Source organism: Noviherbaspirillum aridicola, from assembly GCF_019656455.1.
GTDB lineage: Bacteria > Pseudomonadota > Gammaproteobacteria > Burkholderiales > Burkholderiaceae_D > Noviherbaspirillum > Noviherbaspirillum aridicola.
This window is the reverse complement of sequence record NZ_BPMK01000018.1, coordinates 1-112,088: the sequence shown is the minus strand read 5'-3', so window position 1 is coordinate 112,088 and position 112,088 is coordinate 1. Positions and strand designations below refer to the sequence as shown.

The 112,088-nt window shown below is 65.3% G+C and carries 104 protein-coding genes and 2 tRNA genes (1 of these 106 running past the window's edge); 63 read left to right on the top strand and 43 right to left on the bottom strand.

Translation table 11 applies throughout. The features are described from left to right. The 6 genes from NCCP691_RS18460 to NCCP691_RS18435 form a co-directional block, all read left to right on the top strand. Positions 1-1,260, top strand: the 3' portion of a protein-coding gene (locus NCCP691_RS18460) for an NAD(P)/FAD-dependent oxidoreductase (RefSeq protein WP_238482494.1). Its footprint begins 96 nt before the window's first position; the window shows 1,260 of its 1,356 coding nt (coding positions 97-1,356); the start codon falls outside the window, past its left edge; it ends in the stop codon at positions 1,258-1,260. A gap of 149 nt (positions 1,261-1,409) precedes the next feature. Next, positions 1,410-1,976 carry a dCTP deaminase gene (dcd, locus tag NCCP691_RS18455; RefSeq protein WP_220810034.1) on the top strand — a complete coding sequence of 189 codons (567 nt, stop codon included), beginning with the start codon at positions 1,410-1,412 and terminating at the stop codon, positions 1,974-1,976. A gap of 149 nt (positions 1,977-2,125) precedes the next feature. Next, entirely contained in the window at positions 2,126-4,360 is a 2,235-nt protein-coding gene (locus NCCP691_RS18450; protein WP_220810033.1) for a TonB-dependent hemoglobin/transferrin/lactoferrin family receptor, read from the top strand. Positions 4,361-4,366: 6 nt separating this feature from the next. Beyond that, positions 4,367-8,326 carry a cobaltochelatase subunit CobN gene (gene cobN, locus NCCP691_RS18445; RefSeq protein ID WP_220810032.1) on the top strand — a complete coding sequence of 1,320 codons (3,960 nt, stop codon included), beginning with the start codon at positions 4,367-4,369 and terminating at the stop codon, positions 8,324-8,326. A 29-nt stretch (positions 8,327-8,355) separates the two neighbouring features. Beyond that, positions 8,356-8,838, top strand: a complete 483-nt coding sequence (locus NCCP691_RS18440) for a MotA/TolQ/ExbB proton channel family protein (protein ID WP_220810031.1) — start codon at positions 8,356-8,358, stop codon at positions 8,836-8,838. Continuing rightward, positions 8,838-9,179 (top strand): DUF2149 domain-containing protein, encoded by a 342-nt coding sequence (locus NCCP691_RS18435; protein WP_220810030.1) that lies wholly within the window; start codon positions 8,838-8,840, stop codon positions 9,177-9,179. The genes NCCP691_RS18440 and NCCP691_RS18435 overlap by 1 nt, the downstream gene beginning before the upstream one ends. A 57-nt stretch (positions 9,180-9,236) precedes the next feature. Here the strand turns inward: NCCP691_RS18435 and infA are convergent, their stop codons facing one another. The 9 genes from infA to NCCP691_RS18390 form a co-directional block, all read right to left on the bottom strand. After that, positions 9,237-9,500 carry a translation initiation factor IF-1 gene (infA, locus tag NCCP691_RS18430; RefSeq protein ID WP_220810029.1) on the bottom strand — a complete coding sequence of 88 codons (264 nt, stop codon included), beginning with the start codon at positions 9,498-9,500 and terminating at the stop codon, positions 9,237-9,239. Between the two features lie 417 nt (positions 9,501-9,917). After that, positions 9,918-10,244 (bottom strand): hypothetical protein, encoded by a 327-nt coding sequence (locus NCCP691_RS18425; protein ID WP_220810028.1) that lies wholly within the window; start codon positions 10,242-10,244, stop codon positions 9,918-9,920. Positions 10,245-10,383: 139 nt separating this feature from the next. Further along, entirely contained in the window at positions 10,384-12,639 is a 2,256-nt protein-coding gene (locus tag NCCP691_RS18420; protein ID WP_220810027.1) for an arginine/lysine/ornithine decarboxylase, read from the bottom strand. Positions 12,640-12,801: 162 nt separating this feature from the next. Beyond that, positions 12,802-13,305 (bottom strand): dihydrofolate reductase, encoded by a 504-nt coding sequence (locus NCCP691_RS18415; protein ID WP_220810026.1) that lies wholly within the window; start codon positions 13,303-13,305, stop codon positions 12,802-12,804. Positions 13,306-13,309: 4 nt separating this feature from the next. Beyond that, a complete protein-coding gene (locus tag NCCP691_RS18410; protein WP_220810025.1) occupies positions 13,310-14,284 on the bottom strand; it encodes a thymidylate synthase in 975 nt (324 codons plus the stop codon). A gap of 39 nt (positions 14,285-14,323) precedes the next feature. Beyond that, positions 14,324-16,141: an ABC transporter transmembrane domain-containing protein gene (locus tag NCCP691_RS18405; RefSeq protein WP_220810024.1), complete on the bottom strand. Its 1,818-nt coding sequence runs from the start codon at positions 16,139-16,141 to the stop codon at positions 14,324-14,326. Then, entirely contained in the window at positions 16,138-17,205 is a 1,068-nt protein-coding gene (locus tag NCCP691_RS18400; protein ID WP_220810023.1) for a lipocalin-like domain-containing protein, read from the bottom strand. Before NCCP691_RS18400 ends, NCCP691_RS18405 begins: the two co-directional genes overlap by 4 nt. After that, the gene (locus NCCP691_RS18395; protein WP_220810022.1) at positions 17,205-19,745 is read right to left on the bottom strand and encodes an FtsX-like permease family protein; all 2,541 of its coding nucleotides are present in this window, start codon (positions 19,743-19,745) and stop codon (positions 17,205-17,207) included. Before NCCP691_RS18395 ends, NCCP691_RS18400 begins: the two co-directional genes overlap by 1 nt. Next, positions 19,742-20,404: an ABC transporter ATP-binding protein gene (locus NCCP691_RS18390; RefSeq protein ID WP_220810021.1), complete on the bottom strand. Its 663-nt coding sequence runs from the start codon at positions 20,402-20,404 to the stop codon at positions 19,742-19,744. The genes NCCP691_RS18395 and NCCP691_RS18390 overlap by 4 nt, the downstream gene beginning before the upstream one ends. A gap of 176 nt (positions 20,405-20,580) precedes the next feature. On the opposite strand from NCCP691_RS18390, the gene egtD reads away from it, so the two are divergent. Next, positions 20,581-21,561, top strand: a complete 981-nt coding sequence (gene egtD, locus NCCP691_RS18385) for an L-histidine N(alpha)-methyltransferase (RefSeq protein WP_220810043.1) — start codon at positions 20,581-20,583, stop codon at positions 21,559-21,561. Further along, a complete protein-coding gene (egtB, locus tag NCCP691_RS18380; protein ID WP_238482492.1) occupies positions 21,558-22,790 on the top strand; it encodes an ergothioneine biosynthesis protein EgtB in 1,233 nt (410 codons plus the stop codon). Before egtD ends, egtB begins: the two co-directional genes overlap by 4 nt. A 21-nt stretch (positions 22,791-22,811) precedes the next feature. Here the strand turns inward: egtB and NCCP691_RS18375 are convergent, their stop codons facing one another. Continuing rightward, positions 22,812-23,285, bottom strand: coding sequence for a GNAT family N-acetyltransferase (locus tag NCCP691_RS18375; RefSeq protein ID WP_220810019.1), 474 nt, complete (start codon positions 23,283-23,285; stop codon positions 22,812-22,814). Positions 23,286-23,379: 94 nt separating this feature from the next. Between NCCP691_RS18375 and senA the strand changes: the two genes are divergently transcribed. Next, positions 23,380-24,585, top strand: coding sequence for a selenoneine synthase SenA (gene senA, locus NCCP691_RS18370; protein WP_238482491.1), 1,206 nt, complete (start codon positions 23,380-23,382; stop codon positions 24,583-24,585). 94 nt (positions 24,586-24,679) lie between these two features. On the opposite strand, the gene NCCP691_RS18365 is transcribed toward senA, so the two are convergent. Further along, positions 24,680-26,074 carry a DEAD/DEAH box helicase gene (locus tag NCCP691_RS18365; RefSeq protein ID WP_220810018.1) on the bottom strand — a complete coding sequence of 465 codons (1,395 nt, stop codon included), beginning with the start codon at positions 26,072-26,074 and terminating at the stop codon, positions 24,680-24,682. 347 nt (positions 26,075-26,421) lie between these two features. After that, positions 26,422-27,204, bottom strand: coding sequence for an enoyl-ACP reductase FabI (gene fabI, locus NCCP691_RS18360; RefSeq protein WP_220810017.1), 783 nt, complete (start codon positions 27,202-27,204; stop codon positions 26,422-26,424). A gap of 303 nt (positions 27,205-27,507) precedes the next feature. Here fabI and NCCP691_RS18355 point away from each other — a divergent pair, with 303 nt between their 5' ends. The 4 genes from NCCP691_RS18355 to NCCP691_RS18340 are packed head-to-tail and all read left to right on the top strand — an operon-like array spanning position 27,508 to position 32,994. Beyond that, positions 27,508-29,310, top strand: coding sequence for an extracellular solute-binding protein (locus NCCP691_RS18355; protein ID WP_220810016.1), 1,803 nt, complete (start codon positions 27,508-27,510; stop codon positions 29,308-29,310). Further along, complete coding sequence (locus tag NCCP691_RS18350) at positions 29,307-30,368, top strand: microcin C ABC transporter permease YejB (RefSeq protein ID WP_220810015.1); 1,062 nt, start codon at positions 29,307-29,309, stop codon at positions 30,366-30,368. The genes NCCP691_RS18355 and NCCP691_RS18350 overlap by 4 nt, the downstream gene beginning before the upstream one ends. Continuing rightward, positions 30,365-31,402: an ABC transporter permease gene (locus NCCP691_RS18345; RefSeq protein ID WP_220810014.1), complete on the top strand. Its 1,038-nt coding sequence runs from the start codon at positions 30,365-30,367 to the stop codon at positions 31,400-31,402. The genes NCCP691_RS18350 and NCCP691_RS18345 overlap by 4 nt, the downstream gene beginning before the upstream one ends. Then, a complete protein-coding gene (locus NCCP691_RS18340; RefSeq protein ID WP_220810013.1) occupies positions 31,399-32,994 on the top strand; it encodes an ABC transporter ATP-binding protein in 1,596 nt (531 codons plus the stop codon). The genes NCCP691_RS18345 and NCCP691_RS18340 overlap by 4 nt, the downstream gene beginning before the upstream one ends. Before the next feature lie 33 nt (positions 32,995-33,027). Here the strand turns inward: NCCP691_RS18340 and NCCP691_RS18335 are convergent, their stop codons facing one another. Further along, positions 33,028-34,461 (bottom strand): transglycosylase SLT domain-containing protein, encoded by a 1,434-nt coding sequence (locus NCCP691_RS18335; RefSeq protein ID WP_238482490.1) that lies wholly within the window; start codon positions 34,459-34,461, stop codon positions 33,028-33,030. 241 nt (positions 34,462-34,702) lie between these two features. Beyond that, on the bottom strand, positions 34,703-35,476 hold the full coding sequence (gene gloB, locus NCCP691_RS18330; protein WP_220810011.1) for a hydroxyacylglutathione hydrolase: 774 nt from the start codon (positions 35,474-35,476) through the stop codon (positions 34,703-34,705). 3 nt (positions 35,477-35,479) lie between these two features. On the opposite strand from gloB, the gene NCCP691_RS18325 reads away from it, so the two are divergent. The 7 genes from NCCP691_RS18325 (at position 35,480) to NCCP691_RS18295 (ending at position 42,363) form a co-directional block, all read left to right on the top strand. Then, positions 35,480-36,259 (top strand): class I SAM-dependent methyltransferase, encoded by a 780-nt coding sequence (locus tag NCCP691_RS18325; protein ID WP_220810010.1) that lies wholly within the window; start codon positions 35,480-35,482, stop codon positions 36,257-36,259. Positions 36,260-36,261: 2 nt separating this feature from the next. After that, positions 36,262-36,696: a ribonuclease HI gene (gene rnhA / locus NCCP691_RS18320; protein ID WP_220810009.1), complete on the top strand. Its 435-nt coding sequence runs from the start codon at positions 36,262-36,264 to the stop codon at positions 36,694-36,696. Between the two features lie 69 nt (positions 36,697-36,765). Beyond that, complete coding sequence (locus NCCP691_RS18315) at positions 36,766-37,929, top strand: efflux RND transporter periplasmic adaptor subunit (RefSeq protein WP_220810008.1); 1,164 nt, start codon at positions 36,766-36,768, stop codon at positions 37,927-37,929. Between the two features lie 9 nt (positions 37,930-37,938). Further along, a complete protein-coding gene (locus NCCP691_RS18310; RefSeq protein ID WP_220810007.1) occupies positions 37,939-41,031 on the top strand; it encodes an efflux RND transporter permease subunit in 3,093 nt (1,030 codons plus the stop codon). A 10-nt stretch (positions 41,032-41,041) separates the two neighbouring features. Further along, complete coding sequence (dnaQ, locus tag NCCP691_RS18305; protein WP_220810006.1) at positions 41,042-41,758, top strand: DNA polymerase III subunit epsilon; 717 nt, start codon at positions 41,042-41,044, stop codon at positions 41,756-41,758. Between the two features lie 38 nt (positions 41,759-41,796). Then, positions 41,797-41,871, top strand: a tRNA-Val gene (locus tag NCCP691_RS18300). A gap of 114 nt (positions 41,872-41,985) precedes the next feature. Further along, positions 41,986-42,363 carry a hypothetical protein gene (locus NCCP691_RS18295; RefSeq protein WP_220810005.1) on the top strand — a complete coding sequence of 126 codons (378 nt, stop codon included), beginning with the start codon at positions 41,986-41,988 and terminating at the stop codon, positions 42,361-42,363. Positions 42,364-42,366: 3 nt separating this feature from the next. Here the strand turns inward: NCCP691_RS18295 and NCCP691_RS18290 are convergent, their stop codons facing one another. Continuing rightward, entirely contained in the window at positions 42,367-42,510 is a 144-nt protein-coding gene (locus NCCP691_RS18290; protein WP_220810004.1) for a hypothetical protein, read from the bottom strand. 243 nt (positions 42,511-42,753) lie between these two features. Then, entirely contained in the window at positions 42,754-44,988 is a 2,235-nt protein-coding gene (locus NCCP691_RS18285) for a YgiQ family radical SAM protein (protein ID WP_507763532.1), read from the bottom strand. Positions 44,989-45,132: 144 nt separating this feature from the next. Here NCCP691_RS18285 and NCCP691_RS18280 point away from each other — a divergent pair, with 144 nt between their 5' ends. After that, a complete protein-coding gene (locus NCCP691_RS18280) occupies positions 45,133-45,459 on the top strand; it encodes a hypothetical protein (RefSeq protein WP_238482489.1) in 327 nt (108 codons plus the stop codon). 40 nt (positions 45,460-45,499) lie between these two features. Here the strand turns inward: NCCP691_RS18280 and minE are convergent, their stop codons facing one another. The 6 genes from minE to kynB form a co-directional block, all read right to left on the bottom strand. After that, positions 45,500-45,763, bottom strand: coding sequence for a cell division topological specificity factor MinE (gene minE, locus NCCP691_RS18275; protein WP_220810002.1), 264 nt, complete (start codon positions 45,761-45,763; stop codon positions 45,500-45,502). A gap of 1 nt (position 45,764) precedes the next feature. Beyond that, on the bottom strand, positions 45,765-46,580 hold the full coding sequence (gene minD, locus NCCP691_RS18270) for a septum site-determining protein MinD (RefSeq protein ID WP_220810001.1): 816 nt from the start codon (positions 46,578-46,580) through the stop codon (positions 45,765-45,767). Positions 46,581-46,606: 26 nt separating this feature from the next. After that, positions 46,607-47,365, bottom strand: a complete 759-nt coding sequence (minC, locus tag NCCP691_RS18265; RefSeq protein ID WP_220810000.1) for a septum site-determining protein MinC — start codon at positions 47,363-47,365, stop codon at positions 46,607-46,609. Positions 47,366-47,567: 202 nt separating this feature from the next. Beyond that, entirely contained in the window at positions 47,568-48,413 is an 846-nt protein-coding gene (gene kynA / locus NCCP691_RS18260; RefSeq protein WP_220809999.1) for a tryptophan 2,3-dioxygenase, read from the bottom strand. 4 nt (positions 48,414-48,417) lie between these two features. After that, a complete protein-coding gene (gene kynU, locus NCCP691_RS18255) occupies positions 48,418-49,665 on the bottom strand; it encodes a kynureninase (protein WP_220809998.1) in 1,248 nt (415 codons plus the stop codon). Beyond that, positions 49,662-50,312, bottom strand: a complete 651-nt coding sequence (gene kynB, locus NCCP691_RS18250; RefSeq protein WP_220809997.1) for an arylformamidase — start codon at positions 50,310-50,312, stop codon at positions 49,662-49,664. Before kynB ends, kynU begins: the two co-directional genes overlap by 4 nt. 134 nt (positions 50,313-50,446) lie before the next feature. Here kynB and NCCP691_RS18245 point away from each other — a divergent pair, with 134 nt between their 5' ends. Then, a complete protein-coding gene (locus NCCP691_RS18245) occupies positions 50,447-50,923 on the top strand; it encodes an Lrp/AsnC family transcriptional regulator (RefSeq protein ID WP_220809996.1) in 477 nt (158 codons plus the stop codon). 51 nt (positions 50,924-50,974) lie between these two features. Here NCCP691_RS18245 and NCCP691_RS18240 read toward each other — a convergent pair whose 3' ends face one another. From NCCP691_RS18240 to NCCP691_RS18220, 5 genes are all read right to left on the bottom strand, one after another. Then, positions 50,975-51,847: a Crp/Fnr family transcriptional regulator gene (locus tag NCCP691_RS18240; protein ID WP_238482487.1), complete on the bottom strand. Its 873-nt coding sequence runs from the start codon at positions 51,845-51,847 to the stop codon at positions 50,975-50,977. Between the two features lie 322 nt (positions 51,848-52,169). Further along, positions 52,170-52,814, bottom strand: a complete 645-nt coding sequence (locus NCCP691_RS18235; RefSeq protein WP_220809995.1) for a response regulator — start codon at positions 52,812-52,814, stop codon at positions 52,170-52,172. 9 nt (positions 52,815-52,823) lie between these two features. Further along, complete coding sequence (locus tag NCCP691_RS18230; protein ID WP_220809994.1) at positions 52,824-53,930, bottom strand: PAS domain-containing sensor histidine kinase; 1,107 nt, start codon at positions 53,928-53,930, stop codon at positions 52,824-52,826. 375 nt (positions 53,931-54,305) lie between these two features. Further along, positions 54,306-54,381, bottom strand: a tRNA-Asn gene (locus tag NCCP691_RS18225). 95 nt (positions 54,382-54,476) lie between these two features. Beyond that, positions 54,477-55,691 (bottom strand): amino acid aminotransferase, encoded by a 1,215-nt coding sequence (locus NCCP691_RS18220; RefSeq protein WP_220809993.1) that lies wholly within the window; start codon positions 55,689-55,691, stop codon positions 54,477-54,479. A 130-nt stretch (positions 55,692-55,821) separates the two neighbouring features. Between NCCP691_RS18220 and uvrB the strand changes: the two genes are divergently transcribed. From uvrB to iscX, 12 genes are all read left to right on the top strand, one after another. Continuing rightward, positions 55,822-57,915: an excinuclease ABC subunit UvrB gene (gene uvrB / locus NCCP691_RS18215; RefSeq protein ID WP_220809992.1), complete on the top strand. Its 2,094-nt coding sequence runs from the start codon at positions 55,822-55,824 to the stop codon at positions 57,913-57,915. 57 nt (positions 57,916-57,972) lie between these two features. Further along, positions 57,973-58,764 (top strand): uracil-DNA glycosylase family protein, encoded by a 792-nt coding sequence (locus NCCP691_RS18210; protein ID WP_220809991.1) that lies wholly within the window; start codon positions 57,973-57,975, stop codon positions 58,762-58,764. A gap of 139 nt (positions 58,765-58,903) precedes the next feature. Continuing rightward, positions 58,904-59,401, top strand: coding sequence for a low molecular weight protein-tyrosine-phosphatase (locus tag NCCP691_RS18205; RefSeq protein WP_220809990.1), 498 nt, complete (start codon positions 58,904-58,906; stop codon positions 59,399-59,401). 49 nt (positions 59,402-59,450) lie between these two features. Beyond that, a complete protein-coding gene (locus NCCP691_RS18200; RefSeq protein ID WP_220809989.1) occupies positions 59,451-60,206 on the top strand; it encodes a hypothetical protein in 756 nt (251 codons plus the stop codon). A gap of 189 nt (positions 60,207-60,395) precedes the next feature. After that, entirely contained in the window at positions 60,396-60,869 is a 474-nt protein-coding gene (gene iscR / locus NCCP691_RS18195; protein ID WP_220809988.1) for a Fe-S cluster assembly transcriptional regulator IscR, read from the top strand. Positions 60,870-60,886: 17 nt separating this feature from the next. Continuing rightward, entirely contained in the window at positions 60,887-62,140 is a 1,254-nt protein-coding gene (locus NCCP691_RS18190; RefSeq protein WP_220809987.1) for an IscS subfamily cysteine desulfurase, read from the top strand. Between the two features lie 34 nt (positions 62,141-62,174). Next, positions 62,175-62,582, top strand: a complete 408-nt coding sequence (iscU, locus tag NCCP691_RS18185) for a Fe-S cluster assembly scaffold IscU (protein WP_220809986.1) — start codon at positions 62,175-62,177, stop codon at positions 62,580-62,582. Between the two features lie 37 nt (positions 62,583-62,619). Continuing rightward, positions 62,620-62,943, top strand: coding sequence for an iron-sulfur cluster assembly protein IscA (gene iscA / locus NCCP691_RS18180; protein WP_220809985.1), 324 nt, complete (start codon positions 62,620-62,622; stop codon positions 62,941-62,943). 82 nt (positions 62,944-63,025) lie between these two features. Then, a complete protein-coding gene (gene hscB, locus NCCP691_RS18175) occupies positions 63,026-63,541 on the top strand; it encodes a Fe-S protein assembly co-chaperone HscB (protein ID WP_220809984.1) in 516 nt (171 codons plus the stop codon). A 47-nt stretch (positions 63,542-63,588) separates the two neighbouring features. After that, a complete protein-coding gene (gene hscA, locus NCCP691_RS18170) occupies positions 63,589-65,454 on the top strand; it encodes a Fe-S protein assembly chaperone HscA (RefSeq protein WP_220809983.1) in 1,866 nt (621 codons plus the stop codon). A 42-nt stretch (positions 65,455-65,496) separates the two neighbouring features. After that, positions 65,497-65,835, top strand: a complete 339-nt coding sequence (gene fdx / locus NCCP691_RS18165) for an ISC system 2Fe-2S type ferredoxin (RefSeq protein ID WP_220809982.1) — start codon at positions 65,497-65,499, stop codon at positions 65,833-65,835. Positions 65,836-65,846: 11 nt separating this feature from the next. After that, the gene (iscX, locus tag NCCP691_RS18160) at positions 65,847-66,041 is read left to right on the top strand and encodes a Fe-S cluster assembly protein IscX (protein ID WP_220809981.1); all 195 of its coding nucleotides are present in this window, start codon (positions 65,847-65,849) and stop codon (positions 66,039-66,041) included. Positions 66,042-66,064: 23 nt separating this feature from the next. Here iscX and NCCP691_RS18155 read toward each other — a convergent pair whose 3' ends face one another. From NCCP691_RS18155 to NCCP691_RS18130, 6 genes are all read right to left on the bottom strand, one after another. Next, entirely contained in the window at positions 66,065-67,630 is a 1,566-nt protein-coding gene (locus NCCP691_RS18155; protein ID WP_220809980.1) for a PAS domain-containing sensor histidine kinase, read from the bottom strand. Positions 67,631-67,846: 216 nt separating this feature from the next. Further along, entirely contained in the window at positions 67,847-68,545 is a 699-nt protein-coding gene (locus tag NCCP691_RS18150) for an outer membrane lipoprotein (protein ID WP_220809979.1), read from the bottom strand. Positions 68,546-68,707: 162 nt separating this feature from the next. Next, the gene (lysS, locus tag NCCP691_RS18145) at positions 68,708-70,234 is read right to left on the bottom strand and encodes a lysine--tRNA ligase (protein ID WP_220809978.1); all 1,527 of its coding nucleotides are present in this window, start codon (positions 70,232-70,234) and stop codon (positions 68,708-68,710) included. 27 nt (positions 70,235-70,261) lie between these two features. Further along, positions 70,262-71,366 (bottom strand): peptide chain release factor 2 gene (gene prfB, locus NCCP691_RS18140; protein ID WP_220809977.1). Its coding sequence is split into 2 segments (ribosomal slippage): positions 70,262-71,284 and positions 71,286-71,366, totalling 1,104 coding nucleotides; the frame shifts between segments, so codons are not numbered across the junction. 75 nt (positions 71,367-71,441) lie between these two features. Continuing rightward, positions 71,442-73,136: a single-stranded-DNA-specific exonuclease RecJ gene (gene recJ, locus NCCP691_RS18135; RefSeq protein WP_220809976.1), complete on the bottom strand. Its 1,695-nt coding sequence runs from the start codon at positions 73,134-73,136 to the stop codon at positions 71,442-71,444. After that, complete coding sequence (locus tag NCCP691_RS18130) at positions 73,133-74,188, bottom strand: hypothetical protein (RefSeq protein ID WP_220809975.1); 1,056 nt, start codon at positions 74,186-74,188, stop codon at positions 73,133-73,135. The genes recJ and NCCP691_RS18130 overlap by 4 nt, the downstream gene beginning before the upstream one ends. Positions 74,189-74,312: 124 nt before the next feature. Between NCCP691_RS18130 and NCCP691_RS18125 the strand changes: the two genes are divergently transcribed. The 10 genes from NCCP691_RS18125 to ftsB all read left to right on the top strand — a co-directional run bounded on the left by NCCP691_RS18125 (position 74,313) and on the right by ftsB (position 85,752). Continuing rightward, positions 74,313-75,578, top strand: coding sequence for a lipoprotein-releasing ABC transporter permease subunit (locus NCCP691_RS18125; protein WP_220809974.1), 1,266 nt, complete (start codon positions 74,313-74,315; stop codon positions 75,576-75,578). 16 nt (positions 75,579-75,594) lie between these two features. Further along, positions 75,595-76,281, top strand: a complete 687-nt coding sequence (lolD, locus tag NCCP691_RS18120) for a lipoprotein-releasing ABC transporter ATP-binding protein LolD (RefSeq protein WP_220809973.1) — start codon at positions 75,595-75,597, stop codon at positions 76,279-76,281. After that, positions 76,271-77,062 (top strand): TatD family hydrolase, encoded by a 792-nt coding sequence (locus NCCP691_RS18115; protein WP_220809972.1) that lies wholly within the window; start codon positions 76,271-76,273, stop codon positions 77,060-77,062. Before lolD ends, NCCP691_RS18115 begins: the two co-directional genes overlap by 11 nt. Positions 77,063-77,105: 43 nt before the next feature. Then, positions 77,106-79,520 carry a DNA internalization-related competence protein ComEC/Rec2 gene (locus tag NCCP691_RS18110; protein WP_309295126.1) on the top strand — a complete coding sequence of 805 codons (2,415 nt, stop codon included), beginning with the start codon at positions 77,106-77,108 and terminating at the stop codon, positions 79,518-79,520. Between the two features lie 37 nt (positions 79,521-79,557). Then, positions 79,558-80,355: an alpha/beta hydrolase gene (locus NCCP691_RS18105; protein ID WP_220809970.1), complete on the top strand. Its 798-nt coding sequence runs from the start codon at positions 79,558-79,560 to the stop codon at positions 80,353-80,355. Between the two features lie 2 nt (positions 80,356-80,357). Continuing rightward, positions 80,358-81,287: a lipid A deacylase LpxR family protein gene (locus tag NCCP691_RS18100; protein ID WP_220809969.1), complete on the top strand. Its 930-nt coding sequence runs from the start codon at positions 80,358-80,360 to the stop codon at positions 81,285-81,287. A gap of 118 nt (positions 81,288-81,405) precedes the next feature. Beyond that, the gene (gene pyrG / locus NCCP691_RS18095; RefSeq protein WP_220809968.1) at positions 81,406-83,064 is read left to right on the top strand and encodes a CTP synthase; all 1,659 of its coding nucleotides are present in this window, start codon (positions 81,406-81,408) and stop codon (positions 83,062-83,064) included. After that, positions 83,061-83,915: a 3-deoxy-8-phosphooctulonate synthase gene (gene kdsA, locus NCCP691_RS18090; RefSeq protein WP_220809967.1), complete on the top strand. Its 855-nt coding sequence runs from the start codon at positions 83,061-83,063 to the stop codon at positions 83,913-83,915. The genes pyrG and kdsA overlap by 4 nt, the downstream gene beginning before the upstream one ends. 157 nt (positions 83,916-84,072) lie before the next feature. After that, complete coding sequence (gene eno, locus NCCP691_RS18085; protein WP_220809966.1) at positions 84,073-85,356, top strand: phosphopyruvate hydratase; 1,284 nt, start codon at positions 84,073-84,075, stop codon at positions 85,354-85,356. Between the two features lie 78 nt (positions 85,357-85,434). Then, complete coding sequence (ftsB, locus tag NCCP691_RS18080) at positions 85,435-85,752, top strand: cell division protein FtsB (protein ID WP_220809965.1); 318 nt, start codon at positions 85,435-85,437, stop codon at positions 85,750-85,752. A gap of 18 nt (positions 85,753-85,770) precedes the next feature. Here ftsB and hslO read toward each other — a convergent pair whose 3' ends face one another. Next, positions 85,771-86,694, bottom strand: coding sequence for an Hsp33 family molecular chaperone HslO (gene hslO, locus NCCP691_RS18075; RefSeq protein ID WP_220809964.1), 924 nt, complete (start codon positions 86,692-86,694; stop codon positions 85,771-85,773). A gap of 2 nt (positions 86,695-86,696) precedes the next feature. Beyond that, positions 86,697-87,221: a gamma carbonic anhydrase family protein gene (locus NCCP691_RS18070; RefSeq protein ID WP_220809963.1), complete on the bottom strand. Its 525-nt coding sequence runs from the start codon at positions 87,219-87,221 to the stop codon at positions 86,697-86,699. Between the two features lie 56 nt (positions 87,222-87,277). On the opposite strand from NCCP691_RS18070, the gene NCCP691_RS18065 reads away from it, so the two are divergent. The 3 genes from NCCP691_RS18065 (at position 87,278) to NCCP691_RS18055 (ending at position 89,586) form a co-directional block, all read left to right on the top strand. After that, positions 87,278-88,105 carry a ferritin-like domain-containing protein gene (locus NCCP691_RS18065; protein ID WP_220809962.1) on the top strand — a complete coding sequence of 276 codons (828 nt, stop codon included), beginning with the start codon at positions 87,278-87,280 and terminating at the stop codon, positions 88,103-88,105. A gap of 108 nt (positions 88,106-88,213) precedes the next feature. Further along, the gene (locus NCCP691_RS18060; RefSeq protein WP_220809961.1) at positions 88,214-88,459 is read left to right on the top strand and encodes a hypothetical protein; all 246 of its coding nucleotides are present in this window, start codon (positions 88,214-88,216) and stop codon (positions 88,457-88,459) included. A gap of 101 nt (positions 88,460-88,560) precedes the next feature. After that, the gene (locus NCCP691_RS18055; RefSeq protein ID WP_220809960.1) at positions 88,561-89,586 is read left to right on the top strand and encodes a patatin-like phospholipase family protein; all 1,026 of its coding nucleotides are present in this window, start codon (positions 88,561-88,563) and stop codon (positions 89,584-89,586) included. Here NCCP691_RS18055 and NCCP691_RS18050 read toward each other — a convergent pair. Next, positions 89,561-91,276: an acetate--CoA ligase gene (locus NCCP691_RS18050; protein ID WP_220809959.1), complete on the bottom strand. Its 1,716-nt coding sequence runs from the start codon at positions 91,274-91,276 to the stop codon at positions 89,561-89,563. The two genes, NCCP691_RS18055 and NCCP691_RS18050, sit on opposite strands and share 26 nt — an antisense overlap. Before the next feature lie 106 nt (positions 91,277-91,382). On the opposite strand from NCCP691_RS18050, the gene NCCP691_RS18045 reads away from it, so the two are divergent. The 10 genes from NCCP691_RS18045 (at position 91,383) to NCCP691_RS18000 (ending at position 100,257) form a co-directional block, all read left to right on the top strand. Beyond that, positions 91,383-92,255, top strand: a complete 873-nt coding sequence (locus NCCP691_RS18045) for an alpha/beta fold hydrolase (RefSeq protein WP_220809958.1) — start codon at positions 91,383-91,385, stop codon at positions 92,253-92,255. A 67-nt stretch (positions 92,256-92,322) separates the two neighbouring features. Beyond that, a complete protein-coding gene (locus NCCP691_RS18040) occupies positions 92,323-93,177 on the top strand; it encodes a 3',5'-nucleoside bisphosphate phosphatase (RefSeq protein WP_220809957.1) in 855 nt (284 codons plus the stop codon). Between the two features lie 75 nt (positions 93,178-93,252). Beyond that, positions 93,253-94,134: a protease HtpX gene (gene htpX, locus NCCP691_RS18035; protein ID WP_220809956.1), complete on the top strand. Its 882-nt coding sequence runs from the start codon at positions 93,253-93,255 to the stop codon at positions 94,132-94,134. A 50-nt stretch (positions 94,135-94,184) separates the two neighbouring features. After that, the gene (locus NCCP691_RS18030; RefSeq protein ID WP_220809955.1) at positions 94,185-94,808 is read left to right on the top strand and encodes an L-threonylcarbamoyladenylate synthase; all 624 of its coding nucleotides are present in this window, start codon (positions 94,185-94,187) and stop codon (positions 94,806-94,808) included. Positions 94,809-94,865: 57 nt separating this feature from the next. Then, the gene (locus tag NCCP691_RS18025) at positions 94,866-95,525 is read left to right on the top strand and encodes a site-2 protease family protein (RefSeq protein ID WP_220809954.1); all 660 of its coding nucleotides are present in this window, start codon (positions 94,866-94,868) and stop codon (positions 95,523-95,525) included. 5 nt (positions 95,526-95,530) lie between these two features. Continuing rightward, positions 95,531-96,733 (top strand): tryptophan--tRNA ligase, encoded by a 1,203-nt coding sequence (locus NCCP691_RS18020; protein WP_220809953.1) that lies wholly within the window; start codon positions 95,531-95,533, stop codon positions 96,731-96,733. Between the two features lie 4 nt (positions 96,734-96,737). Further along, complete coding sequence (locus NCCP691_RS18015) at positions 96,738-97,295, top strand: class I SAM-dependent methyltransferase (protein WP_220809952.1); 558 nt, start codon at positions 96,738-96,740, stop codon at positions 97,293-97,295. Positions 97,296-97,382: 87 nt separating this feature from the next. Continuing rightward, positions 97,383-98,261: a 4-hydroxy-tetrahydrodipicolinate synthase gene (dapA, locus tag NCCP691_RS18010; protein WP_220809951.1), complete on the top strand. Its 879-nt coding sequence runs from the start codon at positions 97,383-97,385 to the stop codon at positions 98,259-98,261. Positions 98,262-98,310: 49 nt separating this feature from the next. Further along, the gene (gene bamC, locus NCCP691_RS18005; protein WP_220809950.1) at positions 98,311-99,465 is read left to right on the top strand and encodes an NlpB/DapX family lipoprotein; all 1,155 of its coding nucleotides are present in this window, start codon (positions 98,311-98,313) and stop codon (positions 99,463-99,465) included. 12 nt (positions 99,466-99,477) lie between these two features. Further along, a complete protein-coding gene (locus tag NCCP691_RS18000; protein ID WP_220809949.1) occupies positions 99,478-100,257 on the top strand; it encodes an MBL fold metallo-hydrolase in 780 nt (259 codons plus the stop codon). Positions 100,258-100,312: 55 nt separating this feature from the next. Here the strand turns inward: NCCP691_RS18000 and NCCP691_RS17995 are convergent, their stop codons facing one another. Further along, positions 100,313-100,591 (bottom strand): hypothetical protein, encoded by a 279-nt coding sequence (locus tag NCCP691_RS17995; protein WP_238482496.1) that lies wholly within the window; start codon positions 100,589-100,591, stop codon positions 100,313-100,315. A 201-nt stretch (positions 100,592-100,792) separates the two neighbouring features. Beyond that, on the bottom strand, positions 100,793-101,914 hold the full coding sequence (locus NCCP691_RS17990) for a ribosomal protein uL16 3-hydroxylase (RefSeq protein ID WP_220809947.1): 1,122 nt from the start codon (positions 101,912-101,914) through the stop codon (positions 100,793-100,795). Positions 101,915-102,057: 143 nt separating this feature from the next. Between NCCP691_RS17990 and NCCP691_RS17985 the strand changes: the two genes are divergently transcribed. Next, a complete protein-coding gene (locus NCCP691_RS17985) occupies positions 102,058-102,594 on the top strand; it encodes an FKBP-type peptidyl-prolyl cis-trans isomerase (protein WP_220809946.1) in 537 nt (178 codons plus the stop codon). 18 nt (positions 102,595-102,612) lie between these two features. Here the strand turns inward: NCCP691_RS17985 and NCCP691_RS17980 are convergent, their stop codons facing one another. The 4 genes from NCCP691_RS17980 to NCCP691_RS17965 form a co-directional block, all read right to left on the bottom strand. Next, entirely contained in the window at positions 102,613-103,515 is a 903-nt protein-coding gene (locus tag NCCP691_RS17980) for a hypothetical protein (RefSeq protein ID WP_220809945.1), read from the bottom strand. Beyond that, positions 103,512-106,181, bottom strand: a complete 2,670-nt coding sequence (mutS, locus tag NCCP691_RS17975; RefSeq protein WP_220809944.1) for a DNA mismatch repair protein MutS — start codon at positions 106,179-106,181, stop codon at positions 103,512-103,514. Before mutS ends, NCCP691_RS17980 begins: the two co-directional genes overlap by 4 nt. 116 nt (positions 106,182-106,297) lie before the next feature. Then, positions 106,298-107,611 (bottom strand): DEAD/DEAH box helicase, encoded by a 1,314-nt coding sequence (locus NCCP691_RS17970; protein WP_220809943.1) that lies wholly within the window; start codon positions 107,609-107,611, stop codon positions 106,298-106,300. Positions 107,612-107,703: 92 nt separating this feature from the next. Then, positions 107,704-108,498: an inositol monophosphatase family protein gene (locus tag NCCP691_RS17965; protein ID WP_220809942.1), complete on the bottom strand. Its 795-nt coding sequence runs from the start codon at positions 108,496-108,498 to the stop codon at positions 107,704-107,706. Between the two features lie 123 nt (positions 108,499-108,621). Here NCCP691_RS17965 and NCCP691_RS17960 point away from each other — a divergent pair, with 123 nt between their 5' ends. Then, a complete protein-coding gene (locus NCCP691_RS17960; protein ID WP_220809941.1) occupies positions 108,622-109,380 on the top strand; it encodes an RNA methyltransferase in 759 nt (252 codons plus the stop codon). A gap of 192 nt (positions 109,381-109,572) precedes the next feature. Here the strand turns inward: NCCP691_RS17960 and lexA are convergent, their stop codons facing one another. Then, positions 109,573-110,217: a transcriptional repressor LexA gene (lexA, locus tag NCCP691_RS17955; protein ID WP_220809940.1), complete on the bottom strand. Its 645-nt coding sequence runs from the start codon at positions 110,215-110,217 to the stop codon at positions 109,573-109,575. A 224-nt stretch (positions 110,218-110,441) separates the two neighbouring features. On the opposite strand from lexA, the gene rpsF reads away from it, so the two are divergent. From rpsF to rplI, 4 genes are read left to right on the top strand one after another with little or no spacing between them, the layout of a single operon-like run. After that, positions 110,442-110,810 (top strand): 30S ribosomal protein S6, encoded by a 369-nt coding sequence (gene rpsF / locus NCCP691_RS17950; RefSeq protein ID WP_220809939.1) that lies wholly within the window; start codon positions 110,442-110,444, stop codon positions 110,808-110,810. A gap of 17 nt (positions 110,811-110,827) precedes the next feature. Continuing rightward, positions 110,828-111,130, top strand: coding sequence for a primosomal replication protein N (priB, locus tag NCCP691_RS17945; protein ID WP_220809938.1), 303 nt, complete (start codon positions 110,828-110,830; stop codon positions 111,128-111,130). Positions 111,131-111,145: 15 nt separating this feature from the next. Then, positions 111,146-111,430: a 30S ribosomal protein S18 gene (rpsR, locus tag NCCP691_RS17940; RefSeq protein ID WP_007882558.1), complete on the top strand. Its 285-nt coding sequence runs from the start codon at positions 111,146-111,148 to the stop codon at positions 111,428-111,430. A gap of 26 nt (positions 111,431-111,456) precedes the next feature. Continuing rightward, positions 111,457-111,912, top strand: coding sequence for a 50S ribosomal protein L9 (gene rplI / locus NCCP691_RS17935; RefSeq protein WP_220809937.1), 456 nt, complete (start codon positions 111,457-111,459; stop codon positions 111,910-111,912). Positions 111,913-112,088: the final 176 nt, after the last annotated feature.

The window sequence follows — 112,088 nt, the reverse complement described above, 5'->3', positions numbered from 1 at the left end:
GCGCCCGTCGACGACATCCTCCTGATCGGCGACGAACCCGAACCTCCCTATTCGCGCAGCGCGCTGCCCAATCTGCTTTCCGGCGAGATCGGGGAGAGCGGCACCTGGCTGCGGCGCGACAAGGATTACTTCCGCCGCCTGCAGATCCAGCAGGTGACCGGCAAGGCGGTGCATGTCAGCACCCGCACCCGCACCGTGAAGATGGAGGACGGCCGCGCCATCCCCTTCGACAAGCTGCTCATCGCCACCGGCGCGTCGGCGCGGGTGCCCTTCATTCCCGGCATCGACCTGCCCGGCGTGCACAACTGCTGGACGCTCGACGACGCGCGCCGCATCCTGCAGCACGCCGTGCCGGGCGCGCGGGTGGTGCTCGCGGGGGCGGGCTTCATCGGCTGCCTTGTGATGGAAGCGCTGCTGCGGCGCGGCGTGCGCCTGACGCTGGTGGAGAAGCGGGACCGTCTGCTGCCCAACATGATGAGCCGGCCGGCGGGCGACATGATCCAGCGCTGGTGCGAACGCAAGGGCGTGTCGGTGCGCACCAATGCCCGCATCGTCGGCATCGGCAGCAGCGGCATGCAGGACGTGGGCGCGCCGCGCATCGTCAGGCTCTCCAGCGGCGAACAGCTGCAGGCCGACCTCGTCATCCACTGCATCGGCGCCGTCCCCAACATCCACTTCCTGCGCGGCAGCGGCATCAAGTGCGTGCAGGGCGTGGTGGTCGATGCGTCGATGCAGACCAATGTGCCGGGCGTGTATGCGGCCGGCGACTGCGCCGAAACCTTCGACAGCGTGAGCGGCCGCAGCGTGATTTCCGGCGTCCAGCCGAATGCCGCCGACCAGGCCTACTGCGCGGCGCTCAACATGGCCGACAAGCATGCGGTGCAGCGCGGCGTGCGCCAGATCGACGTGTTCGACACCATGGGGCTGATCTCTTCCTCGTTCGGCCAGTGGCAGGGCGTGCGCGGCGGCCAGTGGGTGGAGATGGCGGATGAAGAGAATTTCCGCTACCTGCGGCTGGAGTTCAGCCGCGACATCCTGGTCGGCTGCAATGCCGTCGGCATCACCGAGTATTCAACCGTGCTGCGCAGCCTGATTCAGCACCAGGTGCGCCTGGGCGAATGGAAGGACAGGCTGCTTGAGAACCCGGGTCTGCTCAAGCAGGCATATGCGGAATGCGTGCAGCAGCAATTCGTCGAGCATGCTTCCGCCTTCCGTCCGCCGCCGGGCTCGCGGCCGGAGCCGGTGCACCAGGCCGTCTAGCGCGGCTTTCTGATCCCGGTCAGGAATTTCCAGGGCGCCCCGCGCCGGGCCGCCGGAAAGCGGCGTCGCCCGGCGGATTTCGCGTAAAATCGCGGCTCCATCCGCACGGCCGCCGGCCGCGCGCGGCTCAATTCCTGAACGCGAAACCGATGAGCATCAAATCCGACAAGTGGATCCGCCGCATGGCCGAGGAACACGGCATGATCGAGCCCTACGAGGCCGGCCAGGTACGCCATGTGGACGGCCAGAAGATCGTCAGCTACGGCACCTCGTCCTACGGCTACGATATCCGCTGCGCAGACGAATTCAAGATCTTCACCAACATCAACAGCACCATTGTCGACCCCAAGAATTTCGACGAGAAATCCTTCGTCGACTTCAAGGGCGATGTCTGCATCATTCCGCCGAATTCCTTCGCGCTCGCGCGCACGGTCGAGTATTTCCGCATCCCCCGCACGGTGCTGACCATCTGCCTCGGCAAGTCCACCTACGCGCGCTGCGGGATCATCGTCAACGTCACCCCGTTCGAACCCGAGTGGGAAGGCTACGTGACGCTCGAGTTTTCCAACACCACGCCGCTGCCCGCCAAGATCTACGCGGGCGAGGGCTGCGCCCAGGTGCTGTTCTTCGAGAGCGATGAAGTGTGCGAGACCTCCTACAAGGATCGCGGCGGCAAGTACCAGGGCCAGCGCGGCGTCACCCTGCCGAAGACCTGAGCCTGGCGCGGCGAATGCGCTGTAAGCATTTGTTGCAAATGATATTCATTCTCAAGTAGAATGCGTCCCATCATTTACTGACGGGAACGCCAGCCGTCGGCCGCCGCCGACCATGCAGCCAGCCATACCGGATATCCACGGGAGGCTGTATGCATAACAAGAGCAGGCTGTCGCTTGCCATCGCGCTCGCGCTGGCGGGCATTTCCAACGCGGGCGCCGAGCAGGTGATGGGCGAGGTCACGGTGACCGCGACCCGCACCAGCGCGCCGACCGATGCGGTGCCGGCGACGGTCACCGCGATCGACGCCCAAACCATCCAGCGGCGACTGCCGGCCGACGAGGCGGACCTGTTCCGCGACGAGCCGGACGTTTCCTTCGCCCGCGACCTGCGCCGCTTCGGCGCCACCCGGGTCAACATCCGCGGCATCGACGACAACCGCGTGAGCCAGCTGGTCGACGGCGTGCGCATGCCCGACTTCTACAACAGCGGCGGTCCGACCAACTTCACGATGAGCACCCCGCTCGGCGTCTCCACCGATTTCCTCAGGCGGGTCGAGATCCTGCGCGGTCCGGCATCGAGCCTGTACGGCTCGGATGCGATCGGCGGCGTGGTCGGCTATCTGACGCTCGACCCGTCCGACCTGCTGGAAGAGGGCAAGGCGGCGGGCGGGCGCTACCGCATCGGCTACAACGGCGCCAACCGGGGCCTCACCAATACCCTGCTCGGCGCATGGCAGGGGGATGGGGTGCAGGCGCTGCTCGGCTATTCGCAGACGCGGGCCGAGGAATTCCGCAACCAGGGCAGGGACGGCGCCGTCTCCACGTCCCGCACCCGGCCCAATCCGCAGGACGTGGACGACCGCGGCATCCTTGCCAAGCTGCTGATGCGCCCGGCGCAAGGGCACAAGCTGGGCCTGGTGCTCGAAGGACGCGAGCAGGAAGCGGACGTCAGCGTGCGCCGTCTCGCCGCGTCGCTGCCCAGGGTCACCGCGATGGAGGGCGAGGACAACGGCCGCCGCGTGCGCGCCAGCCTCGAGTGGGAGCACATGCCCGCCGGCGCGTTCTACGACCGCCTGACCGCGCGCATCTATCACCAGGAGGCCGACACCCGCAACGACAACCTGCAGACGCGGACCAATACCAGCGCCACCTGTTCCGCCTCGTCCGGCAGCGGCACCAACTGCCTGATCGACCAGGCCTTCCGCCTGTCGCAGACGGCGACCGGCCTGAGCGCGCAGTTCGAATCCGCGCTCAAGGGCATGGGCGCCGATCATCTGCTGACGTACGGCGTCGACCTGTCGCGCGTGAAGACCGATGAAAAGCGCGACGCCACCGTCTACAACCTGCGCACCGGCGCCGTCGGCAAGACGCTGGCCGGCGATACTTTCCCGCTGCGCGATTTCGCGGTCGGCCATACCGATACGGCAGGCCTCTTCGTCCAGGACGAGATCTCCGGCCTCGCCGGCGGCCGCCTCAGCCTGATTCCGGGGTTGCGCTACGACTGGCGCCGCCTGTCGCCGCGGGTGGACGCGCTGGCGCGGAACGTGCTCGCCGCCATCGGCCGGGAGGCGGTCGAGACCACCGAGTCGGCCTTCTCCCCGAAGCTGGCCGCGCTCTGGCGCGCCAGCGACGCCTATTCGCTTTACGGACAGATCGCCCGCGGCTTCCGCGCGCCGAACTATGACGAAGTCAACGGCGCCTTCCGCAACGCCGTCCAGGGTTACGGTACCAGCCCCAATCCCGATCTCAGGCCGGAGACCAGCGTCGGCGTCGAACTCGGCGTCAGGCTGCACTTGCCGACGGTGCGCGGCCAGTTCGCGGTCTATGACAACCGCTACCGCAATTTCATCGAGAGCGTGGCGCTGGCCTGTCCGTCCGATCCGTCCTGCATTGCAGGCCTGCGCAGCACCTACCAGTACGTCAACCGTGCCAGGGCGCGCATCTACGGCGCCGACGCGCGCGCCGCCTGGGACTTCATGCCGGGCTGGCGCCTCGACGGCGCGGTCGCCTACGCCCACGGCCAGAATGAATCGACGGATGAGCCGCTCAACAGCGTCGAGCCGCTGCGCGCGAGCATCGGCCTGGCCCGCGACGCCGGCACCTGGGGCGCGGAAGCCCGGCTGCGCGCCGCCGCCTCGGTCAAGCGCACCGACGACAGCGATGGCGAGTGGTTCCGCCCCGGCGGCTACGGCGTGACCGACATCGGCGTCTGGTGGCGTCCGGCCAGGGGCGTGCAGGTCAGCCTCGCGCTGAACAACCTGTTCGACAAAAAGTACTGGCTGTGGGGCGACATCCGCCAGGCCGATGCGCGCAGCCCGCTGGGCGTCGACTTCTACAGCCAGCCGGGCCGCACGCTGTCGGCCAGCCTCAGCTATCAGTTCTGAGCGATCATGCGCGCCTTCCATCCGATTCGCCTGCTGCTGTGCCTGCTCTTCTGCGTGGCCGCGGGCCAGGCGCTCGCCGCGAGCGCCGGCAGACTGCTGTTCGTCAGCGCCAGCCCGGTGCCGCCGGGGAAATTCCGCCTGCTCGCCCAGCTCGCGCAGCCGCTCGGCCTGACGGTGGAAGCGCGCTTTGTCGAACAGCTGCCGGCCGACACCGGGCCGCAGCTGTTCGCCGGTTACGACGCGGTATTCTTCGATGTGCCGCGCGACCACCTGCGCGATGCGGTGCGCGCGCGTCTCGCCGCGGCCTTGCCGGCACTCGGGCAGCCGACGCTGTGGCTGCATGAACGCAAGCCGGAGTGGAGCGGCTTTCCCGATGACGCGGCAAGGCGGCTGCACGCCTACTACATAAACGGTAGCAGATTCAATTACGAGGGCTTCCTCGCGACCACGGCGGCGCTGCTGCGGAAAACGGGCGGCGGCGCATCGCTGGAAGGCATCCCGCCGCCGCTCGAGTTCCCCAGGAGCGCGGTCTACCATCCACGCGCGCCGGGCCGGGTGTTCGCGACCCCGGGCGACTTCCTGGCATGGGCCGAGGCCGGCGGCACGAAACGGCCGCCGGTCATCGGCATCGCCATCCACCAGTCCTACATCGCTTCCGAGCAGACCGCTTTCATCGACGACCTGGTGTCGCGCATCGAGCAGGCGGGCGCGCTCGCCATGCCGTTCTACGGTCCGGTGATGGAAGACATGGGCCCCGGCATCAGCATCGGCGGCAAGCCGCTGCCCGACGTGATCATCAATACCCAGATCATGCTCAACCCCGAGGGACGCAAGCGGGAATTCGAGGCGCTCGGCATCCCGGTGATCCAGGCCACGCCCTATCGCAAGGGCGATGCCGCCGACTGGGCTGCCGACCCGCAGGGCGTGCAACTGATGGACGTGCCGTTCTACCTGGCGCAGGGGGAATATGCCGGCATCGCGGATGCAATGATCGCCGCCGCCACCCGCAAGGACGACGACCAGGTCACGGCGATCCCGGAACAGGCGCAGGCGGTGGCCGCCAAGGCGCTCGCCCTGGTGCGGCTGCAACGCACTTCCGACGCCGACAAGCGGCTCACCGTCTTTTTCTGGAACTATCCGCCCGGCGAAAAGAATCTCTCCGCCTCCTATCTGAACCTGCCGCGCAGCCTGGCGTCGACGCTCGCCGCGCTGCGCGGCGCCGGCTACGATACCCAGCCGCAGGACGAGGAAGTGCTGGTCGCCACGCTGCAGCGCCTGCTGACGCCGTTCTACCGCGACGACGCGCTGCCCGGGCTGCTGCGCGACGGCCTGGCCGAACTGTTTCCCGTCGCCGAATACAAGGCCTGGCTGGCGCGCCAGCCGCAGGCGGTGCAGCGCGAGATGGCGCAGCGCTGGGGCGAGCCCGAGAAATCGTCGATGGTGCTGCGGCGGAACGGCGAAGCCTTCTTCGTGGTGCCGCGCGCGAAGTTCGGCAAGGTCGTCATCCTGCCGCAGCCGCCGCGCGGCGAAAAATGGGAAAACCAGGAAAAGGCGATCTACCACAGCACCAGGGCCGGCCCGTCCCATTTCTATCTGGCGGCCTATCTCTGGGCACGCACGCAGTGGCGCACCGACGCCTTCATCCACTACGGCACCCACGGGTCCCAGGAATGGCTGCCGGGGAAGGAGCGCGGACTGTCGGTCTCCGACTATCCGCTGCTGGCGATCGGCGACGTGCCGGTCGTCTATCCCTACATCGTCGACAACATCGGCGAGGCGCTGCAGGCGAAGCGCCGCGGACGCGCCGTCACCGTCACGCATCAGACGCCGCCCTTCGCGCCGGCCGGCCTGCACGACAGGCTGGTGCAGATCCACGACCTGCTGCATGCCTGGCTCGCCCAGGACAGCGGCGCGGTCAGGGACAAGCTGGCGGAAGACCTGCTGCGCAAGGTGCGCGCCGAACGCATCGAGCGCGACATGGGCTGGGACGACAAGCGCCTGGCGGCGGATTTCGCCGGCTTCGTCAATGCGCTGCACGACCATCTGCATGAACTGGCGCAGACCGCGCAGCCGCTCGGCCTGCATGCCTTCGGCAGCGCGCCGCAGGAGCGCCACCGCATCGCCACCGTGCTGCTCATGCTCGGCAGGGACTTCTGGACCCTTGCGGCCGGACCGGGCGAGGAACAGGATGAAGTCTTCGTCGGCGACTACCAGAAGCTGGCCGGGTCCGGCCCCTACCGGCTGCTGCAGCGCTATCTGACCGATCCGGCGACGCAATCCGTCGACCCGCGTACGGCCGGGCTGCTGGCGCGCGGCAAGGCTTACTACGATGCGCTCGGCGCCGCCGGCGAAATGCAGGCCCTGCTTGCGGCGCTCGACGGCCGCCATATCCCCACTTCCTACGGCGGCGATCCGATCCGGAACCCGGACGCCTTGCCCACCGGCCGCAACCTCTACGGTTTCGACCCTTCGCGCATCCCCTCGCAGCAGGCATGGGCGGCGGGCAAGGAAGCGCTCGACGCGCTGCTGGCCGCGCATCGCAAGGCCAGGGGGCAGCTGCCGAAGAAGCTGGCGTTTTCGCTATGGTCGGTGGAAACCATGCGCCACCAGGGCATCCTCGAGGCCCAGGCGCTGTGGGCACTGGGCGTGGAGCCGGTATGGGATGCGGGCGGCCGCGTCACCGACGTGCGCCTGGTCCCGCGCGAACGGCTCGGCCGGCCGCGGGTGGATGTGGTGCTGTCGGCCACCGGCCTCTACCGCGATCACTTCCCGAATGCGATGCGCCAGCTGGCGAAGGCGGCGAAGCTGGCGGCGGAGGCGCAGGAACCCGACAACCCGGTGGCGCTGCATACGCGCCAGATCGAAGCCAGGCTGGCGCGCGCCGGCGTCCCGGAAGCGGCCAGGCGGCAGGCGGCGCAGACGCGCATCTTCTCTTCGGAATCGGGCCGCTACGGCACCGGGCTCGACGATGCCGCCCTCGCCACCGACAGCTGGAAGGGCAAGGCCGACGGCGACCGCAAGCTGGCCGATCTCTACCTCTCGCGGATGCAGTTTGCCTACGGCCCGGACGAGACGAGCTGGGGCAGCGTGCCCGCCGGCGTGAACCTGTACGCCGAGGCGTTGCGCGGCACCGAAGGCGCGGTGCTGTCGCGCAGTTCCAATCTCTACGGAATGCTCACGACCGACGATCCCTTCCAGTATCTCGGCGGGCTGGCGCTGGCAGTGCGCCGGCTCGACGGCAAGGCGCCCGAACTCTACATCTCCAATCTTCGTGAAGCGGGCGGCAACGGCGGCGGCAGGACGGAAGGCGCAGCCGGCTTCCTCGCGAGGGAGCTTGCAACCCGCAACTTCCACCCCGGCTATATCCGGGGCCTGATGGCCGAAGGTTACTCGGGAACGCTGCAGGTGCTGGATTCGGTCAACAACTTCTGGGGGTGGCAGGCCGTCGCCCGCGAAGTGGTGCGCGACGACCAGTGGCAGGAATTCGTCGATGTCTATGTGCGCGACAAGCACAGGCTCGGCCTGAAGGACTGGTTCGAGCGCGAGAACCCGCACGCCCTGGCGCAGACCATCGAGCGGATGCTGGAGGCGGCGCGCAAGGGCTACTGGAAGGCCGACGCGTCGACTATCGCCGAGCTCAGGCAGCGCTGGCGCGACATCGCCGCCGCCCATGACGTGCGCAGCGATAACGCGCGCTTCCGCGATTTCGTGGCGCCGGGCTTCGGCACGGCGGCGGCGCCGACGGCGAAGCAGCCGCCGGCGAAGCAGCCGCCGGCGAAGCCCGCGCAGCAGCCCCCGCGGCAAGCACCGGATGCGCCGCCGCCCGGGATCCGCGGGCAGCGGCTGGAAAAGATCCAGCCTCCCGTTCGCCAGGCGGCGGCGCCCGGATGGCAGGTCGGGCTGGCGCTGATGCTGGCCGCGGTCCTGTCCGGCGCGGTCCGGGAAACGGCGCGGGCCAGGCAATGAGTTGTCCTTTTCATGGAGAGTAACGAGGCATGCAACTGATGATTGAAACCCTGATGTACCAGCTCGGCCAGGTGTTCCTGTTCCCGACACTGGCCGTGATCACGCTGCTGTTCCTTTACAGCTGCTACAGCCTCGGCGGCTTCGCGGTGCAGGCATGGCAGCGCCGCGCCGGCGGCGGCCGGCCGCTGCTGTCCTGGTGGCGCAGCCACCGCGAGGCCAGCGACGATGAACTCGACGTGCGCGCCCACAAGCTGCTCGAGGCCGCCCGCATCGCCACCCGCGTCGCGCCGATGATGGGCCTGGTCGCGACCATGATCCCTATGGGGCCGGCGATGAAGTCGCTCTCCGACGGCAACCTCGACGCCGTTTCGGCCAACCTGATGGTGGCGTTTTCCGCGGTGATCCTGGCGCTGATCGCCGCCTCCTTCACCTTTTTCGTCGTCAACGTCCGCCGCCGCTGGCTGGCCGAAGAGATTGTCGAGATCGCGCGCCTGCGCCGGACGGAGGCGTGATGAAACTGCTGCAAGAACCGGAGACCGAAGACCCGATCCTGTCGGTCGTCAACCTGATCGACGTCTTCCTCGTCATCATCGCCGCGCTGCTGATCGTGGTCGCCAAGAATCCTCTGCTCAACGCTTTCAGCCGGCAGGATGTCACCGTGATTACCGATGCGGGCAAGCCGAGCATGGAAATGGTGATCAAGAAAGGGGAGAAGATCGAGCACTACAAGAGCAGCGGCGACATCGGCCAGGGCGAGGGTGCCAAGGCGGGCACCGCCTACCGCATGAAGGATGGGTCGATGGTGTATGTGCCGGAGGGGGAGACCGCAGCGCCGGCGCGGTCGCGTCCATGAGGCGCCACGCAGGCCGGGACACGCGTCGCGGCAATGCGGCGGCGCCGGCGGACAGGGTCAGCGACGCCGCTGGCCCTGGTAGGAGGGGCCGCCCACCCGCTTTTCGAGGTGACGGAAAGTGATCCGCCCCTTGCTCAGGTCATAGGGCGACAGTTCGATCGTGACCTTGTCGCCGGCCAGGATGCGGATGTGATGCTGGCGCATTTTGCCCGAGGTATAGGCCACCAGCTGGTGTCCGTTCTCAAGCTCCACGCGAAAACGCGAATCGGGCAGGACTTCGGATACCTGGCCGCTCATTTCAAGAAGTTCTTCTTTCGCCATCGAATCTCCATGGTGACAGGTGCGAAGCCGTCCGGCGGATGCGCGGGCGTTGACCTGATTGCTGATGAATTGGACCGGCCTGCAGCAGGCCGGACATGTACTGCGCGCACGCCGGTGTGGCGCTGGGAACGCCGGGCTGCGGTTGTCGGGATACGTTTTCGGGGCCTGGTCCCGGATGCGGACCAGGTACGTGAATTCCGGCTGCTGGCTGGCGCCGCGCGTGCCGGATATTTCGAGAGACAGGGAAGCTGGGTCGTGCGGAACAATGGACCCGTCAAGCGAAGCCGCAAGTATAGCGCACTACGGCCCCCGGCGCTGCGCCGGCGTTGCGGAGCCGGCGGTGCCGGGGCGCCAGGCCGCCACGCCGGTCGCGTGGGCCGGACGGTTCAGGGGCGTTCAGGCGGGGGAAAGGCGGCTTCAGTGCAGCCGGTGCTTCAGCGCCGAAATCGCATCGTGCGCCTCCCGCACCTCGTTCTGCACCGCCGGATCGATGTTGCTGTCCTGGCTGCAGGCCTGCATCGCGCGGTCGCCCAGTTTTTCCAGCCTGTCGACGCAGGCGCGTATCCGGTTGTCGTTGTCCTCGGTATCGATGATCTGCCGCATCTCGTCCGATTCGCGGCCGAGTTCGCCGAGGCTGCGGCGCAGTTCTTCCGGCACCGCGCTGCTGACCTGGCAGGCGGTCGCGGCGCTGTCGATGCGGCGCTTGATGGAGGCGAATTCATCTCTGATCTGGTTCTGTTGCATGGCGTCTCCTTGCCGTGGCAGATGAGGAATGGAACGCAGCTTTGATGGACGCGGCGACACTTTGTTTCCGCCGTTCGTGGATAAAAAAACACCCCTGCGAGAGGGGTGTCTGTCCTGCCTGCAAGGAAACGCGGGTGCGTCAGTCCTTGACGCAATCCACGTAATAGCCGCGCCGGCCGCCCGGCAGGTCCTGCGTCACCAGGCCGTGGACGTCGGTCTCGAAGCCCGGGAATTTCTCGTTGAAATCGCGCGCGAACTTCAGATAGTCGACGATGGTCTTGTTGAAGCGCTCGCCCGGGATCAGCAGCGGGATGCCCGGCGGGTAGGGCGTGAGCAGGATGGCGGTGACGCGGCCTTCCAGTTCTTCGATCGCGACCCGTTCGATCTCGCGGTGCGCCATCTTGGCGAAGGCATCCGACGGCTTCATCGCCGGCAGCATGTCGGACAGGTACATCTCGGTGGTCAGACGCGCCACGTCGTAGGCCTTGTACATGTCGTGGATGCTCTGGCAGAGGTCGCGCAGGCCGATGCGCTCGTAGCGCGGGTTCTTGGCCGCGAACTCGGGCAGGATGCGCCACATCGGCTGGTTCTTGTCGTAGTCGTCCTTGAACTGCTGCAGCGCGGTCAGCAGCGTGTTCCAGCGGCCCTTGGTGATGCCGATGGTGAACATGATGAAGAACGAATACAGGCCGGCCTTTTCCACGATGACGCCGTGCTCGGCCAGGTACTTGGTGACGATCGAAGCCGGGATGCCGCTGTCGCCGAACTTGCCGTCGAGGGACAGGCCCGGGGTGACGATGGTGGCCTTGATCGGGTCGAGCATGTTGAAGCCCGGCGCCAGCTTGCCGAAGCCGTGCCAGTCGTCCTCGGCGCGGATCATCCAGTCCTCGCGCGAACCGATGCCATGCTCGCCGAAGTTGTCCGGGCCCCAGACCTGGAACCACCAGTCCTCGCCGAATTCCTGGTCGACCTTCTTCATCGCGCGGCGGAAGTCGAGCGCCTCGAGGATGCTTTCCTCCACCAGCGCGGTGCCGCCCGGCGGTTCCATCATCGCCGCGGCGACGTCGCAGGAAGCGATGATCGCGTACTGCGGCGAGGTCGAGGTGTGCATCAGGTAGGCTTCGTTGAACATGTCCTGGTCCAGCTTGACCGTCTGCGAATCGCGCACCAGGATCTGCGAGGCCTGCGACAGGCCGGCCAGCAGCTTGTGCGTCGACTGGGTGGAGAAGATCAGCGATTCCTTGGCGCGCGGACGGTCCTTGCCGATCGCGTGCATGTTCTTGTAGAAGTCGTGGAAGGTCGCGTGCGGCAACCAGGCCTCGTCGAAGTGCAGGGTGTCGATCTCGCCGTCCAGCATCTCCTTGATGGTCTCGACGTTGTACAGCACGCCGTCATAGGTGGACTGGGTGATGGTGAGGATGCGCGGCTTCTTGTTCTTCGCTTCGCGGGCGAAGGGGTTGGCCTCGATCTTCTTCTGGATGTTCTCCATCCTGAACTCGTCCAGCGGGATCGGGCCGATGATGCCGAGGTGATTCCGGGTCGGCATCAGGAACACCGGGATCGCGCCGGTCATGATGATGGAGTGCAGGATGGACTTGTGGCAGTTGCGGTCGACCACCACGATGTCGCCCGGCCCCACGGTGGAGTGCCACACCATCTTGTTGGAGGTGGACGTGCCGTTGGTGACGAAATAGCAATGGTCGGCGTTGAAGATGCGCGCGGCATTGCGCTCGGACGCGGCCACCGGACCGGTGTGGTCGAGCAGCTGGCCGAGTTCCTCGACCGCGTTGCAGACGTCGGCGCGCAGCATGTTCTCGCCGAAGAACTGGTGGAACATCTGGCCGATCGGCGACTTCAGGAAGGCGACGCCGCCGGAATGCCCGGGGCAGTGCCAGGAATAGGAGCCATCCTGCGCATAGTGCACCAGCGCGCGGAAGAAGGGCGGCGCCAGGCTGTCGAGATAGGACTTGGCCTCGCGGATGATGTGGCGCGCGACGAACTCCGGCGTGTCCTCGAACATGTGGATGAAGCCATGCAGCTCGCGCAGGATATCGTTCGGGATATGGCGCGAGGTGCGGGTTTCGCCGTACATGTAGATCGGGATGTCGGCGTTCTTGTGGCGGATCTCGCCGACGAAGGCGCGCAGCGACTTGAGCGCGCTGTCGGTCTCTTCATCGGTGCCGCCGCCGAACTCTTCGTCATCGATCGACAGGATGAAGGCCGAGGCGCGCGACTGCTGCTGGGCGAACTGCGACAGGTCGCCGTAGCTGGTCACGCCGACCACTTCCATGCCTTCGGCTTCGATGGCGGCCGCCAGCGCGCGGATGCCCAGCCCCGAGGTGTTCTCGGAGCGGAAATCTTCATCGATGATAACGATGGGAAAGCGGAATTTCATGAGGTCTCCAGGAAAAGCAGGTGACAAGGGAGACGCCTGGGCCAGTCGTGGCTACAACCGCTTGCGCGCCGATTTCGGAAAAAAACGAATTCTCTCAGATATGCAAGAAAGATGCGCGATCCGGAACACCGCCGGAAAGCGGGCCGGGATCGCGCCCCGATGTCAGTTTTGCACGCCGTCCGGCCGGCGCTCGTAGGTGACGAATGCGTAGGCGCAGCCGTTGCCTTCCGAATAATGGGATTCGCGCGCGACCTCCTGCCAGCGGGTGCCGTCGATGGGCGGGAAGAAGGTATCGCAGTCGAAGGTCTTGTCGATCTCCGTCACGATCATCCGGTCCGCGAGGTCGCGGGCCTGTTCGAAGATCTGCGCGCCGCCGATCAGGAAGGCCGGGGTGCCGTCCAGCAGGCGCAGCGCTTCCTCCACCGAGCCGACGGCGTCCACCCCTTCGGCCTTCCATGCCGGGTTGCGGGTGATGACCACGTTGCGCCGGTTGGGCAGCGGACGGCCGATCGAGTCGTAGGTCTTGCGTCCCATGACGATGGGATGGCCGGTCGTCAGCCGCTTGAAGTGGGCGAGGTCTTCCGGCAGGTGCCAGGGCAGCTTGTTGTCGACGCCGATGCCGCGCGCGCGGTCCATGGCGACGATGATGGTCAGTCGTGCCTGCATGTGCTCAGACCGCCATCGGCGCCGTCAGCGGCGCGTGGTGGCGGTAGTCTTCGAGAATGAAATCGCCCGGTTCGACCTTTTCCAGCCATTCCGGTTCATAGCGGCCGGTCCGCGCGAACTCGGGCACGCGCTCGGCGATGCGCAGGCGCGGCGCCGGCAGTGGTTCGCGCGTGAGCTGCTCCCTGAGCATGTCGAGATGGTTCTCGTAGATGTGCGCGTCGCCGATGAAGTAGCTGAACCAGCGCGGCGTGTAGCCGGTGAGCCGGCCGACCAGGTGCAGCAGGGCCGCCGCCTCCGCCATGTTGAAGGGCGCGCCGAGGCCGATGTCGTTGCTGCGGATGTAGAGGCAGAGCGAAATCTCTTTCGTCGCCGCGTTCGGCAGGAACTGGTAGAGCAGGTGGCAGGCGGGCAGCGCGATGGCGTCGAGTTCCGCGCAGTTCCAGCCGTGGAAGAGGATGCGCCGGCTGCCGGGGTTCCGGATGATGGTGTCGAGGCACTCGCGCAGCTGGTCTATCGCCTTGTAGAGCAGTACCTTGTCGCGCCCCTCGTCCTGCAAGGCGGAGACGATGCGGAAGCCGCGCTTCTGCGCGTCCGCGATCTGCGCCGCCGCGTCCGCGTCGAGCAGCTTGTAGGCCGGCCAGGCGCGCCACTGCACGCCGTAGACCGGTCCCAGGTCGTCCTCGCCGCGGCGGTAGGGGTTGGCCAGCCAGTCGGCATTCTCGTTGGCGTTCTGGTCCCACACCTTGCAGCCGAGCGCCCGGAAATCGGCGGCGCTGCGGGAGGCGCGCAGGAAGCCGCACAGCTCGCCCACCACCGACTTGAATGCCAGCTTCTTGGTGGTCACCGCGGGAAAGCCGTCCTTCTGCAGGTCGAAGCGCATCATCGCGCCCGGGATGCTGATGGTGCGGATACCGGTCCGGTTGTCCTGCCAGGTGCCGGTGTCGAGAATGGTCTGCACCAGGTCGAGGTATTGCTTCATCGGGATATGCGCCGGAGGGGGCGAGTGAGAAAAAACGGGCTATTTTACCGCCGCCGCCGATCCCTCGGCCAGCGGATGCGAAAACTGCAAGGCCGCCAGGCTCGCGTACAGGCCGCCCCGCGACACCAGCTGCGCATGGGTGCCGCTTTCGACGATGCGGCCATGCTCGAGCACGATGATGCGGTCGGCGCGCTGCACGGTCGCCAGCCGGTGGGCGATGACCAGCGTGGTACGGCCGGCCATCGCCGCCTCCAGCGCCGCCTGCACCAGGCGCTCGGATTCCGCGTCTAGCGCGCTGGTGGCTTCGTCGAGCAGCAGCAGCGGCGGATTCTTCAGCAGCGCGCGGGCGATCGCGATGCGCTGGCGCTGGCCGCCCGACAGCCGCAGTCCGCGTTCGCCGAGGAAGGTGCGGTATCCCTCCGGCAGGCGCTCGATGAATTCATGGGCGGAGGCGAGCCTGGCGGCGGCCATCACTTCCTCGTCGCTCGCGCCGGCGCGGCCGAAGCGGATGTTTTCGAGCGCATTGTCCGAAAAGATCACGGTGTCCTGCGGGACGATGCCGATGGCGCCGCGCAAGGTCTGCAGATCGAGCCGCCGGATATCGACGCCGCCGAGGAGTATGCGCCCCTGCTGGGGATCGTAGAAGCGCAGCAGCAGCTGGAACAGCGTGGTTTTGCCGGCGCCCGACGGACCGACGATCGCCACCGTCTCGCCCGGCGCGATGTCGATGCTGAAATCGGCGAGCGATGCGTGATCGGGCCGGGAGGGGTAGTGGAAGCCGAGGCTTTCCATGCGCAGGCCGATGCCTTCGCCGGCGCGCACCGGCAGCGGCAGCGGCGCGGTCGGCGACTGTATCGGCGCCCGCAGCGCCAGCAGCTCCAGCAGGCGCTCGGCGGCGCCGGCCGCCCGTTGCGCGTCCCCGAGCACCTCGGACAGGGCGCCGATGGCGCCGGCGACGATCGCCGCATACAGGATGAACTGGCCGAGCTCGCCGCCGCTCATGCGCCCGTCGAGCACCGCATGCGCGCCCAGCCACAGCACGAACACGATGGCGCCGAATATCAGCAGGATGGCGGTCACGGTGAGTCCGGCGCGCGCGCGGATGCGGCGCATGGCGGCGCCGAAGGCGCGCTCCACCGCGGCGCCGAAGCGGTCGGCCTCGCGCCGCTCCTGGGTGAAGGCCTGCACCGCGGCCACCGCGTTCAGGGTTTCGCCGGCCAGCGCCGAGGCATCGGCCACGCGATCCTGCGAGTCGCGCGACAGCCTCCGGACGCGGCGGCCGAACAGCACGATCGGCAGCACCACGCCCGCCAGCATGACCAGGATGATGGCCGACAGGCGCGGACTGGTCACCGCCATCATCGCCAGACCGCCGGCAAACAGCAGCGCGTTGCGCAGCGCCATCGAGATGCTGGTGCCGACCAGGGTCTGGATCAGCGTGGTGTCGGTCGTCAGCCGCGACAGCACCTCGCCGGTGCGCGCGGTCTCGAAGAACTCGGGGCTCTGCAGCAGCACATGTCGGTAAACCGCGCTGCGCAGGTCGGCGGTCACTCGTTCGCCGAGCCAGGACACGAGATAAAAGCGCGCGGCGGTGGCCAGCGCGAGCACGCAGGCGACGCCGAACAGCCCGATGAAATAGCGGTCGATGTGGACGGCTCCCGACGGGCTGCCGACGGCGGCGATGCCGGCGTCGATCAGCTGCTTGAATGCATAGGGCACGGCCAGCGTGGCGCCGGCCGCGAACAGCAGCGCCACGCCCGCCAGCAGGAAGCGTCCGCGGTAGGGCGTCAGAAAGGGCAGCAGTCCGCGCAGCGTGGACAGCCGGCCCTTCGGCAATTCCTGCGGCGTCTTGCTCATAGTTTCATCGCTTTCACATAACCGGTGAGTTCGAGGTAGCCGCGCCCGGCCGGCTCGCCGTCCCGCTGGACGGTCACCGCGCCTTCCCAGTAGACCGCGCCGGTGGACTGGCGCGAGTCCAGTTCCTGGTCGTCCTGCAGCGGCTGCAGCGCCCAGTCGGTGTCGCCGGTCCTGATGCGCAGCGCGACGGGATAGCTGGCGCCGGTGCGCGCGGAGCGCCATTGCCGCAGCGGCACGAAGCTGACTTCGTCCGGTCCGAAGCTGCGCGTGCTGCCATCCGCATTGCGCAGTTTCGCATGCGACCACAGCGTGCCGCCATCCTTGCCGCGGATGCGGAAAGCCACCAGCGACGCGCCGTCGTCCAGGTTGACGCCGGTCCAGTCCCAGCCGGCGGCGCGCGGATCGAGCACCGTGGTCGACCATTCATGGTCGAGCCAGGCGCTGCCGCTGACCTGCTGCGCCTTGCCCTCGCGGCTCACGGTGCCGCTCACGCGCAGGTGCGGCTCGCTGTAGTAGTAGCTCGCCTGGCCCGGCTGCGGTCCCTTGCGCGAATAGCCGTTCTCGCCCTGCAGCATCAGCGGCTGGGTCGGCGTGAGCGTCAGCCGCAGGCCGAACTCGCGCGCCTCGACGACGGTGTCGTAGCGGCCGTCCTCGCCACGCACGAAGGTCCATTGCCCCAGCCGCACATCGGTATTGCCCTCGCGCGCCCACGCATGGCCGAAACCGGCGCGCGCGCTTTTCTGGTCGTGCAGCAGGCGCCCCACGGCGGGATCGGACAGCGCCGCGTGCGCGATGACGAGCTGTTTCGGCGCGAAGCGGCTCGGATTGTCGGCATCATGCCCGGTGGCCGAGCGGAAGAAGGTCACCTGGAAGCCGAGCGGCTTGCCATCCGGCGTCTGCAGCCAGCCGGTCGCATACCACCACTCGGTACGGAAATCCGGATGGGCGCCGAAGTCCCGCGGGAACGACAGCGCGCGGCCGGGCGTAACCGTCGACAACTGCGGCGGCGCCGCGAGCGCGGGCATGCACAGCAGGCACGCCAGGATGAATACAAGCCTGCGCATCACCAGTCCTCCCTCACGGCGCGTACCGCCGAACCCGATATCGCCTGCCGCCCGGCGAGCAGCGCCGTCGCCGCCGCGGCCAGCATCAGCACCAGCGCGACCGCGCTCAGGATTTCCCACGGCAGGTGCAGCCGCATGGTCCAGTGGAAGGACTGCGGATTGACCACGAACACCAGGATCAGGCTGATGGCGAAGCCGAGCGCGAAGCCGGCGGCGATGCCGAGCAGGGTCAGCAGGCTGCCCTCCAGCGCCAGCACCGCCAGCACCTGTCGCCGCAGCACCCCCACATGGCGCAGCATCCCGAACTCCTTGGCCCGCGCCAGCGCCTGCGACGAGAAAGTGGCGCCGATGCCGAACAGTCCGATCACGATCGCCACCGCTTCCAGCAGATAGGTCACGGCGAAGCTGCGGTCGAAGATGCGCAGGCTGACCGCGCGGATCTCGCCCGGCTCCGCCAGTTCCAGTCCGGCGCCGAAGGGCAGGGCGCGCAGCGCATCGATGACATCCGCGGCACGGCCGCCGGGCTGCAGCCAGATCGCGCCGTCGTTGACTTGGCGTTCGCCGGTCAGTGCGCGGTAGTCGGCCAGCCGCATCTGTATCGCGCCCGATTGCCGCGCATAGTCGCGCCATACCCCGGCCACCACGAACTCCCGTTCGCCCGGGCCGAGTGCAAGGCGGATGCGCTTGCCGGGCGCGTGGCCGTACAGGTCGACCATGGCTTCCGACACCCACACCGGCAGGGCGTCAGCCGGCAGACGATCGGGCGTGAGCGCCGGACCGGTCATCGGCAGCGTGCGCGCCGGATCGGCGACATCGATCGGGCGCGCGATCAGCGCCACCGGCGGCCGCGCCGGATCGAGCACCAGTTGCTGCGAGCGCAGGAACTCCACCCGCGCCACGCCCGGCGTGCGCGCGATGGCCTGCTGTTCCTGCGGCCCGAGGGCGGCGCTGTTGCCCGCCGACGCCGAGCGCAGATAGAGATCGGCGGCCAGCACTTCCGACAGCCAGTCGTCGACCGACACGCGGAAACTCGCGACCATGATCACCATCGCCACCATCAGGCTGAAGCTCGACAGCACGCCGCCGAGTGCGATGGAAGCCTGGTTCGGCGCATTCGCGAGCCGCGCCAGCGCGAGCGTGCCGACCGTGCCGCGGCGCCGCGCGCCGAGCAGGGCGAGCGCGCCGAACAGGCTGGCGGCCATGCGCGGCATCAGGCCGATGCCGCCGATCAGCAGCAGCGCGATCGCCAGGTAGCCGGGTATCGGCAGTTCCTGCCATGGCGGCAGGCGCACCAGCAGCATCGCCGCCGCGATGCAGGCCAGCGCCGGCCAGGGGGAGGACAGGCGGGACAGTGCCACGTCTTCCGCGCCCGCCTTGAGCGCCTGCGCCGGACGCGCGCGCGCCGCCTCCCATGCCGACGCCGCGCAGCCGAGCAGCGCCACGCCGGTGCCGGCCAGGAAGAACAGCAGCGCCGCCCCCGGCGCGAAGCGCGCGCTCGGCTGCACGCCCGGGAAGTAGCCGCCGCCGAGGTCGCCGCCGAACAGCCGCAGCGCGAGTGCCGCCATCCCGTATCCGGCCGCCAGTCCGAGCAGCGAGCCGATCACGCCGGCGGCCAGCCCTTCCGCCAGGATCTGCCGCAGCACCTGCCGCCGCGTCATCCCGATCACGCGCAGCAGCGCGAGCTGGCTGCGGCGGCGGATCACCGACAGCGCCTGCGTCGAAAACACGAGAAAGGCCCCGGTAAACAGGGCGACCAGCGCCAGCACATTGAGATTGACCCGATACGCGCGCGACATGTTGGCGGTGCGGGTTTCCTGGTCCTGCGGTTCGCCGACCAGCGCGCCCGGCGCGAGTTCGCGCGCCAGCCGCTCGCGCAGCCGGTCGCGGTCCGCGCCGGGCCGCAGCTTGAGCTCGACGCGCGACAGCTTGCCGAGCCGGTCGAAACGCCATTGCGCGGCGCCGATATCCATCACCGCCAGCCGCTGGCCGGCGCGCGCCCGCACCAGTCCCCCGGCCACCCGCAGCCGCACCTCGCCGCTGCCGCTGCGCAGACGCAGGCTGTCGCCCTGGCGCAGGCCCAGCCATTCCATGGCCGCCGGCGACAGGAACACGGCGTCGTCGGCCAGGGTGTCGAAGGGCCGGTCCTCGGCAGGCATGCCGATCAGGTCCGGCGCGATCGCGGCCGCCTGGAACACATCGATGCCGAGCAGTTTCAGTGCCTCGCGCCGGTCCGGCACGCCGGCGTCGATCTCCAGCACCGGGCTGGCGGCTTCCACCTCGGGCACCCGCAGCAGCCGCTCGTACAAAGCCTCGTCGGCCAGCGGCTGCACGCCGCGCACCTGCAGGTCGCTCTGCCCGGTGATGCCCTTGAGCGCCGCGGAAAATTCATTGTAGGCGGCGGTATTGATCAGATGGATCGCAAAGCCGAGCGCCACCCCGGCCGCGATGGCCGCGACCGCCAGCAGGGTGCGCAAGGGATGGCTGCGCCACTCGGCCAGCAGCAGCGGCATGCCGATGCCCGGGCTCGCCGCCGCTTTCATGCCGGTTGCCCGTCGGCCGGATGCAGTCCGCGCGCGCTCAGCGTCAGCACGCGGTCGGCGGTGGCCGCGGCCGCATGGGAATGGGTGACCATGATCGCGGCGGCGCCATTGTCCTTGATCTCGCCGCGCAGCAGCTGCAGCACTTCGCGCGCGGTGTCGGGATCGAGGTTGCCGGTCGGTTCATCGGCCAGGATCAGGCGCGGCCGGTGCGCGAGCGCGCGGGCGATGGCGACACGCTGCAATTCCCCGCCCGACAGCTGGCGCGGATAGTCGTGCGCCCGGGCGCCGAGTCCGACCGCTTCCAGCATCTGCCTCGCCCGCGTGTCGGGCTCGCGCCTGAGCAGCAGGGGCAGCGCCACGTTCTGCAGCAGCGTCAGGTGCGGAAGGATGTGGAAGGCCTGGAACACGAAGCCGAACTTCTCCCGCCGCAGCAGGGTGGCGGCGTCATCGTCGAGCGCGGCGATGTCGACGCCGTCGACCAGGATCTGTCCGGCATCCGGTGTGTCGAGGCCGGCGATCAGGTTGAGCAGGGTCGACTTGCCGACCCCGGACTCGCCCATCACCGCCACGTATTCGCCTTCCTCGAGGCGGTAGTTGAGGCCGGACAGGACACGCCTGCCGTTCGCATAGGATTTTCCGAGATCGCGGAGTATGAGCATCGGGGAGAGAAGAGGATGTCCGGACAGCATTGCCGGGCCGACTGCGATTTCAGGTCTTGCTTGTGTCGGGTCAATGGAAGTCGCCGGTGGCTCACTATGATAGCCAAAAAAGCGATTCTTCCGTCGTCGGCCCGCTTCTGGCCGCCAAGCAACCCCTGCTGACCGAGCCCATGTCCATGACACTTATCGCGGAGCGGCCGACCGCCGGCTTCCTGCAGCTGTACCAGAAGGACGACGACGCACTGCGCACGGAACTGAGCGAGGGCCTGCTCGCGCCGCAGGCCGCGACCTCACCCAAGTTTCTCTACGACGCGCTCGGGTCGAAATTGTTCGAAGCGATCTGCGAATTGCCCGAGTACTACCCGACGCGCACCGAGGCGGCCATCTTCGACACGCACCTGTCCGACATCGTGGAATCGGCCGGGCAGGGCGGGGTGCTGATCGATCTCGGCGCCGGCAATTGCGCGAAGGCCGCCCGGCTGTTCCCGGTGCTGCGCCCGCGCGATTACGTGCCGGTCGACATCTCGGTCGACTTCCTGCGCGGCGCCGTCGAGGGGCTGCGGCAGCGCTTCCCGCGGATCCGCATGACGGGACTGGGCATGGATTTCTCGCGTTCGCTGGCGCTGCCGGCCTTCGTCCCGGAGGACGGGCGGCTTTTCTTTTACCCCGGTTCCTCGATCGGCAATTTCGCCCCGGAGCAGGCGCTGTCCCTGCTGACCGCGATGCGTACCGCCTGCGGGGACGACGGCGGCCTGCTGATCGGCGTCGATCTGGCCAAGGATGCCCGGCTGCTCAATGCCGCCTACGACGATGCCCTCGGCGTGACCGCCAGCTTCAATCTCAATCTGCTGCGTCATCTCAACGGCCTGCTCGGCGCCGACTTCGACGTGCGCGACTGGCGGCACCGCGCCTTCTGGAACCCCGCGCAGGGCCGGGTCGAAATGCACCTCGAGGCGCGCCGCCATGTGGTGGTCCGCTGGCAGGGAGGCCAGCGCCACTTCCGCGAAGGCGAGCGCATTCATACCGAGAACAGCTACAAGTACACCCGACAGGGCTTCCTGCAGCTGCTGGAGCGCGCCGGCTTCCCGGCCGCGCGCACCTGGACGGACGAGCGCGAGTGGTTCCTGGTATGCCACGCGCGCGCAGCGAGGGGATGATGCAGGAGACCATTGCCCGTTACCGCAGCGTGCGCGCGCGGACCGCGGAGCTGGCCGCGCCGCTGTCGCAGGAAGACTGCTGCGTGCAGTCGATGCCGGATGCCAGCCCGGTCAAGTGGCACCTGGCCCATACCACCTGGTTCTTCGAAACCTTCATCCTCGAGCGCCGCGAAGCCGGTTTCCGGGCCTTTCATCCGGCCTTCCGCGTGCTCTTCAATTCCTATTACAACGGCGTCGGCGACAAGCACCCGAGGCCGCAGCGCGGACTGCTTACCCGGCCGTCGCTGGACGAAGTCCTCGCCTATCGCGAGCAGGTCGACCGGCGCATGCTGCGGCTGCTCGAGCAGCGGCAGGATGACGGCGATCTCGCCGCGCTGGTGGAGACCGGCCTGCAGCATGAACAGCAGCACCAGGAGCTGATCCTGACCGACGTCAAGCACCTGCTGTCGATGAATCCGCTGCTGCCTGCCTACTCGACCAACGCCATGACGCCGGCGCCGCCGGCGCAGCCGCTCGCATGGCAGGAGTACGACGCCACGCTGGCCGCCATCGGGCATGAAGGCGACGCGTTCTGCTTCGACAATGAACTGCCCCGGCACCGCCAGTTCCTGGAGCCGTTCGCGATCGCATCGCGCCTGGTCAGCAACGCGGAATTCCTCGCCTTCGTGGAGGCCGGCGGCTACCGCGAACCGTCGCTCTGGCTCTCGGAAGGCTGGGACTGGGCGAGGGCGAACGGCCTGCATCATCCGCTTTACTGGCGGCAGGAAGACGGACGCTGGAGCGAGTTCACCCTGCACGGCGAGCAGCCGCTCGACCCGCACCGGCCCGCCGCGCATCTCTCCTTTTTCGAGGCGGACGCCTACGCGCGCTGGGCCGGCGCCCGGCTGCCGACCGAGGGCGAGTGGGAGCTGGCGGCCGCCGGTGTCCGGGACCATGGCCGGCCTGCGCTGCATCCGCCCGGGGGCGGACGGGAAGGCCTGTCGCAGTGTTTCGGCCAGGTCTGGCAATGGACGGGCAGCAGCTACGCCGCGTACCCCGGATACCGTCCGCAGGAGGGTGCTCTCGGCGAATACAACGGCAAGTTCATGAGCAATCAGTACGTGCTGCGCGGGTCTTCCTGCGCCACGCCCGAGGGCCATGCCCGCATCACCTACCGCAACTTCTTCCCGTCCGGCGCACGCTGGCAGTTCACCGGCCTGCGTCTCGCCAGGTCGCTACAGAAAAAGTAACGGCGTGCTCCGGGGGCGGGGTCAGCCGGCCACCCGCAGGCTGTAGTGATAAAACCCCTGTTCCCGCTCGTATCCCTGCGCCTCGTACAACTTCTGCGCCGGATTGTCGTGCGCGGTCGAGAGTTCGATGCGCAGGGCGCCGCTGGCGGCGGCATGCGCCCTGGCCGCTGCCAGCAGCGCGCGGCCCGCGCCGGAGCCGCGCGCGTCCGGCGTCACGAACAGGTCATTGAGGACCCATATCCTGCGCGCCGCCACCGACGAAAACGACGGGTACAGCTGGGTGAATCCGAGCGCGCGGCCGTCATCGCTCTCGGCGATGAAGATGACCGATTCCAGCAGCGCCAGCCGCTCGCTGACGAAGGCCAGCGCAAGCGCTGGGTCGGGCGCCTGTCCATAGAACTGCCGGTAGCCGTCGAACAGCGGCGCGATCGCCGCCGCATCGGCCAGGGCCGCCTGGCGCACCGCTACGCGGGTGTCTTTCTCTGCATGCTGCATCGGAATCTCCTGAAAAACCGGGCCGCTAAAGTAGCATGAAAGCATTTCCCGCGCGCGCTTGGCTTTTTGCGCCGGCGAGGCCGATAATGTGCCCATGCCTCATCCCTCCCTTTCGATGCATTACGCCTTCCGCACGGCCAACCGGCATGAGCTGGCCGATGCCCTGAAGGAAGCCCGCGAATACACGCTCGCCTTGCTTTCCTGCTACGCGGCGGCGGGCCGCGACGCGCAGGTGCCGGCACTGCCATGGATCAATCCGCCGCTGTGGGAGCTGGGCCACATCGCCTGGTTCGCCGAATGGTATGTCCTGCGCGAGGCGGATTCCGACCGGCCCGGGGCGGCGAAGCGCACCTCCATGCTGACCAAGGGCGACGACTGGTTCGACCCGGCCACGGTGACGCATCGCAGCCGGCGGTCGCTCGACCTGCCGTCCGCCGGCGCGCTGCGCACCTACTGCAATGAAGTGCTCGACCGCGTGGTCGACAAGCTGAGCCGCTGCGGCGACGATGACGACAGCCTGTACCCGTTCCGGCTGGCCCTGGCGTATGAAGACATGCGCGCCGAAGTGCTGGCCGAGGGCCTGCAGGCGTTTTCCATCCCGCTGACATCCTCGCTGGCCGCCTATCCGATACCGTCGTGGGCCCAGGGCGAAATCCGCTTCCCGGGCGGAACGATCGCCATGGGCGCGGAAGCGGGGCAGCCGGGCTTCGTATTCGACAATGAGAAGTGGGCGCACCAGGTCTACGTGCCGTCGTTCACCATGGATTCCACGCTGGTCTCGAACGCCCAGTACGCCGAGTTCGTCGCCGACGGCGGCTACCAGCACGCGCAGTTCTGGACCCGTGCCGGGCAGGCCTGGCTGATGACGAACGACCGCTCCGCGCCGCGCGACTGGCAACGCGAAGGCAAGACATGGCTGTGCCAGCGCTTCGGCCGCCTGATCGCCCTGCCGCTGCATGAGCCGGTGCGCCACCTCAGCCTCTACGAGGCGCAGGCCTGGTGCAGCTGGGCGGGCCGCCGCCTGCCGACCGAGGCCGAATGGGAATACGCGGCGCTCTCGGGCCATCCTGCCCTGCGCCGCAACGACCTGTGGGAATGGACCTGCTCGCCTTTCGAGCCCTATCCGGGCTTCGCGCCCGACGCCTTCAGCCGGTATTCGGAACCCTGCTTTTCCAGCCACCAGTCGGTGCGGGGCGCCTCCTTCGCCACCCCGCAACGCATGCAGTCCCTGAAATTCCGGCGTTTCTGCCTGCCGGAAGAGGACCACATGTTCATCGGCTTCCGCAGCTGCGCGCTGTAATGAAAAACGGCCGCCGGGTTGCCCCGGCGGCCGTTGCCGCTTTCATTCTGGACGGCGCGGGGCATGAATGCCCGGCGGTCGTCCGCCACTGCGATCAGCGATCGCCGTAGGAACGGCGTCCGCCGCCGTTGTCGCCGAAATGCGAACCCTTGTTGAAGCCGCCATCCTTGCGCGGCGCGCCCGGCTTGGCAAAGCTGCGCTGGCCCGGCTTGGCGCCAGGACGACGGCTGTCGCCCGGTTTCCAGCCGCCCGGCTTGCGGTCGCTGCGCGGCGCGCTCTTCTTCGGCTCCAGGCCCTCGATCACATCGACCGGGATCAGCTGCTTGGTAAAGCGCTCGATCCGCTTGATGTTGATGTTTTCCGAGTGGTTGACGAGCGAGATCGCGAGACCCTTGCGGCCGGCGCGGCCGGTACGGCCGATGCGGTGCACGTAGTCTTCCGGGAATTTCGGCAGGTCGAAGTTCACCACGTGGGTGATGCCCGGCACGTCGATGCCGCGCGCCGCCACATCGGTCGCCACCAGCACCCGCACATGGCCGCGGCGCAGCGCGTCGAGGGTGCGGTTGCGCGCGCCCTGGTGCATGTCGCCATGCAGGGCGGCGGCGGCGAAGCCGTTGATGTTGAGGCGGTCGGCGATGGTGTCCGCGTCGCGCTTGGTCGCGGTGAACACCACGGCCTGGTCGATCGACGTATCGCGCAGCAGATGGTCCAGCAGCTTGTTCTTGTGCGACAGGTCGTCGACGAAGTGCACTTTCTGCTGAATGTTTTCATGCTTGGTCGCCGCGCTGGCGATCTGGATCACCAGCGGATCGCGGGTGATGCGGCGCGCCATGTTGCCCACCACGCCGTCGAGCGTGGCGGAGAACAGCATCGTCTGGCGGTTTTCCGGCGTGGCTTCCACGATCTTCTCGATATCCTCGATGAAGCCCATGTCCAGCATGCGGTCGGCTTCGTCGAGCACCAGGATTTCCAGTTGCGAGAAATTGATCTTGCCCGACTCCATGTGGTCGATCAGGCGTCCCGGCGTCGCCACCAGGATTTCCGGATTGCGCGACAGCAGTTGCATCTGCTTCGGATACGGCATGCCGCCCAGGATGGACACGGCGCGCACGCGGCGCACATAGCTGCCGTACTTGGTGGTCGCGGTGGTGACCTGCATGGCCAGTTCGCGCGTCGGCGTCAGCACCAGCATCTTCGGCTGGGCCGGCTGGAAGCGCGGACGCTCGCCGCGGGAGCGCGCGGCCTGCCGCTCCTGGTTCGGGGTGCGGGCGGCGGCCTGTGCGGGCTGTTCCGCTTCCGCGAATTTATGCAGAGCCGGCAGCATGAAGGCCGCCGTCTTGCCGGAGCCGGTCTGCGACGAGACCAGCAGATCGCGGCCTTGCAGCGCCGCGGGGACCGCCTGTTCCTGTACCGGGGTAGGCTTGGTGTAGCCGGCTTCGTCCAGGGCTTTGATGATGGACGCGTGCAGGCCGAGTGCTTCAAATGTCATTGTGTTTCTTTCTTCAGAGTCAACGCCGCGACTTCATCGACATGGGCCGGCATGGGCGCATGGATGACGAGGTTACGGACGCGGTAAAAAGCAACGCCAACCAACGAAACAGCTGAGAAATCTTGTGAGAAATTTCGGCACAGAAGCTTTGCGCCGGGACGGTGCCTGAAAAAGAGGCGACACCAAAAGGCGGGAGGGCTTTGTCGTTTGACGCTATGGGGTTTGCGATGCTGCTCGGTGCAAGCTGTGTTTTGCTGCACAAGCGGCGATTATACAGGCGATCCGGAAACGCTGCCGGACTTAATTGCATCCGCATGCCGGGGACGCCGGCATGCGGACGGCGGGGCTTATTCCTGGGGTGCGTACATCACGTGCGAGAAGCCGCCGTCGACATAAGTGATCTCGCTGGTGATGCCCGAGGAGAGATCGGACAGCAGGAAGGCCGCCGTGTTGCCGACATCCTCGATGGTCACGTTGCGGCGCAGCGGCGCGTGGGCGGCGACGATGCCGAGCAGCTTGCCGAAATCCTTGATGCCGCTGGCGGCCAGGGTCTTGATCGGGCCCGCGGAAATGCCGTTGACGCGGATCCCCTTCGGGCCGAGCGATTCCGCCAGATAGCGCACGCTGGCTTCGAGCGAGGCCTTGGCCAGGCCCATGGTGTTGTAGTTGGGCGTGGCGCGCACCGAACCCATGTAGGTGAGGGTCAGCAGCGAGGCATTCGGGCTCAGCAGCGGCAGCGCGGCCTTGGCCATTGCCGGGAAGCTGTAGGCCGAGATGTCGTGCGCTATATGGAAGGACTCGCGCGACAGGCCCTCGAGGAAGTCGCCCATGATCGCGTCGCGCGGCGCGAAGCCGATCGAATGCACGAGGCCGTCGAGCTGGGACCAGGACTTGCCCAGGTCGGCGAAAAGATTGCTGATCTGTTCATCGCTGCTGACGTCGCACTCGAACACCAGGTCGCTGCCGAACTCCCTGGCGAATTCGGTGATGCGGTCCTTGAAGCGCTCGCCCACATAGGTGAACGCGAGGTCGGCGCCTTCGCGCTTGCAGGCCTGGGCGATGCCATAGGCGATCGAACGGTTGGACAGCAGGCCGGTGATCAGGATTTTTTTGCCTTGGAGGAAAGCCATGAGGACTCCGAATGAATGGGTAGGTCGGGTCGCGGAAAAGGGCCGGGGGGTGGCCCGGCGCCGCTTTTTCCGCTGCCGTTTTGCGAACTGGGCAAGATTGTAGGGAGACTTGCGGGCGACGGCAACTTTTGCGTTGGCGCAGGAGGCCATGCCGAAAACGGTCCGGCGGTCAATTGCCATGATAAAACCGGGAAGTGCGTGCAACGGCGGGCATTTCTTCCGATCAGGAGGAAAACGGCTGCCGGCGGCAAGCCTTTGGGTACAATAGTCCGCGAACCGCATTCTTTCCGACCTGACTGGCGCATGCGCAAATTCCTCACCTCGATACTGGTCTGCTGCCTTCTTCCCGCCGGCAATGCCTTCGCCGCCCACGCATTTGCGATGTACGACGAGCCCAAGTATCCGGCCGGATTCAAGCACTTCGACTATGTGAACCCCGACGCGCCCCGCGGCGGCGAGCTGTTCCTCGCCAACCCCGACCGCCGGACCAGCTTTGACAAGTTCAATCCGTTTTCGCTCAAGGGCGTGGCCGCCGCCGGCGTGTCCAACCTCATGTTCGAGAGCCTGACCACCGGTTCGGCGGACGAGGTCGCCACCATGTACGGCCTGCTGGCGGAAGACATGACGCTGGCGCCGGACCGCATGTCGATCACCTTCCGGCTCAATCCCAGGGCCCGCTTCAACAACGGCGACCCGGTGCTGGCCGCCGACGTCAAGCACTCCTACGACACCCTGCTGGCCAAGGGCGCGCCGCAGTTCAAGATCCTGTTCGCCGACGTCAAGCAGTGCGTGGTGGTCGACGAGCGCACGGTGCGCTTCGATTTCAAGACCCTCAATCGCGAGCTGCCGCTGATCGTCGGCGGCGTGCCGGTGTTTTCCCGGAAATGGGGCGCCGGCACGAGTTTCGACAAGATACAGCTGGAGCCGCCGATCGCGACCGGTCCCTATCTGATCGACCGCTACGACGTCGGCCGCTCGATTTCCTACAAGCGCAATCCCGACTACTGGGGCAACGACGTGCCGTCGCGGCGCGGCATGTTCAACTTCGGCCGCATCACTTACCGCTTCTACAAGGATGACGTGGCCCGGCTGGAAGCCTTCAAGGCGGGCGAGTTCGACGTCGTGGTGGAATACAGCGCCAAGAACTGGTCGCGCGCCTACATCGGTCCCAAGTTCACCAGCGGCGAGATCGTCAAGCGCGAGCTGCCGCATTCCAACGTCGCCGGCATGCAGGGCTTCGTGATGAACCTGCGGCGCCCGCAGTTCCAGGATATCCGGGTGCGCAAGGCGCTGGCGCTGGCGCTCGACTATGAATGGATGAACCGCCAGCTGTTCTACAACCAGTACCGGCGCATCTATTCCTTCTTCAACAACAGCGAACTCGCCGCCACCGGGCTGCCGTCGCCCGACGAGCTCAGGCTGCTCAAGCCGCTGGGCGATGCGATCGACCCCGAAGTGTTCGGCCCCGCCCCGGTGCCGCCGACCACCGATCCGCCGTCCTCGCTGCGGGAGAATCTGCTCAGGGCGCGCGAACTGCTCCGGCAGGCCGGCTGGGAATACCGCGACGGCGCGCTGCGCAATGCCAGGGGCGAGCCCTTCGTGTTCGAGATCCTCGACGACCAGTCGGCGCTCTCGCGCGTGATCAGCGTGTACGTGCGCAACCTGGAAAAACTCGGCATCGAGGTCCACCAGCGCACCGCCGACTATGCGCTGGTGCAGAAGCGGATGGAAGAGTTCGATTTCGACATGACCAGCATGCGCTTCGGCGACACCAACAGCCCGGGCAATGAGATGTTCGACATGTTCGGCTCGCGCGCCGCGGACGAGAAGGGATCGAGCAACTACTGGGGCCTGAAGGACCCGGCGGTCGACAAGCTGGTGCAGGCGCTGGTGTCCGCCGAAACCAAGCCGCAGCTCGTGGCCGCCGCGCGCGCGCTCGACCGCGTGCTGCTGCACAAGTCCATCGTCGTCACCCACTGGTTCTCGTCCACCCACCGGGTGGCCTACCGCAACCGCTTCGGCATACCCGAGAAAATGCCGCTCTATTACGCCGCCGATCCGTACGTGATCTCCATGTGGTGGCAGCAGAAGGCGAGGGAGCAATGAACATCTGGTCCTATATCGGCAAGCGGGTGCTGCTGATGATCCCGACCCTGTTCGGGGTGATCGCCATCACCTTCGCGGTGATCCAGTTCGTCCCCGGCGGCCCGGTCGAGCAGGCGCTGATGGAGCTGCGCAAGGCGCAGACCGGCGGCGGCGAAGCCAGCGGCGGCGGAGCCACCGGCTACCGCGGCAGGCAGGGCGTGGATGCCGAGCGGGTCAAGGAGATCCAGGCGCTGTACGGTTTCGACAAGCCGCCCGCGGAGCGCTTCTGGCAGATGCTCAAGGGCTTCGTGACCTTCGACCTCGGCCAGAGCTTCTATCATCACAAGGATGTGTGGGGACTGGTGAAGTCCAAGCTGCCGGTCTCGATCAGCCTCGGGCTGTGGACCTTCTTCCTGACCTATTTCATCTCGCTGCCGCTGGGCATCGCCAAGGCGGTGCGCGAGGGCAGCCGCTTCGACGTCGCCACCAGCATCGCGGTGCTGGTCGGCTATTCCATTCCCGGCTTCGTGCTCGGCGTGTTCCTGCTAGTGCTGTTCGGCGGCGGCAGCTTCGTGCAGTGGTTCCCCCTGCGCGGCCTGACCTCGGACAACTGGGAGCAGCTGTCCTGGTTCGGCAAGATCACGGACTATCTGTGGCACATCACGCTGCCGGTGGTGGCGTCGGTGGCCGGCTCCTTCGCCGTGATGACGATGCTGACCAAGAACACCTTCCTCGAAGAGATCCGCAAGCAGTATGTGCTGACCGCGCGCGCCAAGGGCCTGAGCGAAAAGGCGGTGCTCTACAAGCATGTGTTCCGCAATGCGCTGATCCCGCTGGTGACCGGCTTCCCCGCCGCCTTCATCGGCGCCTTCTTCGCCGGCAGCCTGCTGATCGAGACCCTGTTCTCGCTCGACGGCCTCGGCCTGCTGTCCTACGAGTCCGTGATCCGGCGCGACTACCCGGTGGTGATGGGCACGCTCTACCTGTTCACGCTGATCGGCCTGGTGGTCAAGCTGATCGGTGACCTTTGCTATGTCTGGGCCGACCCGCGCGTGCAGTTCGAAAGCCTGAGCCGATGAAAATACAAAATCCTTCCGTCTCACCCGGCCGCCGCGTCTGGCTGCGCTTTCGCCAGAGCCGCCGCGGCTACTGGAGCCTGATCATCTTCTCGGTGCTGTTCGTGCTCAGTCTCGGCGCCGAGCTGATCTCCAACGACAAGCCGCTGGCGGTGCGCTACAACGGACAGATCCTGTTCCCGATCTTCACGACCTACTCCGAAAAAGCCTTCGGCGGCGATTTCGAGACGCCGGCCGATTATCTCGATCCCTTCATCCAGGACCAGTTCAGGAAGGACGGCAACTGGGCGATCTATCCGCTCAACCACTACCGTTTCGACACCCTGAACTACTTCGCCAAGGCGCCCAATCCGGCACCGCCCTCGGCGCAGAACTGGCTCGGCACGGACGACCGCGGCCGCGATGTGTTCGCGCGCCTGCTGTACGGCTTCCGCATTTCGGTGCTGTTCGGGCTGGCGCTCACCATCACCGGCGTCATCCTCGGCATGCTGACCGGCGCCATCCAGGGCTACTTCGCCGGCAAGGTCGACCTGTTCTTCCAGCGCTTCATGGAGATCTGGGGCTCCATGCCCGAGCTTTACCTGCTGATCATCTTCGCATCGATCTTCCAGCCCAGCCTCGGCCTGTTGCTGGTGCTGCTGTCGCTGTTCGGCTGGATGGGGCTGTCCGACTATGTGCGGGCCGACTTCCTGCGCAACCGCAATCTCGACTACGTGCAGGCCGCGCGCGCGCTCGGCCTGTCCAACGGCCAGATCATCTGGCGCCACGTGCTGCCCAACAGCCTGACGCCGGTGGTGACCTTCCTGCCGTTCCGCATGAGCGCGGCGATCCTGGCGCTGACCAGCCTCGACTTCCTCGGCCTCGGCGTACCGCCCAACACGCCGAGCCTCGGCGAGCTGCTGGCCCAGGGCAAGAACAACCTCGACGCCTGGTGGATCGCCACCTCGACCTTCGTGGTGCTGACCGCGACCCTGCTGCTGCTGACGAACATCGGCGATGCCCTGCGCAATGCGCTCGACGTGAGGAGGGCGGCATGAGCCTGGTCGATGTGCAAGGCCTGTCGGTCGCCTTCGGCGGCAATACGGTGGTTCATGACGTCAGCTTTTCGATCGCGCCGGGCGAGAAGTTCGCGCTGGTCGGCGAATCCGGCTCGGGCAAGACGGTGACCTCGCTTTCCATCCTGCGGCTCAACCAGGATGCCCGCTATGGCGGCCGCATCCTGTTCGAGGGCGAGGACCTGCTGCGGCGGCCCGAGCGCGCGATGCGCAGCGTGCGCGGCAAGGACATCGCGATGATCTTCCAGGAGCCGATGACCGCGCTCAATCCGCTGTTCACCATCGGCAACCAGATCGCCGAAGTGCTGATGCTGCACGAGGCGATAAGCGCCAGGACGGCCGCGCAACGGACCATCGAACTGCTGGAAAAAACCGGCATTCCCGAGCCGGCGCGGCGCGCCCAGGCCTTTCCGCACCAGCTGTCGGGCGGCCAGCGGCAGCGCGCGATGATCGCGATGGCGCTGGCCTGCCGCCCGAAGCTGCTGATCGCCGACGAGCCGACCACCGCGCTCGACGTCACGATCCAGGTGCAGATACTGGAGCTGCTCAACCAGCTCCAGCGTGAAGACAACATGGCGGTGCTGATGATCACCCACGACCTCAACCTGGTCCGGCATTTCGCCGACCGGGTCGGGGTGATGGAGCAGGGCCGCCTGCTCGAGACCGCGCCCACCGACGAGCTCTTCGCGCAGCCGCGCGAGGCCTATACCCGCAAGCTGCTCGCCAGCCGCCCGCAGCGCGTCGTCGATCATCCCCGCGAGGCGGCGCAGCCGGTGCTCACCGCGCGCGGCGTGCGGTGCAGCTTCGATATCAAGACCGGCTGGTTCAGCAAGAAGTGCTTCGTCGCGGTGGACAATGTGGACCTGCAGCTGCGTCCGCACGAGACCCTGGGCATCGTCGGCGAGTCCGGTTCCGGCAAGTCCACGCTCGGCATGGCCCTGCTGCGCCTGTCGCAGGCGAAGGTCGATGGGGACATCTCCTTCATCGGCCATCCGGTCAGCACGATGCCCTCGTCGCAGCTGCGTCCGCTGCGGGCGAAGATGCAGGTGGTGTTCCAGGACCCGTTTGCCTCGCTCTCGCCGCGTCGCACGATCGAGCAGACGGTCGGCGAGGGGCTGGCCCTGCACCAGCCGCAGCTCGGCAAGGAAGGCGTGCGCGCCGCGGTCGCCGAGGCACTCGCCGAGGTCGGCCTGGCGCCGGAGATGATGAACCGCTATCCGCACGAGTTTTCCGGCGGCCAGCGGCAGCGCATCGCGATTGCCCGCGCGCTCGTGCTCAAGCCCGAGGTGATCCTGCTGGACGAGCCGACGTCCTCGCTCGACGTCTCGGTACAGCAGCAGGTGCTGTTGCTGCTGGCCGAACTGCAGCGAAAATACGGCCTCGCCTATATCTTCATCAGCCACGACCTCGCGGTGATACGCGCGATGGCGCACCGGGTGATGGTGCTCAAGGATGGCAAGGTGGTGGAAAGCGGCCTGACGGAAGACGTGATGTCGAATCCGTCGCAGCCGTATACGCAGCGCCTGCTGGCGGCCGCGACTTACTCGACGCTCAGCCGCGCGACGGCAGGCTAGGGAGGCGGGAGCGGCGGGCCAGCCCCGCCGTTGTCAGCTGCGGCGCGCCTTCGTTTTCTCGGAGGCCGCCGTCTTGCGCGGCGCCGGCGGTGCCGCCTTGCGGGCCGGCTTGGCTTCCGCGGCCCGGTAGCGGGTGCCGGCGGATGCCTTCTTCGCCGGTTCCTTGCGTGCGCCGGCCACCCGGTTGGGCAGGTTCAGCTCCAGCGTCTGCCCGGCGGAGACCGAATCCTTCTTCAGGTCGTTCCAGTCCTTGATCTGCGCGACGCTGACCTTGTGCCTGCGCGCAATCGATGCCAGCGTGTCCTTCTTGCCGACCTTCACATGCACGCGCCGCGTCTCGGGTACGTCGGGCGCGGTGACCAGCGTCGCGTTCTCGACCAGCTCGGGCGCGATGTCCTTGTCCGCCAGGTGCTCGGGCCGCGGCACCAGCACGGTGGAGCCGGCCGTGACCACCGTCTTCGGCGGGATATTGTTGACTTCGCGGATGACTTCAGGGGTGGTGCCGAAACGCTTGGCGATGGCGTCGATCCGTTCACGCGTCGAGGTCACCTTGTGCGCGGTCCAGCTCGACAGCGCGCGTCCCCATTTCCCCAGGTTAGCCTTGAACTTCTCCGCGTTCGATTGCGGCAGCAGGATCTGGGTGCCGGTGCCTGCCGGGATCACGGGACGGTTGAACTGCGGGTTGAGCGCCTTGAATTCCTCGACCGACAGCTCGGCGAGCTGCGCCGCCACCTTGATGTCGATGTCGCGCGTCTTGCCGATGGTGACGAAGTAGGGCTGGTTGTCGACCTTCGGCAGCGTCAGGCCATAGTCCCCCGGCGTGGCGACGATGTTCTTGACCGCCTGCAGCTTGGGCACGTAGTTGCGGGTTTCCGCCGGCATGTACTGCGACAGGCTGTTGAAGTCGGTGCCCTGGCCGGCGGCGCGCGCCTTGTTGATCGCGCGCTGCACCGAACCCTCGCCCCAGTTGTAGGCGGCCAGCGCCAGCTGCCAGTCGCCGAACATGCCGTACAGCTTCTGCAGATAGGCGAGGGCGGCGTCGGTGGAGGCGATGACATTGCGCCGCTCGTCCTTGAAGACGTTCTGCGTCAGGTTGAAGTCGCGCCCGGTCGACGGGATGAACTGCCACATGCCCGCCGCATGCGCGGTCGAATAGGCGTTCGGATTGAAAGCGGACTCGATGAAGGGCAGCAGGGCGAGCTCGGTCGGCATGCCGCGCTTCTCGAGCTCCTGCACCACATGGAACAGATAGCGCGAGGCGCGTGTCGTGGTGCGCTGGATATAGTCAGGGCGCGCGACGTACCACTGCAGCTGGTTTTCGACCAGCGGGTTCTGCAGATCCGGTATGGCGAAGCCCTTGCGGATGCGCGCCCATACGTCGAACTCCTCCATGGCCAGCAGCTGTGCGAGCGGGTCGTTCGGATCCCACGGGCGCTCCATCGCCGACACCTGTGACCAGGTATGCATGGGCAGGGAGAGATCGGCGGAGTGTGCGGTCGAAGCGGCGAACGGGGCACCGAGAAGGAGGAACGCTGTAAATATTGACTTTCTTTTTTGCAGCGGATGCATGAGTCCTCGCTTGCTGTTTAAGACGGAGCCCGTCAGGCGCCGGTGAATCGACGAAGTTTACGTAAGGCAGTTTTCCTGCGTCAAGGCATATCGTGACGCTTACCTGATTAGCAACGCGGGAAAAACGAGGGCCTGACCACTAGCGGAAGGAATTCTTCCACTCGCGTAAGGCAGCAAATACGGCAATAGGTTCCCGCGAAGAAACATGTCCCGTTGCCATTAATTGATCCGCGATAGAGGATTCGCGGAATCGCAGGAAAGGATTGGTCGACTTTTCGATGCCGATGGTCGAAGGAACGGTGGGCTGCCCGGCGTCGCGCCTGGCCTGTTCCCTCGCGATCCTGTCCCGCAGCGCCTCGTTGCCGGGTTCCACCGCGGCGGCGAAGCGCAGATTCGATAATGTATATTCGTGCGCGCAGAAGACTTGCGTTTGCTCAGGCAAGGCCGCGAGCTTGCTCAAGGAAGCCGCCATTTGTTCCGCCGTGCCCTCGAAAAGGCGGCCGCAGCCCCCCGCGAAAAGCGTATCGCCGCAGAACAGCCAGTCCTGTTCCGCCGCATGGTAAGCGATATGGCCCCGGGTATGGCCGGGCACGTCGAGCACCTTCAGGCGCAGCGCCGGCCGGGCCAGTTCCACCGTGTCGCCCTCGGCCAGCGGCTGCGTGACGGTCGCGATGCCGTCGCCGCGCGGTCCATAGACCGGCACCGGAAAGCGGGCCAGCAGTTCGGGCACCCCGCCGACATGGTCAGCATGATGATGTGTCAGTAGAATAGCGGCCAGCGAGAGCGCATGCGCGTCCAGCGCGGCGAGGATGGGCCGGGCGTCGCCCGGGTCGACGACAGCGGCGTGCGAACCATCGTGAATCAGCCAGAGGTAGTTGTCCTGGAATGCAGGAACGGTCAATACATTCAACATGCGATGGATACTCGTTCACCCGAAAAACCCATTATAGCCCTCGGTTCCTGGCTCCAGACCCCGGTCGGCGCCTACATGCGGGCATGGCAGCAGCAGCGCCTGGACGTGCTGACCGCCGACATTTTCGGCTTCAACGCCGTGCAGATCGGCCTGCCGCAGATCAATGCGCTGCGCGCCAACCGCATGCCGAACAAGTGGCTGACCGACAGCTGCCTGCCGCCGCGGACCGAAGGCGACGACAGTCTGCCGCCGCTGGCCCTGCTGCACGATTTCTCCGAGTTGCCATTCGCGTCGCAAAGCCTCGACCTGGTCGTGCTGCCGCATGTGCTCGAATTCGTCGACGAGCCGCACCAGCTGCTGCGCGAGGTCGAACGCGTGCTCATCCCGGAGGGGCAGGTCATCGTCTGCGGCTTCAATCCCGCCAGCATGTGGGGTCTGCGCCAGCTGGCCGGCCGCCTGACCGGCGCGCATTTTCTGCCGCAGGACGGGGAATTCATCAGCGTGCCGCGCCTGAAGGACTGGATGAAGCTGCTCAGCATGGAAGTCAACCGCGGCCACTTCGGCTGCTACGCGCCGCCCTGCGTGACGGAAAAATGGCTCAACCGCTACGGCTTCATGGAAAGGGCGGGCGACCGCTGGTGGCCCTTCCTCGGCGGCGTCTACATCGTGCAGGCGATCAAGCGGGTGCGCGGCATGCGCCTGGTCGGTCCGGCGTGGAGCCGCAAGACCGCCACCGCGGCCAAGGGCGTGCCCGCAACCAACAGCATGCATAAACAAGAGTAAGAATGGATAAAGTGGAAATTTATACCGACGGTGCCTGCAAGGGGAATCCCGGCACCGGCGGCTGGGGCGCGCTGATGATTTCCGGCGCGCACACCAAGGAGTTGTACGGCGGCGAGCGCAATACCACCAACAACCGGATGGAGCTCAGAGCGGTGATCGAAGCGCTCACCGCGCTCAAGCGCCCCTGCGAAGTCATCGTCCACACGGACAGCCAGTACGTGCAGAAGGGCATCAGCGAATGGATACATGGCTGGAAGGCGCGCGGCTGGAAAACGGCCTCGAAAGAGCCGGTCAAGAATGTCGATCTCTGGCAGGCGCTCGACGCCGCCCAGGCAGTGCACAAGATCGAGTGGCGCTGGGTGCGCGGGCATGCCGGCCATGAAGGCAACGAGCGCGCCGATGCGCTTGCCAACCGCGGCGCGGCCTCGGTATCCTGATTTCCCGGATGTGATAAATTCGCTTGCTGGCAATCCCCGCGCCTCCCGCCTCACCAACAGACCAAGCACATGAAACTTCGGAGACTCCTCTACCCGGCCGTGGCAGCGGTCGGCATCGGCGCGCTCGGCGCGTACGCATGGCAGGCCCAACGGCAGCCGCTCGCGCCGGTCGAGCAGAGCAAGTCGCCGCAGGACGCCGGGAAGGGGCAGGGGCAGAACAAGGCAGCCGGGCCGGTCGCGGTCGATGTGGCGCCCGTCGCCGCGGTTCGACTGGTCGAGGATGTCAACGCCGTCGGCACCCTGCGTTCGAATGAAGCGGTGATGCTGCGCCCGGAAGTCGCCGGCCGCATCACCCGCCTGAATTTCTCGGACGGCGCGCAGGTGCGCAAGGGACAGGTGCTGGTCGCCTTCGACGCCAGCGTCAACCAGGCCGAAGTGCGGCAGGCGCGCGCCGAGCTCGGCATCGCCCGCGCCAATTTCGAGCGCAACGCCGATCTCGCCAAGCAGAAGTTCATCTCCGATCGCGCGCGCGACGAATCGCAGGCCAACGTCCAGGTGCTCGAGGCGCGTCTCGCACTGGCCGAGGCCCGCCTGTCCAAGCTCGAAATTCGTGCTCCGTTCTCCGGCGTGGTCGGCATCCGCAACGTCAGCGTCGGCGATTATGTGAAAGACGGCGCCGACCTCGTCAACCTGGAAGACATCTCCAGCGTCAAGGTGGACTTCCGCATCCCCGAGCGCTTCATCGACATGGTCAAGCGCGGCCAGTCGCTCGAGGTCGCGGTCGATGCCCTGCCGGGCAAGCCCTTCCTGGCGCGGGTGGAAGCCATCGATCCCCAGATCGACAGCAACGGCCGCGCCGCACTGCTGCGCGGCCGCATCGACAACCCCGAGGGCAGGCTCAAGCCCGGCATGTTCGCCCGCGTGCGCCTGATCCTGTCCGAGCGCGAAAATGCGCTGATGATTCCCGAAGAGGCGATCGTCCCGCAAGGCGACAAGGTCACGGTCTGGAAACTGGCCGACGGCAAGGCGGTACGCACCGAGGTCAGGACCGGGTTGCGCCGCGAAGCCCGGGTCGAGATCACCGAGGGCCTGCGCGCCGGCGACCAGGTCATCGTCGCCGGTCAGGTCCGTCTCTCGCGCGACAACACCCCGGTGCGGGTCATCAACGGCGGCGCCGGCGTCCAGGAAGCCAAGCCGAACGCGGCCGCGCCGCGCGCCACCGCCAACGGCTGAGGAACATCCATGGTCCTGTCCGATATCTGCATCCGCCGTCCGGTGTTTGCGACGGTAATGTCGCTGATCATCCTGCTGGTCGGCCTGGTCAGCTACAACCGGCTCGCGGTGCGCGAGTATCCGAAGATCGACGAGCCGGTGGTGACGGTGGAAACACGGTATCCGGGAGCGAGTTCCGAGATCGTCGAGTCCCAGGTGACCAAGCCGATGGAAGACTCCATCGCCGGCATCGACGGCATCGACGTGCTGACCTCGATATCCCGCGCCGAGCAGAGCCAGATCACCGTGCGCTTCCGTCTTGAAAAGGATCCGGATTCCGGCGCCAACGACGTGCGCGACCGTGTCTCGCGCGTGCGCTCCAAGCTGCCGCAGACGATCGAGGAACCGGTGATCGCCAAGGTCGAGGCCGACGCCCAGCCCATCATCTGGCTCTCCTTCTCGAGCGAAAAGCTGAACGCGCTCGACCTGACCGACATCGCCAACCGCATCGTCAAGCCGCGCCTGCAGCTGCTGCCCGGCGCCGCCGACGTGCGCATCGGCGGCGAGCGCAAGTACGCGATGCGGATCTGGCTCAACCGCGACAAGCTCGCCTCCTACAACCTGACGCCGGCGGATGTCGAGGAAGCCCTGCGCCGCCAGAACGTGGAAGTGCCCGCCGGCCGCATCGAATCCCGCCAGCGCGAGTTCTCGGTGGTGTCGCAGACCGATCTCGCCACGCCGCAGCAGTTCGAGGACATCATCGTCCGCAATGTCAACGGCTATGCGGTGCGCATCCGCGACGTCGCCAGCGTCGCCATCGGTCCGGCGACCGAGCGCAACTCGGTGCGGTTCAACGGCCAGAGCGCGGTGTCGCTCGGCGTGATACGGCAGGCGACCGCCAATCCGCTCGAACTGGCCAGCTACGTCAAGGCGGAGCTGCCCAAGCTGAACGAGGAACTGGCGCCGCAGGGAGTGAACATCTCCATCTCCGTCGACAACACCGTGTTCATCGACCGCTCGATCAGGTCGGTCTATCAGACCATCCTCGAGGCGGTGATCCTGGTGGCGCTGGTGATCTTCGTGTTCCTGCGTTCGCTGCGCGCATCGATCATCCCGCTGGTCACGATTCCGGTATCGCTGATCGGCGCGTTTGCGCTGATGACGCTGTTCGGTTTCTCGATCAACACGCTGACCCTGCTGGCGCTGGTGCTGGCGATCGGCCTCGTCGTCGATGACGCGATCGTGGTGCTGGAGAACATCTACCGTCACATCGAAGAGGGCATGCGGCCTTTCGAGGCCGCGCTCAAGGGATCCAGGGAAATCGGCTTCGCGGTGGTCGCGATGACGCTCACGCTGGCCGCGGTCTACGCACCGGTCGCTTTCACTCCCGGCCGCACCGGCCGCCTGTTCGCCGAGTTCGCGATGACCCTGGCCGGCGCCGTGATCGTCTCCGGCTTCGTCGCGCTGACGCTGTCGCCGATGATGTGCTCCGTGCTGCTCAAGCATCAGCCCAGCCATGGCAAGGTGTATCAGGCGGTGGAGAACGGGCTCAATGCGATGACGGCCGGCTATCGCCGCCTGCTGTCGATCTCGCTCCGCATGCGGTGGCTGGTGATACTCGTCTACCTGCTGGTGATCGGTGCCCTGGTCTGGCTCGGCACCGGCATGAAGAAGGAACTGGCCCCGGTGGAAGACCGCGGCACCATCTTCACCGCGCTCACCGGACCCGACGGTGCCTCGCTCGAGTACACCGAAAAATACGCCCGCCAGCTCGAACAGATCGCCGCCGAAGTGCCCGAGATCGACCGCGTCTTCATCATCGCGGGCAATCCCACGGTGGAGCGCGGCGTCGCCTTCTTCCGCACCGTCGACTGGTCCGAGCGCGACCGCAGCACGCTAGACATGATCAGGGAAATGCAGCCGAAGATGGCTGCCGTTCCCGGTGTGCTCGCTTTCCCCAATGCGCCGCCTTCGCTCGGGCAGTCCATCCGCGAGCGCCCGGTCAACCTGGTCGTACTGACCAACGAATCCTACGGCGAGCTGCAGAAAGTGGTGCAGGAGATCGTCGCCGAGGCGAGCAAGAATCCAGGCCTGTCCAACATCGACACCGACCTGCGCCTGAACAAGCCGCAGGTCAATGTCGAAGTCGACCGCGACAAGGCCGCCGACGCCGGCGTGCAGATCGAGACCGTCGGACGCACGCTGGAAACCATGCTCGGCGGCCGCAACGTGACCCGCTTCAAGAAAGGCGGCGACCAGTACGATGTCATGGTGCAGATCGAGAACGCCGGCCGCACCGCGCCCGACGACATCAGCAACATCTTCGTGCGCGCGCCCGGCAAGAACGGGCAGCCTGACCAGATGATCCCGCTGTCGAGCCTGCTCAAGGTGCGCGAAACCGTCGCCCCGCGCGAGCTCAACCACTTCGGGCAGCGCCGCGCCGCGATCATCTCGGCCAACCTGGCCAACGGCTACACCCAGGGCGAAGCGATCGAGTTCATGGAAGAGACCGCCGCCCGCATCCTCAAGCCGGGCTACGCGACCGACCTCTCCGGCTCCTCGCGCGAATACCGGTCTTCGGCCGGCAGCCTGGTGCTGACCTTCGTGCTCGCGCTGGCCTTCATCTACCTGGTGCTGGCCGCGCAGTTCGAAAGCTTCATCGACCCCTTCGTCATCATGCTGACCGTGCCGCTGTCGATGGCCGGCGCGCTCGCGGCGCTCAAGTGGAGCGGCGGCACGCTCAACGTCTACAGCCAGATCGGCCTGATCACCCTGGTCGGCCTGATCACCAAGCACGGCATTCTGATCGTGGAATTCACCAATCAGCTGCGCGAGCAGGGCCGGGAACTGCACGACGCCGTGAAAGAAGCGGCCGTCCTGCGGCTGCGACCCATTCTGATGACCACCGGCGCCATGGTGCTCGGCGCGGTACCGCTCGCGCTGGCCACCGGCGCCGGCGCCGAATCCCGTATCCAGATCGGCTGGGTGATCGTCGGCGGCATGACCTTCGGCACACTGCTCACGCTGTTCGTGGTGCCGACTTTTTATACCTTCTTCGCCCGCAAGACGGCGCACCAGCCCGACGCGCAAGCCGGGGCGACCGTGCCGGCGCAGGCGCACTGATCACCGAACCATGCGACAAATCGTACTCGACACCGAAACCACCGGCCTCAACCCCCGCTCCGGCGACCGCATCATCGAGGTCGGCTGTGTGGAGATCGTCAACCGCCGGCTCACCGGCAACAATTTCCACACCTATATCAACCCCGAGCGTGATTCCGAAGAGGGCGCGCTCGCGGTCCACGGCCTGACCACCGAATTCCTCAGCGACAAGCCGAAGTTCGCTGAGATCGCGGGCGAGCTGCTCGACTATGTGCGCGGCGCCGAAATCATCATCCACAACGCCCCCTTCGACCTCGGCTTCCTCGATGCCGAATTCGAGCGCCTCGGCCTGCCGCCTTTCGCCCAGCATGTCGAACAGGTCAGCGACACCCTGGTCCAGGCCAAGGAGCTGCATCCCGGCAAGCGCAACTCCCTCGACGCGCTCTGCGACCGCTACGGCATCTCCAATGCCCACCGCACCCTGCACGGCGCCTTGCTCGACGCCGAACTGCTCGCCGAGGTCTACCTCGCGATGACCCGCGGTCAGAACAGCCTGAGCATGGACCTCGGCGGGATCGAGCAAGAGGCCGGCGCAGCCGCGGTCGAAGACGTCCCGCTCGGCGACATCGTCGTGCTGCGCGCGACAGAAGACGAACTCGCCGAGCATGAAGCCCTGCTCGACAAGCTGGACAAGGAAGTGAAGGGCAGCTGCGTCTGGCGCGCCCAGCCGGCAGAAATTGCGAGTTGATAGTCTGCAGTATCTCCTCTATAATGCGCAGCTTCCTCGGACAGTTAGCTCAGGGGTAGAGCACCGCCTTCACACGGCGGGGGTCACTGGTTCAATCCCAGTACTGTCCACCAGAATTCCGAAGGCCCGCAGCGATGCGGGCCTTTTTCATTTCCGCCATTCTTCCGCCTTTCGACTGGAACGGGTTTTTCCGCTTGATGACTAATCAGCAGGAGGACGATTCGTCTATGTTGAACAGCCAAGACCAGACGCCGCGGAGCCGGCTGTCCGCCCTGATCGTGCATGTGTGGCGTCTCGCGATGCCGCTCTGGATGTTTCGGGATGCGCACCGCGGCACTGTCGAGCAGCGCATTGCCAACTATCGCTACAACCGCGCTCAGCGCAAGGTGCTGCCGTTCTATGTGTGGAAGTGGGTGGGAATCGCTTTCTGCCTGCTGCAGATCACCCGGGTATTGTCGGCGCCGCTGCCCGATGCGGCGAGCGGCGCGGTGAGCGTCTCGGTCCTGATTTTCTGTACCGGCGCGGGGATAGGTTTTGCGCTGTCGTGCGTGGTGATCGCCGTGCTCGGCGCGAGCTATCTGTACCTGAGTTGCGTGGAACGCTAGTGCTTAGAACAGGCGGGTGATGGCGTACCAGGTGAGGCCGATGCTCGTCGCCGCCGATGCCAGCATGCAGGCGACGGCCTGCAGTTTGTTGTAGTTGAAGCCACGGGTGACGGGAGCGACGCGTGCGTTGTGTTCTGCCGTTCTCATTTTGTCTCCTGTTGAAGTGTGGCAACGAGTGAGATTCATTGTATAGAAGCGCTGACGGGAAGCAATAGTCCAACAGGCAACTTTTCAGGAATTTCGACGGCGGCAGGCAAAAAAAACCCACGGCGTTGAGGCCGTGGGTGAATCCAATTCAAGAAGAGTTGGAGGAGACGGGAATAACTATATCGCCCGGCCCTTCCTGCGTCTGCTTTCGTCTGGCAATATCAGATATAGAATTTCCGTATATCAACTGGTTACCGTCTTCCGCTTGCCCGCGGGCCTGGTCTGGCCCGGCTTGCGGGCGGTCGGCGCGAACTGTCCCCGCTGCGAATTCGGTTTGAACCCCGACGGGGACTTGAACCCGGCCGGCTGGAAGTTTTTCCGCGGCGCCGCACCGGGTGCGGGACGGGCGGTTTGCGGACGGGGCTGGTCGCTGCGCGGAACGAGATGACGGTCGCTGTTGCCGATCAGGTCGCTTCGTCCCATCCGCTGCAGCGCCTCGCGCAGGATAGGCCAGTTCTCCGGGTCGTGGTAGCGGAGGAAGGCCTTGTGGAGTCGCCGGATCTTGCCGGTGCGGACCGTTTCCACGACTTCTGAGTCGGCGCCGACCTTGTGCAGCGGGTTGCGGCGGCCGTGATACATCGCCGTGGCCATGGCCATCGGTGTCGGCAGGAAGGTCTGGACCTGGTCCAGCTGGAAGTTGTTCTGCTTCAGCCAGAGGGCCAGATTGAGCATGTCTTCGTCGGTGGTGCCGGGGTGGGCCGCGATGAAATACGGGATCAGGTACTGTTCCTTGCCGGCCTCGCGCGAATAGCGCTCGAACATCTCCTTGAACCGGTAGTACGCGCCCATGCCGGGCTTCATCATCTTCGACAGCGGGCCTTCCTCCGAATGCTCCGGTGCGATCTTCAGCAGTCCGCCCACATGGTGAGTGACGAGCTCCTTCACATACTCGGGCGAGCGCACCGCGAGGTCGTAGCGCAGGCCCGAGCTGATCAGGATCTTCTTGATGCCGGGGATGGCGCGCGCCTTGCGGTAGAGCTGGATCAGCTTGCCGTGATCCGTATTGAGGTTGACGCAGATGCTCGGGTAGACGCACGACAGGCGCCGGCAGGATTGCTCGATCTGCTTGTCCTTGCAGGCCAGCCTGTACATGTTCGCGGTCGGCCCGCCGAGGTCCGAGATGGTGCCGGTAAAGCCCTTGGTCTTGTCGCGGATCAGTTCGATTTCGCGCAGGATGGACGGCTCCGAGCGGCTCTGGATGATGCGGCCCTCATGCTCGGTGATCGAGCAGAAGGTGCAGCCGCCGAAGCAGCCGCGCATGATGTTGACCGAGAAGCGGATCATCTCCCAGGCGGGAATGCGCGCATTGCCGTAGACGGGGTGCGGCGCGCGGGCATAGGGTGCGTCGAAGACGCCGTCCATTTCATCCATCGCCAGCGGCAGCGGCGGCGGGTTCAGCCAGACGTCGCGTTCGCCGTGTGCCTGGACCAGCGCACGCGCATTGCCCGGATTCGATTCCAGATGCAGCACGCGGGATGCGTGGGCATACAGCACCGGGTCATCCTTGACCGCTTCATACGCCGGCAGGCGCACCACCGTGCGGCTTCGCTGTTCGCGCAGCGCGGCCTGTCGTTCTTCGCGGCTCAGGATCATGACGGGCTTCTCGACAGGCTTGCTTGCCGCGTCATCCGTCGCGCAGGACGCATCCTTCGTTTTCATCTCGTACGGATCCGGATGCGGATCGACGCGTCCCGGCGTGTCATAGCGGGTCGAGTTCACCTCGGCCCAGTCGTCCGACGGTTTCCAGCCGCGCGGCACCATGAAGGCCGTGCCGCGCAGGTCGCGAATGGACTTCACCGGTTCGCCCGCGGCTACCCGGTGCGTCAGCTCGACCAGCGCGCGCTCGGCATTGCCGTACAGGAGAAGGTCGGCCTTCGAATCCGGCAGCACGGACCGCCTGACCTTGTCAGACCAGTAATCGTAGTGGGCGATGCGGCGCAGGCTGGCCTCGATGCTGCCGATGATCACGCCCGCGTCGGGATACGCCTCGCGCGCACGCTGGGCGTAGACGACGACCGCGCGGTCGGGACGCTTGTTCGGTTCGCCGCCCGGGGTGTAGGCATCGTCGGAGCGGATCTTCCGGTCCGAGGTATAGCGATTGATCATCGAATCCATGTTGCCGGCGGTGATGCCAAAGTACAGATTCGGCTTGCCGAGGGCGCGGAACGCCTCGGCCGACTGCCAGTCCGGCTGGCTGATGATCCCGACGCGGAAACCCTGTTTCTCCAGCAGCCGGCCAACCAGCGCCATGCCGAAGCTGGGATGGTCGATGTAAGCGTCGCCCGTCACCAGGATGACGTCGCAGCTGTCCCAGCCGAGCGCATCCATCTCGGCGCGCGACATGGGCAGGAACGGCGCCGGCGTCGTGTATTCGGGCCGGTAACGCGGGTAGGAGAAAAGGTTCTTGGGCGTGTGCATGGTGGGGCGGATTGTACCGGAAGCAAATAGCGCCGGCAGGCGGAGCCATATGACCGCGGAGCAGCGCCGGAGTTGCCGGAACTCGCGCTGCAGGGGTTCATCCAAATCTGTTCACTTATGGAAGCAACAAGAAAGGAGAACGTGATGGAAAAGAATGAGATGCAGCAACGCTTCAGCCACGCGGAGGAAATGATTCACCGGGCTGCTCAGCGCTGCCAGGTGGTGGACTCGGTGCCGCTGGACCTGAAGGACAGCGTGCAGCAGCTGGACCAGAAGGCGATTTATGCGCGTGAATTGCTGCGTTCGCAGGATGACAACCAGATCAGGCAGTGTGTCGAGGACCTGGAAGAACTGGGCGACCGCGCCAAGGATGCCTGTGAAAGCGCTCCTGCGGACGTCGACAGCGAACTGCGCGAAGCGGTAATGCAGGCGCACCGGGAGCTGTCGGAACTCAAGCATCAGCTCCACTGAAGACTCGCCTTCCGCTCGGTGGCGGAAGGCGTCAACTTGCTTACTTCGCTGCCGGTCCGTCCGGCAGCACGACATTCACATCCAGCACTTCGAGATTGCCCTGGCGGTCGAGCGAGATCTTGATGTCCTCGGCGTTGACCTTCGCATACTTGGAGATCACTTCGATCAGTTCCTTGTGCAGGGCGGGCAGGAAGTCCGGGCCGTCGCGGCCGTTGCGTTCGCGGGCGATGATGACCTGCAGGCGTTCCTTCGCGGTGCTCGCGCTTTTCGGCTTGTTATTGAACAGGAATGAAAGCAGCGACATGTCACTTACCCTTGAAGAGTCTCTGGAACAGCCCCGGCTTCTCGTACGAGACGAAACGCAGCGGCACCTCGGCGCCGAGGAAGCGCGCGATAACGTCCTTGTAGGCTTCCGACACGTCGCTGCCTTCGATGTGGATGGCCGGGTTGCCCTGGTTGGACGCGTGCAGCACGGACTCGGATTCCGGGATGATGCCGATCAGCGGAATGCGCAGGATCTCCTGCACGTCGGTATAGGACAGCATCTCGCCGGCTTCCACGCGCTTGGGCACGTAGCGGGTGATCAGCAGGTGCTCCTTGACCGGCTCCTCGCCGTTGAGGGCGCGACGGGACTTGGCCTGGATGATGCCGAGGATGCGGTCGGAGTCGCGCACCGACGACACTTCGGGATTGGTCACGACGATGGCTTCGTCGGCGAAGGTCAGTGCCATCACCGCGCCGTGTTCGATGCCCGCCGGCGAGTCGCAGACGATGTATTCGAAGCCCATCTTCTTGAGCTCGTTGAGTACGCGCTCCACGCCTTCTTCGGTCAGCGCATCCTTGTCGCGCGTCTGCGAGGCGGGCAGCACGTACAGGTTCTCGCAGTGCTTGTCCTTGATGAGCGCCTGATTCAGCGTGGCTTCGTTGTTGATCACGTTGATCAGGTCGTACACCACGCGGCGTTCGCATCCCATGATCAGGTCGAGGTTGCGCAGACCGACGTCAAAGTCGATCACGACGGTCTTGTGCCCGCGCATGGCCAGGCCGGTGGAGAAGCTGGCGCTGGAGGTGGTTTTGCCGACACCCCCCTTGCCCGACGTAACAACGATGATTTTGGCCACAGACTGACTCCTTGAATAAAAAATAACTAGGCGCGAACGGATAGTACATCGATCCGGTCGCCTGCAAGACGAACCTGGGCCGGCTGCTTGGCCAGCTCCTTGGGAATCCCCGACTCGAAGGTGCGGTAGACGCCGGCAATCGACACCAGCTCCGCTTCCATGCTGAGCGCGAAAATCCGTGCCTCGGCGTTGCCCGTCGCGCCCGCCAGCGCCCGCCCGCGCAGCGGCGCGTAGACATGGATGCTGCCGTCGGCGATGAGTTCGGCGCCATTGTTGACGATGGCTGTGACGATGAGGTCGCAGCCCCGCGCATAGATGCGCTGTCCCGCCCGTACCGGGGTGTCGACGATCATTGCGCTGGATGCGGCCACGGCGACGGGGGCGGGCGCTGCGACCGGGGCCGGCACGGGCGCCGGTGCGGGAGCCGGCGCGGGTGCGGCGGCGGCTTCCTCCTGCCGGGGACGCGCCAGCGTGTCGATGCTCAGGCCGCAGGCCACGATCGCCTCATGCTGCCCGGACTGTGCGCCGCGCACTGCGACCGGGTTCAGGCTGTAGGTCTTGAAGAGGGAGATCAGCGCGGGCCAGTCGGGCGTCGCGGCGGACAGGTCGCAGTCGCTCACGTCGAGCACTGCGAACTCGTTGTCGAAATAATCGGGCGCGCCGCCGGTCATCGACTTCATCGCTGCATCGAGCGCGCCGGCGTCGACCGTGCGCAGGATGACCGCGACAGCGACGACGGTTGAAATCTTGATCTCAATCGGCTTGCTGCTCTGGGCTTTTGACATAGATGCTAATTGGGTAAGGGAGAGCCGCAGCCGCCAGGACGGCGGCAGTGGCCGCGTCGCGGCGGCTGGCAGATGGAGCGGATACGCCGAAGCCCCGGGGCTCTTTTGTTCGCGCGGTATTATACCCGCAGCCATTGCGGGTGCTTCCCGCCGGGCCGCGAATTTACACCGCTGTTACAGGACTAAAAGTGCCAGGCCCGCGTTACAGGGCGGTACGCAGGGACATGAGTTCGGGGAAGAGGACGGTCTCCAGCATCTTCTTGAGGTAGCTGACTCCGGCGGTGCCGCCGGTGCCGGTCTTGAAGCCGATGATGCGCTCGACGGTCGTCACGTGCCGGAATCGCCAGAGGCGGAAGGCGCTTTCCAGGTCGACCAGCTTTTCGCCCATTTCATACAGGCCCCAGTGGGCCTCCGGGTTGCGATAGACCTGCAGCCAAGCCGCCTCGACCGATGCATCGGCGCAGGCCGGCCGGGTGGAGACGGATTCCAGCCGGCCCGGATCGATGGCAAACCCGGCCCGCGAGAGATGGCGCAGGACTTCATCGTACAGCGAGGGGGCATGCAGGATGGCCTCCAGCCGGGCATGCGCCTCGGGCACCTTCGCATGCACCTGCAGCAGGGCGGTGTTCTTGTTCCCCAGGATGAATTCGATCTCCCGGTACTGGTAAGACTGGAAGCCGGACGACTGTCCCAGCGAGGGGCGGATCGCACTGTACTCGGTCGGCGTCATGGTGCCGAGCACATCCCAGGCATGCACCAGCTGTTCCATGATGCGCGCCACCCGGGCCAGCATCTTGCAGGCCGGCGCCAGCGAGTCGGCACGTATCGCGGCGAGCGCGGCGTGCAGTTCATGCAGCATCAGCTTCATCCAGAGTTCGCTGGTCTGGTGCTGCACGATGAAAAGCATCTCGTTGTGGTCGGTCGATCGCGGGTGCTGCGCGCTGAGGATCTGTTCCAGGCCGAGATAGTCGCCGTAGCTCATCGTGTCGCGAAAATCCATGCGCGCGTCGTGCCAGGCGCCGTCCGTTTTCGTGTCTTTCATCGTCATTCCTTCAGGTGACCGCGTCGCGCGGTGCCTCGGTATCGTAGGCCCGGTTGTCAAGGATGTCGGCCAGGATGTCGACCGCGTCCCAGACGTCGACGAAGCGGGTGTAGAGCGGCGTGAAGCCGAAGCGCATGATGCCCGGTTCCCGGTAGTCGCCTATCACCCCGCGGCCGATCAGGGCCTGCATTACCGCATAACCGTGCGGATGCGCGAAGCTGACCTGGCTGCCTCGCTGTCCATGGTCGCGCGGCGTGACCAGTTCCAGCGGGTGATGCGCGCAGCGCTGCTCGACCAGGCGGATGAACAGATCGGTGAGCGCCAGGGACTTGGCGCGGATCCGCTGCATGTCGGTGCGCAGGAAAATGTCGAGGCCGCACTCCACCATGGCCAGCGACGCGATCGGCTGCGTGCCGCACAATGCGCGCCGGATGTCCGGCGCAGGGGAGAACTCGGGCTGCATCACGAAGGGCGAGGCATGCGCCCACCAGCCGGACAGCGGCTGGCGAAAGCCGGCGAGATGCCGCGGCGCGACCCAGAGAAACGCCGGCGCGCCGGGGCCGCCGTTGAGATACTTGTACGTGCAGCCGACCGCATAGTCGGCACCGCTCGCCTCCAGCGCCAGCGGGACGGCGCCGGCGGAATGCGCAAGGTCCCAGACCGCAAGCGCGCCGCGTTCGTGTGCCAGGGCGGACATGGCCTCCATGTCGTGCATGTGGCCGGTGCGGTAATTCACGTGGGTGAGCATCAGCACGGCGGTGCTGTCATCGACCGCCGCGGCAAGCTCTGCCGGGCTGTCCACGAGGCGCAGCCGATATCCCCGGTCGAGCCAGGCGGCAAGCCCCTGGGCGATATAGAGATCGGTCGGAAAATTGCTTCGCTCGCTGACGATCACCTTGCGCTTGTCGTCGCGTTCCGCCTGGCTGTGCAACGCCGCGGCCAGCACCTTGAACAGATTGACCGAGGTGGAGTCGGTCACCACCACTTGTCCGGCGCCCGCCCCGACCAGCGGCGCGAGCTTGTCGCCCAGGCGTGTGGGCAGCGTGAACCAGCCCGCCTTGTTCCAGCTGCGGATCAGACCGTTGCCCCATTCCTCGCCTATCAGCTCACGCGCGCGTTCCAGCGCCGCACACGGACGCGCGCCGAGGGAATTCCCGTCCAGGTAGATCACGCCCCGGGGCAGTTCGAACTCCGACCGCAGCGCCGCCAGTTCGTCGTGCGCATCCAGCGCCAGGCAATGTTCGCGCGAGAGGCTCATGCCGCATCTCCCTGTGTCTGCGGGAGAGGGCGCAGGATGGCGCGTACCGGGCTGGCATCCATGCCCGCGAGCTTCAGCGGCAAGGCGATCAGTTCGTAATCGCCGGCGGCCACGTCGTCCAGTACGATGCCCTCGAGGATCGCCATCTGGTGTGCGTGCACCCGGTGATGTGCATCCATGGTCTTCGACTCCTGCGGATCGAGCGAAGGCGTATCGACGCCGATCAGGCGCACGCCATGCGCCGCGAGCAGGTCGACGGTCTCCGGCGCCACGCCCGGAAAATGCTTGTCCCAGGCGTCAAGCGGCGCGCGCCGGTAGGTGCGGAGCAGCACCCGCGCGGGTACGCCGTCGAGATACGACCGCAGATGCGACGGCTCCACCCGCTCGGCGCCGATGCAATGGATGACGCGACAGGCGCCGACATAGGCATCGAGGGAAACCTCGTCGATGGTGCGTCCTTGCCGGGCGAAGTGAGACGGCGCGTCGCAGTGGGCGCCCGTGTGCGTCGACAGGGTGAGCCGGCTCACCCTGACCGGGCAGCCGTCGCCGATCTGCCAGGTCGTGCTTGCACTGAAGGACGTGTCGCCTGGCCACACCGGGAGGCCGGGATGGACCGCGGGTGTGATATCGAGAATAGGGGAGGGCATGTCGGTCTCGGTTTGTGGGCGATGGACAGATGGTAGTGCGAAAGCCGCGCGAAATGCTGCGGAAATGAAGCGGCGGATTGGCTGAGAAATGAATAAAATTGCGAGAAACTGAACTACGACGACGAAAGATTGCAATGACACTGGACGCCATGGATCTCAGGCTGCTGCACTTCCTGCAGGAGGACGGCCGCATCAGCAATCTCGAGCTTGCGGAAAAAGTCTTCCTGTCGCCATCGGCATGCCTGCGCAGGGTGCGTCAGCTGGAGGAGAAAGGCGTGATCGCGCGCTACGTCGCGCTGCTCGATCCTTCCCGCGTCGGGCTGGAGGTGGACGCCTTCGTCCAGGTCACGATGCGCCGCGACGTCGAGCAGTGGCATGAAAACTTCAGCGCCGCGGTGCAGACCTGGCCGGAGGTCGCGGGTGCGTACATCATCACCGGCGAGGCCAACTATCTGCTGCGCGTGCGGGCGCGCTCGCTGAAGCACTTCTCCGCATTCGTGCTGGACAGGCTCTACAAGACGAAAGGCGTGCTCGACATCAGGTCCAACATCGTGCTGCAGAACCTGAAGGACGATCACGCGATTGCTGCCTCGCTGCTGTCGGGCGAGTGAAAAAAAACGCCCGCATGACGCGGGCATTTTCGACTGGGTGCGGGCCGGAGATCAGACGCCTGCCACCTGGCCCCACTCGCCCTCGGGGCGCTCCTGCTGGGCCAGCTGTTTCGCCTTTCTCGAGGCGACCTGCTTGGCGCGCGAACTGGAGGGCGGGAGGCGGCGCAGCGTCTTCAGCGAATCCAGGTCCTTGATGCCGATGGAGCGCTGGTCGACGGAGATCAGTCCGATCTCGTTGAAGGCCGACAGCGTGCGGCTGACGGTTTCCAGGGTCAGGCCGAGGTAGCTGCCTATCTCATGGCGCGTCATGCGCAGGTTGAACAGCTTGCTGGAATATCCCATCTCGGCATAGCGTTCCGACAGGTTCACCAGAAAGCGGGCGACCCGTGCTTCCGCGCTCAGCGCGCCGAGCATGCTGACCATGGCCTGCTCGCGCACCAGTTCACGGCTCATCACGCTGTACATTGCGTGCTCGAACTCGACATGTGCGCGCCCGAGCGCGGTCAGTTTCTTGAAAGGCAGAAGAATCAGGTCGCAGTTCGACAGCGCCACCGCCTCCGACGCGTATCGCTTGGTGTGAATCCCGTCGACACCGAACAGGTCACCCTTCATCGGGAAGCTGAGTACCTGTTCATTGCCGAATTCGTCGATCAGCACGGTCTTCAGGAAACCGGAGTGCACGATGTACAGCGTATCGAAAGGCTGGCCTATGGTGTGGATCCTTTGGCCGGTCTTGAACTGCACATGCTGGAACAGCAATTCCTCGTCCGTATGTATGGCTGCGGAGGGGATGCGCAAGACGTCGCACAGTTCCTTCAGGTTCGACCACAGTTTTCCCTGTCGCTGCCAGCCTGCTTCAGTGGAGGTGGCGTGCAACGTGGAGTTTGCCTCCACGCGGGAATCGGACGTTTGCGTTGACAGCATGGTCATCTCCTAAATCACTGTGTCAATGGTTGCGCATGCTGAAAGGAGTAAGGCGGCTCCGTGGAGTAAGCAACTGTTCCACGGAGCCGCCGACTTGCTTGCCTGTCATGCATGGAAGAGAAGAGCCAGTATCGCAATCGCAACTGGTAATTACTATCGGCTTGGGCTGAATTGGGTTGTAAGAATGGATTTATCTTTGTCAGATAATTCTTACAAGCGGCGAGCGTGTTTTCCTAATCGCGCGGCAGGGCCGCAGGCCGTGCCGCGCGATTAGGAGCAGGTAGGAAGGGGGAAAACGCGGGGAGAAGGGTGCGAAGCCGGTTCAGTTCTTCAACGGCCCGAGCAGCCGATGTTGCACTGCATACTGCACCATCTCGGCGAGCGAGTTCATGTTCATCTTGGTCAGAATGCGGGTCTTGTGCGTGCTGACCGTCTTCGCGCTCAGATGCAGGACTTCCGCGATCTCGGTAATCGACTTGCCGCTTACGAGTAGGGTGAATACTTCGAACTCGCGATTGGACAGTTGCTTGTGCGGCAGGTCTTCGTTGGCCGGCATCACGTCCATGGCCAGCTGTTCGGCCACTTCCAGGCTGATGTACGGACGGCCCGAGGCGACCTTGCGGATGGCGCTGACCAGCTGCGTCCCGGCGCTTTCCTTCGTCAGATAGCCGCGCGCGCCGGCGCGGATCGCGCGGACGGCATACTGTTCTTCCTCGTGCATGGTCAGGATGAGAATGGGCAGCTTCGGCACTTCATCCTTGATCTGCCGGATCAGCTCCACGCCGCTGCGACCCGGCATGGAAAGGTCCAGCATCAGCAGATCGAATCCACCCTTGCGTACATGGGCCAGGGCCTCGAAGCCGTCGACGGCCTCGCCCACCACCTCGATGTCATCCGCACCGTCGAGGATGCGTTTGAGACCTTCGCGCATGATGGTGTGGTCATCGGCGATTACGATACGGATCATAGAACGTGGTCAGGTGATTTGTTCGGGGGAGAAAAACGACTCGATCGGAATCGATGCCTGAATGGTAACACCATACGGCGGCTCGTTGCGAATGCTGATTGTACCGCCGAGCACGAAGACGCGTTCTTGCATGGCAATCAGACCGTAACAGCCCGGCTTGTTCTCGCTGCCTTCGGGCATGCCAACGCCGTCGTCGCGCATCATCAGCAGGACGTGGCCGGAACGGCGATGAAGGTGAATCTGCACCGAGCGTGCGTGCGAGTGGTGCTCCACGTTCGACAGTCCTTCCTGGACGAGCCGAAACAGCGCGGACTGTATGGTGTCGTCGAGCTTCGCATCCATGCCGGAGCTCTCGATCGTGCAGGTGATGCCCGTTCTTTTCCTGAGATTTTCCGCCATCCATTCCACGGCGGGCAGCAAGCCGAAATCGTCGAGCAGCGGCGGGCGCAGGGTGGACGCCATGTTTTTCGTCATGGCGATGATGTTGTCGAGCAAACCCTGCATCCGTGCCACGCGGGCGGGCACCAGCTTGCTCTCGTTCGGCAGGCTGTGTTCCAGCCAGTCGAGGTCGAGCTTGAGCACACTCAGCCGCTGTCCGATGTCGTCGTAAAGCTTGCGGGAAAAGCGGCGCTTTTCAATTTCCACCGTCTTCTGGGTGGTCGCCGCCCAGCGGCGCAGATCCGCCGGGAGTGCCGGTTTCCGGCTGTGTTCCGCGGCTCTGCTGTCCGCTCCGCCGGGGGCGATCAGGGCAAGAAAGGTTTCGCCCTGAATGGAAACCCGGGCGATGACGGCAGTGAGGCTGAAAAGCCGGCCGTCGGAACGAAGGCCTCTGAGCGTCGAGGTGGTGCCGAGTCCCAAAGCCTTGTCTTCACCCTGCGAAGGCACCAGCATCTCGAGCGGGCGGTCGAGCAGTTGCGCGGCCGTGTAGCCGAACAATTGCTCTGCCCGGGAATTGACCAGCACGATCCGGCGTTCGGCGTCGATGATGATGACACTGTCCATCGCGGACTTGATCCGCGAGAGCAGGGAGGGGCTTAACTTGTTGGCCGGAAAGCGCGACAGCGTCGTGATGGAATTCGACAAACGTGGGGCGCTCTTTTCCAGTTGGGTAGTCATTGCATAGTCTGCCCAGACACGGGCAGGAAGTCAGTACTGTCCGAAAATCGGGCCGGGACGGCCGTGCGGATACTCGCGATCCGAAGAGGTGCTGGACGCGCAAACGCGTTCGACGGCTTCGATGCTAAGGGCGGCCATGACCGCGTGTTTTGACAAATGACGCATATGCTCGAACTTTCCGATGCAGGCCCCGCTTCACTCTTTCAATGCACGACCGAGGAATCACTGCAAGCATGCGGATATGACCGTACGTGCAGAAAACCGATGAATGAACAATGCGACAGTTTGATGACGGACAATCCGCTGCGGGCAGGGGTAGACAGACCGGTAAACGGAAAAAGGGCTTGCGCTTTCGCGCAAGCCCTTGCAATTTTTTGGCTCCCCGACCTGGACTCGAACCAGGGACCTGCGGATTAACAGTCCGTCGCTCTACCGACTGAGCTATCAGGGAACAGAGCCGCTATTATAGGCCGATCTTTCCGGAAATGTCAAAGAACTGGAAGATGTTCCGCGGGAAGAAAGGTTTTCGGTGGCGGCCTGGTTCTTTTAGAGCACCTTCGCGATCGCGTCGACCACGTAGTCGATGTTCTTCGAGTTCAGCGCCGCCACGCAGATGCGGCCGGTATCGACTGCATAGACCGAATACTCGTTGCGCAGGCGTTCGACCTGGGCCTTGGTCAGGCCGGAATAGGAGAACATGCCGCGCTGGGTGATCACGAAATCGAAGTTCTGATTCGGGACCTTTGCCTTGAGTTTCGCCACGAGAGCCTGGCGCATTTCGCGAATGCGCACACGCATTGCTGCAAGCTCTTCTTCCCACAGTGCGCGCAATTCCGGCGTCGCCAGTGCGGTGGCGACGACCTGGCCGCCGTGCAGGGGCGGGTTGGAGTAGTTGGTGCGAACGACCCGCTTGAGCTGCGACAGCACGCGTGCCGCTTCTTCGGTGCTTGCCGCCACAATGCTGAGGGCCCCAACGCGCTCGCCGTACAGCGAGAAGGACTTGGAGAAGGAGTTCGAAACGAACAGCGGGCCGCCGGCCTGCGCGAACTGGCGCACCACCCTGCCGTCGGCATCGATGCCGTCGCCGAAGCCTTGGTAAGCCATGTCGAGGAAGGGGATCAGTCCGCGGCCCGTCACCACCTCGATGACCTGCTTCCATTGCTCGTCGGTCAGGTCCGCGCCGGTGGGGTTGTGGCAGCAGGCATGCAGCAGAACGATCGAGCCTGCCGGCATCGACTGCAGCGCGCCGAGCATGCCGGCGAAGTTCACGCCGCGCGTGGCCGGATCGTAGTACGGATAGCTGTTGACGACGAAGCCGGCGGATTCGAACAGGGCACGATGGTTTTCCCAGCTCGGATCGCTGATCCAGACCTGAGAGTCGGGTGCGAAGCGCTTCAGGAAGTCGGCGCCGATCTTCAGGGCGCCGGTGCCGCCGATGGCCTGCACGGTAATCGCACGTTTCTCTTGTACGACCGCGCTGTCGGCACCAAATACGAGTTCTTGCACCGCCTTATCGTACGCGGCCAGACCGTCGATGGGCAGATAGGTGCGGGGAGCCGCCTTTTCCAGCAACTGGGCTTCCGCCTTGCGCACGCACTCCAGCAAGGGCACCTTGCCGTTGTCGTCGTAATAAACGCCGACGCCGAGGTTGACCTTGTTCGGATTCTTGTCCGCGTTATAGGCTTCGGTGATGCCTAGGATCGGGTCGCGGGGCGCCATGTCGACGGCGCCGAAGAGGGAGGCGGTTTGCGGTTGGGTCATCGTGATAACATGAAAAATTGGCTGCGAAGAGGTACGAACAGGTACTTGGGCAGGCCGGTTGCGGTGGACTTTACCTAAAAAAACCAAGAGCTTACGTGCAACTATTTATTCTACCAAAGGTCGAATTCAGATGGCAGATTTATCCCAGGTTTCCAGCCCGATCGACGAGTCGAAGATCGTCACCTTCCCTGATTCGCCCTACCGACTCTACCAGCCTTTCCCGCCCGCCGGGGACCAGCCGGGTGCGATCGCCAAACTGGTCGAAGGCGTGGAGGACGGACTGTCGTTCCAGACACTGCTCGGCGTGACCGGTTCCGGCAAGACTTACACGATGGCCAACGTCATCGCGCGCCTCGGCCGTCCCGCGATCGTGTTTGCGCCGAACAAGACGCTCGCCGCGCAGCTCTACAGCGAATTCCGCGAGTTCTTCCCGCAAAACGCCGTCGAGTACTTCGTCAGCTACTACGACTATTACCAGCCTGAAGCCTACGTGCCGCAGCGCGACCTGTTCATCGAGAAGGATTCCTCGATCAACGAGCACATCGAACAGATGCGGCTGTCGTGCACCAAGTCGCTGATGGAGCGGCGCGACGTGGTCATCGTGGCGACCGTATCCGCGATCTACGGTATCGGTAATCCGAACGAGTATCACCGGATGATCCTGACCCTGCGGGCCAAGGACAAGGTCAGCCAGCGCGATGTGATCGCGCGGCTCATACAGATGCAGTACACCCGGAACGAAATCGATTTCGGGCGCGGCACCTTCCGCGTCCGCGGCGACACGATCGATGTCTTCCCAGCGGAACACGCCGAACTGGCACTGCGCATCGAAACCTTCGACGATGAGATCGACAGCCTTCAGCTGTTCGATCCGCTGACGGGGCGCGTGAGGCAGAAGATTCCGAGGTTCACGATCTATCCCGGTTCGCACTACGTCACCCCGAGGGAAACCGTTCTGCGGGCGATCGAGAGCATCAAGGAAGAGCTGCGGGAGCGTCTCGAGTTCTTCCGCAAGGAAGGCAAGCTCGTGGAAGAGCAGCGGCTCGAGCAGCGCACGCGCTTCGATCTCGAGATGATGCAGGAGATCGGATTTACCAAGGGCATCGAGAACTACTCGCGCCACCTGACGGGCTCCAGGCCGGGCGAGCCGCCGCCGACTCTGGTCGACTACCTGCCGCAGGATGCCGTGATGTTCCTTGACGAGTCGCACGTGCTGCTCGGCCAGCTCAACGGCATGTACAACGGCGACAGGGCGCGCAAGGTCAACCTGGTCGACTACGGCTTCCGGCTGCCTTCGGCGCTCGACAACCGGCCGCTGAAATTCGAGGAGTTCGAGCGCAAGATGCGGCAGACCGTCTTCGTCTCGGCCACCCCCGCCGAATATGAGGCGACGCACGCCGGCCAGGTGGTGGAACAGGTGGTGCGTCCGACCGGCCTGGTCGATCCGCAGATCATCGTGCGTCCTGCCAGTTCGCAGGTGGACGACCTGATGTCGGAGATTACCGATCGTGTGAAGAAGAACGAGCGGGTGCTGGTGACGACGCTCACCAAGCGCATGGCGGAGCAGCTGACCGAGTTCCTGGGCGACAACGGAATCAAGGTGCGCTACCTGCACAGCGACATCGATACCGTCGAGCGCGTGGAGATCATCCGCGACCTGCGCCTCGGCACTTTCGATGTCCTGGTCGGCATCAACCTGTTGCGTGAGGGCCTGGACATCCCCGAGGTGTCGCTGGTCGCCATTCTCGATGCCGACAAGGAAGGCTTCCTCCGGTCGGAGCGCAGCCTGATCCAGACCATCGGGCGGGCCGCGCGCAACCTCAACGGAACGGCGATTCTCTACGCCGACAGGATGACCGATTCGATGCGGCGCGCGATCGACGAGACCGAGCGGCGCAGGCACAAGCAGCTTGAGTTCAACAAGGCCAACAACATCACGCCGATCGGCGTCAAGAAGCAGATCCGCGAACTGATCGATGGCGTCTACAGTCCGCAGGAGGCCCGCGCCGAGCTGCTCGTCGCGCAGGAGCAGGCCCGCTATGAAGGCATGAGCGAGAAACAGGTGAGCAAGGAGATCAAGCGGCTGGAAAAGCTGATGGTCGAACATGCGAAGAACCTGGAGTTCGAAAAGGCGGCGCAGGTGCGCGACCAGCTGCATCTGCTGAAGGAGCAGCTGTTCGGCGCGCCCGGCGCCGACAACGTGGTCTCTCTGACCGGCAAATAGTTTTCCCGCTGTTGCCGGCACGGTTAGAATGGCGCGGTTTGTCGACCGCTGCCATTCATGACCGCCCACATTCCCGCCCAGATCATCGACGCGCTGACGCTTGCTCACCCATCCTGGCATCCGACCCTCGAAAAGGGCCTGCGCGAACTAACCCTCGCCGACCCGGCCTACCTTCCGGCGCTCGCCGCGGGCAGCTACCTGCCGACGCAGGGACGTCTTTTCGCCGCATTCCGGCTGCCCTTCGATGCGGTCCGCTACATACTGGTCGGGGAAGGGCCGTATCCCCGGGAAGCGAGCGCGACCGGAGTCTGTTTCATGGACGGGGCGGTGGAAGCCCTCTGGTCGGCAAATGGCTTGTCCAAGCAGGTCAACCGCGCGACTTCTCTGCGCAATTTCATGAAAATGCTGCTCGTCGCGGACGGCTGGCTGTCGGAAAGCGATACGGGTGCGGCGGCGCTGCAGGGCGTGGCAAGGCGGTCGTCGCAAGACGATTCATGCATCCAGGGACTGCCGGAGTTGCAGGCCAATCTGATCTCCCATGGTTTCCTGCTGCTGAACGCCAGCCTGGTCTTCCGCGCCGATGTGGCGCCGGTCAAGGATGCGAGGGCCTGGCGGCCGTTTCTCAAGGTCGTGCTCGAAAGCCTCGCTGCGCGTGAGCGGCCCGCCACCCCGACCCTGGTCCTGTGGGGGAAAATCGCCGAGCAGCTGGCCTCGCTGGACGTGACCGGCCGCTTTCCGACTGTCCGCTCCGAGCACCCGTACAACTTGTCCTTCATCGCCAACAAGACCATGCAGGACCTGTTCGGGCCGATGCGCCTGCTTCGGAAGCCGAGCTCATCGCGGGTTTGACGCATCTCCACCGCAGGCCAGATTGCCGGGGCTTCCCTCGCCGGCGGCCGGCGGGATTTGACGTCGCATAATTTCGTTTTCGCTGCTTGCTACACAATCCATGTCAGGGCGTCCAGCGCGCCTGCTCGTGGGGTGGAGCATGAACCAGAACGGAAAATGCGCGGTATTGTTTGTCTGCATGGGGAATATATGCCGGTCTCCGACGGCGGAGGCGGTGATGCGCAAGTATCTTTCGGACGCCGGCCTCGCCAGCCGTGTGGTCGTCGACTCCGCCGGCACGCACGACTACCACGTCGGCTGTCCTCCCGACCCGCGCGCCCAGGCCGCCGCCCGCAAGCGCGGATATGACCTTTCATCCTTGCGTGCACGACAGATCACGCAAGCCGACTTCCAGCAATTCGATCTGCTCATCGGGATGGATTTCAACAATCTCGAGGTGCTGCAGCGTCTGTGCCCTCCCGCGCAGAAAGGGAAGCTGGGGCTGCTGATGGCCTATGCCCAGCGCCACAATGCCACCGTCGTGCATGATCCCTATTACCGCGGAGGCAAAGACTTCGAGCTTGTTCTTTCGTATATCGAAGATGGTTGCATGGGACTGATGCAATCCCTGGTGGCCCACGGCGCCTTGTCGGGATAGGAGGGGGAATATGCGCGGATACCGGCCTGTCATCATCGCGGCAATCCTGATGCTTTCTTCAGTCGCAGCGAAGGCCTCGGACGAGGTTGGCCTGACGGCGGACATCAAGAGTGACACGCAACCGGGCCGTGCCGCGGCGCCCTGGCTGTTGTTCGGCAACGCCGGCGCCGGCGGGGTGGATTATCTCTGGACAGGCGCTTACCGTCCCGACGAAGAAGCATACGGCGTCGGCTACCGCTGGCGGAAATTCAGTTTCGAGCAGCTGTCCTCGGGCCCGGCGGCGGAGAGGATCGATGCCAGACTTTACCGGACCCGCATCTCCCGCCTGTCCTACAAACCCGCCGACAATCTCGTTTTGCAACTGGCCAGGGGCAAGATAAGCGGACTGGACCATCTGATGGCGGACGAGAGCTTGCGCAGAACCGCCGTCTCGGCCAGCCATGTCTTCGAACACGGCGGGGTACGGCTGGAAAACATGCTCGCATGGGGGCGCAGCAGCAGGAAAATGCGGCAGTCGACTTCCGGCTTTCTGCTGGAATCGACCGTACGACTCCCCGGCGCTCATACGCTCTTCGGCCGGCTCGAGCAGGTCGGCAGCGACGAACCCGGACTCGGCGAAGTCCTGACGGACAGGTCCAGGGTCAACAGGCTGAGCATCGGCTACGTGCGCGAGCTCGATACCGGCCCGGGAGCCCGCCTTGAATTCGGCGGTTTCGTCAGCCACTATCGCCTGCCGCACACCGTCGGTCAGGGGCAGGGCGATACCCTGCTGTACATGATGGTTGCGCGCCTGCGCCTCAGGTAAAAGTCCCCCTGCGCCAGCGGCGCGATTATGAAATAATAACGCGTTGCATTTTGGCAATTGGCGGCGGCTCGCCATCATTTCGCTCCGCGCCAATACCTGACAAAACTACTCAACTTTGTTATACTTGACCAAAATCTTCGGGTACTCGGGAAATTACGCGGGGCCCCTGTTTTCGGGAGTTGAGAGTTTATGCGTTTGACCACCAAGGGCCGGTTTGCCGTGACTGCCATGATTGATCTGGCGCTGCGCCAGGACAAGGGGCCGGTCACGCTGTCGGCGATCAGCCAGAGGCAGGAAATATCGCTGTCGTATCTCGAGCAGCTTTTCGGCAAGTTGCGACGGCATGAAATCGTTGAATCGGTACGCGGTCCCGGCGGTGGATATACGCTGGCAAGACGGGCGGAAGATGTGACGGTGGCCGATATCATCATTGCCGTCGACGAGCCGCTCGACGCCACCCAGTGCGGTGGCAAGGAAAACTGCCATGGCGCCAGTCACGAGCATGGCACGCGCTGCATGACCCACGACCTGTGGGCGACTCTCAACGCGAAGATGGTCGAATACCTGGACTCGGTTTCGCTGAAGGATCTGGTCGATCAGCAGCGGCAAAAGAGTGCGGAACAGAATGTTGTCGTGGTGCCCCGTCCGCCGGTCGCCGCTTGATAGGAGTAAAGCAGAATATGAATGCCCCGTTGGAAAAAACCTTGTTGGATACGATCAAGGCGCCGCACTTCCCGATCTACATGGATTATTCGGCCACCACGCCGATCGATCCGCGCGTCGCCGACAAAATGATTCCCTATCTGCGCGAGCAGTTCGGTAACCCGGCTTCGCGCAGTCACATGTACGGCTGGACGGCCGAAAAGGCGGTGGAGGAAGCGCGCGCTCATGTGGCTGCGCTGGTCAACGCCGATCCGCGCGAAATCATCTGGACCTCTGGCGCAACCGAAGGCAACAATCTTGCGCTGAAGGGCGCCGCGCATTTTTACAAGACCAAGGGCAAGCACATCATCACCGTGAAGACCGAGCACAAGGCGGTGCTGGACACGGTGCGGGAGCTTGAGCGCCAGGGTTTCGAAGCCACCTACCTGCAGCCGCAGGACAATGGCCTGATCACCATTGAGCAATTGCAGGAAGCCATTCGTCCGGACACGATCCTGGTGTCCGTCATGCTCGTCAATAACGAGATCGGCGTCATCCAGCCGATCCCGGAAATCGGCGAGCTGTGCCGCGCCAAGGGAATCATCTTCCATTGCGATGCGGCGCAGGCGACCGGCAAGGTGGCCATCGACCTCGAGAAATGGAAGGTCGACCTGATGACTTTCACTGCACACAAGACTTATGGTCCGAAGGGCATCGGCGCCCTGTACGTGCGTCGCAAGCCGCGCGTGCGCATCGAGCCGCAGATGCACGGCGGCGGTCACGAGCGTGGCCTGCGCTCGGGCACGCTGCCCACGCACCAGATCGTGGGCATGGGTGAGGCTTTCCGTCTGGCGAAGGAAGAGATGGACACGGAAATTGCGCGTATCCGCGCGCTGCGTGACCGTCTCGCCAAGGGACTGATGGAAATCGAAGAGGTGTATGTCAACGGCGACATGGATCACCGCGTCCCGCACAACCTGAACGTGAGCTTCAATTTCGTCGAGGGCGAATCCCTGATCATGGCGATCAAGGACATCGCGGTTTCCTCCGGATCGGCTTGTACTTCGGCCAGCCTGGAACCATCTTACGTATTGCGTGCACTTGGCCGCAGCGACGAACTCGCGCACAGCTCGATCCGCTTCACCATCGGCCGTTTCACGACCGAGGAGGATATCGATTTCACGGTCAACCTGATCAAGTCCAAGGTCGGCAAGCTGCGCGAACTGTCGCCGCTGTGGGAAATGTACAAGGATGGTATCGACCTGAGCACCATCCAGTGGGCCGCGCACTAGGCGCGGAACAAACTCAAGTCATTAGGAGCACAAGATGTCTTATTCGGAAAAAGTTCTCGACCACTACGAAAACCCGCGCAACGTCGGCTCGTTTGAAAAGGGCGATGCAACGGTCGGCACCGGCATGGTCGGCGCGCCCGCATGCGGCGATGTGATGAAGCTGCAGATCAAGGTCGGCGCCGACGGCGTGATCGAGGATGCGAAGTTCAAGACATACGGCTGCGGCTCGGCGATCGCGTCGTCCTCGCTCGTCACCGAATGGGTGAAGGGCAAGACGCTCGACGAAGCCATGTCGATCAAGAACACCCAGATCGCCGAAGAGCTGGCACTGCCGCCGGTGAAGATCCACTGCTCGATCCTGGCGGAAGACGCGATCAAGGCGGCGGTCAAGGACTACAAGGACAAGCACGGCAGCAGCGGCCATGTAGCCGAGGCGGCCTGAGCGGAGCCGATCCGCAACCGGAGAAAGAAGCAAGCATATGGCAATCACACTGACGGAAAAGGCTGCCAAGCACATCACCCGCTACATCGAGCGGCGCGGCAAGGGGCTGGGCCTGCGCCTCGGCGTGCGCACCACCGGATGCTCCGGCCTGGCGTACAAGCTGGAGTATGTCGATGAGAGCGCTCCCGAGGATGCAGTGTTCGAATCGCACGGCGTGAAGGTGTTCGTGGATCCGAAGAGCCTCGCTTACATCGACGGCACCGAGCTCGATTTCGCGCGTGAAGGGCTGAATGAAGGATTCCGCTTCAACAACCCGAACGTGAAGGACGAGTGCGGCTGCGGCGAGAGCTTCCGCATCTGACAGTCCGGCGGTCCGTGCCCTTGCGGCATGCCGCAGTCCACAAGCCTGTTCGTCCGCGTACAGGCTTTTGTTTTAAGTTGACATGCAAAACCACTTCGAACTTTTTCACTTGCCGCAGCGCTTCGCGGTCGACATGAAGGCGCTGGAGGCGGCATATCGCGAGGTCCAGAGCCGGGTCCACCCCGACAAGTTCACCACCGGGACGGACAGTGAAAAGCGGGTGGCGCTGCAGTGGGCGGCGCGCGCGAACGAGGCGTACCAGACGCTGAAAAATCCCTTCAGGCGTGCGGCATATCTCTGCGAACTCAATGGTGTCGATCTGCAGATTGAGTCGAACACGGCGATGCCGACGGCTTTCCTGATGCAGCAGATGGAGTGGCGCGAAGCGCTGGACGAGGCGAGGGACGCCGGTGACGTGCAGGCGCTCGACCGCCTGGACAAGGACTTGCAAGCGGCGAGAAAGGCCAAGGTCGCGGAGATTGGCGCCCTGCTGGACAGCAATGAATATGACGATGCCGGAAAGCTGGTGCGGCAGCTCATGTTTCTCGACAAGCTCGATGAAGAAGTGCAGTCCGTTTTTGAAAAGCTCGAAGGCTGAGGAAAGTGTCTTCCGAGGCGACGAGCAGAAAGTACTGAACAGGTAACATGGCCTTACTCCAAATATCCGAACCCGGGATGTCAACCGCGCCGCACCAGCGGCGGCTCGCCGTCGGCATCGATCTCGGCACCACCAATTCGCTGGTCGCCACGGTACGCCACAGCATTCCCGAAGTCCTCAATGACGAGGAAGGCCATCCACTGCTTCCGTCCATCGTGCGTTATCTGCCGAACGGGAATGCTCATATCGGCTACAAGGCGCAGTCTGCCCAGACCACCGATCCAAAAAACACCATTGTTTCGGTCAAGCGTTTCATGGGACGCGGCCTGAAGGACATCGCCTACGCGGAGAACCTGCCGTACGACTTCGTCGATGCCCCCGGCATGGTGCAATTGAAGACAGTCGCCGGCATCAAGAGTCCGGTCGAAGTCTCGGCCGAGATTCTCGCCACCTTGCGCCAGCGTGCGGAAGACGCCCTGGGCGATGAACTCGTCGGGGCGGTGATCACGGTTCCTGCGTATTTCGACGACGCGCAGCGGCAAGCCACGAAGGATGCCGCGAAACTGGCCGGCCTGAATGTGCTGCGCCTGCTCAACGAACCGACGGCGGCCGCCATTGCCTATGGCCTGGACAATGGATCCGAGGGCATCTACGCGGTGTACGACCTGGGCGGCGGTACCTTCGACATCTCCGTGCTCAAGCTCAGCAAGGGCGTGTTCGAAGTGCTTGCCACCGGCGGCGATTCGGCGCTCGGCGGCGACGACTTCGACCACCGCCTGGTGTGCTGGATGATCGAGCAGGCGAGGCTGGCGCCGCTGTCCGACAAGGATACCCGGCTGCTGATGGTGAAGGCGCGTGAAGCCAAGGAACTGCTGTCGACCCAGGCGGAGACGAGCATCGATGTGGTGCTGGGCTCCGGCGAAGAAGTGCATCTCATCCTGTCGGCGGAGACTTTTGCCGAGATCACCCGGCATCTCGTGACCAAGACCATCACGCCCTGCCGCAAGGCCCTGCGCGACGCCGGGCTGTCGGTGGATGACGTGGACGGAGTGGTGCTGGTCGGCGGGGCGACCCGCATGCCGCACATCCGCAAGGCGGTGGGCGATTTCTTCCAGACCACGCCGCTGGCCAATATCGATCCCGACAAGGTGGTCGCGCTCGGCGCCGCGATCCAGGCGAATCTGCTCGCCGGCAATCGCGCGGCCGGCGAAGAGTGGCTGCTGCTCGACGTTATCCCGCTGTCGCTCGGGATTGAAACCATGGGCGGACTGGTGGAAAAGGTCATCCCGCGCAACTCGACGATTCCCTGCGCAAGGGCGCAGGAATTCACGACTTTCAAGGATGGGCAGACCGCGATGGCAATCCACGTCGTGCAGGGCGAGCGGGAGCTGGTGAGCGACTGCCGCTCACTGGCCCGTTTCGAATTGCGCGGCATACCGCCGATGGCGGCTGGCGCCGCGCGCATTCGCGTCACCTACCAGGTCGATGCCGACGGCCTGCTGTCGGTATCGGCGCGGGAGCAGCGCTCCGGCGTCGAGGCCTCGATTTCAGTCAAGCCGTCCTATGGATTGGCGGACGACGAAATCGCCCGCATGCTGCAGGACTCCTATCGCTCGGCGGAAGAAGACATGAAGCTGCGCGCATTGCGCGAAGAGCAGGTCGAGGCGGAGCGGATTCTGCTGGCGACCCAGTCGGCGCTCGACGCGGATGGCGAGCTGCTGTCCGAGCAGGAGCGGGAGGCTCTGGGCAGGCTGATGGACGAGGTTCGAAACGGCATCAAGGGCAGCGATCACCTGGCGATCAAGTCCTCCGTGGAGGCGCTGGCCAGGGGAACGGAAGAGTTCGCGGCGCGGCGCATGGATCGCAGCGTGCGCGCGGCGCTCTCCGGCAAGAAGCTGGACCAGCTGGCCTGACAGCCGTACTCGTCAACCGGATTTCAATACAAGGAAAAAATAGTGCCGCAAATCGTCGTACTGCCACATGAGAAGCTGTGTCCTGAAGGCGCGGTCATCGACGCGCCTTCGGGCAAGTCGGTCTGCGATGTCCTCCTCGATCACGACATCGAGATCGAACACGCCTGCGAGAAGTCCTGTGCCTGCACCACCTGCCACGTAGTGGTGCGCGAAGGCTTCGATTCGCTGAACGAGCCGGAAGAGAAAGAGGAAGACTTGCTCGACCGGGCCTGGGGGCTCGAAGCCACCTCGCGGCTGTCATGCCAGGCCCTCGTCGGGGACACCGACCTCGTGGTCGAGATTCCCAAGTACACGATCAACCAGGTCAGCGAGAATCACTGAAGGGTGGCGCGATGAAATGGACAGATACGATACGCATCGCGGAAGAACTGTATGAGAAGTATCCGGATGTCGATCCCCTGACGGTCCGGTTTACGGATCTGCACCGGTGGGTATGCGAACTCGACGGTTTCGACGACGACCCGGCACGGTCCGGCGAGAAGGTGCTGGAAGCTATCCAGATGGCCTGGATAGAAGAGGCACGCTGACCGGCGCATCCCTCACGCGACCATCACGCGTCCCGCAGGGGCAGCGACACCATCAGAGTCGTTCCCTTGCTCTTGTCCCCGGTGATCGAGAGCCCTCCGCCCAGGGCGCTGATGCGTTCTTCTATCCCGACCAGGCCAAAGGAGTTTGCCTTTCTGCGGCAGGACGGGTACATGCCGACGCCGTTGTCGGCGATGCGCATCCACAGGTTCCTGTCCTCGCGGTAGACGCTGATCTGCACCGCAGTGGCCTGTGCGTGGCGCTGCACGTTGTTGAGCGATTCCTGGAGGATGCGGAAGAGCGCGGTTGCGCAATTGTCGTCGAGCACGACGTCGTCTTCCATCTCCAGCGAACAGCGAATGCCGGTACGCCGGCGGAAGTCCTGCACCTGCCATTCGATCGCGGCGTTCAATCCAAGGTCGAGTACCGCGGGACGCAGGTTGTTGATGGCGGCACGCACCGCCCTGATGGTCGCGTCGATGTGGTCGAGCGCGACCTTGACCCGTGCATTGAGCCTGGGATGCGATTTCTCGGTGCGCGTATGCAGCATCGCCACATCGAGGCGCAGTGCCAGCAGGTTCTGGCCGAGGTCGTCGTGTATCTCCCGCGCGATGCGCTTGCGCTCGTCTTCCCTGACTTTCTCCTGATAGGAAACGAGATGCCGCAGCAGCTGCCGTGAATGGCGCAGCGCCTCTTCGACTTTCTTGCGCTCCGTGATATCGATGCTGCTCCCGATGTAGCCGAGAAAACGGCCGCTCGGCGAGAAGCGCGGCACGCCGTGCGCAAGCATGTAGTGATAATGCCCGTCCTGGCGGCGCAGCCGGTACTCCATGCTGAAGGCCTCGCGCGCCTCGAAGGCGGCCGACTGAATTGCCGTGCATGCGCTGCGGTCGTCTTCGTGTATGCCGCCAAGCCAGCCGGATCCGAGTTCTTCATCCAGCTGCCTGCCGGTGAAGTCCAGCCACATCTTGTTGAACCACAGGTAGTTCTGGCTCGGTCCGGTAATCCAGATGAGCACCGGCGCGGAGTCGGCCATCAGCCTGAAGCGTTCCTCGCTCTCGATCAGGCCGAGTTCGGCCTGACGCCGTTCGCTGATGTCGCACAGGACCAGGCTGCACGCCTCCCCGGTCACATCGGCGCTGGCCTCCACATGGGCAAAGAAGGGCTGGCCATCGCTGTCGAGGAAGCCCAGTTCGCAGGTCTCCTTGCTGGCCCCCAGGAATACCTGTTCCAGAAACACGGCGTAGGCGAGCCGCGCGTCGGAGGAGATGTAATCCTCCAGCCGCCGGCCCCTGAGCGAAGCGCGGGTGACGCCGAGCATCCCTGCCGCCATCACGTTTGCCTCGAGTATGAAGCCGTGAAAATCCAGGCGGAAGTAGGCGACGGGCGCGGAATTGTAGAGATCGGTATAGCGGGCGATGGTCTGCTGCAGTTCGAAGAAGCGGAGGGCGCTGCTGTCCGCCTGCGCTGCGGGAACACCGCTTTCCTCGGCGCGTGCATAGGGCGGGACGACGTCAGGGACGGCCGACAGGTACTTGCTGTCGCCGCTGCGGCGCTGGGGGGGCGGAACGCGGATCGCAGTGTTTTTCATGTCGCTTGGCGCAAGCCGGATGGAGATTCGGCTTGAGTAATATCAAAAAGACAAGTATGCGGACGTGTTCAGGCGAACGCAAGCGGTCTGTGTCTTTCTACCCACGCCGGCGGGGTAACAGACTGCGGATGAAAACGCGCCGCAGGCATATGGGGAAATGAAAGGGGCGGCGAATTCGCCGCCCCGGGTCTCAGGCTAGCCGCGCGCAGGAGGGAATCAGGCGCGGGAGGTGAGGCGGCCGTCGACCACACGGACGCGGTCGCCGACATTCCAGCCCGGCTGCTGGGCGTAGCTGAACATGCGCGTGTCGCCGTCTTCCATTCGTACCCGGACCTGGTATGAAGTGGTGGCGCGGGTACGCTTTTCGATCTCATTGCCGGCGTAACCGCCGCCGACGGCGCCCGCCACGGTTGCCAGCTTGCGGCCATTGCCGCCGCCGACCTGGTTGCCGAGTACGCCGCCGAGTACCGCGCCGGCCACCATGCCGACGCCGGAACCCTGGGCAGGCTGGGTGATCGCCTGGATGTCGACCACCTGGCCGCAGCTATGACAGATCGCGGGGGCCGCGGCGCGGGCCGGTTCGGCATAGCTCGCATGGCGCGGCTGGGATTCCTTGACCACCGCCGGCCGGCTCACGCTTTTCTTCGGCGCCGGCGCCGGCTCTTCCGGTTCGGCCTTTGCCAGCTTAGAAGGAGCGGGCGGCTGCGGCGCGGTCTCAACCAGGGCCGCGGGGGATGAGGCGGCGGCGGCTGCGCCGACCGAGTCGGCGACCGTTGCCGACGGCGCGCCCGTTCCATGTGAACTGGGCAGCATGCCGGTCATCGCGGCGATGCCCGTGAGGCTGACCAGCATGACCGAGATGGATGCGCCGGCGACCAGCGGGTGAATGCGCGCGGGATTCTTTTGGATTTCCATATCTGCCTCCTTGGCGATAAAACCTCGAAAAATTCGATGGAGTAATTATCGAAGAGGGGCTGCCGGCCACATAGGGCCGCTGCGTATCACCTGTAAGGCTTTGTAACACGTGCGGCAATAAAAAAGGGGCCAACGGCCCCTTGAGTGCGCGATGCGCGGCGCTCAGTCCTCGCGCCGCAGATGCGGGAACAGGATGACGTCCCGGATGTTGGGCGAGTCGGTGATCAGCATCATCAGGCGGTCGATGCCGATGCCGCAGCCGCCGGTCGGAGGCAGGCCGTACTCCAGCGCGCGAATGTAGTCGGCGTCGTAGTACATGGCCTCTTCGTCGCCGGCATCCTTGGCAGCGACCTGCGCCTGGAAGCGGGCCGCCTGGTCTTCCGGGTCGTTCAGCTCGGAGAAACCGTTGGCGATCTCGCGCCCCGTGATGAACAGTTCGAAGCGTTCGGTGATGCCGGGGACGGTGTCGGAGGCGCGTGCCAGCGGCGATACTTCGACCGGGTAATCGATGATGTAGGTCGGATCCCACAGCTGGGATTCCGCCGTTTCTTCGAACAATGCCAGTTGCAGCGCGCCGAGGCCGGCGCCGGCAAGCGCTTCGACCTTGTAGCGCGTCTTCAGCTCTTCGCGCAGGAAGGCGGCATCCTTGAGCTGATCGCTCGTGTACTGGGGAGCGTACTTGTTGATCGCCTCGACGATGGTCATGCGCTGGAAGGGCTTGCCGAGGTCGAGTTCGCGACCCTGGTACGAAAGCAGGGATGTGCCATGCGCGTCGACCGCCGCCTGCCGGATCACGGCTTCGGTGAAGTCCATCAGCCACTTGTAGTCGACATAGGCGGCGTAGAACTCCATCATCGTGAATTCCGGATTGTGGCGCGGGGACACGCCTTCGTTGCGGAAGTTGCGGTTGACTTCGAACACGCGTTCGAAGCCGCCGACGACGAGGCGCTTCAGGTAGAGCTCTGGCGCGATGCGCAGGAACATCTGCATGTCGAGCGCATTGTGATGCGTGATGAAGGGCTTGGCCGCTGCGCCGCCGGGGATCGGATGCAGCATCGGCGTTTCGACTTCCATGAAGCCGTGCTCGGCCATGAAGCGGCGGATCGACGACATCGCGGCGGTGCGCGCACGGAAGGTGCGGCGGGTTTCCTCGCTGGTGATCAGGTCCACGTAGCGCTGGCGGTACTTGGTTTCCTGATCATGCAAGCCATGGAACTTGTCGGGGAGGGGGCGCAGCGCCTTGGTCAGCAGCCGCAGGCCGGTCACCTTGATCGACAGTTCACCGGTCTTGGTCTTGAACAGCAGGCCTTCGGCGCCGAGGATGTCGCCCAGGTCGTAGTGCTTGAACGCCGCGTGGGTGGCTTCCCCCGCGTTGTCGTTGGTGATGTAGAGCTGAATGCGGCCCTCCGCGTGCTGGCCCGAGGCGTCCTGCAGGGTCGCGAACGAGGCCTTGCCCATCACCCGCTTGAGCATCATGCGGCCGGCGACCGACACCTTGATCTGTTTCGGCTCGAGTTCTTCGTTGCCCAGTTCGCCGTACTGTGCATGCAGATCGGCCGCCTTGTGCTGCGGACGGAAGTCGTTCGGGAAGGCGACCCCCTGCTCGCGCAGGGCGGCCAGCTTGGCGCGGCGCTCGGCGATGATCGCGTTTTCGTCCTGCGCGGCGGCGTGTTCGTTCTGGTTGGTCATTGTCGGTTCGAAATGGCGGTTGTCGCTTTACACGCCCTGCTTGAGCGAGGCGGCGATGAATTCGTCGAGGTCGCCGTCAAGCACTGCCTTGGTGTTGCCGGTCTCGAAATTGGTGCGCAGGTCCTTGATGCGGGACTGGTCGAGCACGTAGGAGCGGATCTGGTGACCCCAGCCCACGTCGGTCTTCGAATCCTCGAGCTTCTGCTGCTCGCTCATGCGCTTGCGCAATTCCTGTTCGTACAGGCGGGACTTCAGCATTTCCCAGGCTTCGGCGCGGTTGCGGTGCTGGCTGCGGTCGTTCTGGCACTGGACAACGATGCCGCTCGGGATGTGCGTCAGGCGCACCGCGGAGTCGGTCTTGTTGATGTGCTGGCCGCCCGCGCCGGAGGCGCGATAGGTGTCGGTGCGCACGTCGGCCGGGTTGATGTCGATCTCGATCGACTCGTCCACTTCCGGGTACACGAAAATGCTGGAGAACGAGGTGTGACGGCCGTTGGCGGAGTCGAACGGGGACTTGCGCACGAGGCGGTGCACGCCGGTTTCGGTGCGCAGGAAGCCGTACGCGTAGTCGCCTTCCACCTTGAGCGTGGCGGTCTTGATGCCGGCGACTTCACCTTCGGACTGTTCCAGTATTTCGACCTTGAATCCCTTGCGCTCGCAATAGCGCAGATACTGGCGCAGCAGCATCGACGCCCAGTCCTGGGCTTCGGTGCCGCCGGCGCCGGCCTGGATGTCGATGAAGCAATTGTTGGGGTCCATCGGATTGGAAAACATCCGGCGGAACTCCAGGTCTTCGACCAGCTTCAGGATCTCCTGGGCATCGCTCTCGAGGGCGGTGAGGGTGGCGTCATCCTGCTCTTCGCGCGCCATCTCGAACAGGTCGCGCGCGTCGGCCAGCTCGGTATCGATCTTGATCAGGGTGCCGACGATGGCTTCGAGGGATTTTTTCTCTTTCCCGAGATCCTGCGCCCGCTTGGGGTCGTTCCAGACGTTCGGGTCTTCCAGCTCGCCGTTGACTTGTTCGAGTTTCTCCGACTTCACATCGAAGTCAAAGATACCTCCGAAGTTCGGTTGACCGGTTGCCAAGGTCGGTCAGGAGGTTGGAGAGGGCATTGATGCGTTCGGCTTCCATGGCGGATTCTTGTGACAATCAAACCCGTGATTATACCCGAGGCCCCCCTCGATATGCGCCCCGGCGCGCGGCATCTCAGGCGGGCTCGGCGTGTTCCACCAGCAGCTGTACGCGCACGGCGCCGTTGTATTCGTTGGCGTCAAGCCGGTAGGCGATGCGGGCACGCTCGGGCAGGTCTTCCGCATGGCCGAACCAGATCGCGTCGTAGCGGCGGCCGGCCTTTTCCAGCGTCAGCTTGAGATGGCGTTCCTTGAGGATGCGCTGGGTGAGCACCCGGAACTCGTCGCAGAACACCGGCGGCGCGAACCCCTGGCCCCAGACTTGCCCGTCCAGCAATTCGATGAACTGCGGCGTGAAATAGGCGTCCTCGAGCGCGCCGTCGGTTTCGATCACCCGCTCGAGCTGGGGCTCGCTCAGCCATTCCCGCCCGACCGACTCGAAGGCCGCGGCGAAATTGTCGAAGGCTTCCGCTCGGATCGTCAGGCCCGCGGCCATTGCGTGGCCGCCGAACTTCTGGATGACGTCGGGTGCGCGCTTGGAGACCAGGTCGAGCGCGTCGCGCAGGTGGAAACCGTTGATCGAGCGGCCCGAACCCTTGATCAGGCCTTCGCCGCCGGGCGCGAAGGTGATCGTGGGACGGTAGAACTTGTCCTTGAGGCGCGACGCCACGATGCCGATCACGCCCTGGTGCCAGCCGTCGTCGAACACGCTGATGGTGGTGCGGTTGCTCGGTTCGAAGCTGTCGAGCATCAGCAGCGCGGTATCCTGCATGCCGGCCTCGATGTCGCGGCGCTCGCGGTTGATCGCGTCGAGCTGCTGGGCGATGGCCCAGGCGCGGCCTTCGTCGTCGGTGGTCAGACACTCGATGCCGAGCGACATGTCGGCCAGCCGTCCCGCCGCATTGAGGCGCGGGCCGAGCGCAAAGCCGAGGTCGAAGGGCGAGGCGCGGCGCGCTTCCCGCCCTGCCGCGCGGAACAAGGCGGCGATGCCCGCATGCATGCGGCCGCTGCGCATGCGCTTGAGGCCCTGGGCAACGAGGATGCGGTTGTTGGCGTCCAGCCGGACGACGTCGGCGACGGTGCCGAGCGCGACCAGGTCGAGCAGGGCGTCGAGGCGCGGCTGATTCTGCGCATCGAAGACGCCGCGCCGGCGCATCTCCGCACGCAGCGCGAGCAGCACGTAGAACATGACGCCGACGCCGGCCAGGTGCTTGCTCGGGAATCCGCAGGCGGGCTGGTTGGGATTGACGATCACGCGGGCGTCGGGAAGGACGGAGCCGGGCAGGTGATGGTCGGTGACGACCACCTCGATGCCGAGCCGGTTCGCCTCCGCCACGCCGTCGACGCTGGCAATGCCGTTATCGACGGTGATGATCACGTCGGGCTGCTTTTCGCGCACGGTGAGCGCCACGATCTCCGGCGTCAGGCCGTAGCCGTATTCGAATCGGTTGGGCACGATGTAGTCGACCCGCGCGCCGAGCGCGCGCAGGCCGCGCAGCGCCACTGCGCACGCGGTGGCGCCGTCGCAGTCGTAGTCGGCCACGATCACCAGCTTCTTGCGGGCATCGATGGCATCGGCGAGAAAGACCGCCGCCTGGTCGACATGCAGCAGGCCGGCCGGGGGAATCAGCGCGCCGAGTTCGCTCGACAGCTCGTCGATCGCGCTCAGGCCGCGGGCGGCGTAGAGCCTGGCGAGCACGGGGTGCACGCCTTGCTGGCGCAGCATTTCGGCGGTGCGGAAGGGAAAACTGCGCGATACGATGCGGGTCATGATACGGGTGGAAGTAGCGGGGTCAGGCCGGGTTTGCGCCAGAATCTGCGCAGCGCGCCGCGGGTGACCGACAGTTGCAGCAGGCGGGTGTCGTCGCTCAGCACAAGGGACAGGCTGTCATGCTGGCCGGATTTTACGCCTTCCAGCAGCGGTGCGAACCACTGAGCCTCGAGTGCCTGCATGCCGGCCAGCCATGTGCCCCAGTCGGAACTCAGCCAGGCATGCGCGAGCGCGTCGAGCACGGCCAGGGTGCGGGTGGCATCGCGGGGAAGCTCCGCGGCGCTGCCGGCGCTGCCCGCATGGCCGGCATAGGGTCGGAATGCCGCGTGCCAGGATGCGAGATTGATGCCGTGGCTGAAGATCCTGGCCGGCGCCCGGGTCTGCGCCGCCGCGCCGCCCCACAGCCAGAGCGAATTGACCGGACGCAGGCCGCGTGCCTCCCGGGCGTCGTTGAGCGGATGGCCGAACCAGTGCATCTGCACTTCGTTCTGAATCTTGCGCCAGGCGCGTTCATGCGGACCCTTCGGCATCCAGATGTCGATGTTGTGGCCGGCGGCCGCATCGGGGGTGGCGGTACGCAGGCCATCCCAGTCGTCGGCCCGCAGGAACCAGGTGAGCGCATCGCCCCATGCGAGCTGCAGCCCGGCCTCGGCGAACAGCGGGGCGGCGATGTCGTACAGTACGCGCGAGTCCGCCTCTTCCAGGGCCAGCTGGCGCTGATCGGTCAGGACGAGGTGATCGCGCGCGATATGGATGTGCACCGGCTGCAGCACGAACCAGCGGCCGACGGCGGGGGACTGACCGAAGGCCTCCAGCAGCAGCGGCGCCAGCGGCGGACTGTCGTCGCCGGCCACCGGCAGTCCGCAGCGCGCGGCGAGCCATCGCTCGTGCGGCAGGGAGCGCATGAATGTATCCGCCGGCTGGACCTCGGGTTCAGGACGCGCGCGGCCGGCAAGCATGGCGAGGGCGGGGGTGTGTAGCTGTTGCAGCAGGTCGACGGCAAGCTCGGCGGGCGGCAGGCTGAAGGGGATCAGGATTTCTGCATGACTCATGCCCGGATTGTATGGCAAACTTCCCGCTTCATCGGATGTTGCCAGGTTGTTCATAAAGTGACCGATCGCAATTCCGCAGCGCGCGGGATGGGCGATGATCGTGGCAATTCTTCAGGAGTCTTTTTTGAGCAAGTCCAGGAATGTCCCGTTCGAATGGCTGGTCGGCCTGCGTTATACGCGCGCCGGACGCCGCAGCGGGCGCAACAGCTTCATCTCCTTCATTTCCATGACCTCCATGATTGGCATCGCGCTCGGCGTCGCGGCGCTGATCGTGGTGTTGTCGGTGATGAACGGTTTTCAGAAAGAGGTGCGCGACCGCATGCTGTCGGTGCTGCCGCACATCGAGGTGTTCGGGGCATACGGCGGCATGCCCGACTGGCAGCTGACCGCCAAAGAGGCGATGCAGCTGCCCGAGGTCAAGGGGGCGGCGCCTTACGTGGCGGCGCAGGCGATGATGATGCGCGACGAGACGGTGCGCGGGGTGATGATCCGCGGCGTGCTGCCGGCGGAGGAGCCGCGCGTGTCGGATGTGGCCGCGCAGGTGAAGCTGGGGCGCTTCGATTCGCTGCAGCCCGGCGAATTCAACATCGTGCTCGGGCGCGAGCTGGCGCGCGGACTGCAGGTGGGGGTCGGCGACCGGGTGACGATGATCGCGCCGCAAGGTCAGGTCACGCCGGCCGGCGTGCTGCCGCGCCTCAAGCAGTTCACCGTCGGCGCGATATTCGAAGCAGGGCACAACGAGTATGACTCCAGCCTCGCCTTCATCCATATCGACGATGCGATGCGCATGTTCAAGCTGCAGGAGCCGACCGGCCTGCGGCTGCGCGTGGCCGACATGCAGCGCGCGCCCGAAGTGGCGCTGGCGCTGTCGCGCACGCTCAGCGGGGATCTGCTGATCCTCGACTGGTCGAAGCAGAACCGGACCTGGTTCGCCGCGGTGCAGACGGAAAAGCGCATGATGTTCATCATCCTGACGCTGATCATCGCGGTGGCGGCCTTCAACCTGGTGTCGACGCTGGTCATGACCGTCACCGACAAGCAGGCCGACATCGCCATCCTGCGCACGCTCGGCGCCTCGCCCGCCTCGATCATGAAGATCTTCATGATCCAGGGCGCCATGGTGGGCCTGCTCGGTACCGCCATCGGCGTCGGACTCGGGGTGCTGGTGGCGCTCAACATCGACGTCATCGTGCCCTTCATCGAGCGGCTGCTCGGCGTTCAATTCCTGTCCAAGGAAATCTATCTGATCACCTCGCTGCCTTCCGACCTGCGCTGGCCCGACGTGTGGACCATCGGCGGCGTCGCGGTGGTGCTGGCCTTCCTGGCCACGCTCTATCCGAGCTGGCGGGCCGCCAACGTGCGGCCGGCCGAAGCGCTGCGCTACGAGTAAGGGACGGGGAAGAAGAATGGAACAGACAGTACTTTCATGCCGCGGGCTGAGGAAAACCTACACCCAGGGCAAATACTCGGTGGATGTGCTCAAGGGCGTCGACTTCGACATCGGGCGGGGCGAACGGGTGGCGATCGTCGGCGCGTCCGGTTCCGGCAAGTCGACGCTGCTGCACCTGCTAGGCGGGCTCGACATGCCGACCGCCGGCAGCGTCACCCTGCTCGGCAAGGACATGGCCCGGCTCGGCGAGCGGGAGCGCGGCGAAATGCGCAACAGCTCGCTCGGCTTCGTCTATCAGTTTCATCACCTGCTGCCCGAGTTTTCCGCGCTCGACAACGTGGCGATGCCGCTGCTGATCCGGCGCGAGCCCCGGTCGGCGGCCCATCACGCGGCACAGGAAGTGCTGGCCCGCGTGGGACTGGCCGGACGCATCACTCACGTGCCTGGCGAGCTGTCGGGCGGCGAGCGGCAGCGGGTGGCGCTGGCGCGGGCGCTGGTGACGCAGCCGGCATGCGTGCTGGCCGACGAGCCGACCGGCAATCTCGACCGCGCGACGGCGCACCGCACTTTCGACCTGATGCTGGAGCTGTCCCGCACGCTCGGCACCGCCTTCGTGATCGTCACCCATGACATCGAACTCGCCCGCCACTGCGACCGCGTCCTGCGCCTGACGGAGGACGGCCTGCATCCCTATGTGGATTGACACCCACTGCCATCTCGACGCCAGCGAGTTCGCCGGAGAGCATGGCGACGTCGCACGCGAGGCGGCACGGCGGGGCGTGCGGAAAGTGGTGATACCGGCCGTGGCGCGTTTCAACTTCGACAGCGTGCGCCGGCTTGCGGCCGAGCATGACAACTGCGTCTATGCGCTCGGCATCCATCCGATCTTCGTGCCGCAGGCCGCCGAGGACGACCTGGATGTCCTGCGCGAAGCGGTGCGTGGGGCGCTGTCCGATCCCAACTTCGTCGCGGTCGGCGAAATCGGCCTCGATTTCTTCATTCCCGCGCTCTGCACCCCGGAGATGCGCGCCCGGCAGGAGCGCTTCTACAGCGAACAGCTGAAGATCGCGCGCGACTTCGGCCTGCCGGTGCTGCTGCATGTGCGCCGCTCGCAGGACATCATCCTCAAGTATCTGCGCCGGATCGAGCCGGCCACCGGCATCGCCCATGCCTTCAACGGCAGCTTTCAGCAGGCGGAGGAATTCATCCGGCGCGGCTTCAAGCTCGGCTTCGGCGGCGCGATGAGCTTTCCGCGCGCCCTGCAGATACGCCGGCTCGCCGGCAGCGTGAGCGAGGAGGCGCTGGTGCTGGAAACCGACGCCCCGGACATCCCGCCTGCCTGGATCCACCCCGGGCGCAACAGCCCGGGGGAGCTGCCCCGCATCGGAGAGGTGCTCGCGCAGCTGCGCGGCATGTCGCCCGGAGAGATCGCGGAACTCACCTCGCGCAACGCCCACGCCGTGCTGACGCGGCTCGCCGGCTGAGGCGATGCGGGCGGCGGCAATAGGCCTGGTGGCAGGCGCCTCATTGCTGCAACAACAATCTGCATTGCTGTCCTGGTATTGGCTTCTGCTGCTGCTCGCGCCAGCGGTCGGCGCGCTGTGCTGCGCCGGACGATGGATCGCAACGCGTAGGGTTCTGCTGCTCGCGGGCGGCACGCTTGCCGGATTCTGCTGGGCCGGCCTGATCGCACACTGGCATTTGCGGGAGACGCTTCCGGCGGATTGGGAGGGACGCGATCTCACGCTGATCGGGACGATCGCCAGTCTTCCGCAGCCGGTGGAGCGCGGCGTGCGATTTCATTTCGCCGTCGAGCGGCAGGTATCGGTGCCGGAATCCGAAGCGGCCATTCCGAAACGGCTGGCGCTTTCCTGGCACGCAGGTGACGAGGAGGAGTTGCCCCGGCTCGCGCCCGGCGAGCGCTGGCAACTCACGGTCCGTCTTCGGCAGCCGCACGGCAATGCGAATCCGCACGGCTTCGACCATGAAGTCTGGATGCTCGAACGCGGCCTGCGGGCCAGCGGTTATGTCCGACCCGACAGGAAAAACGCGCTGAAGAATTCGCGGCTCGACGATTTCGTGCCGGGCGCAGCGAACCTGGTGGAGCGCAGTCGCGGCTGGCTGCGCGAACGCATCGAGCAGGCGCTGGCGGGACGGCCCTATGCGGGCGTCATCGTCGCGCTCGTGATCGGCGAGCAGCGTGCGATCAGCCAGTCGGACTGGGAGATTTTCAACCGCAGCGGCATCGGCCACCTGATCTCGATTTCGGGCCTGCACATCACGATGATCGCGGGGCTGGCGGCGGCGGCCTTCGGCGCGCTGTGGCGCCGTTCATTCTTTACCGACGCCCAGTTGCCGCTGCGGCTGCCGGCCCAGAAAGCGGCGGCGGCCGCCGGCCTGATGACGGCGCTGCTGTATGTGCTGCTGGCGGGATTCGGCGTGCCCGCGCAGCGAACCCTCTACATGCTGGCCGTGGTGACGGCGGCGCTCTGGCTCGGACGTCTGACGAATGTGTCCGCCGTGCTGTGCGGCGCCGTCGCCATCGTCGTGCTGCTCGATCCCTGGGCAGTGCTGTGGCCGGGCTTCTGGCTGTCCTTTTGCGCGGTCGCGATCATCCTGTACTGCACGGTGGGGCGCGTGCCCGAACCGCCCGCCGACGAGAGCACGCCGCGGGCGCGGCTCATGCCCGTACTGCGCGCCGCCGCCCGCACGCAATATGCGATCACCATCGGCCTGGTGCCGCTGACGATGCTGCTGTTCGGGCAGATCTCGCTGATCAGTCCGATCGCGAATGCGGTCGCGATTCCGCTCGTGAGCCTGTTGGTCACGCCGCTGGCCCTTGCGGGTAGCGTGGCCCCGGGGCCGCTGTGCGACGGCCTGCTGCTAATGGCCCATGCCGGCATCGCCGGGCTTGCCTGGATGCTCGGCGGCCTCAGCGCATTGCCGGGGGCGGTATGGGGCATGCCGCTGCCATCCACCGCCGCATTCCTGGCTGCGCTGGCCGGCACGCTCTGGCTGCTGGCGCCGCCCGGATGGCCGCAACGCTGGCTCGGCCTGGTGTGGCTGCTGCCGCTCGCGCTGACCGCGCCGTCCCGTCCCAATCCCGGCGAGCTGTGGGTGACGGCTTTCGACGTGGGGCAGGGCACGGCGGTACTGATCGAAACGCATGAACACCGGATGCTGTACGACACCGGGCCTGCCTACTCGGAGGACGGCGACGGCGGCAACCGGGTGATCCTGCCGTATCTCAAGGCGCGCGGCATCGACAGGCTCGACCTGATGATGGTGTCCCACAGCGACAATGATCATGCGGGCGGCGCGCTCTCATTGCTGAAGGCGCTCGAGGTGGAGCGCGTGTCTTCCTCCATGCCGCACGACCACGAGATCGCGCGGCGCGCGCGCCGGCATGAACGCTGCGAGCAGGGCAGGTCATGGTCCTGGGACGAGGCGCACTTCGATCTCCTGTATCCGTCGCCGGAACAGTACGAGAGGAAGAAGGCCAAACCCAACCATCGCAGTTGCACGCTCAGGATCCGGCTTGGGGAGCATGTCATTCTGCTGCCCGGCGATATCGAATCGGCGCAGGAGGCCGAACTCGTCAGGACCATGGGCGACGACCTGCGTGCCACCGTCCTGTTCGCGCCGCACCATGGCAGCGGCACCTCGTCCACGCCGCCGTTCCTGGAGGCGGTGCGGCCGGCGCTCGCGATTTTCCAGATCGGCTACCGCAACCGCTATCGGCATCCGAAGGAAGAGGTCTACCGGCGCTACGGCGAGTTCGGCATACGCAGGCTTCGCACGGATGCCTCCGGCGCCATCACGCTTCGGTTCGGCAGGGAGATGCAGGTGGCCGAGTACCGGGCGACCGACGCGCGCTACTGGCACAAACGGCAGCCGCGCAGCGACGGCGCGGCGCCGGCGGTGCAAGCGCCGGCGGATTGACATTCGCTACAATGCCGCGATTGCCGATTTCATCATCATGACCAGACCGATCATCCATTTCGTCCACGCCAACAGCTTCCCGGCCGGCACCTACCGCGTGTTCTTCGATCACCTGCGCAAGCATTACCAGGTCGAAGCGCTCGACATGCACGCGCACAATCCCGCCTATCCGGTCCGCAACGGCTGGGCGGAGCTGGTGCAGGAACTGCTTGATGAGCTGCGGGCGCGGTACCGCGAGCCGGTGATCCTGGTCGGCCACTCCATGGGCGGCATGCTGAGCCTGATGGCGGCGAAGGCCAATCCGCAGGCGGTACGCTGCGTGGTGCTGCTGGATTCTCCGGTCGTCGCCGGCTGGCGCGCGGCCCTGCTCGGCGTGGCCAAGCGGGTCGGCGCCGACAAGCGGTTTTCGCCGGCGCGCACGTCGGAAAAACGCCGCAACGTGTGGCCCGATGCCGAGGCCGCCTATCGCCATTACGCAGCCAAGCCAATGTTCGCGGCCTGGGCTCCGGAAGTCTTGCGCGACTATGTGGCGCATGGTCTCGTGCCGCATCCCGAAGGCGTGACCCTGCGTTTCACCCGTGAAGTCGAAACCGCGGTGTATCGCGGCCTGCCCCACACCCTCGGTACCCTGACGCGGCGCGCCTTTCCGGTGCCGGTTGGTTTCGTCGGCGGCGCCGATTCGGTGGAATGCAGGCAGGCGGGGCTGGCCGCGACCCGCCGGCTCACCGGGCGGCATTTCATGCAGCTGCCCGGCGGCCATCTCTTCCCGATGGAGTCGCCCGGCGCCGCCGCGGCGGCAGTGCACAAGATGATTCATTCCCTGATACAGGAGTAGGCATGCGACCCATTTCGCTGATCGTTTCCGTGCTCTTGCTGACCGGGCTGCAGCCGCCGGCGCATGCACAAGGGTTCTTCTCCGACTTTGCCGCCGCGCGCGAACGCGGCACGGTTACGCATCGGGTGGACATCGACAACGATACCCTGCTGATGAACCGGGACGACGGCTTCTATTCCAGCGGCATGCGCTACACCCGTCTCTACAGCCTGGGCAGCGGCGGCGGTCTTGACCGCTTCGGCTGGCGCCTGGGGCAGGAGCTGTACACGGCGTCCGACATCAAGCTGCCGCCCGAGAGGGTAGGGCCGCCGGATCATCCTTATGCCGGCTGGCTGTACCTCGGCCTGTTCAGGGAGACGCATCGGGCCGACGGCAGTTCGGCGGGCTACGGCCTGGACGTGGGCTGCATCGGCCCCTGCGCGGGCGGCGAGTGGACGCAGAAGAACTTCCATCGCCTGATCGACCAGCCCCTGCCGCGCGGATGGTCCAGGCAGGTGCGCAACGAATTCGGCATGGTGCTGCATGGCCAGGTGACGCCGGTGCGCTGGTCGCTCGGTTCGTCGGCAGACCTCGCGCCGACGATTCATGGACGGTTCGGCAATATCTTCACCGACGCGGGCGTCAGCCTGCTTGCACGCGCGGGCCGGCTCAACCAGCTGCCGGACCAGCCGACGCTGCACGGCTTCCTGCGCGCGAGCGTCAACGCGGTGGCATGGAATGCCACGCTGCAGGGCGGGTATTTTTCGGATGACGACCCGCACACCGTCAGGCCCGAGCGCGTGGTCGGCGAGCTGGAGCTGGGCGCCGTCTGGCAGCAGGGCGCCTGGGCGGCGCGGCTGGGCGTGGTCAGGCGCGGCAACGAGATCCGCGGGCTGTCCGATTCCGACGGCGCGCAGAACTTTGTCCGGCTCCAGGTCTCCTATACGCCCTGAGCGCGCGCCCGATCTGTATAAATCCCCAGGTCGGCGTCGCATCCGTGACCGCCAATCCGGGCACCGGTTTGGGGTATAATTTGAATTTCCCGCACGTGCCGTCCGGCACATCCCAGCAATGACCAAGTTTGTTTTCGTTACTGGCGGCGTTGTTTCATCCCTCGGTAAAGGGATCGCAGCCGCTTCCCTCGCTGCGATCCTCGAATCGCGCGGCCTCAAAGTCACCCTCATCAAGCTCGATCCCTACATCAACGTCGATCCGGGAACCATGAGCCCGTTCCAGCACGGCGAGGTGTTCGTCACGGACGACGGCGCAGAGACCGACCTCGACCTGGGACACTATGAGCGCTTCATCACCGCGAAGATGAAGAAGCTGAACAACTTCACCACCGGCCAGATCTACGAATCGGTGATCCGCAAGGAACGCCGCGGCGAGTACCTCGGCAAGACCGTGCAGGTGATCCCGCACATCACCAACGAGATCCAGGATTACATCCATCGCGGCGCCGAGGGCTTCGACGTCGCGCTGGTGGAGATCGGCGGCACGGTCGGCGACATCGAATCGCTGCCCTTCCTCGAGGCCGCGCGCCAGCTGAGCCTGCGCGCCGGCCGCAACGCTGCGGCCTTCGTGCATCTGACTCTGGTGCCGTACATCGCGTCCGCGGGCGAACTCAAGACCAAGCCCACCCAGCACAGCGTGCAGAAGCTGCGCGAGATCGGCATTTCGCCGGACGCGCTGCTGTGCCGGGCGGACCGCCGCATTCCCGACGACGAGCGCGCCAAGATCTCGCTGTTCTCCAACGTGCCGGAAGAAGCGGTGATCTCGGTCTGGGATGCCGACACGATTTACAAGATTCCGCAGATGCTGCACGACCAGGGCCTGGACCGCATCATTTGCGAGAAGCTCGGCGTGGAAGCCAAGCCGGCCGACCTGTCGGTCTGGAACCGCCTGGTCTACGCGCTCGAGCATCCGAAGACCGAAGTCACGATCGGCATGGTGGGCAAGTATGTCGATCTGACCGAGTCCTACAAGTCGCTGACCGAAGCGCTGCGCCATGCGGGCATTCACACCGAGAGCCGCGTCAACATCGAATACCTGGACTCGGAAGAGATCGAAGCCAAGGGCACCGAGGGCCTGGCGAAGTACGATGCCATCCTGGTGCCGGGTGGCTTCGGCAAGCGCGGCGTGGAGGGCAAGATCGCAGCCGCCCGCTTCGCCCGCGAGAACAAGATCCCGTATCTCGGCATCTGCCTCGGCATGCAGGTCGCGCTGATCGAATTCGCGCGCCACAAGGCGGGACTGGCCAGGGCCAATTCCACCGAGTTCGATCCCGAGACCGAACATCCGGTCGTGGCGCTCATCACCGAGTGGCAGAACCACGACGGCAAGGTTGAGAAGCGCGATGCCAACTCCGACCTCGGCGGCACCATGCGCCTCGGCGCGCAAACCTGCGCGGTGAAGCCGGGCACCATCGCCGCCGAAATCTACGGCGACAAGGTCACGGAGCGCCATCGTCACCGCTACGAGGCGAACAACCATTATCTCGGCCGCGTGGAAGAGGCCGGCCTGGTGGTGTCGGCGCGCACGCCGACCGAGGGCCTGTGCGAGATCATGGAATTGCCGCGCGGCGGCGAGTCGGGCCACCCCTGGTATGTCGGCGTGCAGTATCACCCGGAGTTCAAGTCGACTCCGCGCGACGGCCATCCGCTGTTCATTTCATTCATCAAGGCGGCGCTGGCACGCAAGCAGGCGTCGTCGCAGAGGAAAGCTGCATGAAGCTTTGTCATTTCGAGGCCGGTCTCGACCGGCCGTTCTTCCTGATCGCCGGTCCCTGCGTGATCGAGTCGCAGGAAATGGCGCTGGAAACCGCCGGCCAGCTCAAGGAAATCACTGCCGCGCTCGGCATTCCGTTCATCTACAAATCATCGTTCGACAAGGCCAATCGCTCGTCGGGCAGTTCGTTCCGCGGGCTGGGCATGGATAAGGGCCTGCAGATCCTCGCGGAAGTGCGCAGGCAGATCGGCGTGCCGGTGCTGACCGACGTGCACGAGATCGACGAAATCAGGCCGGTGGCCGATGTCGTCGACGTCCTGCAGACGCCGGCCTTCCTGTGCCGCCAGACGGATTTCATCCGCGCCTGCGCGCAGTCGGGCAAGCCGGTCAACATCAAGAAGGGCCAGTTCCTCGCACCCGGCGACATGAAGAATGTCATCGACAAGGCGCGGGCGGCGGCGGCCGAGGCAGGCCTGCCGCAGGATAACTTCATGGCCTGCGAGCGCGGCGTTTCCTTCGGCTACAACAACCTCGTGTCCGACATGCGCTCACTGGCAATCATGCGCGATACCGGCTGCCCGGTCGTGTTCGACGCCACCCACTCCGTGCAGCTGCCGGGCGGGCAGGGCACGTCGTCCGGCGGCCAGCGCGAGTTCGTCCCGGTGCTGGCGCGCGCCGCCGTAGCGGTCGGTATCGCCGGCCTGTTCATGGAGACCCACCCCAACCCTGCCGAGGCCATGTCCGACGGTCCGAATGCGGTGCCGCTCGGGCAGATGAAAGACCTCCTGGCGACCCTGGTCGAAATCGACCGCGTGGTCAAGAAGGCGGGATTCCTCGAAAACAATTTTTCGTGACCGTTTTTGCGATTTCTGGGTGCGAGGCGCCCGGGGCGCGGGAATAATCTTGCGCATCGCCGAACGGACGTACCGCCAGCCGCCGCCGGAAGGGGAAACGACGGCGCCGGCCCGGCGGCCACGAACAATGGAATTACTTTGATCTGGGAGATTTGAAATGAGTGCCATCGTAGACATCATCGGCCGCGAGATCATCGACTCGCGCGGCAACCCGACCGTGGAATGCGACGTGCTGCTGGAGTCCGGCGTCATGGGCCGCGCGGCAGTGCCGTCCGGCGCCTCGACCGGTTCGCGCGAAGCGATCGAGCTGCGCGACGGCGACAAGAGCCGCTATCTCGGCAAGGGCGTGCTGAAAGCCTGTGAAAACATCAACACCGAGATCTCGGAAGCCATCATGGGTCTCGACGCCAATGAGCAGGCCTTCCTCGACCGCACCCTGATCGATCTCGACGGCACGGAAAACAAGAGCCGCCTCGGCGCCAATGCCATGCTGGCCGTGTCGATGGCGGTGGCCAAGGCGGCGGCGGAAGAATCCGGCCTGCCGCTGTACCGCTACTTCGGCGGCTCCGCTGCGATGCAGATGCCGGTGCCGATGATGAACGTCATCAACGGCGGCGCGCACGCGGACAACAATCTCGACCTGCAGGAATTCATGATCATTCCGGTGGGCGCGCCCAGCTTCCGCGAAGCGATCCGCTACGGCGCCGAAGTCTTCCACATGCTCAAGAAGATCCTGCACGACAAGGGACTGACCACCGCGGTGGGCGACGAGGGCGGTTTCGCGCCCTCCGTCGAAAGCCATGAAGCCGCGATCAAGCTGATCCTGCAGGCGATCGAGCAGGCCGGCTACGAGCCGGGCACCCAGATCGCGCTCGGCCTCGACTGCGCGGCCTCCGAGTTCTACAAGGACGGCAAGTACCACCTCGAAGGCGAAGGCCTGGTACTGTCGTCTGCCGACTTCACCAACCTGCTGTCGACCTGGTGCGACAAGTACCCGATCGTGTCGATCGAAGACGGCATGGCGGAAAACGACTGGGACGGCTGGGCCACGCTGACCAATGCCCTGGGCAAGAAGGTGCAACTGGTGGGCGACGACCTGTTCGTCACCAACACCAAGATCCTGCGCGAAGGCATCCAGAAGAACATCGCCAACTCCATCCTCATCAAGATCAACCAGATCGGCACCCTGACCGAGACGTTTGCGGCGATCGAGATGGCGAAGCGGGCAGGCTACACCGCGGTCATCTCGCACCGTTCGGGCGAGACCGAGGATTCCACGATCGCCGACATCGCCGTCGGCACCAACGCCCTGCAGATCAAGACCGGCTCCATGTCGCGTTCCGACCGCATGGCCAAGTACAACCAGCTGCTGCGCATCGAGGAAGACCTCGGCGACATCGCCAGCTATCCCGGCCGCGCCGCCTTCTACAATCTTCGCTGATTGACAAGTTAGCGTCGTCCAAGCAACAGTGACCTCGGGGCGTCCGCTCCCAGGTCACTGTTTCGCATAGAATGCCGCATGCGCCTGATTACGCTTAGCCTCGCCGCCTTGCTCCTCTTGATCCAGCTTCCGCTTTGGCTGGGCAAGGGCGGCTGGCTGCGCGTCTGGGACCTGGATAACCAGGTGGTCGAGGCGCAGAAAAAGAATGAAGGGCTCAAGGCGCGCAACGCCAAGCTCGAATCCGAAGTGCGCGACCTGCGCGAAGGAACCGAAGCCGTGGAAGAGCGCGCCCGCTATGAGCTCGGCATGATCAGGGAGGGGGAAATCTTCGTCCAGATCGTCGAGCCCAACGCGAAATCCGCGCCCTTGCCGCCCTTGCCCGCGGCCGCCGACTAGACGGCCGCTCCCCCGATATCAATGCCGGGCGCTGCCCGGCTGCTGCATCGCATCCGGCGTGTTGGCCGCGGCGAACAGCTGCGCGCAGTCGACCTTGTCGAATTCATACAGCTGCCCGCAGAAGTCGCAATTGATCGCCAGCTTCCCCAGGTCCGCGAGCGCCGAATCGATCTCGTCCCTGCCGAGCATGATGAGCATGTTGCCGACCTTCTCCCGCGAGCAGGTGCACTGGAAGTGCGGGTGGCGCGGTTCGAACACCCGCAGCGTCTCTTCCCAGAACAGCCGGCGCAGCAGCGTGTTGATGTCGGTGGCGAGCATCTCTTCGGTGCGCAGCGTGGACGCCAGCGTCACGATGCGATTCCAGGTTTCGACGTCATCCTCCACCTGGGCGCCGGTGCCGCCTTCCTTGGGAAGCTTCTGCAGCAGCAGTCCGCGCGAGACATGGGTGTCGGCGGCGACCCACAGGCGGGTGTCGAGCTGTTCGGAGCGCAGCATGTAGTTTTCGATGACTACCGCGACGGATTCGCCGTCCAGCGGCACGATGCCCTGGTAGGGCTGCTGCCCGGGCAGCTTGTCCTTCGGATCGAGGGTGATGACGAAGCGACCATGGCCGTGTGCGTTGACGAGTTGCGTCAGCGTCGCATCCGGCGCCACTTCCGCCCCGGGCGCGAGTTTGGCGGTGGCCCGCATGTTCAGATCGGAGTCGCATTCCACCACCAGCAGGCGGACCGGGCCGTCACCGTGCATCTGCATCACGATCATGCCGTTGAACTTCAGATTGGCCGACAGCAGGGCAGCCGCCGCCAGCATTTCGCCGAGCAGCGCGCGCACCGGCGCCGGGTAATCGGCCCGCGCCTGCACCTGGCGCCAGGTTTCGGAGATTTCGACGAGTTCGCCCCGCACCGCGGCGTTTTCAAAGATAAATCGTTGTAGCGTATCCATTCCTATCCAATCCGCTTGAGACCCTGCTTGAACAATCGGCCGCGCGCGACGTAGCTGGCGGTGCCCGCCTGCATGCGCGCGATATCATCCTCGCCGAGCGTGCGTACCGCCCTCGCGGGGGAGCCGATGATCAGGGAGTTGTCGGGAAATTCCTTGCCCTCGGTGACCAGGGCGCCGGCGCCGACCAGGCAGTTCCGTCCGATCTTCGCGCCGTTGAGTACGACGGCCTGGATTCCGATCAGCGAACCGTCGCCGATGTGGCAGCCGTGAAGCATGGCCTGGTGCCCGACGGTGACGTCGCGGCCCACGGTCAGCGGCTTGCCGGGGTCGGTGTGCATGACCGTGCCCTCCTGCACATTGCTGTTCTCGCCGATCGTGATCAGGTCATTGTCGCCGCGGATCGTCACCCCGAACCAGATGCTGGCATTGGCTTCGATCCTGACCTTGCCGATAACGTTCGCGTCGTCGGCGATGTAGGCGGATGCGTCGATGTCGGGCGCGTGCTCGCCGAGTTGGTAGATGGCCATGGTTTTTCGTAGAATCGTCGGTTTCGTTGGCAAACCCGTCATTCTACTCTTGCACCATGATTGCTTCAGCCGCTCCCGAGGAGCTTGTAGACAGGGAATTGCGTGCTGCCGCGCTGCACTGGCTGTGCGTGACGGAAGCCGGGGCCAAGGCGCGCGGCGTGGCAGCCATGGCGGAGGATTACCGGCGCGGCGCGCTCGCGCTGGACTGCGGCGCGCGCCTGGCGAGCCGGCTTCCGGTCCCCGGCCGGCCGCCGCGTCCCGAACTCGTGCCGCCGCTGGCGGTGAAGCATCGCTCAATGGGCACCCCGGAGGGCCGCGCGGCGATGATCCACGCGCTTGCGCATATCGAATTCAACGCCATCAATCTCGCCCTCGACGCCATCTGGCGCTTCCCCGGCATGCCGGCGGCCTACTATGAGGACTGGCTGAAGGTGGCGGCCGAGGAGGCCCTGCATTTCTCCCTGCTGGCCGCGCACCTGGAGACCCTCGGCCATGCGTATGGCGACTTCCCCGCCCACAACAGCCTGTGGGACATGGCGCAAAAAACCGCCGGCGACGTGCTCGCGCGCATCGCGCTCGTGCCGCGGACGATGGAAGCGCGCGGCCTGGATGCCTCGCCGGCGGTCCGGGCAAAACTCGCGCAGGCGGGGGACCTGAAGGCGGCGGAAATTCTCGACATCATCCTGCGCGACGAGATCGGGCATGTCGCCATCGGCAATCGCTGGTTCGGCTTCCTCTGCACCGAACGCGGCATCGACCCGCTGCAGACCTATGCCGATCTCGCCGCGCGCTACAAGGCGCCGCCGCTGCGCGGCCCCTTCAATGTCGAAGCCCGGCGCGCCGCCGGGTTCAGCGAGGCCGAACTCGCCGCTCTGCGAGGATAATCTGGCGGGCTTGCGCAGGAACAAGTTGCAGAAACTTCGCTGCATTGCGGCAGTCACTGTCAGCATGGATGACGAAACGTCATCGTCTTGCCGACAGGGAGGTATGCCATGTTGAAGCGCGTGAAATCCGTTGTTGCCTTGTTCGCCGGCGCGGCGCTCGTCGCGGCTCTGGCGGGATGCGAGAAACGTGACGAGGCCGCAGGCGCCGGGCCGGCCCAGCAGGCCGGCGAAAAGATCGACCAGGCGGCGAGCCAGGCCGGGGAAAAGATGAACGAACTCGCCGGCAAGGCCGGCCAGGGCATGCAGGAACTCGGCCAGAAGATGCAGGAAAAGGCTGAAGAAGCCAAGAAATAAGCGTCTCCTGTCTTCCGTCTTCCGTCTTCCGTTGCATCGGGGTGCGGCGTCTGCGCATACCGCGCCCGGCCACCCCCGTGCATCCGTCGATATTGCCGCCTATGGAAAGCAAGCCGGTCACGCTCGCGCTGCAGGGAGGGGGCTCGCACGGGGCGTTCACCTGGGGCGTGCTCGACCGTCTGCTCGAGGACGGCCGCGTGCGCATCGAGGGGATAAGCGGCGCGAGCGCCGGGGCCATGAACGCGGCCGTTCTCGCGCATGGATACACCGTCGGCGGGCGCGACGGGGCGCGGCGCGCGCTGGCCGATTTCTGGGAGGCGGTGGCGCGCAGCGCGCCCTTCAGCAGCGTGCCCGAGTCCGTGCTGCAGCACGCGCGGCTGGCGCCGGCGGCCGACGTCCCGCCCGCCTACAAGCCCATGCTGTCATTGCTGCGCATCTTTTCGCCCTACCAGCTCAATCCCTTCGACATCAATCCGCTGCGCGCCATCCTGCTGCAGCAGATCGATTTCGAGCGCCTGCGCCGCGAATGCCCGCTGCGCCTGTTCATCGCCGCCACCCATGTCGGCACCGGCACGCTGCGGCTGTTCCGCACCCGGCACCTGACGGTGGAAGTGCTGCTCGCCTCGGCCTGTCTGCCGCTGCTGCACCGCGCGGTGGAGATCGGCGGCGAGGTCTACTGGGATGGAGGGCTGACGGCGAATCCGCCGCTGCTGCCGCTGGTGCACCGCTGCTCGGCACACGACATCATCGCGGTGCTGCTGCATCCGCGTCCGCGCACCCGGGTGCCGGTGACGGCGGACGACATCTCGCAACGGCTGACGGAGATGAACTTCAGCTCCACTTTCTTCTCGGAGCTGCAGGCGCTGATGCTCGCCCAGCGCGAGGCGCGCCGCGGCTGGTTCGCATTCGGCCGCATGGAACGCCGGCTGCGCAACCTGCACATGCACGTGGTGGAGTCGCGCGACCTGATGACCCGGCTCGGCGGCCACAGCAAGCTCAATGCCCATCCCGCTTTCATCCGCCGCCTGCACGCGGAAGGGCGGGAGCGCGCCGATGCCTGGCTGCGGCACAACTTCCACGCGCTCGGCGCGCGTTCGTCGTTCAGGCCGCGCCGGCTGTTTGACTAGACGCCGCCGTCGCCCGCTCCTGTTCCAGCAGGCGCAGGACCCGCCGCTGCACCTTGCCGGTGGTGGTCATCGGCAGCTCCCCGATGAACTCGATCTCCTTCGGATATTCATAGGGCGCGAGCTTGCCGCGCACATGCTCCTGCAGCTGCGCGATCAGCGCCGCGTCCTCGGCTGTGCCGCGCGCCGTTTCCGGCGTGAGGACGATGAAGGCCTTGACCAGGTTGCCGCGCTCGGCGTCCGGCTTCGGCACCACGGCGACATTCGCCACCGCGGGATGCTTGACCAGGCAGTTTTCGATTTCCGAGGGGCCGATGCGGTACCCGGCGGCCTTGAACATGTCGTCGGCCCGGCCCTGGTACCAGAGATAGCCGTCCTCGTCCATCGCTGCCAGGTCGCCGGTGCGGCACCAGTCGCCGCTGTACTTGTTGCGCGTCGCTTCGGGATTCTTCCAGTAGCCGAGAAAGAAGATCGGGTCGGGATGGCCGTGGATGTCGGTCCGGTGCAGTGCCACCTCGCCGGTCTGCCCGGCGCCGACCGGGTTGCCATCGTCGTCGATCACGGCGACTTGATGACCGGGGTAGGGCCGTCCCATGCTGCCAGGCCTGGCCGGCCAGCGTTGCGCGCTGTTGCCGACGATGTAGTTCATCTCGGTCTGGCCGAACATCTCATTCGGCGTCACGCCCAGCGCCGATTCGCACCAGCCGAACACCGCGTCGCCGACCGCTTCGCCCGCGCTCATGATGGCGCGCAGCTTCAGGCGATACCGTTCGCGCGGCGCGGGCACCGCCTTCATCATCATCTTGAGGGCGGTCGGAAACAGGAAGGTGTTGGTCACGCCGTATTTCTCGAGCAGGCGGAAGGCCGTCTCCGCGGAGAAGCGGCCGCGGTAAGCGACGATGGGCATGCCGAAATGGAGCGTGGGCAGCAGCGCATCCCACAGGCCGCCGGTCCAGGCCCAGTCGGCCGGCGACCAGAAGACGTCGCCTTCCTGCGGAAACCAGTTCTGCGAGGCGACGAAACCGGTCAGGTTGCCGATCATCGCCGAGTGCGGAATCAGCGCGCCCTTGGGCGCCCCGGTGGTGCCGCTGGTGTAGATCAGCACGGCCGGATCGGTGGCGAGCGTGTCGGCCGGTTCGAAAACGTTGTCGGCGCCGTCGAGTTCGCGCCGCCAGTCGAGCGCGCCTTCCGGGCCGCCATCGACGGCGATGATGTGGGCAAGGCGGGGGCAGGACGGCAGGGCCTCGGCGAGGTTGCGCGCGCCCGCCGGATCGACGATGGCCACGCCGGCTTCGCTGTTCTGCAGCCTGTACTCCAAAGCATCCGGGCCGAACAGGATGGACAGCGGCATCGCCACCGCGCCCAGCTTGTAGCAGGCCATGTGCGCCACCGCGGTTTCGGGGCGCTGCGGCAGGATGATCGCGACGCGGTCGCCCCGGCCTACTCCCAGCCGCGCGAGCACGTTGGCGAGCCGGTTCGACTGCTCGTCGAGCCAGGCATAGGCATAGCTGGCAGTGACGCCTTGTTCGTCTTCATAGTGAATCGCGATCCGCGCCGGGTCGTCCTTCCACCGGGTGCAGCACAACTGTGCAATGTTCATCCGCTCCGGCACCGCCCAGTGGAACTCCCGGTAAAGCGCCTGATACTCGTCGACGACGGCGGGCGTACGGGAAGGGGCTGCGGCAGACTTCATGGTTCCTCCATTATAATTATCGAACGGTCGTTCTTTTCTTATTGCACGTGCAGTGCGGTCTCACCGCATTATGCCGCCGATTCATGCCGCACAGGATCCAACGAACATGACACCATCGCGATCAGAATTCATTCCCGTCCGGGGCCTGCAATACCATGTCCGTCACTGGGGCGACGAGGGCGCTCCCAAGCTCTTCATGGTGCACGGCTGGATGGACATGTCGGCATCCTTTCAGTTCGTGGTCGACTGCCTGCGGCGGGACTGGCATGTGATCGCGCCGGACTGGCGCGGGTTCGGCCTGACCCGCAATCCCGGCGTGGACAGCTACTGGTTCGCGGATTACCTCGGGGACCTCGACGCGCTGCTCGATCATTACTCGCCGGAGCAGCCGGTCAAGCTGCTCGGTCACAGCATGGGCGGCAACGTCGTCTGCCTCTACGCCGGCGTCCGTCCGCATCGTGTCGCCCGCCTGATCAACCTGGAAGGCTTCGGCCTGCCGGCGACACGGCCGGAACAGGCGCCCGAACGGTATGCGAAATGGATGGATGAACTGAAATCGCCGCCGGGGATGCGCGGCTATGCCACTCTGGAAGAGGTGGCGGCGCGGCTGCAGAAGACCAACCCGAGGCTGTCCGACGAGCGGGCCGCGTTTCTCGCCTCGCACTGGGCGGAACGCAATGCCGGCGGGGAGTGGGTCATCCTCGGCGATCCCGCACACAAGCTCAGCAGCCCGGTCCTGTACCGGGTGGAGGAGGTCCTGGCCTGCTGGCAGCGTATCAGCGCGCCGGTGCTGTGGGTCGAAGCCGAAGAGACCGAGGCCTGGCGCTGGATGGGGCCGAAGGAACAGGCGCGCGTCGAGATCGACCGCCGCATCGCTTTCATCCCGCAGGTGAAAACCGCCTCGGTTCCGGCGGCGGGGCACATGCTGCACCATGACCAGCCGGAACGGCTGGCCGGCCTGATCGAGGATTTTCTCTAAGCGGACGCAATGCGGCGGCAGGGCGGAGAGCGTACAATCGAAGCCGGTTGCCATTTTGTTCTCCCCCATGCTCAACGTCGATCTCCACTGCCATTCCAGCGTCTCCGATGGCGCGCTTCCGCCCGCGCAGGTGGCGGCGCTCGCGCATGCCAACGGCGTCGACGTCTGGGCACTGACCGACCATGACGAGATCGGCGGCGTCGCCGAAGCGCGCGAGGCCGCCCGCGACCTCGGCATGCAGCACGTGACCGGGGTCGAGATATCGATCACCTGGGCCGCCCGCACCATTCATGTCGTCGGACTGCGGTTTGACGAAAAGAACGAGGACCTGGTACGCGGCCTGGCCAGCACCCGCTCGGGACGCGAGCGCCGGGCACGCGAGATGGCCGATCAGCTGGCGAAGGCCGGCATCCCGGATGCATTCGAGGGGGCGCTGAAATACGTCGGCAATCCCGACCTGATCTCCCGCACCCATTTCGCCCGCTATCTGATCGAGCGGGGCGTCTGCGCCGATGTGCCGGAAGTGTTCCGCAATTATCTGACCGAGGGCAAGCCCGGCTATGTCCCGCACCGCTGGGCCACGCTCAAGGATGCGGTGAGCTGGATACGCGGCGCCGGCGGCATCGCCGTGGTCGCCCATCCCGGCCGCTACGAACTCGATGAGCTGGAGCTGGACGTCTTCCTGCGGGAATTCAAGCGTTTCGGCGGCGCCGGCATCGAAGTGGTGACCGGCAGCCATACGCCCGAGGAATATCCCGTCTATGCGAAGGTGGCGCAGCAATACGGCCTGCTGGCCTCGCGCGGCTCGGACTTTCATGCGCCGGGCGAGTCGCAGACGGAGCTCGGCGGCCTGCCGCCGCTGCCGGCGACACTGCAGCCGGTCTGGCACGACTGGGGCCTGCAGTCCTCGCGCCGGACTTGAAATTTACGTCGGCCAACCGCATTTTCGTGACATTGCCGCCGCTGCCGGCGGTTGATGTCTGCTTCGAGGGTAACAATGAAAAGAATCGTCCTGTTCCTTGCCACCAACCTTGCCGTCATGCTGGTCATGTCGGTGGTGCTGTCGCTGCTCGGCGCCAACCGTTTTCTGACGGCGAACGGACTCGACCTCGGCAGCCTGATGGTATTTTCGCTGGTGGTCGGTTTCACCGGCTCCATCATTTCGCTGCTGATGAGCAAACCGATGGCCAAGTGGTCGACCGGTGCGCGCGTCATCGGCACGCCGTCCTCGTCGACCGAGCTGTGGCTGCTCGATACCGTCAAGCGCCTGTCCGACCGCGCCGGCATCGCCATGCCCGAGGTGGCGGTCTATGACGGCGAACCGAATGCCTTCGCCACCGGCGCCTTCAAGAACTCCGCCCTGGTGGCGGTCTCGACCGGCCTGCTGCAGAGCATGACCAAGGATGAGGTCGAAGCCGTGCTGGGCCACGAAATCGCGCACGTCGCCAACGGCGACATGGTGACGCTGACCCTGATCCAGGGCGTGGTCAACACCTTCGTGGTCTTCCTTGCCCGCGTGGTCGGCTTCCTGATCGACAAGGCGGTATTCCGCAACAACGACGACCGCGGCCCCGGCATCGGCTACATGGTCACGGTATTCGTCTGCGAGATCGTGTTCGGCATCCTCGCCTCGATCATCGTCGCCTGGTTCTCGCGCTACCGCGAATTCCGCGCAGACGCCGGCTCGGCCAGGCTGCTCGGCTCGCCGCAGCCGATGGTCAAGGCACTCGCGCGTCTCGGCGGCCTGAGCAGCGACGAGAGCCTGCCGCAGAACTTCAAGTCTTTCGGCATCAGCGGCGGTTCGTCCGGCCTGGCTTCGCTCTTCGCAAGCCATCCGCCGATCGAGGAACGCATCGCCGCGCTGCGCGGCACGCGCTGATCTTCCAACCTGTCAATGGCGGCGGTCGACAAGACCGCCGTTCTTTTTTCATGAGCCAATACTTCCAGATCCATCCCGAGAACCCCCAGCTGCGACTCATCAAGCAGGCGGCGGACATCATTCACCGCGGCGGCATCGTCGCGCTCCCCACCGACGCCTGCTACGCGCTGGTCTGCCACCTCGACGACAAGTCGGCGGTCGAGCGCCTGCGCCGCATTCGCGGCGTCGACGACAAGCACCATCTGACCCTGCTGTGCCGCGACCTGAGCGAAATCGCCCAGTATGCGCGGGTGGACAACCGCCAGTACCGGCTGCTCAAGGCGGCCACGCCCGGACCCTACACCGTCATTCTGGAGGCGACCAAGGAAGTCCCGCGCCGGCTCAGCCATCCGTCGCGCCGGACCATCGGCCTGCGGGTGCCGGAAAATCCGGTCGCCAGCGCCTTGCTGGAAGAACTCGGCCAGCCGCTGATCGGCACCACCCTGATCCTGCCCGACGATACCGATCCGCTGACCGATCCGGAGGAAGTGCGCGAGCGGCTCCAGCGCCAGGTCGAACTGGTGATCGACGGCGGCGCCTGCAGCCTGGAGCCGACCACGGTGATCGACCTGACCGGCGACGAACCGGAACTGGTGCGCCAGGGCAGGGGAGACGCCTCGGTATTCGGCCTGTAATCCGGGTATTTCACTCGTGAAACGGGGCGGGCGGCCGCTCTGTTAGAATCTCGCCCCATGGAAGAACTCATACAAACCGTCGCGGTATATGCACTGCCCGTGCTGTTCGCGATCACGCTGCATGAGGCGGCGCACGCGTACGCGGCGCGCTACCTCGGCGACTCCACCGCCTACATGCAGGGACGGATGAGCCTGAATCCCGTCAGGCACATCGACCCCTTCGGCACCATCATCATTCCCATCCTGCTGTACATCTCCACATCCGGCAATTTCCTTTTCGGCTATGCGAAGCCGGTGCCGGTGGAATATGGCAATCTGCGCAAGCCCAAGCGCGACATGGCCTGGGTGGCGCTGGCCGGCCCGTCGGCCAATTTCGTGATGGCCTTGCTCTGGATGCTGTTCGCGATCATGCTTGCGGTGTCCGGCATCGATGAAACCTTCTTCGTGCGGATGGCGCAGGCGGGCGTGCTCACCAATCTCGTCATGTTCGCCTTCAACCTGTTTCCCGTGCCGCCGCTCGACGGCGGGCGGGTTCTGACCAGCCTGCTGCCGCACCGCTATGCGTACAAGTTCGCGCAGATCGAGCCCTACGGCTTTTTCATCGTGATGGCGCTGGTGCTGCTGAAGGTGCTGTATTTCTGGATGGTGCCGGTGATGACCGCCGCCCACGGTCTGCTGAAGCTGATCATTTCTCCCCTGACTCTTTTCCTGAGCTGATTACCATGTACCCCGAACGTGTAGTTTCCGGCATGCGCCCGACGGGGGCGATGCATCTTGGCCATTACCATGGCGCGCTGAAAAACTGGATCAGGATGCAGTCCGAGCATCCCTGCCTGTTCTTCGTCGCCGACTGGCATGCGCTGACGACGCACTACGACGATCCCAGCATCATCGAAACCAGCACCTGGGACATGGTGATCGACTGGCTGGCCGCGGGCATCGACCCCAACAAGGCGACCATCTTCATCCAGTCCAAGGTGCCGGAGCACGCCGAACTGCACCTGCTGCTGTCGATGGCGACGCCGCTCGGCTGGCTGGAGCGGGTGCCGACCTACAAGGACCAGCAGGAAAAGCTGGCCGACCGCGATCTCGCGACCTACGGCTTCCTCGGCTATCCGCTGCTGCAGGCGGCCGACGTGCTGATCTACCGCGCCAGCATGGTGCCGGTGGGTGAAGACCAGATCCCGCACATCGAAATGATGCGGGAGCTGGCGCGTCGCTTCAATCACCTGTACGGCAAGGAGCGCGGCTTCGAGCAGAAGGTGCAGGAAGCGATCAAGAAGCTCGGCAGCAAGGCCGCCCGCAGCTACAACACGCTGCGCGCCGAATACCAGGAGCAGGGCAAGGCCGAGGCCCTCGGCTATGCGCGCACCCTGCTCGACCAGGCGCAGAGCCTGTCGCAGGAAGACCGCGAACGCCTGCTGGGCCATCTGGAAGGCACCGGCCGCATCATCCTGGTCGAGCCGCAGGCCAGGCTCACCGAAGCTTCGCGTCTGCCCGGCCTGGACGGCCAGAAGATGTCGAAAAGCTATGGCAATGCCATCGCGCTGCGCGAGGATCGCGACAGCGTGACCAAGAAGATCCGCACCATGCCCACCGATCCGGCCCGCGTGCGCCGCACCGACCCGGGCGAGCCCGAGAAATGCCCGGTATGGCAGCTGCACAAGGTGTATTCCGACGAGCCGACCAAGGAGTGGGTGCTCAAGGGCTGCCGCTCCGCGGGCATCGGCTGCATCGAGTGCAAGCAGCCGGTCGTCGACGGCGTGCTGAAGGAACAGGAACCGATGCGCGAACGCGCCCAGCAGTATCTCGACAACCCGAAGCTGGTGCGCGAGATCGTCGAAGACGGCTGCGCCGCCGCGCGCAAGCTGGCGCAGGAGACCATGGTCGACGTGCGCAGCGCGATGGGCCTTAACTACCGTTGAGCGGATGAGTATCCCGCATGCTGCGCTGGACCGGCCCTCCGACTGGGTCGCGCGCTTCGCCCGCCTGATTCCGGCCGGGGAGGTGCTCGACCTGGCCTGCGGCGGCGGCCGTCACGCGCGCCTGCTGGCGGCGCTCGGCCACCCGGTGCTCGCCGTCGACCGCGATGCCGACGCGCTGGCGCGCGCCGCCGGCGCCGGCATCACCGTCATGCAGGCGGACCTCGAGCAGGAAGGCCATCCCTGGCCGTTCGAAGCCGGGCGGTTCGCCGGCATCGTCGTCACCAACTATCTGCACAAGCCGCTGTTCCCGCATCTGTTCCGCAGCCTGGCGCAGGACGGGCTGCTCATCTACGAAACCTTCGCCGCGGGTAATGAGCAGTTTGGCAAGCCCACGCGTCCCGATTTCCTGCTGCGCCCCGGCGAGCTGCTGTCGGAGGCGCATCGTGCCGGCGCCCGTGTCATCGCATACGAGGACGGGCGCGTTGATGTGCCAAAGCCGGCAATGGTCCAGCGCATCTGCGCCGGCGCTCCCGGTTTTGCGCCGGATCTCGCGCGACTGTGACCCGAGGCCGTATTCCATGCGGGATTGCCCCATGGGAGCTTCGTTCCGTTACAATCGTCCCTTTCATTCCTTACCGCTAACATCATCATGATTCAGGGCAGTATTGTCGCAATTGTGACTCCCATGCACGCCGATGGCAGCCTCGATCTGCCGGGCCTGCGCAAGCTGATCGACTGGCATGTCGCAGAAGGCACCGACGGCATCGTCATCGTGGGCACCACCGGCGAATCGCCGACCGTGTCGGTCGACGAGCATTGCGAGCTGATCAGGGTGGCGGTGGAACACGCGGCAGGGCGCGTACCGATCATCGCCGGCACCGGCGGCAATTCGACGGCCGAGGCGATCGAACTCACTCAGTTCGCCAAGGATGTCGGCGCCGACGCATCGCTGCAGGTCGTCCCCTACTACAACCGCCCGACCCAGGAAGGCATGTACCAGCATTTCCGCAAGATCGCGGAAGCGGTCGACCTGCCGGTCATCCTCTACAACGTGCCCGGCCGTACCGTGGCCGACATGTCCAATGAGACCATCCTCCGTCTGGCCGGGGTGCCCGGCATCGTCGGCGTCAAGGATGCGACCGGCAACATCGCGCGCGGCAGCGACCTGATCCGCCTGGCACCGTCTTCGTTTGCCGTCTATTCAGGCGACGACGCGACCGCCATGGCGCTGATGTTCTGCGGCGCCAAAGGCAACATCTCCGTCACCGCCAACGTCGCGCCGCGCGCCATGCACGAGCTGTGCGCCGCCGCGATGGCGGGCAACGTGGCCGAGGCGGTCGCCATCAACAACCGTCTGCTGCCGCTGCACATCAAGCTCTTCGTGGAACCGAATCCGGTGCCGGTGAAATGGGCGCTGGAGCAGATGGGACTGATCCCGGCCGGCATCCGCCTGCCGCTCGTGCCCATGGGCGAGGCATGGCACGGCGCCGTGCGCGAGGCCTTGCGCGAATCCGGTGTATTACAATAAGCGCCGCATTTTCGCGCCGCAAGCCTTCAAGATCACTCTGAACATCGACATGACAACTCGCAAGCACCTTCGGACCGCCCAACGTGGGCTCATCTGTGCACTCGCTGTCGCCGGCCTCGCCGGATGCAGCGGCTCTCTCAACGAGATGCTTCAACCGAGCGGCGTCGAGTACAAGAGCGCGGGCAAGGCGCCTTCGCTCGAGATTCCTCCCGATCTGACCAAGCTGCAGCGCGAGAACCGGTACGCGATCCCTGAGGCGAACCGCGGCCAGGCGACCGCATCCGGCTTCATGCTGCAGCAGAGCGCGCGCCCTGAACAGACCTCGGTGGTCGCTCCCGTCGCCAATACGGACATGCGCATCGAGCGCGCGGGCAATCAGCGCTGGCTGGTGGTCAGGCAGGCGCCCGAAGCGCTGTGGCCGCAGCTCAAGGATTTCTGGCAGGATTCCGGCTTTCTGCTGACGCAGGAGTCTCCCCAGGCCGGCGTGATGGAAACCGACTGGGCCGAGAACCGTGCCAAGATCCCGCAGGACTTCATCCGCAATACGCTCGGCAAGGCGCTCGATTCCCTGTATTCGACCGGCGAGCGCGACAAGTTCCGCACCCGCCTCGAGCGCGGCGCGGACGGCACCACGGAGATCTACATCAGCCATCGCGGCATGCAGGAAGTGCTGGTCGGCCAGCAGAAGGACAGCACCGTGTGGACGCCGCGGGAATCCGATCCCGAGCTGGAAGCCGAATTCCTCTCGCGCCTGATGACGCGTCTGGGCGCCGAATCCACCAAGGCGAAGGCGGTGGTCGCCAATGCCGGCCTGCAGCCGATTCGCGCCAAGCTCGTCAAGTCCGGCGCCGCCGGCTACGTCGAAGTGGATGAAGGCTTCGAGCGCGCATGGCGTCGCGTCGGCCTTGCACTGGACCGCGTCGGCTTCACGGTGGAAGACCGCGACCGCAGCCAGGGCCTGTACTATGTGCGCTATGTCGACCCGGAGCAGGACAAGGACAAGGCATCCGACAAGGGCTTCCTGTCGCGCCTGTTCAGCTTCGGCTCGGACAAGGACAAGGCCAGGACCGCCGCACGCTACCAGGTATCGGTGAAGGGCGCGGGCAGCACCAGCCAGGTGGCGGTGCTGAACAAGGACGGCGCGCCTGACAGTTCGCAGACGGCCAACCGCATCCTCACGCTGCTCAACGATCAGCTCAAGTAAGCATCCCATCTATTGAAGTTTGCCAGTCTGGGCAGCGGCAGCGAGGGCAATTCCCTGCTCATCTCCGCCGCTGCCGATCAATCCCGCACCACGGTCATGCTCGATTGCGGTTTCGCGATCAGGGAGACCGAGCGGCGTCTGCAGCGCGTCGGCCTGACACCAGGCGATATCGACGGCATCATCGTCACGCATGAGCATACCGACCATGTGGGAGGCGTATTCCGCTTCGCGCGCCGCCACCGCATACCCGTCTGGCTGACCTGGGGCACGCTGCAGGCGGTGCGCGGGGACTGCGACGGCGTGGAGGTGATGCTGTGCCGGGACAGCGAGAGCTTCTCCATCGGCGGCCTCGAACTCACGCCGTACACCGTGCCCCACGATGCGCGCGAGCCGGTCCAGTATGTCGCCAGCGACGGAGCACGGCGGCTTGGCGTGCTGACCGATGCGGGGCAGCCGACGCCGCATCTGATCGAGATGCTCGGCGCCTGTGACGGGCTGGTCCTCGAGTGCAATCATGACCGCGAAATGCTGGCCAATTCCACCTATCCGCCCTCACTGCGCCGGCGCATCGGCGGGCCGTTCGGCCATCTGTCGAACGCGTCGTCGGCCGAGATCCTCGCGGCCATCGATCGTTCACGGCTGCGCATCGTCGTCGGCGCTCATCTCAGTCAGCAGAACAATACGCCTGAACTTGCTCTGGCCGCATTGCAGGCAGTGCCAGGCGTGGATGAGGTGGAGATTGCAATCGCCTGCCAGCAGCAGGGCTTCGACTGGATAGACCTGGCGATCTGAACGTCATGGGCAAAAAAAAACCGACCCGAAGGTCGGTTTTTTTTCGCAGTCGAAATTACTTCTGTGCGGGAGCTTCTGCAGCCGGAGCAGCCGGGGCAGCCGGAGCGGCAGCGTTGCTGTCAGCAGCCGGAGCGGCCGGAGCAGCAGCGTTGCTGTCAGCAGCCGGAGCAGCCGGAGCGGCAGCCGGAGCTTCAGCAGCCGGAGCAGCGGGAGCAGCCGGAGCGGCAGCGGGTGCTTCAGCAGCGGGAGCAGCGGCCGGAGCAGCTTCTTCCTTCTTGCCGCAAGCGGCCAGGGCAACAGCGAGGAGCGAGGCGATCAACAGAGTCTTTTTCATGGGATTTCCCTTCAAAGTTATAGGTTTTTGCGATGAATAATTACCGGTAATTATCGCTCGGTAGGCGTTCTCCAGCGCGACATTCGCATGACGAACAGGAAAACTTCCTAGCCCGCAATTATAGCTACATTTCATTGAAAGGATGCAGCCCCGGCGCCACGAAGTAAGGCATTTGTAAGCATTCGACCGACGGTTTTTCTCCTACGCCGGCATCAGCCATCCATCCTGATACCAGGTATACAGCGCATCCCGCACATCCTCAGAAGCGGATTGCATGGCCTGCGGGTCGAGCCGGCGCTGATCGGCAAGGGCGATCAATGCCGCCCGGTCGGCGCGCCCCATCGTAAAGGATTCGCCATTGATGAAGAGCTGGCGGCCGCGGTACAGCATGCGCGTCTTGCGCGACAGCCTGATGCCGCGCTTGGCCGCTGCGGCCAGGAACCGGTCCCGGCTCATCGCACGCGCGGGCGGGTCGAAGAAAACGGTCGGCTTGGGCTCCGACAGGTATTCGCCGAGGAAGATGGCGATGTCGTCCCGCTCGAAGCGGATGCGCGCGATCTGCTCGCTCACCTGGTCCAGCATCGCGTTGCTGATTTCGGCGGGGCGCGTCGTTGGCGCCAGATCGGGATCCGCATAGCGACCATCGAGCTCGATGGATTCCGCCATGAACTGAAGGAAGGCTTCCCCGAGCTCCTGGAAATGCGGCGTGCGGAAGCCGATCGAGTAGGTCATGCACTCGCCGACCGCGATGCCGTCGTGCGCATAGTGCGGCGGCAGGTAAAGCATGTCGCCGGGCTCCAGCACATACTCCTGCTCGGGCTCGAAATGCTTGAGGATCTTCAGCGGCAGGCCTTCGACCAGGCTCAGGTCTTTTTGCGGGCCGATGCGCCAGCGGCGTTGCCCGTGCGCCTGCAGCAAGAAGACATCGTAGGAGTCGAAGTGGGGGCCGACGCCGCCGCCGTCGGTCGCATAACTGATCATCAGGTCGTCGAGACGCGCGTCCGGGATGAAGCGGAACTGCTGCATCAATGCATCGGCCGCGTCGTCATGGAGGTTCACGCCCTGCACCAGCATGGTCCAGGGTTTGCGGGTGAAAGGGGGAACCGTTTCCAGCGGGCCGCGCACCAATTGCCAGCGTTTGCCGAAATGGGTGATGAGGCGCGATTCGACATCGTCCCGCTGCGTCATCTCCGCCAGCTGCTCGCGGGAAAACAAGGGCTTGAATCCGGGGATCGCCTGGCGGATGAGCAAGGGTTTCTTGTGCCAGTATTCGCGCAGGAATTGTTGCGGCGTGAGGCCGCCAAGCAGGGTGAGTTTTTTCATGCGCGCATTATATCGGCTCGCATCCGGCCGGCAGACGCGAAGTTTTCATCGATCAATGCGGCCGCTCCGTCCTTGCGAAGATGTCCATCGCGTGCAGCCGCTGCCGCTATAATCGGCCAATCACCCACATGAAAGGAAGCGCAATGAAGATTGCCAAGAATACGGTTGTGACGCTGCACTACAAACTGTCCGACGCCCAGGGCAATCTCATCGAGGAGAGCCGCGAGCCTATGGTGTACCTGCACGGCGGTTATGAAAACACCTTGCCCAAGATCGAGGAAGCCCTCGACGGCAAGGATCCCGGATACGAGACCACCATACAGGTGGAGCCGGACGACGCGTTCGGCGAATACGATCCGGAACTCATCAAGATCGAGCCGCGCAATCGCCTGCCGGAGCCGATCGAACTCGGCATGCAGTTCGAAGGCACGCCCGAGGGCGCGGGCGACGATGACGAGCCGGTGATCTTTACCGTGACCGATATTGCGGAAGACAAGGTCGTGCTGGACGGGAATCATCCGCTGGCCGGCATGGCGCTTCGCTTCACGCTCAACGTCACGGACGTGCGCAGCGCAAGCCAGGAAGAGATCGAGCACGGACACGTGCATGGCGCGCATGGTCATCATCACGGCGATGACGACGGCGACGGCGACGAATTCCGCAGCGTGCCGCTGCAGTAACGACGGTCCGCCGCGGACTCAGCGCTGCTGACCCGCCTCGGACGTTGACAGCAGCAGCCAGGGGGCGTCCGGCTCGACGGCCACGTGCAGGACGCCGGCGCCGGCATTGAGTTCGCCCAGCCGGCCTTGCCAGCGGATCGCATTCGATACCGGCCGTCCCGCGTCCGCGTACACCACGAGCACGCGGCCATCGAAGTCCGTGGCCAGTGCATTGAGCTGGCGCCGGATCTCGAGAAAGCCGTCGCGCCTGACCTGGCGCGGCTGGGCCAGCGGGTTAGCGTCGCAGAACAGCACCACGCCTTTCAGTTTCTTTTGCCGCGCGTGCGCGAAGACCCGCTGCAGCCACTCGCGGTTGGCCACCGTCCTGTCTTCGAATTCGCTGTTGCGGCCGGCGTCGGTCACATAGTGATTGTTGTTGTCCGGGAGGTTGACGGTGGCGAAGATCATGTCGCCCATCTCCCAGCGCGCGTTCTCCACATAGCTCCGGAAGCGCGGATTGGTGGATTGCCGGGTCACCGGAATCCGGCTTGCCCCGAGTGAAAACTCGTCGGCGAAAAACAGTTCGCGCAGCCGCGTCAGCCGGCTGATCGGCGTCGGCCTGCTGCCGTCGTTCCGGCACTCCGCCCAGTCACTCGACGCGAGGGATACCACGACCCCGTTCTGCGCCTGCTGCAGCAACTCCAGCCGGCGCTGATACAGCCTGTCGGCGCAGGGCTCGGTCGGCTGCTTGATGCCGTTGACGACGACGAAGGCGAGGTTCTCCTGGTCGGCTTCGCCCAGCGCCCGGACGAGGCCGCTTTCGCCGGTACCCGTCCCGCCGCCATGGCCAATCACGCCGAAGCGGAAGCCGTTGTCCGCGCCATGGGCCGGCCAGGCCGCCCACAGCGCGAGCGCGAGTGCAAATCCCGCTGCGCGTTTCATTCGGCGTCCGCCAGCGACTTGAGCCGGTACAGCACTTCCAGCGCCTGCCTCGGCGTGAGCGAGTCGGGGTCGGTCGCCGCCAGCAGGTCGAGCACCGGGGCGGCGGCGGCCGGCGCCGGCGCTTCCTCGTCGCAGTCCGGCGGCGGTGCGGCAAACAGGTCGAACTGCGGCGTCGGCTGCAGGGAATTCGCCTCCAGCTGGGCGAGATGCTTGCGCGCCGAACGGATCACGCTTTGCGGCACGCCCGCGAGCTGCGCGACCTGCAGACCGTAGCTCTGCGAGGCCGGTCCCTGCTGGACCGCGTGCAGGAAGACGATGCTGTCCTTGTGCTCGACCGCCGACAGATGCACATTGACGGCCGAGGGATGGGTCTCGGGAAGCTGGGTCAGCTCGAAATAATGGGTGGCGAACAGCGTGAAGCTGCGCGTGGTGTCGATCAGGTGCCGTGCGATCGCCCAGGCCAGGGCCAGGCCGTCGAAGGTCGAGGTGCCGCGTCCGATTTCATCCATCAGCACGAGCGAGCGTTCGCTGGCGCCGTTGAGAATGGCGGCCGCCTCGGTCATCTCGACCATGAAAGTGGAGCGGCCGCCCGCGAGGTCGTCGGCGGCGCCTATGCGGGTATAGATGCGGTCGATCGGGCCGATGCGGGCCGAATCGGCCGGCACGAAGCTGCCCACGTAGGCAAGCAGGGTAATCAGCGCCACCTGCCGCATGAAGGTCGACTTGCCGCCCATGTTGGGGCCGGTGATCATCAGCAGGCGGCGGTCGCCGTCGAGCGCGCAATCGTTGGCGATGAAGCGTTCGATCTGCTTCTCCACCACCGGGTGGCGGCCCTGTTCGATCATGATGGCGGGCTCGGCGACCAGCTGCGGCGCGCACCAGTTGTTGCGGGAGGCATGATCGGCCAGCGCCACCAGCACGTCCAGCTGTGCGATCGCGTGAGCGATGCGCTGCAGGGCGCCGACCTGCGGACCGAGTTCGGTGAGCAGCTTTTCATACAGGTACTTCTCGCGCGACAGCGCGCGTTCCTGCGCCGACAACGCCTTGTCCTCGAAAGCCTTCAGCTCTGGCGTGATGTAGCGCTCCGCGTTCTTGAGCGTCTGCCGCCGGCGATAGTCTTCCGGCACCTTGTCGGTCTGTCCGTGGGTGACTTCGATATAAAAGCCGTGCACCTTGTTGTACTCGACCCGCAGATTACCGATGCCGGTGCGGCTGCGCTCGCGCGCCTCGAGTTCGACCAGGAACTGGCCCGCGTTCTCGGACAGGCCGCGCAGTTCGTCCAGTTCGGCGTCGTAGCCGCGCGCGATCACGCCGCCGTCGCGCACCATGGCGGCGGGCTCCAGTGCGATGCCGCGCTCCAGCAGGTCGAGGCATTCCGCCGGCGTCTCGAGCGCTGCATGGATTTCGCGCAGCAGCGGTGCGTCGGCGTCGCGGTTGCACATGGCCACATAGGAGCGCAGCGAGGGCAGTTGCTGCAGGCCGCCGCGCAGTCCGGCGAGATCGCGCGGGCGCGCCGACAGCAATGCGATGCGGGTGGTGATGCGCTCAACGTCGGGTACCGCTGCCAGCGTGGCGGAAAGTCCCGATGCGGCGTCCGCGCGCATCAGCGCATTGAGCGCGGCATGCCGGGCGCGCGCGACGTCCTGGTTGCGGCTGGCGTGATGCAGCCAGTGGCGCAGCAGGCGCGAGCCCATCGAGGTGCGGCAGTGATCCAGCAGCGAGAACAGGGTGGGGGCGCCGCTGCCGTCTTCGCCGCGCAGGGTTTCGGTCAGCTCGAGATTGCGGCGGGTGGCCGCGTCGAGGCCGATGAACTCGCTCTCCGATTCCACCGTCAGCGAACGCACATGCTGCAGCCCGCGGCCCTGGGTGGACTGGGCATAGCGCAGCAGCGCGCCCGCCGCGCCGTGAGCGGCGCTGCAATCCTGTGCACCGAAACCGCTCAGCGACGCCACGCCCAGCTGCGCCATCAGGGCCTTGAATCCGCTTTCCTCGTCGAAGTGCCAGTGGGGCACCACGGTGAGCTTGCCCGGCGCCTGGGCGGCGTCGCTTTCCTCGTTGACCAGGATCTCGGCCGGCGAGATTCTTTCCAGCTCCTGCCGCAGCCGCGGCTCCGCGTTCCTGGCGTCGGTGGAGAACTCCATCAGGCGCAGCGCGCCGCTGGCCATCGACAGCCAGGCGAGACCGATGGTCGCCGTCTTGCGCTGCAGGGTGCGACGCACGGCCAGCAGCGGACGCTCGGATTTTTCCGGCAGCAGATCGGAGTCGGTCAGCGTGCCCGGCGTGACCACGCGCACCACCTTGCGTTCCACCGGCCCCTTGCTCGTCGCCGGGTCGCCGATCTGCTCGCAGATCGCCACCGACTCGCCGAGCCTGATCAGCTTGGCCAGGTACTGTTCGGCCGAATGAAAGGGCACGCCCGCCATCTTGATCGGATTGCCGTTCGAGGCGCCGCGCTGGGTGAGGGTGATGCCGAGCAGGCGCGAGGCCTTCTCCGCATCCTCGAAGAACAATTCGTAGAAGTCGCCCATCCGGTAGAACACCAGCATGTCGGGATGCTCGGCCTTGATGCGCAGGTACTGCTGCATCATGGGAGTGTGTTTCTCCAGCGCTTCTTCGATGCGCGCTACCGCAGCGGTATCCGGAGTGAGGGCGGTCGATGAGGCCATGCCAGTCTTTCTTCTTCAGGTGCGATGGGCGAGAACGAAGCCAGCATTTTAATACCCAGGGCGAGCGGCAGGCAGGTGGTGTGGCATGGCCGGCATGTTGCCGGCCATGATATGCCTCAGGGCTTGCGTCCGGCGCCGCGTTGGGGGGCCGGCTTGGCGGGTGCGCCGGCGTTGCCTGGCTTGCGCGCGCGGTTCTGCGCAGGTTCCTGCGCATTGCCGCCCTGGCGGCGGGGCTGGCGCCCGCGGCCCTGCATGTCGCCGCTGCGCAGCTGGATCGGCTGCGGCTTGGCGTTCGGGTCCGGCTCGAAGCCGGGCACCACTTCACGCGGCAGCGAGCGCTTGATCAGCTTCTCTATCCCCTTGAGCATGTCGTGCTCGTCCACGCAGACCAGCGACACGGCTTCGCCCGTGGCACCCGCGCGGCCGGTGCGGCCGATGCGGTGCACATAGTCTTCCGGCACGTTCGGCAGGTCGTAATTCACCACGTGCGGCAGCTGGTCGATGTCGATGCCGCGCGCCGCGATGTCGGTCGCGACCAGCACCTGCAGCTGGCCGTCCTTGAATTCGGCCAGCGCGCGGGTGCGCGCCGACTGGCTCTTGTTGCCGTGGATCGCCATCGCGCTGATGCCGTCCTTGCCGAGCTGTTCGACCAGCTTGTTCGCGCCGTGCTTGGTGCGGGTGAAGACCAGCACCTGGGTCCAGCTGTTGGACTTGATCAGGTGGCTCAGCAGCGGATGCTTGCGGTTGCGGTCGACCGGGTGGATCTTTTGCGCGATCACGTCCGCCGTCGAGTTGCGGCGAGCGACCTCGATCATCTCCGGGTTGTTGAGCAGGCCGTCGGCGAGTGCCTTGATCTCGTCGGAGAAGGTGGCGGAGAACAGCAGGTTCTGACGCTTCGGCGGCAGCGCGGCGAGCACCTTGCGGATATCGCGGATGAAGCCCATGTCGAGCATGCGGTCCGCTTCGTCGAGCACGAGGATCTCGACCTGTGTCAGGTCGATCGTGCCCTGCTGCATGTGATCCAGCAGGCGGCCCGGAGTGGCCACCAGGATGTCGAGGCCGTTCGCCAGCACCGCGATCTGCGGATTGATGCCCACGCCGCCGAAGATGACCGCCGAGCGGAGCCTGAGGTACTTGCCGTAGATACGCACGCTTTCCTCGACCTGCGCCGCGAGCTCGCGGGTCGGGGTCAGGATCAGTGCGCGCACCGACTTCGGCCGGCGCATCGGGCCGGCCTTGGCGAGCCGCTGCAGGATGGGCAGGGTGAAGCCGGCGGTTTTTCCGGTACCGGTCTGGGCGCCGGCGAGCAGGTCGCCGCCGCGCAGTACGGCCGGAATGGCCTGGGTCTGGATAGGGGTGGGCGTCGTGTAGCCCTGTTCGCTGACAGCGCGAACGATTTCATCGGCGAGGCCGAGTTCGGTAAAAGACATGAATACTCAGAAAAACGGTTGACTGCCGCCCGCGCTTGCGACGGCGGCAGGAAGAATGCAGCGGCCACCGTGGGCCGCATGCGAGGGAGGTGTTACTTGGCGAACGGCGACAGCAGGTTCACCATCTGGGCGAAGATCTTCGGGCTGCCCGCCAGGACATTGCCCTTGTAAAGGTAGTCGGAGTCGCCCCGGAAGTCGCCGACGATGCCGCCGGCTTCCGTGATCAGCAGCGAACCGGCCGCCGCGTCCCAGGGCTTGAGCCCCTTCTCGAAAAAGCCGTCGAGACGGCCCGCGGCGACATACGCCAGGTCGAGCGCGGCGGCGCCAGGACGGCGCAGGCCCGCGCATTTCTCGGTCATGATCTTGAACATCTTCATATATTCATCCAGGCCCTCCGTGTCCCGGAACGGGAAGCCGGTGCCGATCAGCGCCTCGGCCATCTTGTCGCGACGTCCGACGCGAATGCGCTTTTCGTTCAGGTATGCGCCGGCGCCCTTGGACGCGGTGAAGAGATCGTTGCGGGTGGGGTCGTAGACGACGGCCTGCGTGATCTGGCCGCGCTGCTGAAGCGCGATCGACACGCAGTACTGCGGAAAGCCGTGGATGAAATTCGTGGTGCCGTCGATCGGATCGATGATCCAGACGTTTTCATTCTCGTCATGCAGGTCGGCGGAAGGGCCGGACTCTTCGGCGAGGATCGCGTGATCCGGGTAGGCGGTCTTCAGAACCTCGATGATCGCCTGCTCCGCGGCCTGGTCGACTTCGGTGACGAAGTCGTTCTGACCCTTTTGCGTGACCCGGACCCGTTCGAGATCGAAGGAGGCCCGGTTGATGAGGGACGCAGCGCGCCGCGCGGCCTTGACGGCCGTATTGAGCATGGGATGCATAAATGGTTCCGTTAGAATGGCGGTGCCGTCGCCACCGCGCACGGAACCGCATGAGATTCGAATTAAGGAGCGAAGCGGCCGGCTTCCGTACAACGCGGGGGGCCGCAGATCGCGCTATTTTAAATGAACCCGTCCCAATCCAGTAATTCTCTTTTCGAGCGCCTGCGCTTCGTCCTGGTCGGTACCAGCCATCCGGGCAATGTCGGCGCCGCCGCCCGCGCCATCAAAACCATGGGCTTCCGCCAGCTGGTGCTGGTCGATCCGCGCTATCCGGACGTGCTGACCCACGAGGAGGCGATCGCCTTCGCCAGCGGCGCCCAGGATGTGCTGGCGGAGGCGCGCATCGCATCGAGCTTCGAAGAGGCAATAGAAGGCTGCAACTATGCGGCCGCCCTCAGCGCGCGCCTGCGGGAATTCTCGCCGCCGGTGACCGCGCCCCGCGCCCTCGCGGCCCGGCTGGCGCAGGACGCCGGGCTGCGCGCCGCCCTGGTGTTCGGCAGCGAACGCTATGGCTTGCCGAACGAGGTGATCGCGCGCTGCAACGTGCTGATCAATATTCCCGCCAATCCCGGCTATTCGTCGCTGAATCTCGCGCAGGCGGTGCAGGTGCTTGCCTGGGAGGCGAGGCAGGCGGCCTGCGGAGACGAGGTCCCTTCACAGCCGGTGGGTTTCCAGGGCGAGGCCGCGGAGCTGGCGGAGATCGAGGGCATGTTCCAGCACCTGGAGCAGGCGCTGATCGCCATCGACTTCCTCGACCCGGACAACCCGAAGAAGCTGATGCCGCGTCTGCGCCGGCTGTTCTCGCGCAGCCAGCTGGAAAAGGAGGAGGTCAACATCCTGCGCGGCATCGCCAACAAGATCCTGCACAAACGGAAGCCGTAGGCAACCGGGATCCGGACCGCTTCAGCATCAGGATGCCTTGCATGATGGGCGAGGCCGGTCGGAGAAAGCCGTCGGAAAATCGGGCGGGGAAATCCGGCAGGGTCGGCAGCGAGAGGAGGGCGGGGGCGGAAAAGCGAGGGGCAGCGAGGGGCAGCGAACCCGCTGCCCGTGCCGCGCTGAACCCCCTGTTACTCAGCCCCAGGCGCGCAGCAGTCCTACGGCGAGACCTTCGAGCGCAAAATCTTCCTGTCCCGGTTGCACCTGGATGGGCTGGAAATCCGGGTTCTCGGGTAGCAGCTCGATCAGGTTGCCGTTCTTGCGGTAGCGCTTGACCGTCACATCGTCGCCTATGCGCGCCACGACGATCTGGCCGTTCTTCGCGCTGTCCGCCTTTTTCACGGCGAGCAGGTCGCCGTCGAGGATGCCCACATCGCGCATCGACAATCCGCGCACTTTCAGCAGGTAGTCGGGTTTGGCGGAGAACAGGGAAGGGTCGACCTGATAGGTGGACTCAACGTGTTCCTGGGCAAGGATGGGAGAACCGGCGGCGACGCGGCCGATCAGCGGCAGCTGCATCAGCGCCGGGTGGGGCAGCGCCATCTGGCGTGCCGCCCCTGCGGGCTGATGGTCCCTGAGGCGGATGCCGCGGGAGGTGCCGGGAGAAATCTCGATTGCGCCCTTGCGCGCCAGCGCCTGCAGATGTTCCTCGGCGGCATTGGCGGACTTGAAACCGAGCTCGCTGGCGATCTCGGCCCGGGTCGGAGGAAAGCCGGTGTTTTCGATGGCTTCCCTGATCAGGTTGAGAATCTGTTCCTGGCGTGCGGTGAGTTTGATCATGATCGTGCCCGGCGAAGCGCGTGCGCGCTGTTCAAAAAGACAGCCTGTATTTTTATACAGGCCGCGCGCGAATGCAAGCGCAGACCAACCGAAAGTCGCGGACCGCCCGCAAGTTGCTGAATGTATTGAGTAAATCCCAGCGACCGGTTATCATAGCGGGCTTTCCCTTCCCACACCCGTCAGACGCCGGGGTGGGCATTGTCTTCAGTCCACAAGGAGATTACATGCGTCATTACGAAATCGTATTCATCGTCCATCCGGATCAGAGCGAGCAGGTGCCCGCGATGATCGAGCGCTACAAGGGCATCGTCACCGCCCGCAACGGCAAGATCCACCGTGTCGAAGACTGGGGTCGTCGCCAGATGGCCTACATGATCCAGAAGCTGGCCAAGGCGCACTATGTGTGCATGAACATCGAGTGCGACGGCGACACGCTGGCCGAGCTCGAGACCGGCTTCCGTTTCAATGACGCCGTGCTGCGCCACCTCACCGTGAAGATGAAGAAGGCTGAAACCGCGCCGTCGCCGATGATGAAGGCAGTGCAGAAGGAAGACGCGGCCAAGAGCCAGCGCGCCGAAAGCACCGCAGCCTGATTCTCTAGCGGAGGAATGTGAACCAGCTGTGCCTGGCGGCCGCCATCTCGGAACGCGACGTACTGCGTTACACACCGGCCGGCATCCCGATCGTATCCGCAGTGCTGCTGCATACGTCGGACCAGGTGGAAGCCGGCATCACCCGCCGGGTCGAGCTCGAAATCGCCGCGATTGCCGCCGGAGAAATCTCGGGGCGGTTCAACCGGGCGGAGCTGGGCAAGACGCTGAATTTCACGGGATTCCTCGCGCTGAGACGCCGCAACAGCAAAAGCCTGGTCTTTCACATCACGGACATCCAGGCGTATTCACCAGATCACTAGATACAGGAGCCGAAAATGGCATTTGGTAAGAAATTCGACAAGAGCAAACTCAAGCAGAAGCGCCAGCAGCAGAACCCGCTGTTCAAGCGCAAGAAATTCTGCCGCTTCACCGCCGCCGGCGTTGAGCAGGTCGACTACAAGGACGTCGACACCCTGAAGGACTTCGTCCAGGAAAACGGCAAGATCATGCCGGCACGCCTGACCGGCACCAAGGCGCATTATCAGCGCCAGGTCGATACCGCGATCAAGCGCGCGCGCTATCTGGCGCTGCTGCCGTACACCGATCTGCACAACGCGTAATCGACGACGAAGAATAGGAGAAAAACATGCAAGTCATTCTGTTGGAAAAAGTCGTCAACCTGGGCAACCTCGGTGACGTGGTCAAGGTCAAGGACGGCTTTGCCCGCAACTTCCTGATCCCCCAGCGCAAGGCACGCCGCGCGACCAGCGCAGCCGTGGCCGAGTTCGAAGCCAAGCGCGCTGAACTGGAAAAGGCGGCAGCTGAGAAGCTGGCCGAAGCCCAGGCGCAAGGCGAGAAGCTGTCCGGCGCCACCGTGCGCATCGGCCAGAAGGCCGGCGTGGACGGCCGTCTGTTCGGCTCGGTGACCAATGCCGACATCGCCGAGGCAGTGACCGCCCAGCAGGGCCTGAAGGTCGAAAAGGCCCAGGTTCGCATGCCGCAGGGTCCGCTCAAAGCCGTCGGCGAATACCCGATCGCGATCCAGCTGCACACCGACGTCGTCGCCGAGATTTCCGTCTCGGTGGTTGGCGAGCAGGCCTGATCCACACAGCCTCAAAAAAGCCGGCGCATGCCGGCTTTTTTTGTGCCTGTGACCCGTCCTGAAATGCGTTGACACTTTTTTGGAGGTGTCAAATGGACAGAGGGATCAAGCGTACGCAGCGGGACTACACGCTGGCTTTTAAGTTGGCGGTAGTTGACGAGGTGGAAAAAGGCGAG

Excerpts from the sequence above, each read along its gene's own strand:
- dcd (WP_220810034.1), top strand. The coding sequence starts at position 1,410 with ATGAGCATCAAATCCGACAAGTGGATCCGCCGCATGGCCGAGGAACAC.
- NCCP691_RS18450 (WP_220810033.1), top strand. The coding sequence starts at position 2,126 with ATGCATAACAAGAGCAGGCTGTCGCTTGCCATCGCGCTCGCGCTGGCG.
- cobN (WP_220810032.1), top strand. The coding sequence starts at position 4,367 with ATGCGCGCCTTCCATCCGATTCGCCTGCTGCTGTGCCTGCTCTTCTGC.
- NCCP691_RS18440 (WP_220810031.1), top strand. The coding sequence starts at position 8,356 with ATGCAACTGATGATTGAAACCCTGATGTACCAGCTCGGCCAGGTGTTC.
- NCCP691_RS18435 (WP_220810030.1), top strand. The coding sequence starts at position 8,838 with ATGAAACTGCTGCAAGAACCGGAGACCGAAGACCCGATCCTGTCGGTC.
- infA (WP_220810029.1), bottom strand. The coding sequence starts at position 9,500 with ATGGCGAAAGAAGAACTTCTTGAAATGAGCGGCCAGGTATCCGAAGTC.
- NCCP691_RS18425 (WP_220810028.1), bottom strand. The coding sequence starts at position 10,244 with ATGCAACAGAACCAGATCAGAGATGAATTCGCCTCCATCAAGCGCCGC.
- NCCP691_RS18420 (WP_220810027.1), bottom strand. The coding sequence starts at position 12,639 with ATGAAATTCCGCTTTCCCATCGTTATCATCGATGAAGATTTCCGCTCC.
- NCCP691_RS18415 (WP_220810026.1), bottom strand. The coding sequence starts at position 13,305 with ATGCAGGCACGACTGACCATCATCGTCGCCATGGACCGCGCGCGCGGC.
- NCCP691_RS18410 (WP_220810025.1), bottom strand. The coding sequence starts at position 14,284 with ATGAAGCAATACCTCGACCTGGTGCAGACCATTCTCGACACCGGCACC.
- NCCP691_RS18405 (WP_220810024.1), bottom strand. The coding sequence starts at position 16,141 with ATGAGCAAGACGCCGCAGGAATTGCCGAAGGGCCGGCTGTCCACGCTG.
- NCCP691_RS18400 (WP_220810023.1), bottom strand. The coding sequence starts at position 17,205 with ATGCGCAGGCTTGTATTCATCCTGGCGTGCCTGCTGTGCATGCCCGCG.
- NCCP691_RS18395 (WP_220810022.1), bottom strand. The coding sequence starts at position 19,745 with ATGAAAGCGGCGGCGAGCCCGGGCATCGGCATGCCGCTGCTGCTGGCC.
- NCCP691_RS18390 (WP_220810021.1), bottom strand. The coding sequence starts at position 20,404 with ATGCTCATACTCCGCGATCTCGGAAAATCCTATGCGAACGGCAGGCGT.
- egtD (WP_220810043.1), top strand. The coding sequence starts at position 20,581 with ATGACACTTATCGCGGAGCGGCCGACCGCCGGCTTCCTGCAGCTGTAC.
- egtB (WP_238482492.1), top strand. The coding sequence starts at position 21,558 with ATGATGCAGGAGACCATTGCCCGTTACCGCAGCGTGCGCGCGCGGACC.
- NCCP691_RS18375 (WP_220810019.1), bottom strand. The coding sequence starts at position 23,285 with ATGCAGCATGCAGAGAAAGACACCCGCGTAGCGGTGCGCCAGGCGGCC.
- senA (WP_238482491.1), top strand. The coding sequence starts at position 23,380 with ATGCCTCATCCCTCCCTTTCGATGCATTACGCCTTCCGCACGGCCAAC.
- NCCP691_RS18365 (WP_220810018.1), bottom strand. The coding sequence starts at position 26,074 with ATGACATTTGAAGCACTCGGCCTGCACGCGTCCATCATCAAAGCCCTG.
- fabI (WP_220810017.1), bottom strand. The coding sequence starts at position 27,204 with ATGGCTTTCCTCCAAGGCAAAAAAATCCTGATCACCGGCCTGCTGTCC.
- NCCP691_RS18355 (WP_220810016.1), top strand. The coding sequence starts at position 27,508 with ATGCGCAAATTCCTCACCTCGATACTGGTCTGCTGCCTTCTTCCCGCC.
- NCCP691_RS18350 (WP_220810015.1), top strand. The coding sequence starts at position 29,307 with ATGAACATCTGGTCCTATATCGGCAAGCGGGTGCTGCTGATGATCCCG.
- NCCP691_RS18345 (WP_220810014.1), top strand. The coding sequence starts at position 30,365 with ATGAAAATACAAAATCCTTCCGTCTCACCCGGCCGCCGCGTCTGGCTG.
- NCCP691_RS18340 (WP_220810013.1), top strand. The coding sequence starts at position 31,399 with ATGAGCCTGGTCGATGTGCAAGGCCTGTCGGTCGCCTTCGGCGGCAAT.
- NCCP691_RS18335 (WP_238482490.1), bottom strand. The coding sequence starts at position 34,461 with ATGCATACCTGGTCACAGGTGTCGGCGATGGAGCGCCCGTGGGATCCG.
- gloB (WP_220810011.1), bottom strand. The coding sequence starts at position 35,476 with ATGTTGAATGTATTGACCGTTCCTGCATTCCAGGACAACTACCTCTGG.
- NCCP691_RS18325 (WP_220810010.1), top strand. The coding sequence starts at position 35,480 with ATGGATACTCGTTCACCCGAAAAACCCATTATAGCCCTCGGTTCCTGG.
- rnhA (WP_220810009.1), top strand. The coding sequence starts at position 36,262 with ATGGATAAAGTGGAAATTTATACCGACGGTGCCTGCAAGGGGAATCCC.
- NCCP691_RS18315 (WP_220810008.1), top strand. The coding sequence starts at position 36,766 with ATGAAACTTCGGAGACTCCTCTACCCGGCCGTGGCAGCGGTCGGCATC.
- NCCP691_RS18310 (WP_220810007.1), top strand. The coding sequence starts at position 37,939 with ATGGTCCTGTCCGATATCTGCATCCGCCGTCCGGTGTTTGCGACGGTA.
- dnaQ (WP_220810006.1), top strand. The coding sequence starts at position 41,042 with ATGCGACAAATCGTACTCGACACCGAAACCACCGGCCTCAACCCCCGC.
- NCCP691_RS18295 (WP_220810005.1), top strand. The coding sequence starts at position 41,986 with ATGTTGAACAGCCAAGACCAGACGCCGCGGAGCCGGCTGTCCGCCCTG.
- NCCP691_RS18290 (WP_220810004.1), bottom strand. The coding sequence starts at position 42,510 with ATGAGAACGGCAGAACACAACGCACGCGTCGCTCCCGTCACCCGTGGC.
- NCCP691_RS18285 (WP_507763532.1), bottom strand. The coding sequence starts at position 44,988 with ATGCACACGCCCAAGAACCTTTTCTCCTACCCGCGTTACCGGCCCGAA.
- NCCP691_RS18280 (WP_238482489.1), top strand. The coding sequence starts at position 45,133 with ATGGAAAAGAATGAGATGCAGCAACGCTTCAGCCACGCGGAGGAAATG.
- minE (WP_220810002.1), bottom strand. The coding sequence starts at position 45,763 with ATGTCGCTGCTTTCATTCCTGTTCAATAACAAGCCGAAAAGCGCGAGC.
- minC (WP_220810000.1), bottom strand. The coding sequence starts at position 47,365 with ATGTCAAAAGCCCAGAGCAGCAAGCCGATTGAGATCAAGATTTCAACC.
- kynA (WP_220809999.1), bottom strand. The coding sequence starts at position 48,413 with ATGACGATGAAAGACACGAAAACGGACGGCGCCTGGCACGACGCGCGC.
- kynU (WP_220809998.1), bottom strand. The coding sequence starts at position 49,665 with ATGAGCCTCTCGCGCGAACATTGCCTGGCGCTGGATGCGCACGACGAA.
- kynB (WP_220809997.1), bottom strand. The coding sequence starts at position 50,312 with ATGCCCTCCCCTATTCTCGATATCACACCCGCGGTCCATCCCGGCCTC.
- NCCP691_RS18245 (WP_220809996.1), top strand. The coding sequence starts at position 50,447 with ATGACACTGGACGCCATGGATCTCAGGCTGCTGCACTTCCTGCAGGAG.
- NCCP691_RS18240 (WP_238482487.1), bottom strand. The coding sequence starts at position 51,847 with ATGCTGTCAACGCAAACGTCCGATTCCCGCGTGGAGGCAAACTCCACG.
- NCCP691_RS18235 (WP_220809995.1), bottom strand. The coding sequence starts at position 52,814 with ATGATCCGTATCGTAATCGCCGATGACCACACCATCATGCGCGAAGGT.
- NCCP691_RS18230 (WP_220809994.1), bottom strand. The coding sequence starts at position 53,930 with ATGACTACCCAACTGGAAAAGAGCGCCCCACGTTTGTCGAATTCCATC.
- NCCP691_RS18220 (WP_220809993.1), bottom strand. The coding sequence starts at position 55,691 with ATGACCCAACCGCAAACCGCCTCCCTCTTCGGCGCCGTCGACATGGCG.
- uvrB (WP_220809992.1), top strand. The coding sequence starts at position 55,822 with ATGGCAGATTTATCCCAGGTTTCCAGCCCGATCGACGAGTCGAAGATC.
- NCCP691_RS18210 (WP_220809991.1), top strand. The coding sequence starts at position 57,973 with ATGACCGCCCACATTCCCGCCCAGATCATCGACGCGCTGACGCTTGCT.
- NCCP691_RS18205 (WP_220809990.1), top strand. The coding sequence starts at position 58,904 with ATGAACCAGAACGGAAAATGCGCGGTATTGTTTGTCTGCATGGGGAAT.
- NCCP691_RS18200 (WP_220809989.1), top strand. The coding sequence starts at position 59,451 with ATGCTTTCTTCAGTCGCAGCGAAGGCCTCGGACGAGGTTGGCCTGACG.
- iscR (WP_220809988.1), top strand. The coding sequence starts at position 60,396 with ATGCGTTTGACCACCAAGGGCCGGTTTGCCGTGACTGCCATGATTGAT.
- NCCP691_RS18190 (WP_220809987.1), top strand. The coding sequence starts at position 60,887 with ATGAATGCCCCGTTGGAAAAAACCTTGTTGGATACGATCAAGGCGCCG.
- iscU (WP_220809986.1), top strand. The coding sequence starts at position 62,175 with ATGTCTTATTCGGAAAAAGTTCTCGACCACTACGAAAACCCGCGCAAC.
- iscA (WP_220809985.1), top strand. The coding sequence starts at position 62,620 with ATGGCAATCACACTGACGGAAAAGGCTGCCAAGCACATCACCCGCTAC.
- hscB (WP_220809984.1), top strand. The coding sequence starts at position 63,026 with ATGCAAAACCACTTCGAACTTTTTCACTTGCCGCAGCGCTTCGCGGTC.
- hscA (WP_220809983.1), top strand. The coding sequence starts at position 63,589 with ATGGCCTTACTCCAAATATCCGAACCCGGGATGTCAACCGCGCCGCAC.
- iscX (WP_220809981.1), top strand. The coding sequence starts at position 65,847 with ATGAAATGGACAGATACGATACGCATCGCGGAAGAACTGTATGAGAAG.
- NCCP691_RS18155 (WP_220809980.1), bottom strand. The coding sequence starts at position 67,630 with ATGAAAAACACTGCGATCCGCGTTCCGCCCCCCCAGCGCCGCAGCGGC.
- NCCP691_RS18150 (WP_220809979.1), bottom strand. The coding sequence starts at position 68,545 with ATGGAAATCCAAAAGAATCCCGCGCGCATTCACCCGCTGGTCGCCGGC.
- lysS (WP_220809978.1), bottom strand. The coding sequence starts at position 70,234 with ATGACCAACCAGAACGAACACGCCGCCGCGCAGGACGAAAACGCGATC.
- recJ (WP_220809976.1), bottom strand. The coding sequence starts at position 73,136 with ATGACCCGCATCGTATCGCGCAGTTTTCCCTTCCGCACCGCCGAAATG.
- NCCP691_RS18130 (WP_220809975.1), bottom strand. The coding sequence starts at position 74,188 with ATGAGTCATGCAGAAATCCTGATCCCCTTCAGCCTGCCGCCCGCCGAG.
- lolD (WP_220809973.1), top strand. The coding sequence starts at position 75,595 with ATGGAACAGACAGTACTTTCATGCCGCGGGCTGAGGAAAACCTACACC.
- NCCP691_RS18115 (WP_220809972.1), top strand. The coding sequence starts at position 76,271 with ATGTGGATTGACACCCACTGCCATCTCGACGCCAGCGAGTTCGCCGGA.
- NCCP691_RS18105 (WP_220809970.1), top strand. The coding sequence starts at position 79,558 with ATGACCAGACCGATCATCCATTTCGTCCACGCCAACAGCTTCCCGGCC.
- NCCP691_RS18100 (WP_220809969.1), top strand. The coding sequence starts at position 80,358 with ATGCGACCCATTTCGCTGATCGTTTCCGTGCTCTTGCTGACCGGGCTG.
- pyrG (WP_220809968.1), top strand. The coding sequence starts at position 81,406 with ATGACCAAGTTTGTTTTCGTTACTGGCGGCGTTGTTTCATCCCTCGGT.
- kdsA (WP_220809967.1), top strand. The coding sequence starts at position 83,061 with ATGAAGCTTTGTCATTTCGAGGCCGGTCTCGACCGGCCGTTCTTCCTG.
- eno (WP_220809966.1), top strand. The coding sequence starts at position 84,073 with ATGAGTGCCATCGTAGACATCATCGGCCGCGAGATCATCGACTCGCGC.
- ftsB (WP_220809965.1), top strand. The coding sequence starts at position 85,435 with ATGCGCCTGATTACGCTTAGCCTCGCCGCCTTGCTCCTCTTGATCCAG.
- hslO (WP_220809964.1), bottom strand. The coding sequence starts at position 86,694 with ATGGATACGCTACAACGATTTATCTTTGAAAACGCCGCGGTGCGGGGC.
- NCCP691_RS18070 (WP_220809963.1), bottom strand. The coding sequence starts at position 87,221 with ATGGCCATCTACCAACTCGGCGAGCACGCGCCCGACATCGACGCATCC.
- NCCP691_RS18065 (WP_220809962.1), top strand. The coding sequence starts at position 87,278 with ATGATTGCTTCAGCCGCTCCCGAGGAGCTTGTAGACAGGGAATTGCGT.
- NCCP691_RS18060 (WP_220809961.1), top strand. The coding sequence starts at position 88,214 with ATGTTGAAGCGCGTGAAATCCGTTGTTGCCTTGTTCGCCGGCGCGGCG.
- NCCP691_RS18055 (WP_220809960.1), top strand. The coding sequence starts at position 88,561 with ATGGAAAGCAAGCCGGTCACGCTCGCGCTGCAGGGAGGGGGCTCGCAC.
- NCCP691_RS18050 (WP_220809959.1), bottom strand. The coding sequence starts at position 91,276 with ATGAAGTCTGCCGCAGCCCCTTCCCGTACGCCCGCCGTCGTCGACGAG.
- NCCP691_RS18045 (WP_220809958.1), top strand. The coding sequence starts at position 91,383 with ATGACACCATCGCGATCAGAATTCATTCCCGTCCGGGGCCTGCAATAC.
- NCCP691_RS18040 (WP_220809957.1), top strand. The coding sequence starts at position 92,323 with ATGCTCAACGTCGATCTCCACTGCCATTCCAGCGTCTCCGATGGCGCG.
- htpX (WP_220809956.1), top strand. The coding sequence starts at position 93,253 with ATGAAAAGAATCGTCCTGTTCCTTGCCACCAACCTTGCCGTCATGCTG.
- NCCP691_RS18030 (WP_220809955.1), top strand. The coding sequence starts at position 94,185 with ATGAGCCAATACTTCCAGATCCATCCCGAGAACCCCCAGCTGCGACTC.
- NCCP691_RS18025 (WP_220809954.1), top strand. The coding sequence starts at position 94,866 with ATGGAAGAACTCATACAAACCGTCGCGGTATATGCACTGCCCGTGCTG.
- NCCP691_RS18020 (WP_220809953.1), top strand. The coding sequence starts at position 95,531 with ATGTACCCCGAACGTGTAGTTTCCGGCATGCGCCCGACGGGGGCGATG.
- NCCP691_RS18015 (WP_220809952.1), top strand. The coding sequence starts at position 96,738 with ATGAGTATCCCGCATGCTGCGCTGGACCGGCCCTCCGACTGGGTCGCG.
- dapA (WP_220809951.1), top strand. The coding sequence starts at position 97,383 with ATGATTCAGGGCAGTATTGTCGCAATTGTGACTCCCATGCACGCCGAT.
- bamC (WP_220809950.1), top strand. The coding sequence starts at position 98,311 with ATGACAACTCGCAAGCACCTTCGGACCGCCCAACGTGGGCTCATCTGT.
- NCCP691_RS17995 (WP_238482496.1), bottom strand. The coding sequence starts at position 100,591 with ATGAAAAAGACTCTGTTGATCGCCTCGCTCCTCGCTGTTGCCCTGGCC.
- NCCP691_RS17990 (WP_220809947.1), bottom strand. The coding sequence starts at position 101,914 with ATGAAAAAACTCACCCTGCTTGGCGGCCTCACGCCGCAACAATTCCTG.
- NCCP691_RS17985 (WP_220809946.1), top strand. The coding sequence starts at position 102,058 with ATGAAGATTGCCAAGAATACGGTTGTGACGCTGCACTACAAACTGTCC.
- NCCP691_RS17980 (WP_220809945.1), bottom strand. The coding sequence starts at position 103,515 with ATGAAACGCGCAGCGGGATTTGCACTCGCGCTCGCGCTGTGGGCGGCC.
- mutS (WP_220809944.1), bottom strand. The coding sequence starts at position 106,181 with ATGGCCTCATCGACCGCCCTCACTCCGGATACCGCTGCGGTAGCGCGC.
- NCCP691_RS17970 (WP_220809943.1), bottom strand. The coding sequence starts at position 107,611 with ATGTCTTTTACCGAACTCGGCCTCGCCGATGAAATCGTTCGCGCTGTC.
- NCCP691_RS17965 (WP_220809942.1), bottom strand. The coding sequence starts at position 108,498 with ATGCATCCCATGCTCAATACGGCCGTCAAGGCCGCGCGGCGCGCTGCG.
- NCCP691_RS17960 (WP_220809941.1), top strand. The coding sequence starts at position 108,622 with ATGAACCCGTCCCAATCCAGTAATTCTCTTTTCGAGCGCCTGCGCTTC.
- lexA (WP_220809940.1), bottom strand. The coding sequence starts at position 110,217 with ATGATCAAACTCACCGCACGCCAGGAACAGATTCTCAACCTGATCAGG.
- rpsF (WP_220809939.1), top strand. The coding sequence starts at position 110,442 with ATGCGTCATTACGAAATCGTATTCATCGTCCATCCGGATCAGAGCGAG.
- rpsR (WP_007882558.1), top strand. The coding sequence starts at position 111,146 with ATGGCATTTGGTAAGAAATTCGACAAGAGCAAACTCAAGCAGAAGCGC.
- rplI (WP_220809937.1), top strand. The coding sequence starts at position 111,457 with ATGCAAGTCATTCTGTTGGAAAAAGTCGTCAACCTGGGCAACCTCGGT.